Annotated in this window: 93 protein-coding genes, 3 tRNA genes, 1 other RNA gene and 1 pseudogene (1 of these 98 running past the window's edge); 32 read left to right on the top strand and 66 right to left on the bottom strand. The window is 60.4% G+C overall.

Going from position 1 to position 115,343, the window contains the following annotated elements:
• A protein-coding gene (locus B1722_RS17845) for an alpha-xenorhabdolysin family binary toxin subunit B (protein WP_086793731.1) crosses the window boundary here: on the top strand, positions 1-312 show its 3' end. It extends 690 nt beyond the left edge of the window; 312 of the gene's 1,002 nt are visible here — the last part of the coding sequence; its start codon lies off the left edge, out of view; its stop codon occupies positions 310-312.
• A gap of 20 nt (positions 313-332) precedes the next feature.
• Here B1722_RS17845 and B1722_RS17840 read toward each other — a convergent pair whose 3' ends face one another.
• Both B1722_RS17840 and B1722_RS17835 read right to left on the bottom strand, forming a co-directional pair.
• On the bottom strand, positions 333-1,106 hold the full coding sequence (locus B1722_RS17840; RefSeq protein WP_086793730.1) for a tetratricopeptide repeat protein: 774 nt from the start codon (positions 1,104-1,106) through the stop codon (positions 333-335).
• Entirely contained in the window at positions 1,103-1,783 is a 681-nt protein-coding gene (locus B1722_RS17835; RefSeq protein ID WP_086793728.1) for a Fe2+-dependent dioxygenase, read from the bottom strand. The genes B1722_RS17840 and B1722_RS17835 overlap by 4 nt, the downstream gene beginning before the upstream one ends.
• A gap of 207 nt (positions 1,784-1,990) precedes the next feature.
• Here B1722_RS17835 and B1722_RS17830 point away from each other — a divergent pair, with 207 nt between their 5' ends.
• The 3 genes from B1722_RS17830 (at position 1,991) to B1722_RS17820 (ending at position 7,716) form a co-directional block, all read left to right on the top strand.
• Positions 1,991-4,312, top strand: coding sequence for a TonB-dependent siderophore receptor (locus B1722_RS17830; protein WP_086793725.1), 2,322 nt, complete (start codon positions 1,991-1,993; stop codon positions 4,310-4,312).
• A gap of 235 nt (positions 4,313-4,547) precedes the next feature.
• A complete protein-coding gene (locus B1722_RS17825) occupies positions 4,548-7,076 on the top strand; it encodes a sulfite reductase flavoprotein subunit alpha (protein ID WP_086793850.1) in 2,529 nt (842 codons plus the stop codon).
• A gap of 238 nt (positions 7,077-7,314) precedes the next feature.
• On the top strand, positions 7,315-7,716 hold the full coding sequence (locus B1722_RS17820; protein ID WP_086793723.1) for an endonuclease domain-containing protein: 402 nt from the start codon (positions 7,315-7,317) through the stop codon (positions 7,714-7,716).
• A 16-nt stretch (positions 7,717-7,732) separates the two neighbouring features.
• Here B1722_RS17820 and B1722_RS17815 read toward each other — a convergent pair whose 3' ends face one another.
• The 4 genes from B1722_RS17815 to ptsP form a co-directional block, all read right to left on the bottom strand.
• A complete protein-coding gene (locus tag B1722_RS17815) occupies positions 7,733-9,274 on the bottom strand; it encodes an alkaline phosphatase (RefSeq protein ID WP_086793722.1) in 1,542 nt (513 codons plus the stop codon).
• A gap of 185 nt (positions 9,275-9,459) precedes the next feature.
• The gene (locus tag B1722_RS17810; RefSeq protein WP_086793720.1) at positions 9,460-11,193 is read right to left on the bottom strand and encodes a PTS fructose-like transporter subunit IIB; all 1,734 of its coding nucleotides are present in this window, start codon (positions 11,191-11,193) and stop codon (positions 9,460-9,462) included.
• A gap of 11 nt (positions 11,194-11,204) precedes the next feature.
• Entirely contained in the window at positions 11,205-12,146 is a 942-nt protein-coding gene (gene pfkB / locus B1722_RS17805) for a 1-phosphofructokinase (protein WP_086793718.1), read from the bottom strand.
• On the bottom strand, positions 12,146-15,007 hold the full coding sequence (ptsP, locus tag B1722_RS17800; protein WP_086793716.1) for a phosphoenolpyruvate--protein phosphotransferase: 2,862 nt from the start codon (positions 15,005-15,007) through the stop codon (positions 12,146-12,148). The genes pfkB and ptsP overlap by 1 nt, the downstream gene beginning before the upstream one ends.
• Before the next feature lie 306 nt (positions 15,008-15,313).
• On the opposite strand from ptsP, the gene cra reads away from it, so the two are divergent.
• Both cra and B1722_RS17790 read left to right on the top strand, forming a co-directional pair.
• Positions 15,314-16,309: a catabolite repressor/activator gene (cra, locus tag B1722_RS17795; protein ID WP_041066838.1), complete on the top strand. Its 996-nt coding sequence runs from the start codon at positions 15,314-15,316 to the stop codon at positions 16,307-16,309.
• Positions 16,310-16,312: 3 nt separating this feature from the next.
• Positions 16,313-17,089 carry a TatD family hydrolase gene (locus B1722_RS17790; protein WP_086793714.1) on the top strand — a complete coding sequence of 259 codons (777 nt, stop codon included), beginning with the start codon at positions 16,313-16,315 and terminating at the stop codon, positions 17,087-17,089.
• On the opposite strand, the gene B1722_RS17785 is transcribed toward B1722_RS17790, so the two are convergent.
• The 5 genes from B1722_RS17785 to B1722_RS17765 form a co-directional block, all read right to left on the bottom strand.
• Complete coding sequence (locus B1722_RS17785) at positions 17,090-17,479, bottom strand: hypothetical protein (protein ID WP_086793712.1); 390 nt, start codon at positions 17,477-17,479, stop codon at positions 17,090-17,092. It abuts the gene before it with no gap.
• Positions 17,480-17,774: 295 nt separating this feature from the next.
• Entirely contained in the window at positions 17,775-19,805 is a 2,031-nt protein-coding gene (locus B1722_RS17780) for a methyl-accepting chemotaxis protein (protein ID WP_086793710.1), read from the bottom strand.
• Between the two features lie 234 nt (positions 19,806-20,039).
• Positions 20,040-20,879, bottom strand: a complete 840-nt coding sequence (gene ampE / locus B1722_RS17775) for a regulatory signaling modulator protein AmpE (protein WP_086793708.1) — start codon at positions 20,877-20,879, stop codon at positions 20,040-20,042.
• Complete coding sequence (ampD, locus tag B1722_RS17770) at positions 20,876-21,436, bottom strand: 1,6-anhydro-N-acetylmuramyl-L-alanine amidase AmpD (RefSeq protein WP_041066823.1); 561 nt, start codon at positions 21,434-21,436, stop codon at positions 20,876-20,878. Before ampD ends, ampE begins: the two co-directional genes overlap by 4 nt.
• A gap of 64 nt (positions 21,437-21,500) precedes the next feature.
• A complete protein-coding gene (locus B1722_RS17765) occupies positions 21,501-23,687 on the bottom strand; it encodes a DUF1631 domain-containing protein (protein ID WP_041066820.1) in 2,187 nt (728 codons plus the stop codon).
• A 305-nt stretch (positions 23,688-23,992) separates the two neighbouring features.
• On the opposite strand from B1722_RS17765, the gene nadC reads away from it, so the two are divergent.
• The gene (nadC, locus tag B1722_RS17760) at positions 23,993-24,841 is read left to right on the top strand and encodes a carboxylating nicotinate-nucleotide diphosphorylase (protein ID WP_027610785.1); all 849 of its coding nucleotides are present in this window, start codon (positions 23,993-23,995) and stop codon (positions 24,839-24,841) included.
• Positions 24,842-24,892: 51 nt separating this feature from the next.
• On the opposite strand, the gene B1722_RS17755 is transcribed toward nadC, so the two are convergent.
• The gene (locus tag B1722_RS17755; protein ID WP_041066817.1) at positions 24,893-25,192 is read right to left on the bottom strand and encodes a DUF6388 family protein; all 300 of its coding nucleotides are present in this window, start codon (positions 25,190-25,192) and stop codon (positions 24,893-24,895) included.
• A 276-nt stretch (positions 25,193-25,468) separates the two neighbouring features.
• On the opposite strand from B1722_RS17755, the gene B1722_RS17750 reads away from it, so the two are divergent.
• Positions 25,469-25,963 carry a hypothetical protein gene (locus tag B1722_RS17750; RefSeq protein WP_041066814.1) on the top strand — a complete coding sequence of 165 codons (495 nt, stop codon included), beginning with the start codon at positions 25,469-25,471 and terminating at the stop codon, positions 25,961-25,963.
• A gap of 6 nt (positions 25,964-25,969) precedes the next feature.
• On the opposite strand, the gene B1722_RS17745 is transcribed toward B1722_RS17750, so the two are convergent.
• The 16 genes from B1722_RS17745 to rlmE all read right to left on the bottom strand — a co-directional run bounded on the left by B1722_RS17745 (position 25,970) and on the right by rlmE (position 41,611).
• A tRNA-Thr gene (locus B1722_RS17745) sits at positions 25,970-26,045 on the bottom strand.
• Between the two features lie 254 nt (positions 26,046-26,299).
• Positions 26,300-28,405, bottom strand: coding sequence for a polyribonucleotide nucleotidyltransferase (gene pnp / locus B1722_RS17740; RefSeq protein ID WP_007961443.1), 2,106 nt, complete (start codon positions 28,403-28,405; stop codon positions 26,300-26,302).
• Between the two features lie 193 nt (positions 28,406-28,598).
• A complete protein-coding gene (gene rpsO / locus B1722_RS17735; RefSeq protein ID WP_003221553.1) occupies positions 28,599-28,868 on the bottom strand; it encodes a 30S ribosomal protein S15 in 270 nt (89 codons plus the stop codon).
• 141 nt (positions 28,869-29,009) lie between these two features.
• The gene (gene truB, locus B1722_RS17730; protein WP_024011571.1) at positions 29,010-29,927 is read right to left on the bottom strand and encodes a tRNA pseudouridine(55) synthase TruB; all 918 of its coding nucleotides are present in this window, start codon (positions 29,925-29,927) and stop codon (positions 29,010-29,012) included.
• A 4-nt stretch (positions 29,928-29,931) separates the two neighbouring features.
• On the bottom strand, positions 29,932-30,330 hold the full coding sequence (gene rbfA, locus B1722_RS17725) for a 30S ribosome-binding factor RbfA (protein WP_007961438.1): 399 nt from the start codon (positions 30,328-30,330) through the stop codon (positions 29,932-29,934).
• Positions 30,331-30,490: 160 nt separating this feature from the next.
• The gene (gene infB / locus B1722_RS17720; protein ID WP_041066807.1) at positions 30,491-33,010 is read right to left on the bottom strand and encodes a translation initiation factor IF-2; all 2,520 of its coding nucleotides are present in this window, start codon (positions 33,008-33,010) and stop codon (positions 30,491-30,493) included.
• Between the two features lie 27 nt (positions 33,011-33,037).
• Entirely contained in the window at positions 33,038-34,519 is a 1,482-nt protein-coding gene (nusA, locus tag B1722_RS17715) for a transcription termination factor NusA (protein ID WP_003221546.1), read from the bottom strand.
• Positions 34,520-34,566: 47 nt separating this feature from the next.
• A complete protein-coding gene (gene rimP, locus B1722_RS17710) occupies positions 34,567-35,025 on the bottom strand; it encodes a ribosome maturation factor RimP (protein ID WP_007973115.1) in 459 nt (152 codons plus the stop codon).
• A gap of 138 nt (positions 35,026-35,163) precedes the next feature.
• Positions 35,164-35,240 (bottom strand) — tRNA-Met (locus B1722_RS17705).
• Between the two features lie 97 nt (positions 35,241-35,337).
• Positions 35,338-35,423: transfer RNA gene (locus B1722_RS17700), tRNA-Leu, on the bottom strand.
• Positions 35,424-35,445: 22 nt separating this feature from the next.
• Positions 35,446-35,832 carry a preprotein translocase subunit SecG gene (gene secG / locus B1722_RS17695; RefSeq protein WP_027610782.1) on the bottom strand — a complete coding sequence of 129 codons (387 nt, stop codon included), beginning with the start codon at positions 35,830-35,832 and terminating at the stop codon, positions 35,446-35,448.
• A gap of 4 nt (positions 35,833-35,836) precedes the next feature.
• Complete coding sequence (tpiA, locus tag B1722_RS17690; protein WP_008088336.1) at positions 35,837-36,592, bottom strand: triose-phosphate isomerase; 756 nt, start codon at positions 36,590-36,592, stop codon at positions 35,837-35,839.
• A 65-nt stretch (positions 36,593-36,657) separates the two neighbouring features.
• Entirely contained in the window at positions 36,658-37,995 is a 1,338-nt protein-coding gene (gene glmM, locus B1722_RS17685; protein WP_041066797.1) for a phosphoglucosamine mutase, read from the bottom strand.
• Positions 37,996-38,011: 16 nt separating this feature from the next.
• Entirely contained in the window at positions 38,012-38,863 is an 852-nt protein-coding gene (folP, locus tag B1722_RS17680; RefSeq protein ID WP_041066794.1) for a dihydropteroate synthase, read from the bottom strand.
• An 8-nt stretch (positions 38,864-38,871) separates the two neighbouring features.
• Positions 38,872-40,779 (bottom strand): ATP-dependent zinc metalloprotease FtsH, encoded by a 1,908-nt coding sequence (ftsH, locus tag B1722_RS17675; protein WP_027610779.1) that lies wholly within the window; start codon positions 40,777-40,779, stop codon positions 38,872-38,874.
• A 202-nt stretch (positions 40,780-40,981) separates the two neighbouring features.
• Complete coding sequence (gene rlmE, locus B1722_RS17670; protein WP_086793706.1) at positions 40,982-41,611, bottom strand: 23S rRNA (uridine(2552)-2'-O)-methyltransferase RlmE; 630 nt, start codon at positions 41,609-41,611, stop codon at positions 40,982-40,984.
• A 101-nt stretch (positions 41,612-41,712) separates the two neighbouring features.
• Between rlmE and B1722_RS17665 the strand changes: the two genes are divergently transcribed.
• A complete protein-coding gene (locus B1722_RS17665) occupies positions 41,713-42,021 on the top strand; it encodes a YhbY family RNA-binding protein (protein ID WP_003221534.1) in 309 nt (102 codons plus the stop codon).
• A 9-nt stretch (positions 42,022-42,030) separates the two neighbouring features.
• On the opposite strand, the gene B1722_RS17660 is transcribed toward B1722_RS17665, so the two are convergent.
• From B1722_RS17660 to grpE, 8 genes are all read right to left on the bottom strand, one after another.
• Positions 42,031-42,435: a hypothetical protein gene (locus B1722_RS17660; protein WP_041066791.1), complete on the bottom strand. Its 405-nt coding sequence runs from the start codon at positions 42,433-42,435 to the stop codon at positions 42,031-42,033.
• Between the two features lie 28 nt (positions 42,436-42,463).
• Positions 42,464-42,940 carry a transcription elongation factor GreA gene (greA, locus tag B1722_RS17655; RefSeq protein WP_041066788.1) on the bottom strand — a complete coding sequence of 159 codons (477 nt, stop codon included), beginning with the start codon at positions 42,938-42,940 and terminating at the stop codon, positions 42,464-42,466.
• Entirely contained in the window at positions 42,937-46,158 is a 3,222-nt protein-coding gene (carB, locus tag B1722_RS17650) for a carbamoyl-phosphate synthase large subunit (RefSeq protein ID WP_086793704.1), read from the bottom strand. Before carB ends, greA begins: the two co-directional genes overlap by 4 nt.
• 126 nt (positions 46,159-46,284) lie before the next feature.
• Positions 46,285-47,421 carry a glutamine-hydrolyzing carbamoyl-phosphate synthase small subunit gene (carA, locus tag B1722_RS17645; protein WP_027610776.1) on the bottom strand — a complete coding sequence of 379 codons (1,137 nt, stop codon included), beginning with the start codon at positions 47,419-47,421 and terminating at the stop codon, positions 46,285-46,287.
• A 257-nt stretch (positions 47,422-47,678) separates the two neighbouring features.
• Positions 47,679-48,485, bottom strand: coding sequence for a 4-hydroxy-tetrahydrodipicolinate reductase (dapB, locus tag B1722_RS17640; RefSeq protein WP_003221523.1), 807 nt, complete (start codon positions 48,483-48,485; stop codon positions 47,679-47,681).
• Positions 48,486-48,494: 9 nt separating this feature from the next.
• On the bottom strand, positions 48,495-49,619 hold the full coding sequence (gene dnaJ, locus B1722_RS17635; protein ID WP_003221522.1) for a molecular chaperone DnaJ: 1,125 nt from the start codon (positions 49,617-49,619) through the stop codon (positions 48,495-48,497).
• A gap of 296 nt (positions 49,620-49,915) precedes the next feature.
• Positions 49,916-51,832, bottom strand: coding sequence for a molecular chaperone DnaK (gene dnaK, locus B1722_RS17630; protein WP_041066777.1), 1,917 nt, complete (start codon positions 51,830-51,832; stop codon positions 49,916-49,918).
• 102 nt (positions 51,833-51,934) lie between these two features.
• The gene (grpE, locus tag B1722_RS17625; protein WP_007961425.1) at positions 51,935-52,501 is read right to left on the bottom strand and encodes a nucleotide exchange factor GrpE; all 567 of its coding nucleotides are present in this window, start codon (positions 52,499-52,501) and stop codon (positions 51,935-51,937) included.
• Between the two features lie 240 nt (positions 52,502-52,741).
• Here grpE and recN point away from each other — a divergent pair, with 240 nt between their 5' ends.
• On the top strand, positions 52,742-54,415 hold the full coding sequence (gene recN / locus B1722_RS17620) for a DNA repair protein RecN (RefSeq protein ID WP_086793702.1): 1,674 nt from the start codon (positions 52,742-52,744) through the stop codon (positions 54,413-54,415).
• Between the two features lie 75 nt (positions 54,416-54,490).
• On the opposite strand, the gene fur is transcribed toward recN, so the two are convergent.
• Positions 54,491-54,895, bottom strand: a complete 405-nt coding sequence (gene fur, locus B1722_RS17615) for a ferric iron uptake transcriptional regulator (RefSeq protein ID WP_003221515.1) — start codon at positions 54,893-54,895, stop codon at positions 54,491-54,493.
• Between the two features lie 97 nt (positions 54,896-54,992).
• Between fur and B1722_RS17610 the strand changes: the two genes are divergently transcribed.
• Complete coding sequence (locus B1722_RS17610; protein ID WP_027610774.1) at positions 54,993-55,520, top strand: outer membrane protein assembly factor BamE; 528 nt, start codon at positions 54,993-54,995, stop codon at positions 55,518-55,520.
• Between the two features lie 61 nt (positions 55,521-55,581).
• Here the strand turns inward: B1722_RS17610 and B1722_RS17605 are convergent, their stop codons facing one another.
• The 3 genes from B1722_RS17605 to B1722_RS17595 are packed head-to-tail and all read right to left on the bottom strand — an operon-like array spanning position 55,582 to position 57,734.
• Positions 55,582-55,896 (bottom strand): RnfH family protein, encoded by a 315-nt coding sequence (locus B1722_RS17605; protein ID WP_041066768.1) that lies wholly within the window; start codon positions 55,894-55,896, stop codon positions 55,582-55,584.
• Complete coding sequence (locus B1722_RS17600; protein WP_003221509.1) at positions 55,889-56,323, bottom strand: type II toxin-antitoxin system RatA family toxin; 435 nt, start codon at positions 56,321-56,323, stop codon at positions 55,889-55,891. Before B1722_RS17600 ends, B1722_RS17605 begins: the two co-directional genes overlap by 8 nt.
• A 7-nt stretch (positions 56,324-56,330) precedes the next feature.
• Complete coding sequence (locus B1722_RS17595) at positions 56,331-57,734, bottom strand: sodium-dependent transporter (protein WP_041066764.1); 1,404 nt, start codon at positions 57,732-57,734, stop codon at positions 56,331-56,333.
• Positions 57,735-57,853: 119 nt separating this feature from the next.
• Here B1722_RS17595 and smpB point away from each other — a divergent pair, with 119 nt between their 5' ends.
• Entirely contained in the window at positions 57,854-58,336 is a 483-nt protein-coding gene (gene smpB / locus B1722_RS17590) for an SsrA-binding protein SmpB (RefSeq protein ID WP_003221505.1), read from the top strand.
• A 129-nt stretch (positions 58,337-58,465) separates the two neighbouring features.
• Here smpB and B1722_RS17585 read toward each other — a convergent pair whose 3' ends face one another.
• On the bottom strand, positions 58,466-59,233 hold the full coding sequence (locus B1722_RS17585) for an FCD domain-containing protein (RefSeq protein WP_041066759.1): 768 nt from the start codon (positions 59,231-59,233) through the stop codon (positions 58,466-58,468).
• Positions 59,234-59,494: 261 nt separating this feature from the next.
• Between B1722_RS17585 and B1722_RS17580 the strand changes: the two genes are divergently transcribed.
• The 7 genes from B1722_RS17580 (at position 59,495) to ssrA (ending at position 67,988) form a co-directional block, all read left to right on the top strand.
• The gene (locus B1722_RS17580; protein ID WP_086793700.1) at positions 59,495-61,189 is read left to right on the top strand and encodes a lactate permease LctP family transporter; all 1,695 of its coding nucleotides are present in this window, start codon (positions 59,495-59,497) and stop codon (positions 61,187-61,189) included.
• Between the two features lie 150 nt (positions 61,190-61,339).
• A complete protein-coding gene (locus B1722_RS17575; protein WP_086793698.1) occupies positions 61,340-62,164 on the top strand; it encodes a (Fe-S)-binding protein in 825 nt (274 codons plus the stop codon).
• Positions 62,161-63,615, top strand: a complete 1,455-nt coding sequence (locus tag B1722_RS17570; protein ID WP_086793696.1) for a LutB/LldF family L-lactate oxidation iron-sulfur protein — start codon at positions 62,161-62,163, stop codon at positions 63,613-63,615. The genes B1722_RS17575 and B1722_RS17570 overlap by 4 nt, the downstream gene beginning before the upstream one ends.
• Positions 63,615-64,286, top strand: coding sequence for a lactate utilization protein (locus B1722_RS17565; protein WP_086793694.1), 672 nt, complete (start codon positions 63,615-63,617; stop codon positions 64,284-64,286). Before B1722_RS17570 ends, B1722_RS17565 begins: the two co-directional genes overlap by 1 nt.
• Positions 64,283-67,093 carry an FAD-binding and (Fe-S)-binding domain-containing protein gene (locus tag B1722_RS17560; protein WP_086793692.1) on the top strand — a complete coding sequence of 937 codons (2,811 nt, stop codon included), beginning with the start codon at positions 64,283-64,285 and terminating at the stop codon, positions 67,091-67,093. The genes B1722_RS17565 and B1722_RS17560 overlap by 4 nt, the downstream gene beginning before the upstream one ends.
• 129 nt (positions 67,094-67,222) lie before the next feature.
• Positions 67,223-67,501, top strand: a complete 279-nt coding sequence (locus tag B1722_RS17555; protein ID WP_007961392.1) for a hypothetical protein — start codon at positions 67,223-67,225, stop codon at positions 67,499-67,501.
• 97 nt (positions 67,502-67,598) lie between these two features.
• Positions 67,599-67,988, top strand: a transfer-messenger RNA (tmRNA) gene (gene ssrA / locus B1722_RS17550).
• A 96-nt stretch (positions 67,989-68,084) separates the two neighbouring features.
• On the opposite strand, the gene B1722_RS17545 is transcribed toward ssrA, so the two are convergent.
• Positions 68,085-69,125, bottom strand: a complete 1,041-nt coding sequence (locus B1722_RS17545) for a DMT family transporter (protein ID WP_086793690.1) — start codon at positions 69,123-69,125, stop codon at positions 68,085-68,087.
• Positions 69,126-69,330: 205 nt separating this feature from the next.
• Between B1722_RS17545 and B1722_RS17540 the strand changes: the two genes are divergently transcribed.
• From B1722_RS17540 to B1722_RS17525, 4 genes are all read left to right on the top strand, one after another.
• Positions 69,331-70,254 (top strand): PliI family lysozyme inhibitor of I-type lysozyme, encoded by a 924-nt coding sequence (locus tag B1722_RS17540; RefSeq protein WP_086793688.1) that lies wholly within the window; start codon positions 69,331-69,333, stop codon positions 70,252-70,254.
• A gap of 84 nt (positions 70,255-70,338) precedes the next feature.
• Positions 70,339-71,745: a DUF2252 domain-containing protein gene (locus tag B1722_RS17535; RefSeq protein WP_086793686.1), complete on the top strand. Its 1,407-nt coding sequence runs from the start codon at positions 70,339-70,341 to the stop codon at positions 71,743-71,745.
• Positions 71,746-71,966: 221 nt separating this feature from the next.
• Positions 71,967-72,554, top strand: coding sequence for a ribosomal protein S5-alanine N-acetyltransferase (rimJ, locus tag B1722_RS17530; protein WP_086793685.1), 588 nt, complete (start codon positions 71,967-71,969; stop codon positions 72,552-72,554).
• A 30-nt stretch (positions 72,555-72,584) separates the two neighbouring features.
• Positions 72,585-74,063, top strand: coding sequence for a glycosyltransferase family 39 protein (locus tag B1722_RS17525; RefSeq protein ID WP_086793684.1), 1,479 nt, complete (start codon positions 72,585-72,587; stop codon positions 74,061-74,063).
• Positions 74,064-74,135: 72 nt separating this feature from the next.
• Here B1722_RS17525 and B1722_RS17520 read toward each other — a convergent pair whose 3' ends face one another.
• Positions 74,136-74,807 carry a histidine phosphatase family protein gene (locus B1722_RS17520; protein WP_041066702.1) on the bottom strand — a complete coding sequence of 224 codons (672 nt, stop codon included), beginning with the start codon at positions 74,805-74,807 and terminating at the stop codon, positions 74,136-74,138.
• Between the two features lie 255 nt (positions 74,808-75,062).
• Here B1722_RS17520 and B1722_RS30145 point away from each other — a divergent pair.
• Positions 75,063-76,124 (top strand): annotated as a pseudogene (locus tag B1722_RS30145) (methyl-accepting chemotaxis protein); the annotation flags it as partial.
• A complete protein-coding gene (locus B1722_RS30140; RefSeq protein ID WP_371260362.1) occupies positions 76,119-76,982 on the top strand; it encodes a methyl-accepting chemotaxis protein in 864 nt (287 codons plus the stop codon). The pseudogene B1722_RS30145 and the gene B1722_RS30140, both read left to right, overlap by 6 nt.
• A gap of 171 nt (positions 76,983-77,153) precedes the next feature.
• On the opposite strand, the gene B1722_RS17510 is transcribed toward B1722_RS30140, so the two are convergent.
• The 7 genes from B1722_RS17510 to B1722_RS17475 form a co-directional block, all read right to left on the bottom strand.
• A complete protein-coding gene (locus B1722_RS17510; protein ID WP_041066888.1) occupies positions 77,154-77,366 on the bottom strand; it encodes a plasmid stabilization protein in 213 nt (70 codons plus the stop codon).
• Between the two features lie 211 nt (positions 77,367-77,577).
• Complete coding sequence (locus tag B1722_RS17505) at positions 77,578-78,951, bottom strand: DUF1329 domain-containing protein (protein WP_140396028.1); 1,374 nt, start codon at positions 78,949-78,951, stop codon at positions 77,578-77,580.
• Between the two features lie 148 nt (positions 78,952-79,099).
• Positions 79,100-81,058: a DUF1302 domain-containing protein gene (locus tag B1722_RS17495; protein WP_140396027.1), complete on the bottom strand. Its 1,959-nt coding sequence runs from the start codon at positions 81,056-81,058 to the stop codon at positions 79,100-79,102.
• A 44-nt stretch (positions 81,059-81,102) separates the two neighbouring features.
• Positions 81,103-82,392 (bottom strand): phospholipase, encoded by a 1,290-nt coding sequence (locus B1722_RS17490; RefSeq protein WP_086793679.1) that lies wholly within the window; start codon positions 82,390-82,392, stop codon positions 81,103-81,105.
• A gap of 230 nt (positions 82,393-82,622) precedes the next feature.
• The gene (locus tag B1722_RS17485) at positions 82,623-84,191 is read right to left on the bottom strand and encodes an FGGY-family carbohydrate kinase (RefSeq protein WP_086793677.1); all 1,569 of its coding nucleotides are present in this window, start codon (positions 84,189-84,191) and stop codon (positions 82,623-82,625) included.
• A gap of 20 nt (positions 84,192-84,211) precedes the next feature.
• Positions 84,212-85,807: a glycerol-3-phosphate dehydrogenase/oxidase gene (locus B1722_RS17480; RefSeq protein ID WP_041066684.1), complete on the bottom strand. Its 1,596-nt coding sequence runs from the start codon at positions 85,805-85,807 to the stop codon at positions 84,212-84,214.
• A gap of 5 nt (positions 85,808-85,812) precedes the next feature.
• A complete protein-coding gene (locus B1722_RS17475) occupies positions 85,813-87,408 on the bottom strand; it encodes an FAD-binding oxidoreductase (protein ID WP_086793675.1) in 1,596 nt (531 codons plus the stop codon).
• A gap of 211 nt (positions 87,409-87,619) precedes the next feature.
• Here B1722_RS17475 and B1722_RS17470 point away from each other — a divergent pair, with 211 nt between their 5' ends.
• The gene (locus tag B1722_RS17470) at positions 87,620-88,636 is read left to right on the top strand and encodes an AraC family transcriptional regulator (protein ID WP_041066677.1); all 1,017 of its coding nucleotides are present in this window, start codon (positions 87,620-87,622) and stop codon (positions 88,634-88,636) included.
• A gap of 156 nt (positions 88,637-88,792) precedes the next feature.
• Here B1722_RS17470 and B1722_RS17465 read toward each other — a convergent pair whose 3' ends face one another.
• The 7 genes from B1722_RS17465 to B1722_RS17435 all read right to left on the bottom strand — a co-directional run bounded on the left by B1722_RS17465 (position 88,793) and on the right by B1722_RS17435 (position 95,938).
• Positions 88,793-89,161, bottom strand: a complete 369-nt coding sequence (locus tag B1722_RS17465) for a glyoxalase superfamily protein (protein ID WP_086793673.1) — start codon at positions 89,159-89,161, stop codon at positions 88,793-88,795.
• A gap of 151 nt (positions 89,162-89,312) precedes the next feature.
• Entirely contained in the window at positions 89,313-90,770 is a 1,458-nt protein-coding gene (locus B1722_RS17460) for an amidohydrolase family protein (protein WP_086793671.1), read from the bottom strand.
• 1 nt (position 90,771) lies between these two features.
• Positions 90,772-91,632: a MurR/RpiR family transcriptional regulator gene (locus B1722_RS17455; RefSeq protein ID WP_041066668.1), complete on the bottom strand. Its 861-nt coding sequence runs from the start codon at positions 91,630-91,632 to the stop codon at positions 90,772-90,774.
• Positions 91,633-91,647: 15 nt separating this feature from the next.
• Positions 91,648-92,997 (bottom strand): GntP family permease, encoded by a 1,350-nt coding sequence (locus B1722_RS17450; RefSeq protein ID WP_086793847.1) that lies wholly within the window; start codon positions 92,995-92,997, stop codon positions 91,648-91,650.
• A gap of 314 nt (positions 92,998-93,311) precedes the next feature.
• Entirely contained in the window at positions 93,312-94,205 is an 894-nt protein-coding gene (locus B1722_RS17445) for an NAD-dependent epimerase/dehydratase family protein (protein WP_086793669.1), read from the bottom strand.
• Positions 94,206-94,308: 103 nt separating this feature from the next.
• Complete coding sequence (locus B1722_RS17440) at positions 94,309-95,220, bottom strand: LysR family transcriptional regulator (protein WP_086793667.1); 912 nt, start codon at positions 95,218-95,220, stop codon at positions 94,309-94,311.
• Positions 95,221-95,347: 127 nt separating this feature from the next.
• Complete coding sequence (locus tag B1722_RS17435) at positions 95,348-95,938, bottom strand: NAD(P)H-dependent oxidoreductase (RefSeq protein WP_086793665.1); 591 nt, start codon at positions 95,936-95,938, stop codon at positions 95,348-95,350.
• 182 nt (positions 95,939-96,120) lie between these two features.
• On the opposite strand from B1722_RS17435, the gene B1722_RS17430 reads away from it, so the two are divergent.
• Positions 96,121-96,435, top strand: coding sequence for a putative quinol monooxygenase (locus B1722_RS17430; RefSeq protein ID WP_041066659.1), 315 nt, complete (start codon positions 96,121-96,123; stop codon positions 96,433-96,435).
• Here B1722_RS17430 and B1722_RS17425 read toward each other — a convergent pair.
• Entirely contained in the window at positions 96,425-97,189 is a 765-nt protein-coding gene (locus B1722_RS17425; protein WP_086793663.1) for a sulfite exporter TauE/SafE family protein, read from the bottom strand. The two genes, B1722_RS17430 and B1722_RS17425, sit on opposite strands and share 11 nt — an antisense overlap.
• A gap of 233 nt (positions 97,190-97,422) precedes the next feature.
• Between B1722_RS17425 and B1722_RS17420 the strand changes: the two genes are divergently transcribed.
• The 4 genes from B1722_RS17420 (at position 97,423) to B1722_RS17405 (ending at position 99,807) form a co-directional block, all read left to right on the top strand.
• Positions 97,423-98,304, top strand: a complete 882-nt coding sequence (locus tag B1722_RS17420; protein ID WP_086793661.1) for a LysR substrate-binding domain-containing protein — start codon at positions 97,423-97,425, stop codon at positions 98,302-98,304.
• Between the two features lie 44 nt (positions 98,305-98,348).
• Positions 98,349-98,924 (top strand): NAD(P)H-dependent oxidoreductase, encoded by a 576-nt coding sequence (locus B1722_RS17415; protein WP_086793659.1) that lies wholly within the window; start codon positions 98,349-98,351, stop codon positions 98,922-98,924.
• Between the two features lie 47 nt (positions 98,925-98,971).
• Positions 98,972-99,343 (top strand): MerR family transcriptional regulator, encoded by a 372-nt coding sequence (locus B1722_RS17410; RefSeq protein ID WP_086793657.1) that lies wholly within the window; start codon positions 98,972-98,974, stop codon positions 99,341-99,343.
• Positions 99,344-99,456: 113 nt separating this feature from the next.
• On the top strand, positions 99,457-99,807 hold the full coding sequence (locus B1722_RS17405) for a cupin domain-containing protein (protein WP_003221437.1): 351 nt from the start codon (positions 99,457-99,459) through the stop codon (positions 99,805-99,807).
• A 184-nt stretch (positions 99,808-99,991) separates the two neighbouring features.
• Here the strand turns inward: B1722_RS17405 and mmsB are convergent, their stop codons facing one another.
• Together mmsB and B1722_RS17395 are read right to left on the bottom strand one after the other, a co-directional pair.
• Positions 99,992-100,879: a 3-hydroxyisobutyrate dehydrogenase gene (gene mmsB, locus B1722_RS17400; protein WP_041066652.1), complete on the bottom strand. Its 888-nt coding sequence runs from the start codon at positions 100,877-100,879 to the stop codon at positions 99,992-99,994.
• 9 nt (positions 100,880-100,888) lie between these two features.
• Positions 100,889-102,415 carry a CoA-acylating methylmalonate-semialdehyde dehydrogenase gene (locus tag B1722_RS17395; protein WP_086793655.1) on the bottom strand — a complete coding sequence of 509 codons (1,527 nt, stop codon included), beginning with the start codon at positions 102,413-102,415 and terminating at the stop codon, positions 100,889-100,891.
• Positions 102,416-102,565: 150 nt separating this feature from the next.
• On the opposite strand from B1722_RS17395, the gene B1722_RS17390 reads away from it, so the two are divergent.
• Positions 102,566-103,513 carry a LysR family transcriptional regulator gene (locus B1722_RS17390; protein ID WP_041066648.1) on the top strand — a complete coding sequence of 316 codons (948 nt, stop codon included), beginning with the start codon at positions 102,566-102,568 and terminating at the stop codon, positions 103,511-103,513.
• On the opposite strand, the gene B1722_RS17385 is transcribed toward B1722_RS17390, so the two are convergent.
• From B1722_RS17385 to recC, 6 genes are all read right to left on the bottom strand, one after another.
• The gene (locus tag B1722_RS17385) at positions 103,510-103,965 is read right to left on the bottom strand and encodes an OmpA family protein (RefSeq protein ID WP_174377346.1); all 456 of its coding nucleotides are present in this window, start codon (positions 103,963-103,965) and stop codon (positions 103,510-103,512) included. The genes B1722_RS17390 and B1722_RS17385 overlap by 4 nt on opposite strands.
• A gap of 44 nt (positions 103,966-104,009) precedes the next feature.
• On the bottom strand, positions 104,010-105,278 hold the full coding sequence (locus B1722_RS17380; RefSeq protein WP_041066643.1) for a diguanylate cyclase domain-containing protein: 1,269 nt from the start codon (positions 105,276-105,278) through the stop codon (positions 104,010-104,012).
• The gene (locus B1722_RS17375; RefSeq protein ID WP_041066640.1) at positions 105,275-105,850 is read right to left on the bottom strand and encodes a YfiR family protein; all 576 of its coding nucleotides are present in this window, start codon (positions 105,848-105,850) and stop codon (positions 105,275-105,277) included. The genes B1722_RS17380 and B1722_RS17375 overlap by 4 nt, the downstream gene beginning before the upstream one ends.
• A gap of 120 nt (positions 105,851-105,970) precedes the next feature.
• Positions 105,971-108,070, bottom strand: a complete 2,100-nt coding sequence (gene recD, locus B1722_RS17370) for an exodeoxyribonuclease V subunit alpha (RefSeq protein WP_086793651.1) — start codon at positions 108,068-108,070, stop codon at positions 105,971-105,973.
• Positions 108,067-111,756: an exodeoxyribonuclease V subunit beta gene (gene recB, locus B1722_RS17365; protein WP_086793649.1), complete on the bottom strand. Its 3,690-nt coding sequence runs from the start codon at positions 111,754-111,756 to the stop codon at positions 108,067-108,069. The genes recD and recB overlap by 4 nt, the downstream gene beginning before the upstream one ends.
• A complete protein-coding gene (recC, locus tag B1722_RS17360) occupies positions 111,753-115,205 on the bottom strand; it encodes an exodeoxyribonuclease V subunit gamma (protein ID WP_086793647.1) in 3,453 nt (1,150 codons plus the stop codon). Before recC ends, recB begins: the two co-directional genes overlap by 4 nt.
• Positions 115,206-115,343: the final 138 nt, after the last annotated feature.

The following is a 115,343-nucleotide window of genomic DNA, read 5'->3' as shown; positions in this document are numbered from 1 at the left end:
CTGATCAAGGCGCGCCAGATCATCCAGACGCGCCTTGCACAACGCGAGGAGCGCGTGGCGTCGCTGGCCAGGCAACTGCGCGACAATGACGACAAGACCCGCCAGTTGAAAGATACGCAGAAGGTTGTGCCACACCAGCAAACCTATGTCAGTGAGACCGGCAAACTGACGGCTGCGTTGTCCGCGTTTCTCGGTGCGGTCACGGCTGCGCCGAATGAAGACGTTCTGCGGCGTGGCGAACGAGTGCTGGAACACAGCCAGTCCCTGCGCAATTACCTGATCCCGCTGCAGGGACGCTGGTTACGCGGGTGATCGAAGGCGCCTGCCCTCGATTACTGATGGAGAGCAGGCGCCTCGGCGTCAAGGGCCGCCAGACGCTGACGGTACTCGGCGCCCATGGCGCGTATCTGCGGATGCTTGGATGCCAGCAACGATTCGCCGCTGACGCGCAAGAACTTCACATTGCCGAGCAGCAAAGCCTTGCGCAGCCATTGCAGCGCCTCTTCGATTCGCCCCGCTTGCGCCAGGATCGCGGCGTGACTGAACTGCCCGCGAAAATCCCCACCCTCGGCGGAGCGTCGATACCAATCGTGCGCCGCTGGCAGATCCATCGGGCCTGCCCGCCCTTCCTCCAGATACCGTCCCAGCAGGTTCATCGACTTCGCATGGCCCGCTTCAGCGGCGCGCCGATACAACGCCAATGCCTGACGCTGATCGACCATGACACCGCGCCCGGTCGCCAGCAGATTGGCGAGGTTGTACATCGCCCAATCCAGCCCCGCGTCAGCGGCGATTCGATAATGCTGCGCGGCAATCGCGGCATTCGCGACGCATCCCCAGCCATGCTCATGACAACGGCCCAGCATGTTGCGCGCCATCCAATGCCCTTGCCCGGCGGCGATGGCGAACCAGCGCAGCGCCAATGGCGCATCCTGAGCGATACCGCGACCATCGAGCAGGATCTGCCCGAGCAGCGCCTGCGCTTCAACAATGCCCTGCCCCGCCGCCAGCAGAATCGCCTGCGCCGCACGCGCCGGACTTTCTTCGAGCATCGCGCTGAGCTGCGCAACGTCGAGCACCTCCTCGCGCCGCAGTTGAAAACTCATACCTCGACCCAGCGCCGCAGCAGGTTGTGATAGGTGCCGGTCAGGCGAATCAGCGACGGGTGATCAGGCATGTCCTGAGTGAGCTGCTGGATCGCCCCGTCCATCTCGAACAGCAAGGCGCGCTGGCTGTCTTCGCGCACCAGACTCTGCGTCCAGAAGAACGACGCATAACGCGCACCACGGGTGACGGCATTGACCTTGTGCAGGCTGGTGCCGGGGTACAGCACCATGTCGCCGGCGGGCAGTTTCACCCGTTGCGTGCCGAAGGTGTCCTGGATTTCCAGTTCGCCGCCGTCGTAATCCTCGGGTTCACTGAAAAACAGCGTGGCCGACAGATCGGTGCGCACCCGCTCGATGCTGCCTTTGGGCTGACGCACGGCGTTGTCGATGTGAAAGTCGAAACTGCCGCCCGCCGTGTAGCAGTTGAGTAACGGCGGGAATACTTTGTGCGGCAGCGCAGCGGACATGAACTGCGGATTTTTCCACAGCCGCTCGAGCATCGCTGCGCCGATTTCCTTGGCCAGCGGATGGCCTTCCGGCAGTTGCAGATTGTGTTTGGCCTTGGCCGACTGATAGCCGGCGGTGATCTTGCCATCGGCCCAGTCCGCCTGCTCCAGCGCCTCGCGAATGCGCTGCACTTCTTCTTTGCCGAACAGGCCGGGGATGTGCAGCAGCATGGCGATCGTACCTGATGGTAAAGGGGTGCCAATGGTATTGATTCTTATTGGCTGTGTAAAACCCGCATGACGGATGAATCGGCAAAAACCGTAAGGTTAAATTGTAAAGAATGTAAATTCGTCGCGAATAACAATATTTCGCAATTGATACGAATACCCGTTTACCCTATATTCCGCGACCTCAAATCCTTGGGGAGGGGAATAAAAATGTCACGTCAACACGCACAATTGCCGGTCAGTTCACCACGCTTGCTTGCTTCGGCCATTGGTGTCGCCATCACCGCCGGTTCCGCCGGCCACATGGTCTTCGCCGCAGAAAAGACCGACAGCAAAGCCTCCGGCAATGCCATCGCCCTGGACGCTACCGCCATCACCGGCGAAGCGCAGGACTCGACGTCCTACCAGGTCGAAAAAGCCTCCTCGCCCAAGTACACCGCGCCGCTGGTCGATACCCCGCGCTCGGTCACCGTCATCCCGCAACAAGTCCTGAAAGACACCGGCGCCCTGAACATGCAGGACGCGCTGCGCACCGTGCCGGGCATCACCTTCGGTGCCGGTGAAGGTGGCAACCCGCAGGGCGATCGCCCGTTCATTCGTGGCTTCGACGCCCAGGGCGACACCTACCTCGACGGCGTGCGCGACACCGGTTCGCAGAGCCGCGAAATCTTCGCCGTGGAAAACATCGAAGTCAGCAAAGGCCCGAACTCGGCCATCGGCGGTCGTGGCGCAGCTGGCGGCAGCATCAACCTGGTGAGCAAGAAAGCGCACCTGGGCAACTCGTTCGATGGCGGCTTCACCTGGGGTTCCGACCAGACCCAGCGTTACACGCTGGATGGCAACTACCAGTTCAGTGACACCGCTGCCGGCCGCCTGAACCTGATGAGCCACGAGAGCAATGTCGCCGGTCGCGACAAGGTCGACTACGACCGCTGGGGTATCGCGCCGTCCCTGGCGTTTGGCCTGGGCACCGACACCCGCGTCAACCTCGACTACTACCATCTGGAAAGCAACGACACCCCGGACTCGGGCATTCCTTACACCATTCCGGCCGGTGGTTCGGCGGCACGTACCAAGTCCAACCCGGACAAGCCGTACGCCGGTGGCGATCACAGCAACTTCTACGGTCTGGATCGCGACTTCCGCAAGGGCCGCACCGACACCGCGACTTTCGCCATCGAGCATGACCTGAGCGATTCGCTGACCATCAAGAACACCCTGCGCCACGGCACCAGCATGCAGGATTACATCCTGACTCAGCCGGACGACAGCAAGGGCAACGTCAACAATGGCAGCGTCTGGCGCCGTGCCAACACGCGGGTCAGCAACACCGAGACCACCACCAACCAGACTGATCTGTTCGGCAATTTCTACGTCGCCGGTTTCAAGAACAGCTTCTCCACCGGTGTCGAATACACCCGCGAGGAAGGCCAGAAATCCTCGTACAACGTCAACACCGACACCACGCCGCGCACCAGCGCCGCGACCACCAATTGCACCCCGTCGATGATTGGCGCATCGAGCGGCTACAACTGCACCTCGCTGTCGAATCCGAACCCGAACGATCCGTGGAACGGCGCGATCTCGCGCAACTACGCCGGCACCGACACCAAGGCCAACACTTACGCGCTGTATGCGTTCGACACCCTGGAGTTGTCCGAGCAGTGGCTGGTGAACATGGGCCTGCGTTACGACCACTTCGACACCGACTACAAGACCTACAACAACGCCGGCACCACCACCGCCAAGGGTGATGACACCAGCGAATTCGTCACCGGTCAGTTCGGCGTGGTCTACAAACCGGCACCGAACGGCAGCATCTACGCCTCCTACGCAACTTCCGCGACACCACCGGGCAACACCCTCGGCGAAGGCCAGGAAGGTAACCCGCTGGGCGGCACTCCGGACCGCAATGGCAACCTGCTCAAGAGCGACATGGAGCCGGAAACCACCAAGAACTACGAAATCGGTACCAAGTGGGATCTGCTGAATGATCGCCTGTCGCTGACCGCTGACATCTTCCGCACCGAGAAAGAAAACGCTCGCGTACAAGTCGACACCACCTCGTACGAAAACGCCGGCAAGACCCGCGTGCAAGGTATCGAGCTGTCGGCCAGCGGCAAGATCACCGACAAGTGGCAAGTGTTCGCCGGTTACGCCTACATGGACAGCGAACAAGTGGACGGTGGCGACCTGCCGGCCAACAAGGCCAACAACGGTAACGAGTTGCCCAACACGCCGAAAAACAGCGCCAGTCTGTGGACCACCTATCAGGTCACGCCGAAGCTGACCCTCGGTGGCGGCGCGTTCTACGTCGACGACGTCTACGGCAGCGTGGCCAACACCACGATGGTCGATTCCTATGTCCGTTACGACGCGATGGCCGCCTACAAGCTGAGCAAGAACGTCGACCTGCAACTCAACGTGCAGAACCTGACCAACGAGGTCTACTACGACAAAGCCTTCTCGACCCACTTCGCCAACCAGGCGGCGGGCCGTACGGCGCTGTTGAGCACCAACTTCCACTTCTGACCGATGTGGAAACCTGTGGGAGCGAGCCTGCTCGCGAAAGCGGTGGGTCAGTCAAGTAGAGGCTGACTGACACGACGTCTTCGCGAGCAGGCTCGCTCCCACAAGGTATGCGCCGCAAGGCTTGGCCCCGTTCATTCATGTGAACGGGGTTTTGTGCGTAATCAAAGAAGCTCTCGACAACCCACGGCATAATGCGCGCCGTGATGACAATTTTCGAACGGACAAGGCGAGCGACGTGTTGAAGAAAACCCTGTTCCAGTTGCACTGGTTTTTCGGCAGCACTGCCGGGCTGGTGCTGGCCCTGATGGGCATTACCGGTGCCGCCTACTCGTTCCAGGACGAAATCCTGCGGGCACTGAACCCGTCGGTGTTGCAGGTGGAAAAACAGGTCGCTGGCGTCCTGCCTCCAGTCGAGCTGGTGGAACACATCGAAGCGAACTCCGGCAAGAAAGTCGGCATGCTCTGGGTCGAGACCGACAGCGGCAACGCCGCGCGCGTCTACTTCACCCCGCCCAAAGGCGAACGTCGCGGCGAGATGCGCTACTTCGATCCGTACACCGGCGAGTTCATGGGCGACGCGGTGGGCCAGGACTTTTTCGGTCTGATGCTGCAACTGCACCGCTTCCTCGCCATGGGCGATACCGGCCGCAACATCACCGGCGCCTGCACCCTGATCCTGCTGTTCTTCTGCCTCTCCGGACTGTACCTGCGCTGGCCGCGCCAGTGGAACAGCTGGCGCGTGTGGCTGACCCTCGACTGGCAGAAAAAGGGCCGCAGCTTCAACTGGGATCTGCACTCGGTGGCCGGCACCTGGTGTCTGCTGGTGTATCTGCTGCTGGCGTTGACCGGGTTGTCCTGGTCGTACGAGTGGTACAACAAAGGTCTGACCAGACTGCTTTCCGATGCGCCGCAAAACGAGCGCATGCGCGGCGGTCGTGGCCCGGCGCCGGAAGGCCCGGCACCGACGGCCGACTACGCGGCGATGTGGAGCAGCATCTACAGCGCTGCCGGCCCGGGCCTGTCGGCCTACAACATCCGCATGCCGCCAGTGGCCGGGCAACCGGCGACCGTGTTCTACCTGCTCGACAGCTCGCCGCATGATCGCGCGCTGAACCAGATCACCCTCGACCCGGCCACCGGCATCGTCAAACGTGTCGACCGCTACGCCGACAAGAGCTTCAAGGCACAGCTGTTGACCAGCATTTACGCACTGCACGTCGGCAGTTATTTCGGTCTGGCCGGAAGGATCATCGTCACCCTCGCGGCGGTGTGCATGCCGCTGTTTTTCATCACCGGATGGCTGCTGTATCTGGACCGCCGGCGCAAGAAAAAACAGATTCAGGACGCGCGCAAAGGTCTTCAGGCTCCGGCCGGCGATGCACCGGCATGGCTGGTGGGTTTCGCCACTCAGAGTGGTTTTGCCGAACAACTGGCATGGCAGACCGCCGGGCAATTACAGGCCGCCGGGTTGCCGGTGAAGGTGCAGCCGCTGGCGGACGTCAGCGCCGAGGATCTGCGTGAATCGAGCAATGCGTTGTTCGTGGTCAGCACGTTCGGCGACGGCGAAGCACCGGACAGCGCACGCGGTTTCGAACGCAAAGTGCTGCGCACCGCTGCCAGCTTCGACGGCTTGAACTATGCGGTGCTGGGCCTCGGCGATCGCCAGTACCCACACTTCTGCGGCTTCGCCCGACGCCTGCATCAGTGGCTCGGCGATCACGGCGGCAAGACCCTGTTCGCTCCGGTCGAAGTCGACAGCGGCGACCCGTACGCCCTGCGTCACTGGCAGACGCAGCTCGGCCTGATCAACGGGCAAGCGCCGGTCGACACCTGGCAAGCGCCGAGCTACGACAACTGGACGCTGGTCAGCCGCGAACTGATGAATCCCGACAGCAGCGGCGCGCCGGTTTACCTGTTGGGCCTGAAGGCGCCGAGTAGCAGCAGCTGGCTGGCCGGGGATCTGGTAGAGGTGCTGCCACGTAATTGCGCGTGGGCGGTCGAACATTTCCTCGACGGCCTCGGCATTCGCGGCGAAACCCGCGTGACGATCAACGGCCTGGAAGAGCCGCTGGAAGTCGCCCTCGCCTCGCGCCAACTGCCCGAGCATCGCGCGCATCTGGTCGGCCTGCATGCGCAAGCGCTGGTGGACGCAATGGTGCCGCTGGCGATGCGCGAGTACTCGATTGCCTCGATTGCCGCTGACGGTGTGCTGGAGTTGATCGTGCGCCAGGAGCAACACAGCGATGGCAGCCTGGGCATCGGTTCCGGTTGGCTGACCGAGCATGCCCCGGTCGGCGGCAGTATCAGCCTGCGTGTACGTCGCAACAGTGGCTTCCACTTACCGAACGAACCGGTGCCGATGATTCTGCTGGGCAACGGCACCGGCCTCGCCGGGCTGCGCAGCCTGCTCAAGGCACGCATCGCCGACGGTCAGCAGCGTCACTGGCTGCTGTTCGGCGAGCGCAATCGCGAGCACGATTTCCTCTGCCGCGCGGAGCTGGAAGAGTGGTTGATCAATGGCGATCTGGCGCGACTCGATCTGGCGTTTTCACGGGATCAGGCGCAGAAGATTTACGTCCAGGATCGCCTGCGCGAATCCGCTGAAGAGCTGAAGAAGTGGCTGGCCGACGGTGCGGTGATCTATATCTGCGGCAGCCTTCAGGGCATGGCGGCTGGCGTCGATCAGGCACTCAACGACATCCTCGGCAGCGTCGAAGTCGAACGCCTTATCGAACAGGGCCGCTACCGCCGCGACGTGTACTGACTCAGCCAAAGAGCCCCTCACCCTAACCCTCTCCCGGAGGGAGAGGGGACTGATTGGGGGATGCCGGATAAATACGCCGACCTGAAGGTGATGTACCGAATCCGTAATCGACTCGGTCTTTCAGGTCGATGTACAACTCGATACAACTCCGTAGGCTCCCTCTCCCTCCGGGAGAGGGCTGGGGTGAGGGTCCTCGTCTACAGTGAGATTTCCAGCCACTTCACAAGGATCGTGAAGCATGCAAAATCGCCTCACTCTCGCTCAGTTTGCCCGCCAGTTACGCAGCAGCCAAACCGATTGCGAACAATTACTCTGGCAAAAACTTCGTTCACGCCAAGTCGCGAATCTGAAATTCCGCAGGCAGTTTCCATGTCCGCCCTATGTCCTGGATTTTTACTCCGTAGAGCTGAAACTGGCGATCGAGCTGGATGGGAGTCAACACTATGAAATAGCGGGCTTGATCCACGATCAACGTCGGACGCTTTTCCTGGAACGTCAGGGCATTGAAGTTGTGCGATTCAGTAATCTCGAAGTAATGCAGCAGATGGATGATGTACTGGAGCAAATCACAAGAATTGCCGCGAATCGAAAAACACCCTCACCCTCCAAGCGGTCCGACATTTTGGGAGGGCCGGGGTGAGGGTTGTTTTTGATCTTCAAACTGGCTGCAACTTCTGCTCAAACACCGCCACCCCATTCAAATCCCGCAACACCACACTCATCTCCCCGCTCTGCCCTTCGATATTCACCTCGCCAAAAAACTGAAACCCGGCAAACGGCGAAGCGTTCTGCGTGGGTGGGGCCTTCTGGAACACCACTTCCGGCCCGAAGGTCTTGTCCAGCGGATTAGGCCCGAAACTGCCGGCATTCAGCGGCCCGGCGACAAATTCCCAGAACGGTTCGAAATCCTGAAACGCCGCGCGATCCGGGTGGTAATGATGCGCCGCGCAGTAATGCACGTCCGCGGTCAGAAACACGAAATTGCGCACGTGCTGCGCCCGCAGAAAACCGAGCAGTTCGGCGACTTCCAGTTCACGCCCTTGCGCCGGGCCGGGATCACCGTTGGCCACCGCTTCCCAGCGTGCGACGCCCGGGCTGACCTCGCCGTCGGGCACGCCGAGGCCGATCGGCATGTCGGCGGCGATCACCTTCCACTGCGCCTTGGAGTGCTTCAAGCCACGCTTGAGCCAGTCCAGTTGTTCGCGCCCGAGGAACGGTTTGGCCGCGCCAAGGTTGTCGTCGTTGGCGCCGCGATAGCTGCGCATGTCGAGCACGAACACGTCGAGCATCGGCCCGTAGCTGAGCTTGCGATAAATCCGCCCACCGCCATCGGCCGCCTGCAAACGCATCGGCGAATATTCCAGCCAGGCCTTGCGCGCACGGCCGACCAGGGTGTGGATATCTTTCTCTTGATAACGCTCGTCGAGCTGCTTGCCCGGCGACCAGTTGTTGACCACTTCGTGGTCGTCCCACTGCCAGATCTGCGGTACTTCAGCGTTGAAGCGGCGGATGTTTTCATCCATCAGGTTGTAGCGGTAATTGCCGCGATAGTCGTCGAGGGTCTGCGCCACTTTGCTCTTGGCTTCGGTGGTGAGGTTGCGCCAGATCCGCCCGCCTTCGGTGGTCACTTGCGCCGGCACCGGGCCATCGGCGTAGATGGTGTCGCCGCTGTGGATAAAGAAGTCCGGCAGGCGCAGGCGCATGGATTCGTAGATGCGCATGCCACCGATATCCGGGTTGATGCCAAAGCCCTGGCCGACCGTGTCACCGCTCCAGACGAAACGGATGTTGCGTCGCGCCTTCGGTGCGCTGCGCAAATGGCCGAGCCACGGCTCGCTGGCGACGCCGGATTGTGCGTCCTTGAAATACACCCGATAGAAAATCGCCTGATCGGCGGGCAGCCCGGTCAGCTCAACCCGGGCGGTGAAATCGGTGCGCGCATCAGCCAGTGGCGAGACGACACGGCGCGGGTGGCGAAACTGGCTGCGGGTGTCCCACTCGACCACCATCCGCGCCGGACGGTCGCTGCGGCTCCAGATCATCGCGCGGTCGCCTTGCAGGTCGCCGGACTGCACGCCGTCGGTGAGTTGCGGCCGATCCTTGACCGACGCGATCACTGCCGGCGCCAGCCCCGGCATCAGCAGCCCGGCACCGACAACCTGCATGACCCGTCGGCGACCAACGTTGAAATCGCTCATGCGTGTTCTCCCTGAAAAAAGGAAAACTTAAGCACGCTCACATGACCCGGAAATGACACCAGACACACCACACAACCCATGTGGGAGCGAGCTTGCTCGCGAATGCGTCCTATCAGTCGAAATCTTATTCGCTGACACACCGCTTTCGCGAGCAAGCTCGCTCCCACAGAGTTTTGTAGAGCCAGTTAAGCCTTCGCGGGTTCCAGCGCCAACTCAACGGCTTCCGGACGCTTGACCGTCGCATAGACAACAGCCGTCAACAAACTTCCCGCAACAATCGCCAGCAGATACAACAACGCATGATTGATCGCATTGGGGATCGCCAGCACAAACAAGCCACCATGCGGCGCCATCAGTTTGCAGCCGAAGTACATCGACAACGCGCCGGTCAACGCACCGCCGGCGATGCTCGCCGGAATCACCCGCAGCGGGTCTTTGGCGGCAAACGGTATCGCCCCTTCGGAGATGAAACACAGCCCCAGCACCAGCGCCGCTTTACCGGCCTCGCGCTCGGTCTGGGCGAACTTGCGGCGAGCGATGAAGGTGGCGATGCCCAGCCCGATGGGCGGCACCATGCCGGCGGCCATGGTCGCGGCCATCGGCGCATAACTCTGCGAAGCCAGCAGCCCCACCGAGAACGCATACGCGGCTTTGTTGATCGGTCCGCCGAGGTCGACGCACATCATGCCGCCGAGCAACACGCCGAGCAGAATCGCGTTGGTGGTGCCCATGCTGTCGAGAAAATGCGTCAGCGCCGCGAGCATCCCGGCGACCGGTTTACCCACCACGTAGATCATCACCAGACCGGTGAACAGGCTGGCGAACAACGGGATGATCAGAATCGGTTTCAGCGCTTCGAGGCTCTGCGGCAACGCCACATAACGACTGATCAACTTGGCCGCATAACCGGCGATGAAACCGGCGACGATCCCGCCGATGAAACCGGCGCCCAAGGTGCTGGCAAGCAAACCACCAATCATCCCCGGCGCCAGGCCCGGACGGTCGGCGATCGAGTAGGCGATGTAACCGGCGAGCAGCGGCACCATCAATTTGAAAGCGGTCTCGCCGCCGATCTGCATCAGTGCCGCCGCCAGCGTGCCTTCTTCCTTGAACGCGGTGATGCCGAAGACGAAAGACAGCGCGATCATCAACCCACCGGCCACCACCATCGGCAGCATGAACGAAACACCGGTCAGCAGGTGTTTGTAAACGCCGGTTTTCTCTTGCTTAGCCGGCGCCTTGCCGTCGCTCGCAGCGTTCTCCACCTGAGCTTCGGCGAGGGCTTTTTTCAGTGTGGCTTCGGATTGCTTGAGGGCAATGCCGGTGCCGCAGCGGTAGATTTTCTTGCCGGCGAAACGCTCGGTGGCGACTTCGATGTCGGCCGCCAGCAACACCACGTCAGCCTCGGCAATCGCCGTTGCGCTGAGCGGGGTTTTCGCGCCGACCGAGCCTTGGGTTTCGACGTGCAGTTCATAGCCCAGACGCTTGGCCGTCTGCTGCAACGCCTCGGCCGCCATGAAGGTGTGGGCAACCCCCGTCGGGCACGCAGTGATGGCGACGATGCGTGGCGCACGTGGCGCAGCGGCAACCGGGACGGCTTCGCTGGCGAGGTAAACTTCGGCCTCTTGCGCACCACGGCGCAGCACCGCTTCGACATCCTGCAGCGCTTGCGCCGGGGCGATGCGGAACACGCGCTTGCCGACGAAACGCGTCATGTCGATGTCACCGGTGGCGACCAGCAGCACCCACTCCGCCGCCTCAATGGTGGCGGCCGACAGTTCACGTTCCGGATGCGCCGCATCGACCACTTCAACGCTGGTGCTCCAGCCCTGACGCTGAGCTGCCGCGTCGAGCAGACGGGCGCACAGCACACTGGTGACCATGCCGTTCGGGCAGGCCGTGACAATGGCTAATTTCATGACAAACCCTCTTATTGTTCTGTCAGGGGACGCACGCGCACGCCCTGTTCGAGCCGCGCCAGTTGCGCCGCATCGTTGATGCCGAAACCGATCTGGGTCACCGCCATCGCGGCAATCGCCGTGGCGGTGCGCAGAGTCTGCTCGGGCGTGTCGGCACTGAGCAGACCGTGGAGCATGCCGGCCAGCAGCGAATCGCCGGCCCCTACCGTGCTGGCAACCGTAACCTTCGGCGGCGTGGCATGCAGTGCCGAGCCGACACTGAACCAGTTCACACCGTCGGCACCGTGGGAGATCACCACGTGCTCGATGCCTTTGGCATGCAGGCACGCCGCTGCCTGGGCTTCGGCGGCGTGCGAAACCACATCGCAATCGAGCGCATCTGCGAGTTCTTCGGTGTTCGGTTTGATCAGCCACGGGCGCGCTTCAATGGCCGCGCGCAAGGCTTCGCCGCTGCTGTCGAGGGCGACTTTCAGGCCGAGGCCGTTCAGGCGTTCGATCAACTCGCGCAACCACTGCGCGCTGACGCCACGCGGCAGACTGCCGGCGACCACCACCGCATCATGCCCCGGAGCGATCCGCAGCAGACGCTCAAGCAACGCCTGCTGCGCTGCCGCATCGACCACTGGCCCCGGACCGTTGATGTCGGTGATGCGCCCGTCGTGCTCGGCGACCTTGATGTTGCTGCGCGTCTCCCCCGGCACGCGAATGAACGCATCGACAAAGCCGCGCTTGGCGAACAGGGTTTCGAAGGCTTGCAGATTGTCTTCGCCGAGAAAGCCGCTGACCGTCAGTTGATGCCCGAGATCCGCCAGCACTTGCGCGACGTTCACGCCTTTGCCGGCGGCGTGGGTGTGCATCTCGTCGCTGCGGTTGACCTGACCGGCCTCCAGGCGTGGCAGCTCGACTGTGAGGTCCAGCGCCGGGTTGAGGGTCAGGGTGAGAATCTTGGCCATTACAGGGCCTCCACTAATGCACGCACTTCGTTCGCGCTGCCCACGGTGAGGGCGTGTTGAGCAAGGGTTTGCGCCTGGTTCAGGCTGAGTTCGCGGATGCGCGCCTTGACCTCGGCGATGCTGCGCCCGGACACGCTCAGCTCATCGACACCGAGGCCGACCAGCACCGGCACCGCCAGCGGATCCGCCGCCAGTTCGCCGCACACACCGACCCATTTGCCATGGGCATGCGCCGCGCGCACGGTGATGTCGATCAGTTGCAGCACCGCCGGGTGCAGGCCGTCAGCCTGGGCCGAAAGCGTCGGATGACCACGGTCGATGGCCAGGGTGTATTGCGTCAGGTCGTTGGTGCCGACGCTGAAAAAGTCGACTTCCTTGGCCAATACCGGCGCCAGCAAGGCCGCTGACGGTACTTCGATCATGATCCCCAGTTGCAGATCAGCGACCGGGATTTCCAGGCGCAGACGCTCGGTCATGTCGCGGGCCTGACGCCACTCTTCAACACTGCCGACCATCGGGAACATGATCCGCAACGGCCGGTTGTCCGCCGAACGCAGCAAGGCGCGCAACTGCGCTTCCATGACCTGCGGACGCTGCAGCGTCAGGCGAATGCCACGCACGCCGAGGAACGGGTTTTCTTCCTTGGCGATCGGCCAATACGGCAGCGGTTTGTCGCCACCGACATCAAGGGTGCGCACCACCAGCGGCCGACCGGCGAGGCCATCAAGAACGCGGCGGTATTCGGCTTCCTGAGTGGCTTCGTCCGGTGCCTGCGGGTGGGCCATGAAAATCAGCTCGGTGCGCAGCAGGCCAATACCTTCGGCGCCCTGCTCGACCGCAGCGGTAACGCCGGCGCTTTCACCGATGTTGGCGAACACTTCCACGGCGTGACCGTCGCTGGTGTGCGCCGGTTGATGCCGTTGTTCGGCGGCAGCCTTGAGGCGCTGCTCACGGGTGTCGCGTTCCTCGGCGGCACGTTGCAGGGTCGCGGCATCGGCGTCGACGTGCAGGCGACCGCGCTGGCCGTCGAGCAGCAGCGGCGTGCCGGGTTCCAGCAATAACACTGCTGCACCCGCACCGACCAGCGCCGGAATACCCAATGCACGAGCGACGATTGCACTGTGCGCCGTGGCGCCACCACGCGCGGTGAGAATCCCGGCTACTCGAGCCGGATCGAGTCGCGCCACGTCCGACGGGCCGACCTCATCCATCACCAGAATGTACGGTTGCTCCGGCTCGTTCGGCGTCTGTACGCCGCAGAGTTGCGCCAGCACCCGGCGACCGATATCACGCAGATCCGCCGCCCGCTCGGCGAGCAACGCGTCCTGCAGCAATTCCTGTTGTCTGGCTGCCGCTTCGATCACCGCCATCCACGCCGCTTCGGCGCTTTCGCCTTGCTTGAGGCGAGTGTCGACTTCGTCGGTCAGTTCCGGGTCGTCGAGCATTTCCTGGTGGGTGATAAAGATCTCGCGGATGGCCTTGGCCTTGCTGCGTTCGATCAGGCCCTGAATGTCACGGCGCACGTCGCTCAGCGCTTGCTTGAGGCGTTCGCGCTCGATCGCGGCGGACTCGCCGCGCAACGGGTAATCAATGGCTTGCTGCACCTGAATGTGCGCAGGTCCAATGGCGATGCCCGGCGCGGCAGGGATCGCCTGCAACTGCGCGCCGGACGCCGGGGCGATCAGCACCTCGGCAATATCGGTGATGACTTCGCGTTGCTGGCTCACGGCCGGCAGCGGTTCGACTTCTTCACCGAGGCCTTCTTCGATAGCGGCCAGCAATGCAGGCAAGGCATCGGCGGCGATGCTCGGCTCGCCGATCAACTCCAGCACCTGACCACGCCGCGCACCGAGGCTCAGCAGTTTGCTCAGGCTTTTCACCGACACGGCGCTGTCCGCGCTGTCGACGATGCGCACACGGATTTCGCCGTCAAAACTCTTCGCCAGTTGCGCAAGGATCTTCGCCGGACGTGCATGCAGACCGTGGGCATTGGCCAGCGCAATTCGCGCGCTCGGCCAATCGGCGGGCAGTTCGCCACCGAGCACTTCGAGGACTTTGCGGCTGCTGGTGGCACGGCCCAGCTCATGGCCGCGACCTTCAATCAACAACGCGCACAGACGTTCGAGCAGCGCCTGATGCGCCTCACCCAAACTGGCTAGGCAGAACAGACCGCTCAGTGGCTGGCCGAGGTAACGCATCGGCTTGTCCGGGGTGACGAAGGCCAGGCCCGGGCGCTTCACGGTCTGCTCGCTGTGCAGCCACCACAGGCCATCGCCCAGCGGCAGCGCTTCGACTTGTTGCAGCACGCCGGCAAATCCGTTGCTCACACAATCGGCCTGCCGCAGCAGACGCGCGCCACGCCAGACCAGTTCTTCGAAATCGTCAGCCGACACCCCGAGGCCGATCATCTGCGCATCCAGCGCCAGTTCCTGCGGCGCACCTTGCAGCAGTTTCAGCAACGCTTGCGGGGAGCTGGCGCGACGCAGGGCCTGGCCCAGATCGGTCTCGCCGAGGGCGCGGGTCAGCAGTTGCAGCAGGCGCAGGTGTTCGTCGGATTTGGCAGCGATACCGATCGCCAGATACACGATCTGGCCATCACCCCAATCCACGCCCTCGGGAAACTGCATCAGCCGCACGCCAGTGGCGAACACCTGATCGCGGGTCTCCGGCGTACCGTGGGGGATGGCAATACCCTGGCCGAGAAAGGTCGAGCCCTGGGCTTCCCGGGCCTGCAAGCCGGCGAGGTAACCGTCGGCGACCAGGCCATCGGCCACCAGATGATTGGCGAGCAATTGCAGGGCGGCGGGTTTATCCACAGCCGATTGGCCCATGGATATCTGCTCTATAGTGAGCTCGAGCATGCGATCTCCTTTTTGGCACATGGATGCGCCAGGATATTGTTTTGAATGGTCACAGCTTAGGCGCTGGTCAGCCTGCTTTTCAGCGGGCGTTTTGGCGGTTTCACGGCAGAACCGGCCAAAGGCGTCTAAAACGTAGAAAATACGCTTGCTGAAACGTTTAATCTAGATTGATCGGCACGTTACTCGATAATGTCTCATCCTTGAAGTCCAACTTGTCGGATGCGCTGCGACAATAGTCGTCTGCCTGAATCGGGTAGGATTGGCGAAAATGTCGCGGCAAGCTCGAAAAAACAAGGAAATACCGGGTTGAAACTCAGTGATATCGCGCGGTTGGCCGGAGTGTCCGTGACCACCGCCAGCTACGTCATCAACGGCAAGGCCGAACAGCAACGCATCAGCAACGCCACGGTCGAGCGGGTGCGTGCGGTCGTCGAACAGCACGGCTTCACCCCCAATCCACAAGCGGCCGGGTTGCGCAGTCGGCACACGCGCACGTTGGGCTTTATTCTGCCGGATCTGGAAAACCCCAGTTATGCGCGGATCGCCAAACTGCTCGAGCAAGGCGCGCGGGCGCGGGGTTATCAGTTGCTGATCGCCAGCTCCGACGACGCGCCGGACAGCGAGCGCCAGTTGCTGCAACTGTTCAAGGCGCGCCGCTGCGATGCGCTGATTGTCGCCAGTTGCCTGCCGGCCGGTGACGACAGCTATCGCCAGTTGCAGGCCAAGGGTCTGCCGATCATCGCCATCGACCGGGTCATGGAACCCGAGCACTTCTGCTCGGTGATCAGTGACGACCGCGAAGCCAGCCTGCACCTGACTCAGAGCCTGCTCGCCCCGCAGCCAAAGCAGATCGTGCTGCTCGGCGCACGTCCGGAGCTGAGCATCAGTCAGGAACGTGCGGCCGGCTTCAAGCAGGCACTGCTCGACTTCAAAGGCGAAGTGCTGATCGAGCACGCCGAGTCCTTCAGCCGCGAATGCGGCAAGCAACTGATGGAAGAACTCCTGCAACGTCTGGGGCATTTGCCGGATGCACTGGTGACCACCTCCTACGTGCTGCTGCAGGGCGTGTTCGATGCGCTGCATGACTTCCCGCTCAAATCCCGTCCGCTGCGCCTGGGCACCTTCGGTGACACGCAGTTGCTCGACTTCCTGCCATTGCCGGTCAACGCCATGGCCCAGCAGCACCAGTTGATCGCCGACAAGGCGCTGGAACTGGCGTTGGCTGCGGTTGAGCAAGCCGAATACAAGCCTGGCGTGCAGGCCATCGCGCGGACCTTCAAGCAGCGCATTCACCGGGACTGAGCCGTGGAGCTGATCGACAGCCACACCCACCTCGACTTCCCCGACTTCGACGCCGATCGCGCGGCGTTGCTCGCCGAAAGCCGCGCTCTCGGCGTGCGGCGGATGGTGGTGCTGGGGGTTTATCAGGGCAATTGGCAACGGCTGTGGGAGCTGGTGCAGAGCGATGCCGACTTGTATGCAGCGTTCGGTCTGCATCCGGTGTACCTCGATCAGCATCGACCCGAAGACCTGCGCGCACTCGGCGACTGGCTGACGCGGCTGCGCGGCCATCGGCAACTGTGTGCGGTGGGCGAGATCGGTCTGGATTACTTCATCGAAACCCTCGACCGCGAACGCCAGCAAGCGCTGTTCGACGCGCAACTGCAACTGGCGGCAGACTTCGATTTGCCGGCGCTGATCCACGTCCGCCGCAGCCACGCAGCCGTAATCGCCACGCTCAAGCGCTTCAAGCTCAAACGCGCCGGGATCATCCACGCCTTCGCCGGCAGCCGCGAAGAGGCACGCGAATACATCAAACTCGGTTTCAAACTGGGGCTGGGCGGCGCGCCAACCTGGCCGCAGGCGTTGCGCATGCATCGCGTGCTGGCGGATCTGCCGCTGGCGTCGATCGTGCTGGAAACCGACTCACCGGACATGGCGCCGGCGATGTTTCCCGGCGTACGCAATACACCGGCACACTTGCCGGCGATCTGTGCGGCGCTCGCCGAGTTGATGAACATCAGCCCGGAACAATTGGCCGCCGCCAGCACTGCCAACAGCTGCGAAGTGTTCGGTTGGTAATCAGTCGCCGTGGGCCTTGGCCGCTTCGAGAATCAAGGTCATGTGCTGACGTTGACGGACAAAGCGTGCCAGTGCGAAGTAGATAAAAATCACAATTAACGACGCATTCAACTGTTCAGTCACGCTGAGCAGCCCGATCCATTCCATGACCAACGCCACCAGCAGCGCAGTGCACACGGTTACCGACGCGCTGAAGCGCAGCAATCCCAGCGAATCGAGGGACTTGAAGCGTTTGATCTGTTTAGGGCAGCGCAGCTCCAGTGCTTTCTCGCAGTGTGCGCAGGTGAACGGTTCGTTGATTGCGATGGCGTTGAGTTGCCAGGGTTTGAGTACCTGTAGGGTCTGGCAATGAGCACAACGGCCCTGGATTCCCAGGGTTGCAACGGACATGAGCGGCCTCCTCGACGCAATCAGCGGAACTCGGATACTGGCTCATTAATGACGAAAAGCCAGCCGTCGAAAGAAAACAGGAATTGGCTTACACGCGTAAGTATCAATGCATTACAAAATGTTCTGACATCTGCCCTGCTCCCCCTGTTGGAATGAGCATGTAGTGAGGGGATTCATACCCGATGGACTGCGCAGCGGTCCCTGATCACTTACAGGCTTGGGGCGGGACGCTGCGCGTCCCATCGGGGATGAATCCCCTCCCTACAGGTTTTCTGCCAAGGGGGCGCGGCAGGATTCAGACGCGGAACGCACTGATCAGCTGTTTGAGTTCCACCACCTGCGCCGACAATGCCCGGCTGGCGTCCTCGGTCTGATGCGCACCTTGGGCCGTGCGTTCACCGGCGCGGTTGATCTCGACGATGTTCTGGTCGATGTCATGCGCGACGGCGGTCTGCTGCTCCACGGCAGCGGCGATCTGCTGGTTCTGATCGACGATCATGCCTACCGCCCCCAGGATGTTTTCCAATGCCTGCTGGACCTTTTCCGACTGCCCGACCGTGCCGTTGGCCATCTGATGGCTGACGCCCATGGCTTTCACCGCCGCGCCGACGCCGCCATGCAGTTTGGCGATCATCTGTTCGATTTCTTCGGTCGATTGCTGAGTGCGCTTGGCCAACGTACGCACTTCATCTGCCACCACGGCGAAGCCACGGCCCTGCTCGCCGGCACGGGCCGCTTCGATGGCCGCGTTAAGCGCCAGCAGATTGGTCTGCTCGGCAATGCTCTTGATCACTTCCAGCACGCGGCTGATCGACTGGCTGTCGCTGGCCAACTGATTGATCACCAGCACCGATTGGTCGATCTCGCTGGCCAGCGCGGCAATGCTGCCCTGCTGCGACTCCACCAGTGTGCGGCCGCTGACGGTTTCATCGTTGACGCTGTGCGCACTGCTCACCGCTGCCGCCGCGCTGCGTGCAACTTCCAGCGAGGTCGCCGACATCTGATTCATCGCGGTCGCCACTTGCTCGATCTGCGTGCGCTGCCCGGCCACCGCCTGATTGCTTTGCGCGGAGACATTTTCCACCTGCCCGGCCTGGCGCTCGACCTCGGCCACCGTATGGCCGACCCGTTCGATCAGGTCGTGGATCTTCCTTACGGTGCCGTTGAACACCTCACCCAGCTCGCCGAGTTCATCGCGGCTGCTGGCCTTGAAATTGACCGTCATGTCACCGGCCGCGACCTTGTCCATCATCGCGCCCAAACGCTTGAGCGTGGTGCGGGTCGAGGCGTAGAAACCCGCGTAGAGATAGAAAATCAGCACGAACACCACTGACAACGCCACCGCCTGCAACACCATGTGCGTGCGGTTTTGCGCCAGGCGCTGTTGCAGTTGGGTATCGAGAAATTTCAAGGTCGCGTCATTGAGCTGGTAGGTCTGCGCCATCAGCCCGGTGACTTGGTCGTAAAACGTCTGCCACGGAGTATCGAGGGTCTCAGCCACCACGACTTTTGCTTCAAACAGTTCACTGGCCTGTTTGAGCGAGGTCTTGCTGCTGTCGGACGGCACACTGAGGCTGGCGCGCGCAGCCTGGCTGGAGTCGAGGGCGTCTGCCAGTTTCAGCGCGTATTCAGCCTGGAGCTTTTCGATCTGCGCCAGCAACTCGTCGAAACGGCTGCTCGACGAACTGTTGAGAAAACCCTGCCCCAACGAATACGAACCGATGGCCCGACCTTCGCCGAGAGTCTGCGTCACAGCCGGAGTGATAGTGGTGAGCAGCTCGCTGAGCTGGCGGATGTCGCTCTGGTTGTCACGGCTCAAACCGGCCTGACTGGCGATGATCTGGCTGAAAATCTGCGCGTTGCCGAGCAGCTTGCCGATCATTGCGCTTTTGCTTTGCAGGGAGCTTTCCACCTGTTGGGCCTTGAACGCGCTGATCATCTCATCGCGTTTGCCGTCGAACAGTTTGATCTGTTCGGGATCGTCGGTCATCGCCTGCAGACCTTGCAAGCGCGCCAGCACGGCTTGCTCCAGGCTGCTGATCTGCGCCTCGAGGTTGTCGGCCTTGCCGGACTGCCCGAGGACAACGTTGATCTGCACCAGATTATTCAGCGTTTCCAGATCCCGGCGCAGGCTCAGGCTGCTGCCCAGCAGATCGAGGCTCTGCAATTCGACCCGGGTGCCCTGGAATTCGCGGTAGGAATCGCGCACCAGGTAGAAATTGGTCACCAGCATCGGCACCAGGAACAGCACGCTGATCAGGCTGAACTTCATGCCGAAGCTCAGACGGTTCATCAGCGAGACGGCGGGATAGAGCAAGCTCTTCACTGGAAGTCTCCCTTGGTTTTTCTTGTTTTTATTGGCAGGCGCGGGGCGAAAGCAGATAGCCACTATCGGGCGCTGTCTCTGTATAGCTCAAATCGGCGGGAGGTTTTGTAACTTAAGGTTAACGACTTCAGGGCGAGACAAAGACCACTGTGGCGAGGGAGCTTGCTCCCGCTGGGTGGCGAAGCCACCCAGCGGGAGCAAGCTCCCTCGCCACAAAGTGTTTACTTGGATTTCTTAGTGAATCAGCACCGTCCACAAGGCAAACCCGGCATACCACAGCACCGCCGCGCGCAGCAGCAGTTCCCACAGGCAATCGAGGGTATTGATACCTTCAGGGCCGACCACCGGCGGCGGGATCTCGCCTGCTGCCAGGCCGACCTTGTTGATCAGATGCGCGGCGCTGATGTTCCAGTTCAACAGCTCGTGCAACATCACCCGGCTGACCGCGACGAAGTTGCCGACCAGTGCAAGGCTGGCAGCCAGCAGGCGCACCGGCAACCAGTCAAAGGCGTGACGTAACTGGCCGGCACGTTCGGCGAGCGCCGGGTTCTGGCTGTTTTCTTCCGCCAATGCCAGTAAGCGATAAGCCAGCGCCGCGACCGGACCGAGCACGAAGTACCAGAAAATCAGCGCGAAGAAGCTCTGATAGGCCTGCCACAGCAAGTGACTCTGGACCTGTTCCAGCAATTGCTCACCGCTGTCGGCACAGATATCCAGATCACGCTTGGCCACATGCGCGGCCGCTTGCAGGTCTTCACGCCGCCAGGCGTCACGGAACGGCCCGAGCCCTCCGAGCAGATCACCGCGGCCCAAGGCGTAAATCACCACCACCAAATGCACCGGCAAGGCCAACAAGCCGTACGCGACGGGTTCCAGTACCAGCAGCAACAAGCCGAGCAGCGCCACCGGCAGCAACACCAGAATGGTCAGCACCAGCCACGGTCGATTCGATAATCGTGGGCTGCTTTCGAGTTTGTGCAGCTCGCGGATCCATCCGCCATCGCGTTGAACCCGATGGCGCAAGGCCGAGAACTTCTCGATCCAGACCGCCAGCAGTAACACCAGAAAACTCATTGTCCTTCCTCTTGTGCCAGGGCTGCGCGGTAACGCGCCCAGTCGAATGCCGGGCCAGGATCGGTCTTGCGCCCGGGTGCGATGTCGCTGTGCCCGCAGATACGGGCGCCGGTGATGGCCGGAAATGCGGTTTGCAGCTGACGCGTCAGCGTGATCAGCGCCTGATACTGCGCATCGGTAAAGGGCAGATCATCGGTGCCTTCGAGCTCGATGCCCACGGAAAAATCGTTACAGGTTTCCCGGCCTTCGAACATCGACACGCCCGCATGCCACGCCCGCTCCAGACAGGAGACAAACTGGGTGACGCGGCCGTCACGTTCGATCAGAAAATGCGCCGAGACGCGCAAGTCGGCAATCCCTGCAAAATAGGGATGCTCGGTGACATCCAGACGATTCTGGAAAAATTCCTGCACCTTGCCGGTGGCGAACTGCGCCGGCGGCAGGCTGATGTTGTGGATCACCAACAGGGAGATTTCGCCCGCAGGGCGTTCATTGAAGTTGGGCGATGGGCAGACCTGCACCCCGTGACACCACCCGCTAGCGGGATCCAACTGCATACCGATTCCTTCAACGCCGACTGTGTTGGCGCCCAGTATGCCGTGATCGGCCCCCGGCGCGCGATCACTTGCCGCGATTGAGGCGCCGCAGATTGCCGAGCACCGACTCCAGCGCCCGATCAAACAGCAAGGTGTCATCCAGCGCCCGCACCGCGCCCCGGCGGAATTCAAGGGCCAGGTCGATGCGGCTGCGCTCCAGCACTTTCATCCCGGTACGATCGACAAACACGTATTTGCCGGTGGCTTCGATGACCGCCGCGAGCTTGCAGCGCAGGCTGTGCTCGTCGTCTTCCTGAAAGGCGACCCAACTGCCCAGACGCAGTTGCTCCACCTGACGCAGGCCGGGGTCGTCATGCGCCAGGCCACTGGCATTCAGGCCGATCGCGCCCTCATCAGCGCTGCGCAGGGTAATGTGCTGCGACACTTCAACCAGCGCCGGCGCATCGGCCGGCGGCGGCTCGGATGAGGGCTCAAGCACCCGCACATGCAACGCTTCCAGCTCGCTGAAAAATTCGCTGGTGGCGAACGGATCGAACGCCGAACTGCTCAGGCCATCACGCAATGATTTGAGCAAACCGGGCACCAGCGCCAGCAATCGCAGACCGGCGTCCGCCTCGTCATGACGCTGCACGCTCCAGATCAATTGTTCCATGGTCTGTACATCGGCCTGCCATTCAGCCGACTGGTCGCCATGCTTGAGGCACGTCAGCAGCAACACTTTGCTCCACGCATCACGCACGAACATTACCACCGAAGGCGGCAGGACTTTCCCCAGCAGCGCCAGATTCAACACCTGCTCGACCCGCTGCCGGGCCAACTCGGTTTTCGCTCGCCCTTCTTCGGCGTCGCGCAAACGCTGCTCAAGCAATTCGCTGCGCCGCCGCTCATCGCTGGTGAAGGCGAGGAAGTCTGCGAGCAATTCGGAGAAGATCGCCGGGTCGTCAACGAACTCGGTGAGCAGGCGCTGCACCACTTGTTCAATGCGCAGATACAGACTGTCACGCGCCTCGCCGCTGCAATCGCCCCAGCCCATGGCGGCATCGGCGATTTCATTGAGCAGGCGTCGCGCCGGGTGGCTGCCACGGCTGAAGAAGCTTTTGTCGAGCACCGCCACTTTGAGCATCGGAATCTGCAAACGGGCGATCAACGCCTTGAGCGAATCCGGCAGGTTAGGGTCTTCGAGGATGCAGTCGAAGACCATCGCAATCAGATTGATCACGTCTTCATCCGCACCGTCGACGATGCGCGATTTGCCGCTCCTGACGCTGACCCGCGTCAGCAATTGTTCGAGCTGGTTGCGCAGGTCGAAGTCATCCTGCGCCGCCAGCGCCGGGACGTATTGCTGCAGATGCGAGAGCAGGCGCAACAGATCGCGGGTACTGATCGGCTGCGTCGCGACGCTCGGCTCCAGGGTCGGCGCGACGCTGCCGCGCACGTGCAGGAGCAACTCCTGCAACGCGGCGAAAACTTCCTGTACACCTTCGTCGGCGGGAGCCGGCTCGTCGCTTTCTTCGCTGCTGATGCTCGCTGCCGCACGCTCGATCGCGCGACGCGCAGGTGCTGGTTTCAACTCGGGCAGCACGCCAGTGGCGACCAGCAATTGATTGGCTTCGGCGTACAACGGCTCGGTGTCGGCCAGTACGTAGCGTTCGAACAGTTTGAGCAAGATCAGCTTGACCTTGATCTCCACCCCCAGGTTGCGCCCGGCTTGCAGAAAAAACTCGCAGAGCATCGTCGGCCCGAGCGGGTTGTGCTGGTTGTCGAAATTCTTGCCCAGCAACACGTTGAGCCGCGCGGTCAGTTGATTGAGGGCAAAGCCGTCACGCTTGAGCACCCGACCGACCATGGTCTCGACCGCTACATTGCGCTCCATGTCGTCGGTGCGCGGTGCCGACTCTTCGAACATCAACGAATCGGGCAACGTGTGCTGAACGGGGTCGTACCGGATGAGGGCGACGAAGGCTTCGAAAAATTGTTCGAGAAACCCGCGCTCGATGTTTTTGCGTTTGAGGCGCAGGTCGCGCATGGCTTCGAAAAAGATGTTCTGTTCGACATCGTTGCGCGCCCGGTCGGCCATTTCAAACAGGGTGTCGTCGGCGTTATCGAACAACTCCTGCAAACCGTGGCGCAGTTGCTGGGCCGCCTTGTCGCGGACCTGAAGCAGAATCACAGGCAGGCGGGCGAGCGGCGAGTGATTCGCCTGATCGGTAGCGGCCTTGTGCAAAGGCACTACATTCCCGTCGTTGTGCATCCAAGCCTCCTGAAACGGTGATTCCACTGGGCAGTTACCGCGCAATTCCCTGTGGGAGCGGGCTTGCTCTCACATCAGCGTCAAAGCCATGACGTCAAATGCAAGGCGGATTATCTTGCAAAACTTGTCGCGGGCGCTATAGCCGTCAGGGTTTCCCCTATGCCTGCAACACCTTCCAGTGACCATGAGAAGCGCTGCTTTGCTCACAGAAAATCGACCAGTTGCAGTCTGCCACGCGCGTTCTCGCCTTGGGTTGGCTCTCGCCATGCCCCTATAATCGGCGCACTTAGTTTGTGGAGCCCGTTATGCCGAATCTACGTCTCGCCGATCTGACCGCCGAAATCGAAGCCAACGTGCGCCGCGCGTTGCTCGAAGACGTCGGCAGCGGCGACATCACCGCGCAACTGATCCCGGCCGAACGTCTGGCCAAAGCCACCATTATTACTCGCGATGAGGCCGTCATCTGCGGCACGGCGTGGGTCGACACGGTGTTTCGCCAGCTCGATCCGCGCGTCGCGGTGCATTGGCAGGTGCGGGATGGCGAACGGGTCAAACCCAATCAGCCGCTGTTTCATCTGGAAGGCCCGGCGCGTTCGTTGCTGACGGGCGAGCGCAGCGCGCTGAACTTCCTGCAACTGCTGTCCGGCGTGGCGACGCGTGCGCAGTACCTGGCGGACTTCGTGGCCCAGACCCAGGTCAAGCTGCTGGATACCCGCAAGACACTGCCGGGCCTGCGTCTGGCGCAGAAATACGCAGTGACCTGCGGCGGCTGCCACAACCACCGCATCGGCCTCTACGACGCGTTCCTGATCAAGGAAAACCACATCGCCGCCAGCGGCGGCATTGCGCAGGCCATCGCCGCCGCGCACAAGATCGCGCCGGGCAAACCGGTGGAAGTCGAAGTGGAGAGTCTGGAAGAGCTGAAAGAAGCGCTGACAGCCGGCGCCGACATCATCATGCTCGACGAGCTGAGCCTGGATGACATGCGCGAAGCCGTGCGCCTGAACGGCGGCAAGGCCAAACTGGAAGCCAGTGGCGGCATCAACGAAAGCACGCTGCTGCCGATTGCCGAGACCGGGGTGGATTACATCTCGATCGGTGCGATGACCAAGGATGTGAAGGCAGTGGACCTGTCGATGCGTCTGAGCCTCTGAGGCCCTCACGCCATAAAAAACGCCAGCCCGGTTAAGGCTGGCGTTTTTGTTTCAGACCACCAGATTGTTCATCTCGCAGTACTCTTCCCAATCGACGCCCAACACTTCGGCCGCCTCCTTGTGCAGTTCCAGACGCTTGGCCTCAAACTCTTCAGGGGTGCTGGTGTACTTGAGCGTCAACTCCCACGGCTGCAAGCCCTGGGCCTCGGCTTCGTCCTCGAACGCCCACTGGATCTGGTCCTTCTGCTCATCAGGACTCAGGTCCTTGATCTCTTCCAGCAGTTGGGGCGCGTCGAGCTTGTATTTCTCCAGCGCTTGTTCGTGACGTTGCTCTTGAGTTAATTCGGTCATGGCGTTCTCGCTGATCGTAAGAATGGAGGATGGATCTGGATCATCAAGGATCTCTCTGACGCGGATTGTCCGGCCTTCGGAACCATTCGGGATCATCTGAAAACTGCTAAGCGATGCTCATGCAGGCACCGAATATAGGACGTTTGCATGACGAATTACACGGCTCTTTACATCTCTTGCACAAAAACTTGACCTGCGGAACATAAATCCGGATTTTGAGTCATAGCGATGTGCCACTTCAGCACTCACTCTTGCTGTTCACAAGGAAAACCAGTGATGCGCAGCTTTTCGAAGATTTGTTCCGTTGTGTCTGCCAGTGCCTTGCTCGCCGCCATGCTGTTGCCGGCCAGCGCCATGGCGCTTGAATTGAGCAACAGCAGCTCATCCTATGGCGACAAGGTTTCGCTGATTCACAATGACTACGGCAAGGATGTTGTCATCAAAAGCGATATCAGCATTGATGAACTGCAAAAGATCCGCGATACCGTCCGCGATCAGTCACGTCAGATTGAAGAACTCAAACGCAGCAGCGGTTCGAGTTCGAATTCCAGCAGCAAGGAAATCGATGACCTGAAGAGCAAGGTCAAGGATCAGGACCGGCAACTGGACACCCTCGGACGCCAGGTCGAAGACCTCAAGCGCAACAGCGGCTCGAGCTCGAATTCCGCCAGCAGCGAGATTTCCAGCCTGAAGCAGAAAATCAACGATCAGGATCGCGCCATGGAACAACTCAAACGAACCGTCGAGGATCTGAGCCGCAAAGTGAAATAAGGGAAGTGGTGCCCGAGACAGGAATCGAACCTGCGACCTTCGCGTTACGAGTGCGCTGCTCTACCGGCTGAGCTACACGGGCGGTGGGCTAAACCTAGCACCGGTCTCGGGCTGCGGCAAATTTGAGCATGTTTCTGCTGATTATCACTTGTGGCGAGGGAGCTTGCTCCCGCTGGGTTGCGCAGCGACCCCATGCTTTCTGAGGCTGTTTTTTACGACTGCTGCGCAGCCGAGCGGGAGCAAGCGCCCTCGCCACAAATGCGTTTATGGCAGACAAAAAAATGCCCCGCCGTTTTCACGGCGGGGCATTTTCATTGCGCTAAAGCTGGGGGCTGATTAAACGCCCGAAGCCTTGGCCGCTGCCACGTCTTTGATGGACAGCTTGATACGGCCGCGGTTGTCCACGTCCAGTACCAGCACTTCCACTTCCTGGCCTTCTTTCAGGATGTCGGTGACTTTCTCTACGCGAGCGTCGCTCAGCATCGAGATGTGCACCAGACCGTCCTTGCCCGGCAGGATGTTGACGAATGCGCCGAAGTCGACAATGCGCTCAACCTTGCCGACGTAGATCTTGCCGATTTCAGCTTCTGCAGTGATGCTCAGAACGCGCTGGCGAGCAGCTTCTGCGGCATCCTTGGTTTCGCCGAAGATCTTGATCGAACCGTCGTCTTCGATGTCGATCGAGGCCTTGGTTTCTTCGCAGATCGCACGGATGGTCGCGCCACCTTTACCGATAACGTCACGGATCTTGTCGGTATCGATCTTCATCGCGATCATGGTCGGCGCGTTGGCCGACAGCTCGGTACGCGACTGACCGATGATCTGGTTCATCTGGCCGAGGATGTTCAGGCGCGCTTCCAGGGCCTGGCCCAGAGCGATTTCCATGATCTCTTCGGTGATGCCCTTGATCTTGATGTCCATCTGCAGCGCAGTAACGCCTTTGGCGGTACCGGCTACTTTGAAGTCCATGTCGCCCAGGTGGTCTTCGTCACCCAGGATGTCGGTCAGGACGGCGAATTTCTCGCCTTCTTTGACCAGACCCATGGCGATACCGGCAACCGGCGCCTTCATTGGCACACCAGCGTCCATCAGGGCCAGGGAAGCGCCGCAAACGGAAGCCATCGAGCTCGAACCGTTGGATTCGGTGATTTCCGAAACCACACGGATGGTGTACGGGAAAACGTCAGCGGCTGGCAGCATGGCCGAAACCGAACGACGGGCCAGACGGCCGTGACCGATTTCACGACGACCAGCGCCACCCATGCGACCACACTCGCCCACCGAGAACGGAGGGAAGTTGTAGTGCAGCATGAACGGGTCTTTTTTCTCGCCTTCCAGGGTGTCCAGCAGCTGTGCGTCACGGGCAGTACCCAGCGTCGCGACTACCAGAGCCTGGGTTTCGCCACGGGTGAACAGCGCCGAACCGTGAGTCTTAGGCAGAACGCCGACTTCGATGTTCAGCGGACGTACGGTGCGGGTGTCGCGGCCGTCGATACGTGGCTTGCCGTTAACGATGTTTTCGCGAACGGTGCGGTATTCGATTTCGCCGAAAGCGGCTTTGACGTCAGCAGCAGAAGGCTGGCCTTCTTCGCCGGACAGCTTGGCAACGACCTGGTCTTTCAGCTCGCCCAGACGTGCGTAGCGGTCAGCCTTGACGGTGATGGTGTAAGCCTGGGAGATCGCTTCGCCGAACTCGGCACGGATCGCGCCCAGCAGTTCGGTGGCTTCTGGAGCAGGCGCCCAGGTCCAGGTTGGCTTGGCAGCTTCAGCGGCCAGTTCCTTGACGGCGTTGATCACCACCTGGAACTCGTCGTGAGCAAACAGTACCGCGCCCAGCATCTGGTCTTCGGTCAGCTCTTTGGCTTCCGATTCAACCATCAGTACGGCGTCGGAGGTGCCGGCAACGACCATGTCCAGGCTCGAAGCAGCTTGCTGCTCGTAGGTCGGGTTCAGCAGGTAGCCGGTGCTTTCGTGGAAAGCGACGCGAGCGGCGCCGATCGGGCCGTCGAACGGAATACCGGAGATGGCCAGGGCAGCCGAGGTACCGATCATCGCAGCGATGTCCGGATCGGTCTTCTTGCTAGTGGAAACGACGGTGCAGACAACCTGCACTTCGTTCATGAAACCTTCTGGGAACAGCGGACGGATCGGACGGTCGATCAGTCGGGAAGTCAGGGTTTCTTTCTCGGAAGGACGGCCTTCACGCTTGAAGAAACCGCCAGGGATCTTACCGGCAGCGTAAGTTTTTTCCTGGTAATGAACGGACAGAGGGAAGAAACCCTTGCCTGGATCGGCTTGCTTGGCACCGACTACGGTCACCAATACGCTGACGTCGTCGTCAACGGTGACCAATACTGCGCCGGAGGCCTGACGGGCGATACGGCCGGTCTCGAGGGTAACGGTCGACTGACCGAACTGGAATTTTTTGATTACCGGGTTCACGGTGTCCTACCTTCTTTGTGGCTCTTGGGGGAACTGGTTTCTTGCGAAATTCTTGGGCAATGTCGGGAATCGGCCCGCTGACTGTCCGGGTAAAACGGTAGTGCAGATAAAACTTGAGGCTGGGAGCCTGCCAGCCACCAGCGGAAAACCGCTGATGCCTGACAGACAACCAACCTCATAGCGCAATCGCTGATTAGCGACGCAGACCCAGGCGGCCGATCAGAGCGCTGTAACGGCTCAGATCCTTGCCTTTCAGGTAGTCCAGCAGCTTGCGACGCTGGTTTACCATGCGGATCAGACCACGACGGGAGTGGTGGTCTTTACCGTTGGCCTTGAAGTGACCTTGCAGTTTGTTGATGTTGGCGGTCAGCAGTGCAACTTGCACTTCTGGCGAACCAGTATCACCAACAGCTTGCTGGTAGTCGGCAACGATTTGAGCTTTTTCTTGAACGTCGAGAGCCATGAGGCAATCCTTTTATCAGGAAACTGTTTCAAAAACAGTTTCAACAGGCCAGGGACAAATCCCTGTATCTATAAATGAGTAGTGACCGTGCCTGTTGACAGCCACACTCGCCGGCCTGCTGTTACACAGACCGGTTTCCGGTCATTCTGACCGAATCAGTCGACGCGGCGCGATGCGCCCGTCTTCGCTCACTTCACCGATACCGATGAAGCGACCGTTGTGATCCTGTACCCGTACCATGCCGAACTTCGGCGCATCCGGGGCACGTACTGGCTGGCCGTTGAGCCAGTAGAACGCACTCGCTTCGGAGAAGTGCAGCAGCGGCCAATCCTGCAGGCCGCTGTCCGATGGCATCAGGAAACGGTCGACCGCTTCGTTGCCGCCTTCGGCATGTACCGCTTCCAGCTCTTCGAGGGTCACGGTCTGCGCCAGGGTGAAAGGCCCGGCCTGGGTACGACGCAGTTCAGCGACGTACGCACCACAACCGAGTTGCTCACCGATATCCTCCACCAAAGTGCGAATATAGGTGCCCTTGCTGCAATCCACCGCAAGACGCGCAGTATCGCCTTCGAAGGCCAGCAATTCCAAGCGCGCAATAGTAACAGAACGCGGTTCGCGCTCCACTACTTCGCCTGCACGGGCCAGCTTGTACAGCGGCTGACCATCACGCTTGAGTGCCGAGTACATCGGCGGTATCTGACTGATTTGCCCGCGAAATTTCGGCAGAACCGCTTCGACATCGGCGCGACCAACGGTCACCGGGCGCTCCTGCAAAACCTCACCCTCAGCGTCCGCCGTGGTGGTGGTCTTGCCCAGTTGCGCGAGGGTTTCGTAACCCTTGTCGGAATCGAGCAGGTATTGCGAGAACTTGGTTGCTTCGCCAAAGCACAGCGGCAATACACCGGTGGCCAACGGGTCGAGGCTGCCGGTGTGACCGGCCTTCTCGGCGTTGAGCAACCAGCGAACCTTCTGCAACGCGGCGTTGGAGGTGAACCCCAGCGGCTTGTCGAGCAGGATGATACCGCTGACGTTACGACGGATACGTTTGACCTGAGCCACCGAATTACTCCTTGGTGTCTTCAGGTGCAGCAGCCACGTGCTGATTGTCCTCAGCCACGGCGCGCTCGATCAGGGCCGACAGATGCGCGCCACGCACGACGCTTTCGTCGTAGTGGAAGTGCAATTGCGGCACGCTGCGCAGCTTCATTTCACGAGCCAGTTGCATGCGCAGGAAACCTGCGGCAGCGTTGAGCACCTTGATGCTTTGCGCGATGTCTTCGGCGTTGTCCTGCCCCATCACGGTGATGAAGATCTTCGCGTGACCGACGTCACGGCTGACTTCCACAGCAGTAATGGTGACCAGGCCGACGCGCGGGTCTTTGACTTCACGACGGATCAGCTGGGCCAGCTCACGCTGCATCTGATCGCCGATACGTTGGGTACGGCTGTATTCTTTTGCCATGATTTTGTTACCTGTTACTGCCCTACGGTGAAACCCGCAAGGTCTGAAAGCGGCAAACGCCCGGCCTGACAAAAGCCAGACCGGGCGTTGCGTTTAGAGTCCTGACGCCGTGGCGCGCATCTGCATGCGGCGGCTCGGCGTGGCCCTTGAAGTGCGCGAGTCAGAGGCTGCGAGCAACCTGAACCTTCTCGAAGACTTCGATCTTGTCACCGACTTTGACGTCGTTGTAGCTCTTCACGCCGATACCGCATTCCATGCCGGCACGTACTTCGGAAGCGTCATCCTTGAAGCGGCGCAGGGATTCCAGCTCGCCTTCGAAGATAACGATGTCTTCACGCAGTACACGGATCGGACGGTTACGGTGCACAACACCTTCGATCACCATGCAACCGGCGATCGCGCCAAACTTCGGCGAACGGAACACGTCACGCACTTCGGCCACACCCAGGATGTTCTCGCGAACATCGCTGCCGAGCATGCCGGTCAGGGCTTTCTTGACGTCTTCGATGATGTCGTAGATCACGTTGTAGTAACGCATGTCCAGACCTTCCTGCTCGACGATCTTGCGTGCGCCAGCATCGGCACGCACGTTGAAGCCGAACAGTACAGCGTTGGAAGCCAGTGCCAGGTTGGCGTCGGATTCGGTGATACCACCGACACCGCCACCGACTACGCGCACTTGCACTTCGTCGTTGCCCAGGCCGTTCAGAGCGCCCTGCAAAGCTTCCAGCGAACCACGGACGTCGGATTTGAGGACGATGTTGAGCGTCTTCTTCTCTTCCTGGCCCATGTTTTCGAAGATGTTTTCCAGCTTGCCGGCGTGAGCGCGAGCCAGTTTGACTTCGCGGAACTTGCCTTGACGGAACAGAGCCACTTCACGGGCTTTCTTCTCGTCGGCAACCACGCTCATCTCGTCGCCAGCGTCCGGCGTACCGTCAAGACCCAGGATCTCGACCGGAATGGCCGGACCAGCTTCCTTGATTGGCTTGCCGTTCTCGTCGAGCATGGCGCGCACGCGGCCATAGTTCGAGCCGACCAGCACCATGTCGCCTTGACGCAGCGTACCGTCCTGAACCAGAACAGTGGCTACCGGGCCACGACCCTTGTCCAGACGCGATTCGACGACAACACCACGGCCAGGAGCCGATGGGGTGGCGGTCAGTTCGAGCACTTCGGCCTGCAGCAGAACGGCTTCGAGCAGTTCGTCAACGCCGGTACCCATTTTCGCCGAAACCGGTACAAATGGCGTGTCGCCGCCCCAGTCTTCGGAAGTCACGCCGTGAACCGACAGTTCGCTGCGGATGCGATCGAGGTCGGCACCTGGCTTGTCGATCTTGTTCACCGCAACCACCAGGGGAACGCCAGCCGCCTGAGCATGCTGAACAGCCTCGATGGTTTGCGGCATCACGCCGTCGTCCGCCGCAACGACCAGGATCACGATGTCGGTCGCCTTGGCACCACGGGCACGCATTGCGGTAAACGCAGCGTGACCAGGGGTGTCGAGGAACGTCACCATGCCACGGTCGGTTTCAACGTGGTATGCACCGATGTGCTGGGTAATGCCGCCGGCTTCGCCTGCAGCTACCTTGGCACGACGGATGTAGTCGAGCAGGGAAGTCTTACCGTGGTCAACGTGGCCCATTACGGTCACGACTGGCGCACGGGAAACTGCCTCGCCTTCAAACTTCAGGGACTCGGCCAGGGAATCTTCCAGGGCGGTGTCGCTGACCAGGGTCACTTTGTGGCCCAGTTCTTCAGCTACCAGTTGAGCAGTTTCCTGATCGAGTACCTGGTTGATGGTCGCTGGAGTGCCCAGTTTGAACATGAACTTGATGATTTCAGCAGCCTTGACCGACATCTGCTGGGCAAGATCGCCAACAGTGATGGTCTCGCCGATCTTCACTTCACGCACGACAGGACCGGTAGGGTTCTGGAAACCGTGAGCGTTGCGCTTCTTCAGCTTGGCCTTGCCGCGACCACCACGACGGAAGCCATCGCTTTCTTCGTCGGTAGTGCGTGGCGCCACTCGTGGAGCCGGCGCTTTTTCTTTGACCGATGCGCGATGCGGAGCGTTTTTGCGCTCGCCATCGCCGCCGCCACGACGACTGTTATCGTCGGCACGTGGTTTGTCCGGACGGCGCTGTTCGTCACGCTTGCGCGTGTCGGCAGCTGGCGCAGCAGCGACAACCGGTGCGGCTTCGCGCACAGGTTCAGCGACTGGCGCAGGTGCTGCAACAGCTTCGGCAGGAGCGCTCGGCGCAGCAGCAGGCTGGCGACGCGCTTCTTCTTCAGCGCGCTGCTTGGCTTCTTCTTCAGCCTTCTGACGGGCAGCATTTTCTACTGCGCGACGCTCTTCCAGTTCACGCTGGCGCTCGGCTTCGATTTCTTCCGGGCTACGCTGTACGAAAACCTTCTTCTTGCGAACTTCTACGCTGATGCTCTTGCTACCAGCCACACGCAGGGTGCTGGTGGTTTTACGCTGCAGCGTGATTTTGCGTGGTTCTTCCACTTTCGCCTTGTGGCTGCTTTTCAAGTGAGTCAGCAGGGATTGCTTCTCACTGTCAGTCACATGTTCTTCGGCGGCGGTGTGCGGCAGACCTGCCTCACGCATCTGCTGCAACAGGCGCTCTACCGGTGTTTTGACCTCATCGGCCAGTTGTTTCACCGTGACTTGCGTCATGCACTTCTCTCCTCAGGCCGCGCCTAATTACTCGAACCAGTGGGCTCGGGCGGCCATGATCAACTTGCCGGCACGATCATCGTCAATGCCGTCGATGTCGAGCAGGTCGTCAATAGACTGCTCGGCCAGGTCTTCGCGGGTAATTACGCCGCGCACCGCCAGTTCCATCGCCAAATCCTTGTCCATACCCTCAAGCGAGAGCAGGTCTTCGGCCGGATGGGCGTCTGCCAGCTTTTCCTCAGTAGCGATGGCTTTGGTCAACAAACGATCCTTGGCACGAGCGCGAAGCTCGTTGACGATGTCTTCGTCAAAGCCGTCGATGTTGAGCATTTCTTCCAACGGTACGTAGGCAATCTCTTCCAGGCTGGTGAAGCCTTCATCTACCAGCACCTGAGCCAGCTCTTCGTCGACTTCCAGCTCGTCGATGAAGTTGCGCAAGATGTCGCCGGTTTCTGCTTGCTGCTTAGCCTGGATGTCCGATTCGGTCATCACGTTCAGGGTCCAGCCAGTCAACTGGCTCGCCAGACGCACGTTCTGACCACCTCGACCGATGGCCTGAGCCAGGTTGTCTGCGCCAACGGCGATGTCCATTGCATGGGCATCCTCGTCAACGATAATGGCCGCCACTTCTGCCGGCGACATGGCATTGATCACGAACTGCGCCGGGTTATCGTCCCACAGGACGATATCGACACGCTCGCCACCCAACTCGCCCGACACGGCCTGGACGCGCGAACCGCGCATACCGATGCACGCGCCCTGCGGGTCGATGCGTTTGTCCTTGGAACGGACAGCGATCTTGGCACGCGAACCCGGATCACGGGACGCCGCCATGACTTCAATCAGGCCTTCGGCGATTTCCGGCACTTCGATGCGGAACAACTCGATCAGCATTTCCGGCGCGGTACGCGACAGGATCAACTGCGGGCCGCGGTTCTCGGTGCGGATTTCCTTGAGCAGTGCACGCAGACGCACACCGACACGGAAGGTTTCGCGAGAAATGATGTCTTCACGGGCCAGCAACGCTTCGGCGTTGTTGCCCAGATCGACGATCACGTTGTCGCGGGTGACTTTCTTCACGGTGCCGGAGATGATTTCTCCCAGGCGCTCGCGATAGGCGTCGACCACTTGAGCGCGCTCGGCTTCACGCACTTTCTGCACGATGACCTGTTTGGCGGTCTGTGCTGCAATGCGCCCGAACTCGATGGATTCGATCTTTTCTTCGACGACGTCGCCGACCTTGGCGCCCGGATGCGTTTCGGCAACCTTGCTTGGCCAGGTTTCGATCGCAGGATCGTCGAGATCATTCTCTTCGACGACTGTCCAGCGACGGAAAGTCTCGTAGGAACCGGTGTGGCGGTTAATTTCCACACGCAGGTCAACTTCGTCTTCAAAACGCTTTTTGGTAGCAGTGGCCAGAGCCAGCTCCAGCGCTTCAAAAATCACGCTTGCCGGTACACCCTTTTCATTGGATACCGACTCAACAACCAGCAGTACTTCTTTGCTCATCGTACGCCTCGCCTTTCGCAAGCCATTGGATCCGCGGGATCCGCGTCTCAGTCAAAACTGGGAATAATGTTGGCCTTGTCGATCATATCGATCGGCAACAGGAACTCATGGTCTTCTACCTGCACCACGACGTCCTGTTCTTCTACACCGCGCAGAAGGCCCTGAAAGTTGCGTCGACCCTCAAAAGGCGAGCGCAGCTTGATCTTCACTTGTTCACCGGCAAATTTTGCAAACTGCTCAAGAGTGAACAGTGGGCGTTCCATGCCAGGCGAGGAAACTTCGAGGGTGTATTCAACGGAGATCGGATCTTCAACATCCAGGACACCGCTGATCTGACGGCTGACAATGGCGCAATCGTCCACCAGCACGCCACCCTCTTTATCGATATAAACGCGCAACATCGAGTGACGACCTTGAGCCGAAAACTCGATACCCCAGCATTCATAGCCTAGGGCCACGACCACCGGGGCCAACAAGGCCTGCAACTCTTCTAGCTTGCTCGACACCTGAACCCCCTCGTGCATGTAAATGCATGCGCTGCAAAATAAAAAAATGGGCGAAACGCCCATCCTTGAAACGCCGTCGAACATCGGCGTAGAAAGTGTCCAGCTAACAAAAAGCCCCTGAAAAGGGGCTCCTTAAACTGGTTGCGGGGGCCGGATTTGAACCGACGACCTTCGGGTTATGAGCCCGACGAGCTACCAGACTGCTCCACCCCGCGACAAAGCTGGGGCGGAAGTATACGACCGATCCCTTATAGGGTCAATGTAACCTTCCACCTGCAAGAAAGCCCGCAACAGCGGGCTCTCCTGACTAATTGGTACCGAGAAGGGGACTCGAACCCCTACACCCTATGGGCACAACCACCTCAAGGTTGCGTGTCTACCAATTCCACCACCTCGGCAAAACTACGTTTGAAACTCTTCTTACTTCTGCTCTTGAGCTGGAGGTACGTCAGTCGCTGGAGTAGCCGACTTTTGCTCTTGAAGCACCGGGACATCATCAGAAGCCGGTTGTTGTTGCTTAGGTACTTCCAACACTGCTGGATCTGGTAAACCTGCTTGAGTCAGCTGATGAGCCTTCTCTTTAGCAAAGTAACCTAACCCCAAGCTGGTTATGAAGAAACCGGCGGCAAGTATAGCAGTAAACTTACTAAGAAAGGTAGAGGAACCTTGGCTTCCGAACACAGTATTTGAAGCACCTGCTCCGAAAGACGCGCCAGCGTCCGCACCTTTACCCTGCTGCAGCAAAACCAGAGCAACTACGCCCAATGCACCCAGCAGATGAAAAACGACTACGACTGTTTCCAGCATTTTTTCAGTTTCCCGCGGCGCGACAAATCGCACCGAACTCATCTGCATTCAGGGAAGCTCCACCAATGAGCCCCCCATCGATATCCGGCATGCCGAACAGTTCGACCGCATTGGCCGCCTTCACGCTGCCGCCGTATAGAAGCCGCACACCTCGCGCGACTTCAGAATTCTCTGCCGCCAATTGCTCTCGAATGGCCTTATGCACATCCTGAGCCTGTTGCGGCGTTGCAGTCAGCCCGGTACCAATGGCCCAGACAGGCTCGTAAGCAATGACTGCCTTGGCAAAGGCACCAACACCCAGCTCCTCGATGATGCTGCCCAACTGACGCCCGACAACCTCAAGAGTTTTTCCGGCTTCGCGCTGTTCGAGGGTCTCCCCTACACACAACACCGGAATCAAGCCACATGCCTGTGCCGCTGCGAACTTGCGATTCAGCATCCCGTCTCGCTCGCCCATTATCTGGCGGCGCTCGGAGTGCCCGACAAGCACCAGGGAACAACCTGCATCCACCAACTGACTAGGAGCAATCTCGCCAGTCAACGCACCTTGCATGGATTCCACCGCAGAATTCTGCGCACCGACCGAAATCGATTTACCTTTCAACCCATCAATCACTTGATTGATATGCAAGCAAGGCGGGAATACCGCGACATCAACACCGCTTGGCAAGGCCAGATGACGAAGGCCGTTGATCAGCTCAGCGACGCTGGCGCGGGTACCGTGCATCTTCCAGTTACCAGCTACCATAGGGCGACGCATGCTGTACCTCGTCGGTCAAAGTGGGCGCAGATGTTACCCAACACAATCATGGCTGGCAAGCCGAATCAGGCAGAAACTTCAGTTACCAGTTTTGCCAGCTCTTCGGCGTAGCTGCGAACCTGAGTTTCATCCTCGCCTTCGACCATCACACGCACCAATGGCTCTGTGCCGGACTTGCGCAGAAGCACGCGACCACGACCCGCCATTGCCTCGGTTACACGCGCACTGGCTTCCTTGACAGCCGGGTGCTCAAGCGGACTTTCGCCACCACCGAAGCGCACATTGATCAGTACCTGAGGGCACTTGCGCAAAGCCTGACGCGTTTGCGCAAGACCTTCATTGCGGGTTTTCAGTGCCATCAGCACCTGCAGCGCAGCAATGATTGCATCACCTGTAGTGGTGTGATTGAAACAAACGACATGTCCCGAGTTCTCACCACCAACCAGCCAGTTACGTTCCAGCAACTCGGCGATCACGTAACGGTCACCGACATTGGCTCGAATGAACGGTATCGAAAGATCTGCCAGTGCGAGTTCAAGCCCCAGATTGCTCATCAGGGTACCGACTACGCCACCCTGCAACTTGCCACGCTCGTGCAGATCACGCGCAATGATGAACAGCAGCTCGTCGCCATCGACAATGGCGCCCGTGTGATCGACCATCAACACCCGGTCACCGTCACCATCAAAGGCGATCCCCAGATCAGCGTGCTCGGCGAGAACAGCGGCCTGCAGCGGCCCCATATGGGTCGAACCGCAATTGTCATTGATGTTCAGACCATTGGGCTGAGCCGACAGCACGACCACTTCAGCGCCCAACTCACGAAAGACACTAGGAGCAACTTTGTAGGTCGCTCCGTGTGCGCAGTCGATCACAATTTTCAAACCGGAAAAGCTGGTACCGGTAGGCACACTGCTTTTACAGAATTCGATGTAGCGACCCGAGGCGTCGTTGATACGCGACACCTTGCCAATTTTGCTCGACTCAACCACGGTCATCGGGGTATCGAGCAATTCTTCGATCATCAGCTCCAGCTCGTCAGGCAGTTTGGTGCCTTTACCCGAAAAGAACTTGATGCCGTTATCGTCATGCGGGTTATGTGAAGCACTGATCACGATCCCGGCTTCGGCTTGAAACGTGCGCGACAGATAGGCAATGGCGGGCGTCGGCATCGGACCGAGCAGCATCACATCGGCGCCCGCCGATGTCAGACCTGCCTCAAGCGCCGATTCGAACATGTAGCCGGAGATTCGCGTGTCCTTGCCAACCAGCACCTTGCACGCGCCCATCTTGCGAAAGGCCATACCGGCCGCCCAGCCGAGCTTGAGCATGAAGTCCGGAGTGATCGGATATTCACCGACACGGCCACGAATACCGTCAGTACCAAAGTATTTCTTGCTCATAAGTGCTCCATCATTCTTATTCGGCTGATTCCACGGCCGCTAGCATGCGCACCACGTCTACCGTTTCCGCCACATCATGGACGCGCAGGATACGCGCACCTTTCACCGACGCCAGTGCCGCGAGGGCCAGACCGCCATGCAGACGCTCGCCCACGGGGCGATTCAGCGCCTGGCCAATCATGCTTTTGCGCGAGACACCAACCAATAGCGGACGCCCCAGCGCATGCAGGGCTTCCATATGCTTGAACAAGCTTAGATTGTGCTGCAGGGTTTTCGCGAAACCGAAACCGGGATCAAGAATGATCCGCTCTGCAGGAATGCCCACCGCCGCACATTGAGCCATGCGCTCTGCCAGAAACTCTCCCACCTCCCGAGTGACGTCCTGATAGTGCGGATTGTCTTGCATGTCACCCGGCTCGCCGAGCATATGCATCAGACAGACCGGCAATCCGGTCGCCGCTGCTGCATCCAGCGCGCCATCACGGCGCAGCGAACGCACATCATTGATCAACCCGGCGCCCAGGCGCGCCGTTTCACGCATCACCGCTGGCGTCGAAGTATCGACCGAGATGACCACATCCAGCTCGCGATTGATCAACTCCACGATCGGAGCTACGCGCTCCAACTCTTCCAACGGCGAAACCGCTCGAGCACCAGGCCGGGTCGATTCGCCGCCAACATCGATCAGCGTCGCACCAGCAGCCACCATGGCCTCGGCGTGACGCAAGGCCACGTCGAGTTGATTGTACCGGCCGCCATCGGAGAAGGAATCGGGAGTGACATTGAGAATGCCCATGACATGCGTCTGGGCCAAATCAAGAACCCGGTTGCCGCAAGGCAACCGGGTCAGGGACTGTACAGAAGTCATTTCAAACCTTAAACGTCAGCAGCCGGACCGCCGATCGGTGTTTCCGGACGCTCATCCTGAATCACCGGAGGCGGAGGCGTACCCGTGCCACCTGTCCAGTCACGCGGTTCACGTGGCGTACGACCCGCCATGATGTCGTCGATCTGCTCGGCATCAATAGTTTCATACTTCATCAGCGCATCAGCCATGGCATCCAGTTTGTCACGGTTGTCCGTGAGGATCTGCTTGGCCGTGCCGTAGCACTGATCAATGATGCTGCGCACTTCAGAGTCGATAAGTTTGGCTGTCTCACCGGAGAAGCTGGCATTCTGACCGCCACCACCGCGACCGAGGAACACCTCTCCCTCTTCTTCGGCGTACATCAGCGGACCGAGTTTTTCCGACAGCCCCCACTTGGTCACCATGTTCCGCGCAATCTGACTGGCACGCATGATGTCATTGGACGCGCCGGTGGTCACACCGTCGAAACCAAGAGTCATTTCTTCGGCGATACGCCCACCGTACAGCGAGCAGATCTGGCTGATCAGCGCACGCTTGGACAGGCTGTAGCGATCCTCTTCCGGCAGGAACATGGTCACACCCAGCGCACGACCACGTGGAATGATCGAAACCTTGTAGACAGGATCATGCTCAGGCACAACGCGCCCAACGATCGCATGACCCGCTTCGTGATAAGCGGTGTTCTGTTTCTCTTTCTCGGACATGACCATGGATTTGCGCTCGGCGCCCATCATGATCTTGTCTTTGGCCAGTTCGAACTCTTTCATTTCGACGATGCGCTTGCCGCTGCGTGCAGCGAACAGCGACGCTTCGTTGACAAGGTTGGCCAGATCCGCGCCGGAGAAGCCCGGGGTACCGCGCGCGATAACGGCCGGAGCCACATCATCACCCATTGGCACTTTACGCATGTGAACCTTGAGGATCTGCTCGCGACCACGGATGTCCGGCAAACCTACAACGACCTGACGGTCGAAACGGCCCGGACGCAGCAGCGCAGGGTCGAGCACGTCGGGACGGTTGGTCGCTGCAATCACGATGATGCCGTCATTCATTTCGAAGCCGTCCATCTCTACCAGCAACTGGTTGAGAGTCTGCTCACGCTCGTCGTGACCGCCGCCCATGCCGGCGCCACGGTGGCGACCGACGGCGTCGATCTCGTCGATGAAGATGATGCAAGGCGCGTGCTTCTTGGCCTGTTCGAACATGTCGCGAACGCGGCTTGCACCAACACCCACAAACATTTCAACGAAGTCGGAACCGGAGATGGTGAAGAACGGCACTTTCGCTTCGCCGGCAATCGCCTTGGCCAGCAAGGTTTTACCGGTACCCGGAGGGCCGACCATCAATACGCCGCGAGGAATACGACCGCCGAGGCGCTGGAATTTGCCCGGATCACGCAGGAACTCAACCAGCTCACCAACTTCTTCCTTGGCTTCGTCGCAACCAGCAACGTCAGCCAGCGTGGTCTTCACCTGATCTTCGGAGAGCAGGCGTGCCTTGCTCTTGCCAAAGCTCATCGGTCCACCCTTGCCGCCGGCACCACCCTGCATCTGGCGCATGAAGAACATGAACACCGCGATGATCACCAGGATCGGGAAGCTGGCCACCAGAAGTTGGGTCCAGATGCTTTGCTGCTCAGGCTGCTTGCCTTCAACCACAACGTGATTGTCGACCAGATCGCCGATCAGGCCATTGTCCTGGATCGCCGGACGAATGGTCTTGAAGCTGTCGCCATCGTTGCGCTTGCCGGTAATCACATAGCCGTCAACGGCTACGCGCTCGACCTTGCCATCCTTGACCTGCTGGATGAAGTCGGAATAGTTGAGGGTCTGCGGCTCGTTAGGGCTGGAGAAGTTGTTCATCACCGTCACGAGGACTGCCGCGATGATCAACCACAGGATCAGATTCTTTGCCATATCGTTCAATTAACTACCCTCTGAAGCAAGCTCCGCTACTGGCGCGCGCTTCGCATGATATTCACCGGCCTAACTTACTACATTACCTACAACTCTTGCAGGCGCCGTCTGTAACCCTTTGTGAAACACTTTCTACACAATATTCGCTTATGCACGCGGGGCAAAATACGAAAAACCTATCACCCTGCCAAAAAACCTCGTTTTACTCATTATCTCCGCGGTAGCCCCAAGCCAGCATGTATTGCTCGCGGGAGCTGCCACGGGAAGAGTCCGGCTTGATCATCTGGATCTTGTCGAACTTTTTCCGAGCATCCTTCAGGTAGACATCAAAACCTTCGCCCTGAAAAATCTTGATCACGAAATTACCACCCGGCTTGAGTATCCGCTCTGCCAGATCAAGCGCCAGCTCGCAAAGGAACATGGCTTTGGGCATGTCCACTTCAGGCGTACCACTCATATTGGGGGCCATATCGGAAATCACAAGGTCCACCTGTGAATTACCCACGGCTTCAAGGATTCGCGCGAGCACTTCGTCCTCGGTGAAGTCACCTTGAATGAAGGTCACGTCCGGAATGCTGTCCATTTCCAGGATGTCCGAAGCGATCAGTCGCCCCTGACCACCAATCAGCCGGCTGGTGACCTGTGACCAGCCGCCAGGCGCCGCGCCCAGGTCGACAACGCTCATGCCGGAGCGGATCAGCTTGTATTTCTCCTGGATCTCCAGAAGCTTGTAACTCGCACGCGAGCGGTAGCCATCCTTCTGCGCCTGCTTCACATAAGGATCGTTGACATGTCGTTTCAGCCAACCAAGGCTTGTCTTGGAACGCGCCATTGGGCACCTCGATAATAAGGGTCGTGATTAATTGGGCGGATCCACGAACCCTCGGGTAAAATGGCCGCCATTTTACAGAATCCAGACGAAAGGGTCAGATTATGCCGCTCACTCCAGAGCAGAAGAAACAGTACAAATCCATTGGTCACCACCTGAAACCGGTTTTGACGGTGGCGGACAACGGTCTGACTGAGGGTGTATTAGCCGAACTTGAACGCGCCTTGGCGGATCACGAGTTGATCAAGATCAAGCTCAACATCCTCGACCGCGAGTCGCGCCTGGCGCACATTGCAGAGCTGTGCAAGGTCGGCAAGGCTGATCTGGTACAGGTCATCGGCAAGATGGCGCTGGTTTATCGCAAGAACTTCAGCGTCAACAAGCAGCTGTCGAACGTTCATCGCTTCAAGTGATGACAAGGGTCAAGGGTGTGCTTCGCGCACCCTGCCACTCCATCCCGGCAGCGGCTGCAACACCAGCACCAGCCCGGAGAAGCCCAACAGCAGAAAACTGAATGCCTGCCAGCGCTGCGCTTGCGGCCAGCCGACATGCACGGCGACAAACATCGCACACGCATACAGTGCCATCAGCAGCACCTGCCCGCGAAAGTCCCGCCACAGACTGGCAAGGCCCTCGGCCTGTACCAGCACCAAAGCCTGAAAAATCACGCATGCCGCGGCAAAACCCGCCACCGGTACTTCGAATGCATCGGCAACTTCATCGATCAGCAACGGTGCCAGACCAATCTTGCCCAGCACCGGTCGCAAACCGAGGTGAATCAACCAGAAGCCGCCGACCCACAACATCTGGGTCAGCTGCCAAAGCATGGCGCCCGCACGTAGCGGGCGCCTGCCTTCAGATGTGACGGACTTCGACAATCTCGTACTCGATAACACCACTCGGCGTTTTCACGGCAACCACGTCACCCTCTTCCTTGCCGATCAAGGCACGGGCCAAGGGCGAGCCGACCGAAATCTTGCCGAGTTTGAAGTCAGCCTCATCCTCACCCACGATGTGGTAAGCGACGCTTTCATCCGTCTCGACGTTGGCGATTTCGACGGTGGTACCGAAGATCACTTTGCCGGTGTGCGGAATGGTCGTGACATCAATGATGACCTGATTCTGGATCCGGCCTTCGATATCGCGGATCCGCGCCTCGACCATGCCCTGCTGTTCGCGGGCGGCATGGTATTCGGCGTTTTCCTTCAGGTCACCCAGCTCGCGAGCCGTACCGATGTCCTGGCTGAGCTTCGGACGAACGACCTTGGTCAGGTGAGCGTGTTCTTCTTCCAGGGCTTTTGCACCCTGGACGGTCATTGGGTACTTGATCATGCCTTCAATCCTGCGTGTAGATCCTGCAAGCGGCGTACGGTCTTCTCGGGACCGAACTTCAGCGCTTCACAGATAGCCTCGCCCGCAGCAATGGTGGTGGTGCAGTAGATCTTGTGCTGCAGAGCATTGCGACGAATGGAGTAGGAATCAGCGATCGACTGACGACCTTCGGTGGTGTTGATGATCAGGGTGACTTCGTCATTCTTGATCATGTCGACCACGTGCGGACGACCCTCGGTCACCTTGTTCACGCGGCGCACTTTCAGGCCTGCGGCTTCGATCAGCTTGGCAGTACCGGCAGTGGCGACCACTTCGAAGCCCAAGTTGATCAGATCACGGGCCACGCCTGCAACCAGCGGCTTGTCATCGTCACGCACGCTGATGAACGCGGTACCGCCGGTCGGCAGCACTTCGCTGGCGCCCATCTGGGCCTTGGCGAATGCTTCACCGAAGGTGTCGCCGACGCCCATCACTTCACCGGTGGACTTCATCTCTGGGCCGAGGATCGGGTCAACACCAGGAAATTTGGCGAACGGGAACACCGCCTCTTTCACGCTGTAGAAGTTCGGGATGATTTCCTTGGTGAAGCCGATTTCTTTCAGAGTCTTACCGGCCATGACGCGAGCCGCGATCATTGCCAGGGAGACACCGATGCACTTGGACACGAACGGTACGGTCCGCGAAGCGCGCGGGTTGACTTCGATGACGTAGATGTCTTCGCCCTGCAGCGCCAGTTGCACGTTCATCAGGCCGACAACGCCCAGTTCCAGGGCCATTTTCTTGACCTGTTCGCGCATCTCGTCCTGGATGTGTGCCGGCAGCGAGTACGGCGGCAGCGAGCACGCGGAGTCACCGGAGTGAACGCCCGCCTGTTCGATGTGCTGCATGATCGCGCCGATCACCACGTCTTTGCCGTCGCAGACCGCATCCACGTCCATCTCGATGGCGCAGTTGAGGAAGTGGTCGAGCAGCACCGGGCTGTCGTTGGAGACTTGCACCGCATCACGCAGGTAGCGCTTGAGTTCGTCTTCCTTGTAAACGATTTCCATCGCGCGGCCGCCCAGTACGTAGGACGGACGCACCACCAGCGGATAACCGATTTTCGCGGCAGCGCGAACGGCTTCGTCTTCGCTGCGTACGGTGGCGTTTGGCGGCTGACGCAGGTTAAGACGCTCCACCATTTGCTGGAAGCGCTCACGGTCTTCGGCACGGTCGATGGCATCAGGGCTGGTACCGATGATCGGCACGCCAGCAGCTTCCAGGGCACGCGCCAGTTTCAGCGGCGTCTGGCCGCCGTACTGGACGATCACGCCTTTGGGCTTCTCGACGCGGCAGATTTCCAGCACGTCTTCCAGGGTTACTGGCTCGAAGTACAGACGGTCGGACGTGTCGTAGTCGGTGGAAACGGTTTCCGGGTTGCAGTTGACCATGATGGTTTCATAGCCGTCTTCGCGCAGTGCAAGAGCGGCGTGTACGCAGCAGTAGTCGAACTCGATGCCCTGGCCGATACGGTTCGGACCGCCACCCAGAATCATGATCTTGTCGCGACCGGACGGCGCCGCTTCGCACTCTTCCTCGTACGTCGAGTAGAGGTACGCGGTGTCGGTGGCGAACTCGGCAGCACAGGTGTCAACGCGCTTGTAGACCGGGAACACTTCCAGTTTTTGACGGTGAGTACGCAGATTCTTCTCGGTCACACCCAGCAGCTTGGCCAGACGCTGATCAGAGAAGCCTTTGCGCTTGAGCTTGAACATCAGGTCGCGGTCGATAGCGGACAGACCGAGAGTCTTGACCTTCTCTTCTTCCTTGATCAGATCTTCGATCTGCACCAGGAACCACGGGTCGATCATGTTCATGCCGAAAATGTCTTCGACGGTCAGACCAGCACGGAACGCGTCCGCCACGTACCAGATACGCTCGGCGCCCGGCACGGTCAGCTCGCGCTTGAGGATGCTCATGCTTTCCGGATTGCTCAGGTCGAGCTTCTCGTCCAGACCGCAAACACCGACTTCCAGACCGCGCAGGGCTTTCTGCAGGGACTCCTGGAAAGTACGGCCGATGGCCATGACTTCACCCACCGACTTCATTTGCGTGGTCAGGCGTGCGTCAGCCTTGGCGAATTTCTCGAAGGCGAAACGTGGCAGCTTGGTCACGACGTAGTCGATCGACGGCTCGAAGGACGCCGGGGTCTTGCCGCCAGTGATGTCGTTCGACAGTTCGTCGAGGGTGTAGCCCACAGCCAGTTTGGCCGCGACTTTGGCAATCGGGAAACCGGTGGCTTTCGAAGCCAATGCCGAGGAACGCGATACGCGCGGGTTCATCTCGATCACGACCATGCGGCCAGTGTCCGGGCAGATACCGAATTGCACGTTGGAGCCGCCGGTCTCGACGCCGATCTCGCGCAGTACCGCCAGCGAGGCGTTACGCAGGATCTGATATTCCTTGTCGGTCAGGGTCTGTGCCGGAGCAACGGTGATGGAGTCACCGGTGTGCACGCCCATCGGGTCGAAGTTCTCGATCGAGCAGACGATGATGCAGTTGTCCTTTTTGTCGCGGACAACTTCCATTTCATATTCTTTCCAGCCGATCAGCGATTCGTCGATCAGCAGCTCTTTGGTCGGCGACAGGTCCAGACCGCGGGCGCAGATTTCTTCGAACTCTTCACGGTTGTAGGCGATACCGCCACCGGTGCCACCCATGGTGAAGGACGGACGGATGATGCACGGGAAGCCCAGACGCTCGAGGACGGCGTTGGCTTCTTCCATGCTGTGGGCGATACCGGAACGCGGGCATTCCAGACCGATGGATTTCATGGCCTTGTCGAAACGCGAACGGTCTTCAGCCTTGTCGATGGTGTCGGCGTTGGCACCGATCATTTCCACGCCGAACTTTTCCAGAACGCCTTCGCGCTCCAGATCCAGGGCGCAGTTCAGTGCAGTCTGGCCGCCCATGGTTGGCAGCACCGCGTCCGGGCGCTCTTTTTCGATGATCTTGGCCACGGTCTGCCACTTGATCGGCTCGATGTACGTGGCGTCGGCCATGTCCGGGTCGGTCATGATGGTGGCCGGGTTGGAGTTCACCAGGATGACGCGGTAACCCTCTTCGCGCAGGGCTTTGCAGGCCTGGGCGCCGGAGTAGTCGAATTCGCAGGCCTGGCCGATAACGATCGGGCCAGCGCCGAGAATCAGGATGCTTTTAATGTCTGTACGTTTTGGCATGGGTTTGTCACTCAAATCCGCAGGTCAGTCGGCAAGCCGTCTTGATCGATTTCTGAAGCCCTGAGGGGCGCCACCGGTGTCGGGGCCGCCCTCGAGGGCTTCTCGCTACAGTCTCAAGGCGAACGCTTAGCGTCGCTTGGCCATCTCGTTGATGAAGCGGTCGAACAGGGGCGCCACATCGTTCGGGCCCGGGCTCGCTTCAGGGTGGCCCTGGAAGCTGAACGCGCTCTTGTCGGTGCGCTCGATGCCTTGCAGGGTGCCATCGAACAGCGATTTGTGGATCGCACGCACGTTGGCCGGCAGGGTCGCTTCGTCAACCGCGAAACCGTGGTTCTGGCTGGTGATCATCACGACGCCAGTGTCCAGATCCTGTACCGGGTGGTTGGCACCGTGGTGGCCATGGCCCATTTTCAGGGTCTTGGCGCCGGAGGCCAGAGCCAGCAGCTGGTGACCAAGGCAGATACCGAAGACCGGAATCTCGGTTTCCAGCACTTCCTTGATCGCCTTGATCGCGTAGTCGCAAGGCTCCGGATCACCAGGGCCGTTGGACAGGAACACACCGTCCGGCTTGAGCGCCAGCACGTCGGCTGCCGGGGTTTGCGCCGGCACCACGGTCACGCGGCAGCCGCGCTCGACCAGCATGCGCAGGATGTTCAGTTTGACGCCGTAGTCGTAGGCAACCACGTGGTATGGCAGCTCGGACGCCTCGATGGTCGCGTGGCTGTCGGTCTTCAGATCCCAGACAGTGGAGCGCCATTCGTACTTTTCCTTGGTGCTGACGACTTTCGCCAGATCCATGCCCTTCAGGCCCGGGAAACCCTGCGCGGCGGCAATTGCCGCTTCTTCGGAGATGTTGTCGCCGGCCATGATGCAGCCGTTCTGTGCGCCTTTTTCACGCAGGATGCGGGTTAGGCGGCGGGTGTCGATACCGGCGATTGCCACAACGTTGTTGGCTTTCAGGTAGTCGGACAGGGACATCGTGTTACGCCAGTTGCTCGCTACCAGTGGCAGGTCACGGATGACCAGACCAGCGGACCATACGCGGTCGGACTCGGCATCTTCCGGCGTGGTGCCAGTGTTGCCGATGTGCGGGTAAGTCAGGGTAACGATCTGTTGGGCGTAGGAAGGATCGGTAAGGATTTCCTGATAGCCGGTCATTGCGGTGTTGAACACCACCTCACCAACGGTTTGACCGTCGGCTCCAATGGCTTCGCCGCGAAAAATGCTGCCATCAGCAAGGGCGAGTATGGCTGGCTTAGTCAAGAAGACCTCCCGTAAATAACGCATGAAAGGGCAATCGCAGGTTGTAAAAAAGCGGAGTGACGTATGGACACGTCACCCCGCTTCTTCACTGAATTATTCTGCGCGCTTTTAGTGGACACACTAAAGCTGTAGCTTACAGAAAAAGGCTTTTTTGGTCCACCGCTAAAGAGCCTAAAAGGCCGGAGAATGCGACAGGCCGTCGCGCGATGTAGAAAAACCAGCGCAAACCGGGCGTTTGCGCTGGGTAAATCCGTCTATCAATGCAGGTCGAGCACGTCCTGCATGTCATACAGACCCGGCTCGCGGCCATCGAGCCACAACGCCGCACGCACCGCGCCCTTGGCGAAGGTCATGCGACTGGAAGCCTTGTGCGTAATCTCCAGGCGCTCGCCTTCGCAGGCAAACAGCACGGTGTGATCGCCGACCACATCACCACCGCGAACGGTGGCGAAACCAATGGTTTCCCGCTCGCGCGCACCGGTGTGACCTTCACGACCATAGACCGCGACTTTCTGCAGATCACGATCCAGCGCATCGGCGATCACTTCACCCATGCGCAGCGCCGTGCCCGAAGGCGCGTCAATCTTGTGCCGGTGATGCGCTTCGATGATCTCGATGTCGGCATCGTCGCCCAGCACCCGGGCGGTCATTTCGAGCAGCTTCAGCGACAGGTTGACTCCGACGCTGAAGTTGGCCGCAAACACGATCGGAATATCCTTGCCCGCCTCGGCCAGCAGTTGCTTCTGCGCAGCGTCGAGCCCGGTGGTGCCGATGACCATGGCCTTGCCGGCCTTGCGGCAGAACGCGAGGTTTTTCAGCATGACTTCCGGCAGGGTGAAGTCGATCAGCACGTCGAACTCTTCGGCCACCGATTCGAGGTTGCCGGACAACGGCACACCGATACGACCCAGCGAAGCCAGCTCACCGGCGTCCACCCCGATCAGCGTACTGCCGGGACGAACGATCGCCGCGGTCAGGCCGGTCAATGGCGCGCGCTGTTGCACGGCTTCGACCAGAATCTTGCCCATGCGCCCGGCGGCGCCCATCACAGCTATACGTCGCATGCCGACTCCTTACAGATCGCCGAAGAATCGCTTCACACCATCGAACCAACCAGTGGTTTTCGGCGAGTGGCTGTTATCGTCCGCCAGCGAGCTGCGGAATTCCTCGAGCAATTCGCGCTGACGACGATTCAGATTGACCGGGGTCTCGACCGCTACGCGGCACATCAGATCGCCCGCACCACCGCCACGCACCGGCGCCACGCCTTTGCCGCGTACACGGAACTGCTTGCCGGTCTGGGTGCCTTCGGGGATTTTCAGCTTGACGCGACCGTCGAGGGTCGGGATTTCCAGTTCGCCGCCGAGCGCCGCATCAACAAAGCTGATCGGCACTTCGCAGAACAGGTGCTTGCCATCGCGCTGGAAGATGTCGTGCTCGCGCACGTTGATCACCACGTACAGGTCGCCAGTCGGGCCGCCCTGGGTGCCCGCCTCGCCTTCGCCGGACAGACGGATGCGGTCGCCGGTATCAACGCCAGCCGGCACTTTGACCGATAGTGTTTTGTACTCTTCGACGCGACCGTCGCCGTGGCAGGAATCGCACGGATCGGAAATGATCTTGCCCTGGCCATGGCAGCGCGGGCAGGTCTGCTGCACCGAGAAGAAGCCCTGCTGCATGCGCACCTGACCGATGCCGCCGCAGGTCGGGCAGGTCGATGGCGACGAGCCTTTCTTGGCGCCGGAACCGTCGCACGGCTTGCAGTTGACCAGTGTCGGAACGCGGATATTCACGGTGGTCCCGCGTACCGCTTCTTCCAGATTCAGCTCCAGGGTGTAGCGCAAATCGCTACCGCGCTGGGCGCCGCCACGGGAACCGCCGCGACCGCCACCGAAGAAGTCACTGAAGACATCACCAAAGATGTCAGAGAAATTCTGCCCGCCGAAACCGGCACCACCGCCACCCATGCTTGGGTCGACGCCAGCATGACCGTACTGGTCGTAGGCCGCGCGCTTGCTCGAATCGGACAATACTTCGTAGGCCTCGTTGGCCTCTTTGAACAGTTCTTCCGACGCTTTGTCATCGGGATTACGGTCCGGGTGGTGCTTCATCGCCAGGCGACGATAGGCCTTTTTCAGGTCTGCATCGCTTGAACCACGCTCTACACCCAATACTTCGTAATAGTCACGCTTTGCCATAAGTCTTTGCACTCTTGAGGACGTTCGGCAAACCCCTCCTGAGGATGGCCAAACTCGTTGAGCCCCAATACAGGCCCGGACCCAACTCACGTCAATTCAACGATCCTGGTCTTTGTTTCTTGTGGTACTTGCGGCACGAAAAGCAGGAGCATTCCCGGCCATACCAACAGCACGCAAGGCTTGTCGCATGCTGTAAAAATTCACGTATTCCAGATACGCCAACGCGGGAGCAAGCTCCCGCGCGGCGACATCCTACCAGTCACCGCCGCAAGGCAGTCAACCGGCCGACCAACAACTTACTTGTGGTCTTTGACTTCTTCGAACTCGGCATCGACAACATCGTCAGCCTTTTCAGCTTTCTCGTCGTGCGGCGCCGCGCCTTCAGCAGGCTGAGCCTGTTCGGCGTACATCTTCTGAGCAACCGGAGCCGAGACTTTCGACAGCTCTTCGATCTTCGCTTCGATGGCAGCCTTGTCGTCGCCTTTCACAGCGGCTTCCAGTGCAACCACGGCAGCTTCGATCGCGGTCTTCTCTTCGGCGCTGACCTTGTCGCCCGCTTCGGTGACCATTTTACGAGTCGAGTGAACCAGTGCATCACCCTGGTTACGGGCAGCGGCCAGCTCTTCGAACTTGCGGTCTTCCTCAGCGTTCAGCTCGGCGTCGCGAACCATCTTCTGAATTTCTTCATCCGACAGACCGGAGTTGGCCTTGATGGTGATCTTCTGCTCTTTGCCGGTCGCCTTGTCTTTCGCGCCAACGTGCAGGATGCCGTTTGCGTCGATGTCGAAGGTCACTTCGATCTGCGGCACGCCACGTGGAGCTGGTGGAATGTCGGCCAGGTCGAATTTGCCCAGCGATTTGTTCTGCGCAGCTTGCTTACGCTCACCTTGCAGGACGTGAATGGTCACGGCGCCCTGGTTGTCGTCGGCAGTCGAGAACACTTGCGATTTCTTGGTAGGAATCGTGGTGTTTTTCTCGATCAGCGCGGTCATCACGCCACCCATGGTTTCGATACCCAGGGTCAGCGGACTGACGTCGAGCAGCAGAACGTCTTTCACGTCACCGGCCAGAACGGCGCCCTGAATCGCAGCACCCATGGCAACCGCTTCGTCCGGGTTCACGTCTTTACGTGCTTCTTTACCGAAGAAATCAGTCACCAGCTTCTGTACGAGCGGCATACGGGTCTGACCGCCGACCAGAATCACGTCGTTGATCGCGCCAACGTCGATACCGGCGTCTTTCATTGCGATACGGCAAGGTTCGATGGTGCGCTGAACCAGGTCTTCAACCAGTGCTTCGAGCTTGGCACGCGAAATCTTCACGTTCAGGTGCTTAGGACCGGTGGCGTCTGCAGTGATGTACGGCAGGTTGACGTCGGTCGACTGCGCGGACGACAGCTCGATCTTGGCTTTCTCAGCGGCTTCTTTCAGGCGCTGCATGGCCAGCGGGTCACCTTTGAGGTTCATGCCGCTTTCTTTCTTGAATTCGTCAACGAGGTAGTCGATCAGACGAATGTCGAAGTCTTCACCGCCGAGGAAGGTGTCACCGTTGGTGGCCAACACTTCGAACTGGTGCTCGCCGTCAACTTCAGCGATCTCGATCACCGACACGTCGAAAGTACCGCCACCCAGGTCGTAAACGATCACGGTGTGATCGCCCTTGGCCTTGTCCATACCGTAAGCCAGAGCCGCTGCGGTTGGTTCGTTGATGATACGTTTAACGTCCAGACCGGCGATGCGACCGGCGTCTTTGGTCGCCTGACGCTGGCTGTCGTTGAAGTAGGCCGGAACGGTGATCACCGCTTCAGTCACAGGCTCGCCGAGGTAGTCTTCGGCGGTTTTCTTCATCTTCTTCAGGATTTCAGCCGAGATTTGTGGCGGCGCCATTTTCTGGCCGTTCACTTCAACCCAGGCGTCGCCGTTGTCAGCCTTGGCGATTTTGTACGGGACCATCTTGATGTCTTTCTGTACGACTTCTTCGTCGAACTTGCGACCGATCAGACGCTTCACCGCATACAGGGTGTTGTGCGGGTTGGTCACTGCCTGACGCTTGGCCGACTGACCAACGAGGATTTCACCATCGTTGGCGTAAGCGATGATCGACGGCGTGGTGCGCGCGCCTTCGGCGTTTTCAATAACTTTGGCTACGCCGTTTTCCAGCACGGAGACGCAGGAGTTGGTAGTCCCCAGGTCGATACCGATAATTTTGCCCATGTTCACTCTCCCGAAACTTTGGATTTTGTTGCCGCAGCAGTGGTGGCTAACTGCGGTAATACTTAAACGCTTGACTTCTAAATGGGGGCCTTGCGGCTAATTTCAAGCCTTCTCGTCAATCGAAGGCGAAATTGGCGCCGGCGCCTTGCTGACCACAACCATGGCCGGACGCAACAGGCGACCGTTGAGCTGGTAGCCCTTCTGGAACACCTTCAGAACGCTGTTCGGTTCGACGTCGGCGCTTTCCTGCATGGCCATCGCCTGATGATGAACGGCGTTGAACGGTTCGCCATGCGGATCGATCGCTTCAAGCTGATAACGCTTGAGGGTGTCGTGGAACATTTTCAGGGTCAGCTCGATGCCTTCGCGCATCGGACGGATGCTTTCGTCGTCCGGGCTCGACAACTCGAGACCGCGCTCCAGGCTGTCAACGATCGGCAGCAAGTCACCGGCGAATTTTTCCAGCGCAAACTTGTGCGCCTTCTCGACATCCTGCTCGGCACGGCGGCGGACGTTCTGCAGATCGGCAGCTACGCGCAGCGACTGATCCTGCGCGGCGGCCAACTGCTCTTCGAGCACTTGTACACGGGTCGCCAGGTCGTCACCCGAAGTTTCGGGCGCCTGATTGGCTTCTGGATTTTGCGTATCTACTGTCTGTTCGTCAGCCATAGAATTCTCCTTTCAATTACGTCCGCGAGCTGTACTCGCGCTTCTGCCCCGATATATGGGGCCGCAAAATCAGGCTTCAAGGGCCTGCAATGATTAACCCTACAAAAAAGTGCTGCATTGTCATTCCCGCTCGGACTAAGCATTTGATCGGATCAAGCAAATCGAGCTAAGCGAGGGCATTGTCAGCCTGAAACAAAACACTGTATAAATAACCAGACCTAAAGCCTGGGAGCGGCCTTTATGCTGGTGCACCTGTCCGTACATAACTACGCCATCGTTGAACATCTCGATCTCGAACTTGATCGCGGGATGAGCGTGATCACAGGGGAAACCGGCGCCGGCAAGTCGATCATGCTCGACGCCCTGGGCCTGACCCTTGGCGACCGCGCCGACAGCGGCGTGGTTCGCCCGGGCGCCGACAAGGCCGACATTCTGGCCACTTTCGACCTGGTCGACATTCCCGAAGCTCATGCCTGGCTGGCCGAGCGCGACCTCGAAAACGACGGCCCGTGCATCCTGCGCCGGGTGATCACCGCCGAAGGCCGTTCGCGCGGCTATATCAATGGCACACCTTGCCCGCTCGGTGATCTCAAGGCCCTCGGCGAACTGCTGATCGATATCCACAGCCAGCACGAACACCAGTCCCTGCTGAAAACCGACACTCACCGGCGCCTGCTCGACGAATATGCCGGCGCTACTGATCTGGCCCGTCAGGTGCAACTCGCCGCGCAGCGCTGGCGCCAGACCCGCCAGGAACTGGAGCGCCTCTCCAACTCGGGTGACGAGCAACGCGCGCGCCACCAATTGCTCAGCTACCAGCTCGAAGAACTGGAGAACCTCGGCCTCGGCGAAAACGAGCTGGAACAGCTAGAGCAGGAACACAAGAACCTGACCAACGCCGAAACCCTGCTTGGCATTTGCCGACAGGTGGTCGAGCAGTGCAGCGAAAGCGATTCCGGCAACGTACTGAATGCACTGACCGCCAGCCTCAACCGCCTGTCGAGCGTGAACAACTCGGTGGGCGCACTGGGCGAAGCCAGCAGCTTGCTGACCAGCGCGCAGATCCAAGTCGAAGAAGCCGTGGGCGAGCTCAATCGCTTCCTCGACAACTTCGATGCCGATCCGGCGCGCCTGCAATATCTGGAAGAACGCCTCGACGCGATTTACACCTTGGCGCGCAAGCACCGGATCCAGCCAACCGAAGTCGCCGAGATGCAGCAGAAATTGCTCGATGAAATCGAGACATTGAATGCCAACGACGAATCCATCGAACGCCTGGGTGATGAACTGGCCTCTTATGCCCGCCATTATCAAGAGAAGGCCCGGGAGCTGAGCGACTTGCGCCATCAGGCCGCCAGCAGCCTCGCCAGCGCCGTGGAGCAAGAGATCCAGCGTCTGGGCATGCCGGGCGGACGCTTCACCATCGAGCTGCGCGCCAACACCAGCGACGAACTACAGCCTAACGGCCTGGAGCAAGTCGAACTGCTGGTCAGCGCCAACCCTGGCCAGCCGCTCAAAGCGCTGGCCAAAGTAGCCTCCGGTGGCGAGCTGTCGCGGATCAGCCTGGCAATTCAGGTGATCACCGCACAGACCTCACGGGTGCCAACCCTGGTATTCGACGAAGTGGACGTGGGCATCGGCGGGCCGACAGCGGAAATCGTCGGTCAGTTGTTGCGGCGTCTTGGCGATCGCGGCCAGGTGCTGACCGTGACGCATTTGCCGCAAGTGGCGGCGCAGGGTCATCAGCATTTATTTGTGCACAAGGTTCGCGGTGAACAGGCTACCCACACCGCCGTGTCCAAACTGAGCAAGAACGACCGTATAGAAGAATTGGCGCGGATGCTGGGCGGCATCGACTTGACCAAAGAGTCCTTGGCTCACGCGAAAAAAATGGTGGTCACGGCAAAAGTTTAAGAACGGCAGAAAGCACGAAGGCGACCCTTGGGTCGCCTTCGTTCGTTTCGCGAACCTGAAATTCGCGCGACATGCTTACTTTTTCTTGCGTACGTACAGCACCAGATTGTGATCTACCAGATCAACACCGTGCTCCTCGGCAATTGCCTTCTGGAGCTTTTCGATTTCCGGACTGACGAATTCGACGACTTCACCGGTTTCCACGTTGACCATATGGTCGTGGTGGCCACCGTCGGCCAATTCGAATACCGCGTGGCCACCGTCGAAGTTGTGACGGACCACGAGGCCAGCAGCTTCGAACTGGGTCAGAACACGGTAAACCGTGGCCAGACCGACGTCCTCGCCCGCTTCCATCAACGCCTTGTAGACGTCTTCGGCACTCATGTGACGCTGCTCGGTAGAGTCGAGCATTTGCAGGATCTTGACCCGTGGCAGGGTCACTTTGAGGCCGGCTTTGCGTAGTTCGCTATTTTCAACCATGGTCAGCTTTCTCGCGATGCTGCTTCGCAGCTTCTCTTAATGCGGGTATGATCGGCGTTTACGTTGTCCCAGCCAAGATAGTGGAAGTCGCCCACCGATGCAAAACACCAAGCTCTTGCTAACCAGTTTCACCTTTGTGGGACTGCTCGCACTCGCCGGTTGTTCATTCCCCGGGGTTTACAAAATCGACATCCAGCAGGGCAATGTCGTCACGCAGGACATGATAGACCAGTTGCGCCCGGGAATGACCCGTCGGCAAGTACGGTTTATCATGGGCAACCCTCTGCTGACCGACACGTTCCATGCCGATCGCTGGGATTATCTGTACAGCCTGCAACCTGGTGGCGGTGAACGCCAGCAGGAGCGCGTGAGTGTTAATTTCAACTCCAACGACCAGCTTGTCAGCCTGTCCGGTGACTTCATGCCGGGCGTAAGCCGTGACGAGGCCATTCTCGGTAAGGACAGTGGCACCAGCGTGACCGCACCTGCTGAAAACGCCGAGAAGCCGAAGCCGGAACAACCCGCCAAACCAGGCTCCTTGCTGGATTCGATCCAGAAGGATGTGGACGGTGTTGAAACCGTTCCGGTTCCGACGCCTGAACCGCTGGACACCTCGCCGCAGTAATGTGCGAGGCAATAAAAAACCCGGAATTTCCGGGTTTTTTATTGCCTGCGATCTGGCCAGGCTACTGATTTCGCGCTTTGGCCTCGGCAGCCTTGGCCGCCCGCAGGCGTCGCACCTCTTTCGGATCCGCCAACAACGGCCGGTAGATCTCGATGCGCTCCCCCGCCTGAATCAAGCGACCCTGTGGATCAGCCACCACCTTGCCGAAGATCCCCAGCGGACAATCACTCAGATCCAGCTCCGGAAATTCATCGCCAATACCTGACTTGAGCACCGCCTCACGCACTGTCGTCCCTTCAGGGACGCTCAAAGTGCGCAGAAGCTGACGATCCACGGCGGCATACACCACTTCAATCTCGATCACCGGATCAACCATGCATCTGCTTGGCACGCTGGCAGAACGCATCCACCAACGTATTCGCCGCCTGATTGAACAGCGGGCCGAGTGTGGCGCGCACCAGCGGGCCGGCGTAGTCGAAAGACAGGTCAAGACTGATCTTGCAGGCCTTCTCGTTCAATGCCTTGAAGACCCAGACACCATGCAGCTGATTGAACGGGCCTTCTTCCAGGTTCATCTCGATCGACTGCCCCGGCACCAGCGTATTGCGCGTGACGAAGTGCTGACTGAGGCCGCCCTTGGCCACGCCAACGCTGGCGCGCATATGTTCAGGCGAGCTTTCCAGCACTTCGGCGGACGAGCACCACGGCAGGAATTCCGGGTAACGCGCGACGTCGTTGACCAGGTCGTAAAGGAATTGCGCCGGGTAGGGCAGCAACGCCGAACGTTGAATATGTGTCGTCATGTAAGCGTTACTTCCAGAGCTGAGCGGCAAACACTACCAGAATGCCGATAGGCGCCACGTAGCGCATCAAGAACAAGGACAGGGCAAACAGCGCCGGGTTACGAATCGACAACTCGTCACGCACCGCCTCACGCCCCATCACCCAACCGGCAAACAGCACGAAGCACAGGCCACCGAGCGGCAACATGATCCGCGAGGTGAAGAAGTCGATCACGCCGAAGAAGTCCAGACCGCCCGTCGCACCCCATTGGTAGAGATGGAACAGCCCGCCTTCGTTCACGAAAAATTTGGCTTCCTTCCAGATATTGAAAGAGAAAACCGTACCCAGACCGACGAACCAGCAGATGAACGCCAGCCAGAAAGTCACCCAGCCACGGCTGATTTTCGTGCGTTCAACCAGATAGGCCACCATCGGTTCAAGCAAGGAAATCGCCGAGCTCCAGGCGGCAATCGCCACCAGGACAAAGAACACCACGCCCATCAACTGGCCGAAAACCACGTTACCGAAGGCAAATGGCAGACTGACAAACATCAGGCCCGGGCCTTCGCTAGGGTTCAAGCCGCCAGCAAACACAATCGGAAACAACGCCAGACCGGCCACCAGCGACACGAAGGTGTCGAGCAGTGCCACACCGACCACGGTGCCGGACAACGAGGCTTCCTTGGTCATGTAAGCGCCGTAGATCATGATCGAGCCGACGCCCACACTCAGGGAAAAGAACGCGTGGCCCATGGCGGGCAGCAAGCCGTCGAGGACTTTTTCCGGATGGAAGTCGAACATGAAATGCACGCCTTCCATGAAATGCCCGGTAGTCATGCTGTAACCCAGCAATACCAACACCATCACGAACAGCAGCGGCATCATGATCCGCAGGCTGCGCTCCAGCCCGGCAACCACGCCTTTGGCGATCACTACGGCCGACAACAGCATGAAAACTGTGTGCCAAAGTGTCAGACGCCAGGGATCGGAGATCACATTGCCAAAATAAGCGCCGACCTGCTCCGCCGTAGCGCCCTGGAAGTCGCCGCGCCCCATGTCGATGATGTAATCCAGCGACCAGCCGCCGACCACACTATAGAAAGACAGTATCAGCAGCGCCGTGATCATCCCGGCAAACGCGCCCCACGACCACTTGCCCGAATGCCCGGCCTCCCGCGCCAACACCTTCAAAGCGTTCGCCGGACTCTGCCGCGCGCGCCGGCCGATCAGGGTTTCAGCCAGCATGACCGGGATCCCGATCAATGCGATGCAGGCGAGAAACATCAGCACGAAGGCGCCGCCGCCGTAGACCCCGACCATGTAGGGGAATTTCCAGATGCTGCCCAGTCCCACGGCCGAACCGGTCGCGGCGAATATGAAAACCCAGCGGCTAGCCCAACTGCCGTGGACAGAAACCTTGTCTGTCGACATTGAATATCACGCCCAAGCGTTAGAAAAAGAGGCCGCATTGTCCGGGATTCACTCAACCTGCTCAAGCACGCAGCATCACCGTAGCCGAGGATCATTTATCTCCATATAATGCCGCCCCTATGGCTAAACAGAAGAAACACCCAACAGGGACCATCGCGCAGAACAAAAAGGCGCGACACGATTACTTCATCGAACATCGTTTCGAGGCTGGTCTGGTCCTGGCCGGCTGGGAAGTAAAAAGTCTGCGGGCAAGCAAGCTGCAACTGGTCGACAGTTACGTGCTGCTCAAGGACGGCGAAGCTTGGCTTCTCGGCAGTCACATCACGCCGTTGATGACCGCCAGCACCCACGTCATCGCCGATCCGACCCGCACCCGCAAACTGCTGCTCAATAAGCGCGAGCTGGAAAAACTCGCCGCTGCCGTGCAACAGAAAGGCTATGCCTGCGTGTGCCTGTCCTTCTACTGGAGCAAGCACATGGTCAAGTGCGAGATTGCTCTGGGCAAGGGCAAGAAGGAATACGACAAGCGTGACACCGAGCGCGAACGCGACGCCGGTCGAGAGCTGCAGCGCGCTGTGCGCAACAAGGGTAAGGAAGAATAATTTCTTCTGCCTGATACTGTGGCGAGGGAGCTTGCTCCCGCTGGGGCGCGTAGCGGCCCTCGCTTTAGCAGAGGGCTTCTGCTGCACATGCGAGCGGGAGCAAGCTCCCTCGCCACAATCAAACTGCCGTCACATTCCCTTGCGCCGCTCCGCCCGAGCCATGCGCTGAACTTCCTGCCGCACCTCTTCCAGCACCTCCTGCACATACAGAATGTGCCGACTGGAAACCTCGCGCGCCTGCTCCGCACGCCCTTCGATAATCGCCAGATACAGCTCCCGGTGCTGAGAGATCAGCATGTCGCGGGTTTCAGTGCGTTGTTTGTACATACCGCCGATGTTGGTCACCACGTTGCGCTTGAGCAAATCGAAAAGCCCGCGAATGGTGTGCAGCAGCACCGCGTTATGGCTGGCTTCGGCAATCGCCAAATGAAACTTCGCATCCGCCGCGCCCTCTTCCACCCGGCTCACTTCGTCATGCCGCGTGTAGCAATCCTGCAGCTCGTTGAACGCTGCGGTCAGGCGCTCACGATCCACATCCGTGGCGCGCAATGCTGCGTAATAGGCACACGATGCCTCCAGTGTGTGCCGAAACTCCAGCAAATCGCGCTGTGCTTCGGGGTTGCTCTCCAGCAGCAATAGCAAGGGATCGCTGAAGGTCGAGCCGAGCGTTTCCACCACATAATTGCCGCCGCCTTGGCGACTGACCAGCAAGCCCTTGGCCGCCAGTTTCTGGATCGCTTCACGCAACGACGGACGCGACACGCCGAACTGCTCGGCCAAGGTGCGCTCAGCCGGAAGCCGCTCGCCGGACTTCAGCGTGCCCTCGAGGATCATCCCCTCGAGTCGCTCGACAATATCGTCAGACAAACGGCGCTGACGAATCTGATCAAACCCCATAACTCATTTCTCCACGATCCCGACCGCTCGCCGGGCTCTCTATTCTGGCCTATCGGCGCCCCGCCGACACCTGTCAGCGCACATTCGCCCGACCGGATCAGATGCCTTCTGCACCGCTTATTCGACAAAAGTTTCAGGGCGACAAATTGACACACCGATATCAAGGCTTTTACCCTAGCCAACAGCGATTGTAAATTGGTATTACCAATTAACCAAGAACGCTGACAGTGCCTGACCAACAACAATTAGGGGCCACCCCATATGCAAACCTGGCAACAGCTCTATACCCCGCTCGGCAGTCTCGGCGTCTCCGCACTCGCGGCCGTCATCCCCATCGTTTTCTTCTTCCTGGCTCTGGCGGTGTTCCGCCTCAAGGGTCATGTGGCCGGCAGCATCACGCTCGCCCTGTCGATTGCCGTGGCGATTTTCGCCTTCCACATGCCGGTCGACATGGCTTTCGCCGCTGCCGGATACGGCTTTGCCTATGGTCTGTGGCCGATTGCCTGGATCATCGTCGCGGCGGTGTTCCTCTACAAACTGACGGTCAAGAGTGGTCAGTTCGAGGTCATTCGCAGTTCGGTGCTGTCGATCACCGACGACCAGCGTTTGCAGGTGCTTCTGATCGGTTTCTGCTTCGGCGCGTTCCTCGAAGGTGCCGCCGGCTTCGGCGCGCCGGTGGCGATTACCGCCGCGCTGCTGGTCGGCCTCGGGTTCAATCCGCTGTACGCTGCCGGCCTGTGCCTGATTGCCAACACCGCGCCGGTCGCCTTCGGCGCGCTGGGGATTCCGATCATCGTGGCCGGTCAGGTGACGGGCATCGACGCGTTCAAGATCGGCGCCATGACCGGTCGCCAACTGCCGCTGCTCTCGCTGTTCGTGCCGTTCTGGCTGGTGTTCATGATGGACGGCCTGCGCGGCGTGCGTGAGACCTGGCCGGCAGCGCTGGTTGCAGGCCTGAGCTTCGCCGTGACCCAGTACTTCACTTCGAACTTCATCGGCCCGGAGCTGCCGGACATCACCTCGGCCCTGGCCAGCCTGATTTCCCTGACCCTGTTCCTCAAAGTCTGGCAGCCAAAACGCGCCGCCGGCCAGCACATCGCCGGCGCCGTGTCGGCCTCGGTGGTAACCGCCAGCGCCGGCGGTTTCGGCCAGAAACGCAGCACCGTGGCGTCGCCTTACAGCCTCTGGGAAATTTTCATTGCCTGGTCGCCGTTCCTGATCCTCACCGTGCTGGTAACCATCTGGACGCTGAAACCCTTCAAAGCCATGTTCGCCGCCGGCGGTTCGATGTATGCCTGGGTGTTCAACTTTGCCATCCCGCACCTGGATCAACTGGTGATCAAGACGGCTCCGATCGTCGCTACCCCGACCGCGATTCCGGCCGTATTCAAACTTGACCCGATCTCGGCGACCGGCACGGCGATTTTCTTCTCGGCGCTGATCTCGATGCTGGTACTGAAGATCAACTTCAAAACTGGTCTGACCACTTTGAAAGAGACCTTCTACGAACTGCGCTGGCCTATTCTGTCGATCGGCATGGTCCTGGCGTTCGCCTTCGTCACCAACTACTCGGGCATGTCTTCGACCATGGCGCTGGTCCTGGCCGCGACCGGCGCAGCCTTCCCGTTCTTCTCGCCGTTCCTCGGCTGGCTGGGCGTGTTCCTCACCGGCTCGGATACCTCGTCCAACGCCCTGTTCAGTTCGCTGCAGGCGACCACCGCACACCAGATCGGCGTCAACGACACCTTGCTGGTGGCGGCCAACACCAGCGGCGGCGTGACCGGCAAGATGATCTCGCCACAATCGATTGCCGTCGCCTGCGCCGCGACCGGGCTGGTGGGCAAGGAATCGGATCTGTTCCGCTTTACCCTCAAGCACAGCCTATTCTTTGCGACGATTGTCGGCCTGATCACTCTGGCCCAGGCCTACTGGTGCACCGGCATGCTGGTGCACTAAACCTATAAACAAAACGGAAATAACCGACGCCGGCTGGTGATTCCGGCGTCAGCAATTCACACCCCGGTCTGTAAGGCTGCTGAAAGCAAGGCTCTTTATATTCAGCAGTCTCAACAGACGGATAACCGGGCCCACCCGGAGACACGCCTGATGAGCGAGCTTTTTTACAACGCTGTGCCCAACGCCACCCGCGTCGCACCGCCACTGCCCGAACCTCGGCAGTACCCCAGCGAGAAACCGTCGCGGGTCTATCTGTTCGGCACCTGCGTGGTCGACCTGTTCTACCCCGAAGCCGGGATGGACGCGATCCACTTGCTCGAGCGTGAAGGGATCAAGGTCGAGTACCCGCAAGGGCAGAGCTGCTGCGGGCAACCGGCCTACACCTCGGGTTATACCGAGCAGGCGCGGACGGTGGCGCGCGCGCAACTGGCGCTGTTTGCCGGGGATTATCCGGTGGTGGTGCCGTCGGGTTCCTGCGCGGGCATGTTGCGCGAGCATTACGCCGACTTGTTCAAGGACGAGCCGCAAACGTTGAAACAGGTACAGGCCCTCGCGGCCCGCACCTATGAACTGGCCGAGTTCCTGCTGTTCGTCTGCAAGGTGCAGCTCAAGGACAGCGGCGAACCGGTCAAAGTGGCGCTGCACACTTCGTGTTCGGCACGTCGCGAAATGAATACCCACCTGCACGGCCGCGAGCTGTTGGCGCAGTTGAGCAACGTGGAACGGGTCAACCACGATCACGAAAGCGAATGCTGTGGCTTTGGTGGGACATTCAGCGTCCGTATGCCAGACATTTCCGGCGCGATGGTGGCGGACAAGACCCGGGCGTTGAAGGAATCCGGCGCGCATCAGGTCTTGAGCGCCGACTGTGGCTGTTTGATGAACATCAACGGCGCATTGGAGAAACAAAAAGAAGCGCTGCGCGGGCAACATCTCGCCAGCTTTCTTTGGCAACGGACCGGAGGTGCGCAATGAGCACCTCGACGATTATTCCTACGGTTGCCGTAGAAGAAGACTTCCGCACCCGGGCGCATAACGCCTTGGGTGATCAGCAGTTACGGAACAACTTCCGTACTGCCATGGATTCACTGATGACCAAGCGGGCCGCGGCGTTCAGCGATGCCCATGAAAGAGAACACTTGCGTGCCCTGGGCAACTCGATCAGGGCGCGTGCGCTCTCCAAGTTGCCCGACCTGCTCGAGCAACTGGAACAGAACCTGACCCGCAACGGTGTGACAGTGCACTGGGCGGAAACGGTGGACGAGGCCAATGGCATCGTCCTTTCGATCATCCGCGCTCACGAGGCGCGGCAAGTGATCAAGGGCAAATCGATGGTCAGCGAAGAGATGGAGATGAACCATTTCCTCGAGGCTCAAGGTGTTGAATGCCTGGAGTCCGACATGGGGGAATACATCGTCCAACTCGACCACGAGAAGCCTTCACACATCATTATGCCGGCGATCCACAAGAATGCCGGTCAGGTCGCGTCCTTGTTCCACGACAAACTTGGCGTGGAGTACACCAAGGACGTTGACCAACTCATTCAGATCGGTCGCAGAGTCCTGCGGCAGAAATTCTTCGAAGCGGACATCGGCGTTTCCGGCGTCAACTTCGCCGTGGCCGAAACCGGCACTCTGCTGCTGGTGGAAAACGAAGGCAACGGGCGCATGACCACCACCGTGCCGCCGGTGCACATCGCCGTCACCGGCATCGAAAAGGTCGTGGAAAACCTGCGCGACGTGGTGCCGCTGTTGTCGCTGCTGACCCGCTCGGCGTTGGGCATTCCGATCACCACTTACGTCAACATGATCTCCGGCCCGCGCAAGGAACATGAACTCGACGGTCCGCAGGAAGTGCATCTGGTCCTGCTCGACAACGGTCGCAGCCAGGCCTTTGCCGACAGCGAACTGCGCCAGACCCTCAATTGCATCCGCTGCGGTGCCTGTATGAACCATTGCCCGGTTTACACCCGCGTCGGTGGTCACACCTACGGCGAGGTGTACCCGGGACCGATCGGCAAAATCATCACGCCGCACATGGTCGGTCTGGCGAAAGTCCCGGATCACCCGAGCGCTTCGTCGTTGTGCGGTGCCTGCGGTGAAGTGTGCCCGGTGAAAATTCCGATCCCTGCCCTGCTGCGGCGTCTGCGCGAAGAAAACGTCAAAGCCCCGGACGCTCCACACCAAGTGATGCGCGGCCAGGGCAGCAAGTATTCGCGCAAGGAACGCTTCATCTGGAATGCCTGGGCGAAACTCAACAGCTCGCCGACGCTGTATCGGTTGTTTGGGTTCTTCGCCACGCGCCTGCGCGCCCTGACCCCGAGCAATGTCGGGCCATGGACGCAAAACCACAGCGCACCGAAACCCGCCGCCCGCTCACTGCACGACATGGCCCGCGAGCATCTGGCCAAACAGGGAGACCGCTGATGAGCGCCAAGCAAAATATCCTCGCCAAGCTACGGAAAAGTCTGACCGGCGCCACACCGATTGCCGACGACTTCGACGTCGATCTGGTGACCCAGCCTTACACCTACAGCGCCGAGCAACGCATCCCGCAACTGCGCAAACTGATGGAAGCGGTACACACCGAAATCCATCTGACCACCGGCGCAGACTGGCCGGCGCTGCTCGCGCAATTGCTGCGTGACCGTCAACTGCCAAGCCTGCTGATCGCACCGACGACGCCTCACGGGCAGCGCATCTCACAACACTGGGCGAACAATCCTGATCTGCCGACGCTGAAGTCCTACAACCGCCCGATGGAAGAGTGGAAAGCCGAGCTGTTCAACGACACCCCGGCCAGCCTGACCGGCACCCTCGGCGCCATCGCCGCCACCGGCAGCCTGATCCTCTGGCCAACCCGTGAAGAGCCGCGACTGATGAGCCTGGTGCCGCCGGTGCATTTCGCCCTGCTCAAGGCCAGCGAAATCCGCGACAACTTCTATCAGGTGCAACAGGAATTCGAGTGGGCCCAAGGCATGCCGACCAACGCGCTGCTGGTGTCCGGCCCGTCGAAAACCGCCGACATCGAACAAGTGTTGGCCTACGGCGCCCACGGCCCGAAAGACCTGGTGGTACTGATCCTGGAGGACCAATGACGCTTCCGGTGAATTTCCTGCGTGATGCGCAGCAACTGATTCCAGCGGAGCGCCGCTTCGACGATCCGCTGTCGACCTTGGCCTTCGGCACCGACGCCAGTTTTTATCGGCTGATTCCCAAACTGGTGATCCGCGTCGAGTCCGAAGACGAAGTGGTCGCGCTGCTGAAACTGGCCCAGCGCGATCAAGTCCCGGTGACCTTCCGCGCCGCCGGCACCAGTTTGTCCGGGCAGGCGATCAGCGATTCGGTGCTGATTGTGCTGGGGGATAACTGGAACGCTCGCGAAATTCGCGATCAGGGCCTGCAAATCCGCCTGCAGCCTGGCGTGATCGGCGCACAAGCGAACGCGTGGCTGGCACCGTTCGGGCGCAAGATCGGCCCGGATCCGGCATCGATCAACGCCTGTAAAATCGGCGGTATCGTCGCCAACAACGCCAGCGGCATGTGCTGCGGCACCGCGCAAAATACCTATCACACACTCGCCGGAATTCGTCTGGTACTGGCCGACGGCAGCCGTCTCGACACCGAAGACGCAGCCAGTGTCGCCGCGTTTCGCGAAAGCCACGGCGAACTGTTGGAGCGCCTGGCGACGTTGGGCCGCGAGACCCGCGCCAATGCCGAACTGGCGGCGAGAATCCGCCACAAATACCGTCTGAAAAATACCACCGGCCTGTCGCTCAACGCCCTGGTGGATTTCGACGAGCCTGTGGATATCTTGAGCCACCTGCTGGTCGGTTCCGAAGGCACGCTCGGCTTCATCAGTGCGGTGACCTACGACACGGTGATCGACCAGCCGAACAAGGCCTCGGCACTGATCGTGTTCCCGGATGTGGAAACCTGCTGCAACGCGGTCACGGTGCTGAAAAACCAACCGGTGTCAGCGGTGGAACTGCTGGACCGACGCAGCCTGCGCTCGGTGCAGGACAAACCGGGCATGCCGGATTTCGTACAACACCTGTCGAACAATGCCTGCGCGCTGCTGATCGAATCCCGCGCCGCCTCTTCCACGTTGCTGCAGGAACAACTGGCGCAGATCATGGCTTCGCTGACCCGTTTCCCGGTGGAAAAACAGGTGGACTTCACTGAAGACCCGGCCGAGAACGCCAAACTCTGGGCCATCCGCAAGGACACCTTTCCCGCCATCGGTGCCGTGCGTAAAACCGGCACCACGGTGATCATCGAAGACGTGACCTTCCCGGTCGAGCAACTGGCGATCGGCGTCAACCGCCTGATCGAGCTGTTCGACAAACATGCCTACGACGAAGCGATCCTTTTCGGACACGCGCTGGAGGGCAATCTGCATTTCGTCTTCACCCAAGGCTTTAACAGTCCGGAAGAAGTCGCACGCTATCAAGCGTTCATGGACGACGTGGCGCAACTGGTGGCGGTGGAATTCGGCGGTTCGTTGAAGGCTGAACACGGCACCGGGCGCAACATGGCGCCCTTCGTTGAGCTGGAATGGGGCAGCGATGCGTATCAGTTGATGTGGCAGCTCAAACGCCTGCTCGACCCTAACGGCATCCTCAACCCGGACGTGGTGCTCAGCGAGGATCCGCAGATCCACCTCAAGCACCTGAAACCGCTGCCGGCAGCTGACGAGATTGTCGATAAATGCATCGAATGCGGCTTCTGCGAACCGGTCTGCCCGTCGAAAGGCCTGACCCTCAGCCCGCGCCAGCGCATCGTGATCTGGCGTGACATTCAGGCGAAGAAGCGCGCCGGCGTTGACACCACCGAGCTGGAACAAGCCTACGAGTACCAAGGCATTGAAACCTGCGCCGCGACTGGCTTGTGCGCTCAGCGTTGCCCCGTAGGCATCAATACCGGCGAGCTGGTGAAAAAGCTTCGTGGCCGCCACGCGACGCATCAGAAAACCGCTGACTGGATCGAAGGAAATTTCGCCAAGACTCTGCAAGGCGCACGTTTCACCCTGCATGTGGCCAACGGCGCACGGATGCTGCTTGGCGCACCGCGTCTGGCGAAGCTGTCGGCGAGCCTGACGCGCCTGTCCAAAGGCCAGGTGCCGCTGTGGACCAACGCGATGCCGCAACCGGAAAAAGCTATTCGCTTCAGCCCGAGCGTCTCCGACGAACGCCCACGCGTTGTGTATCTGGCCGCCTGCGTTTCACGGGTGATGGGCCCGGCAGCGGGCGACAAGGAGCAGATGTCGCTGTATGACAAGACCCGTGGCCTGCTGGAAAAGGCCGGTTACCAAGTGGTATTCCCGGACAATCAGGACAACCTCTGCTGCGGTCAGCCGTTTGCTTCCAAAGGCTACGCTGAACAGGCCGAGCACAAGCGTCAGGAATTGATCAGCGCGCTGCTGCACGCCAGTCGCGGTGGACTCGATCCGATCTATTGCGACACCAGCCCTTGTACTTTGCGCCTGGTGCAGGACGTGGGAAATGTTCGCTTGGATCTGTACGACCCGGTGCGCTTCATTCGTACGCATCTTCTCGATCGACTGGAGTTCACCCCGCAAGAGGCACCGATTGCGGTTCATGTGACCTGCAGCACCCAGCATCTGGGCGAAAGCCAGGCGCTGATCGAACTGGCACGCAAATGCAGCAAAACCGTGGTGATCCCGGAAGGCATTCATTGCTGCGGGTTTGCCGGCGACAAGGGCTTCACCACCCCGGAATTGAACAGCCATTCACTGCGCACCCTCAAGGACGCGGTGCAGCATTGCAGCGAGGGGATTTCCACCAGTCGCACCTGTGAAATCGGCCTGACGCAACATGGCGGCATCGACTATCACGGGCTGGTCTATCTGGTGGATCGGGTGACCCGGGCCAAGGCCTGCTGAAGAAAAATAGAACCCTTGCGTGCGACCGTAGTCCACAGAACAGACCCCGAAAATCGGGGCTTTTCTTCCACTCGGTTGCCCGTCCTGACGGCCAGCGCAGTCTGGATCCCTCAGTTCAAGGAGATACACATGAAACGTTCTGTACTGTTAGGTCTGTTCGTTACTGCCTCGATGATGGCCTCCACCTCGTTCGCCGCCGACAAACCTGCCGACCTGTGCGATGCCAATATCCAGACCATCAACAATGCCAAGGGGCAGTTGTCAGCGAACCCGGAACTCAGTCAGCGTGCCGAAGCCAGTGTGAGCAAGGCACAGGCGCTGAAAGCCCAAGGCAAGATTGATGACTGCGTAGCGGAAACCTCGCAAACCATCATAGAACTGCGTAAATCCACCGGCACCAACAACTGATTCAAGGCCTCGGCCAACCTTCGGGTTGGCCTTGCCGGCCGTTTGGCGTACACTGCACAGGCTTGTTGCCTCACCTGATGTACGAGGCAATGAGTTCGGGGCCGATTAGGATTCGACGCCGGTGACGAAACTTTAGGTGCATGCCGACTTGGTAACAGAAGTCGTAAATCCACTGTTGCAACTTCTTATAGTTGCCAATGACGACCAATACGGTGCTGCTCTCGCTGCTTAATTGCAGCTGACATGCACTCCTGGTGCCTTCGGGCCCAGCAATCATCAGGGGATGTCTGTAAACCCGAAATGATTGTCATATAGAACAGAATCGCCGTGCAGTACGTTGTGGACGAAGCGGCTAAAACTTACACAACTCGCCCAAAGCACCCTGCCCGTCGGGTCGCTGAGGGTTAACTTAATAGACACGGCTACGCATGTAGTACCGACAGCGGAGCACTGGCGGACGGGGGTTCAAATCCCCCCGGCTCCACCAACTATCAACGACAAGGCCCGCCAAGTGCGGGCCTTGTCGCATCTCGCGTTTCACTCCCGCTTCACCGCCAAACATCGCCCCCAACACCCTACCAACTCAATGCCCATGCCGATGATGCACATCCGGAAAATGCGCATGACTGTGCCGCATCGGCGTATGCACATGCGGATGACTATGCGGCTCCACCCCATCCCACTCAAACCCATGCGTGTGTTGATGATGCTCATCGTGTATATGCCGATGATCATGCTCAAGCCGTTCGTGCTGATGCTCATGAACATGGTTTTCCATCAGATGAATCCATACCCCCACGGCCATTAACGCTGCTGCGAGCAGGAACATCAGCGATATCGATTCGCCCAGCAGCAGAATCGAGATGCCTGCGCCGAGGAACGGTGCGGTGGAAAAGTAGGCGCCGGTGCGTGCGCTGCCGAGGCCGCGCAGGGCGAGGATGAACATTACCAGGCTGACGCCGTAGCCGAGAAAGCCGACCAGCATGATCGGCACCAGCGAGGTGGCGGCGGGTAGCTGGCTGTCGATGACCAAGGCCAGTGTGCAGTTGACCAGACCGGCCACGAGGCCTTTGCTGCCGGCGATGAACAGTGCGTCCGAGGCCGAGACTTTACGGGTCAGGTTGTTGTCGATGGCCCAGCAAAAGCAGGCGAAAGCCACAGCCAGAGGCCCGGTCCAGTCTTGCGCCGAGACGGCCTCTTGTTGCCAGGACAGCACGACGCCACCGGCGACGATGGCGAGCATGCCGATCACGATTCGTCGGTCGGCGTTTTCCTTGAACACCACCCACGCCAGTAGCGCCGTGAGCACGGATTCGAGGTTGAGCATCAGTGACGCGCTCGCGCCGGACGTTCGGGTCAAACCGAACATCAGCGCCACTGGCGCCAACACGCCGCCGAAGCCGATGGCGCCGAGCAGCCATGGCCATTCACCAGTGCCGAGCCCGGAAGGTTTCCAGCCACGATCGCGGGCAAAACGCAGGACGGTCAAGCCCAGACCACTGCCGAGATAGAGCAGCCCGGCGAGCAGAATCGGCGAAATCTGTACCCCCAACAGTTTGGCGAGGGGCGTACTGGCGCCAAACAGCGCTGCCGCAATCAATGCGTAGAGAACGCTCATATTCATGCCGGGATCACTCGCTGGGGCCGATGGAATACCGGCAAGCATCATGGCAAAACTCAGGTGAGAATTATGTGAACAACTGATTCGTGTCAGGGAACACGGCCTCTGGCACGTGCTCAAATCCAGCAACATTTAATCCGCGCAATCTCTGGGCGATCGCTCGATGCAGCTTCTATGCTGCGAACATCGAGATGCAATGGAGTTGAAGATGAAGACTTGGATCGCCGCCGCGCTGACAGCGCTGATTTGCCTGTCCGTCCATGCGGCCGAGGCCCCCACTGTGCGCGTCGAACCGATCGCGTTCACAACCAGTGCCGACAGCGTCCAGCGCAAACAGTCGATCACGGGTGACCAGACGGCGGAGTACCGGTTCAACGCCAAGGCCGGCCAGATGCTGACCGTCGACTTCACGCCCTCCAACACCTCCGCTTACTTCAACATCGCTGCCAAGGGGGCCGATTACGCGCTGTTCAATGGCTCGATCATGGGCAATCACTTCCTCGGCACATTGCCCAGCGATGGCGAGTACACGGTTCAGGTCTACCTCATGCGCAACGCCGCACGACGTAATGAAGTGGCCAACTACGAGCTGGCGCTGAGGCTGGTCAATGGCGATGCCATCAGCCGTCAGCCACCATTCGATCAGACGCTGGAATTGCAGGGCATTGCCTTTCACGTCAGCACTGAACAGGTCGATGGCAAACCCACTTTGCACATCGCTCCCAAGGGGTTGGAGATCGACAATACAGTCATCATTCAAGCCCTCAGCGGTGAGGTGGTACGCGCCGAAGTCGCCGATCTCAATAACGACGGCTCCCCTGAACTCTATGTGTTCACCCGCTCACCCGGACGCGGCATGCCGGGCGAACTGATCGCCTATTCGGCCAACAACAAGAAATCCCTGAGCGAAATCTACTTGCCTCCGGTCAGTGACAACCCGAAAACCGCCGAGGGTTATCAGGGCGAGGACTCGTTTGCCGTGGTGGAAAACAGGCTGGTGCAACGCTTCCCGGTGTATGACAGCGCCGACGCGGGTGCGGGTCGTACGGGGAAGATGCGTCAGGTTCAGTACACGTTGGTGGCGGGTGAAGCCGGGTGGATTTTACGCGAGGACAAGGTCACGGAATTCTGAAATGACCGGGATCGTTACGGCCGGCGGATAAACCCCTGAACCACTTCTACACTCACACCGCCCCCACTGCCACGACGAGCCCCCATGACCACCCTCCAAAACCGCATGAAGCAAGGCAAGGACGCCCGCAAAAAATGCTCGCGCAGCGCCCACGCCACCACCGGAAAAATGAGCCGCGATCCAATCCCGCTGATCAAGGCCTCCAGTCAGGGCCGCGTCGCTTCGCTGGTGGAATTGCGTTACGGACGAATGCTGGTGTCGCCTTTCACGTTCTTCCGTGGCAACGCGCTGCTGCAGGCGCATGATCTGTCGAGCACCCAGAACATGGGGCTGGTTGGGCCGATCTGTGGGGATGCACACTTGATGAACTTCGGCGGGTTCGCCACGCCGGAGCGCAATCTGTTGTTTAGCGTCAATGATTTCGACGAGGCGCATCCCGGGCCCTGGGAATGGGACGTAAAGCGGCTGGCGGCGAGTTTTGTGGTGGCGGCGCGGGATTTGCGCCATGGCGAGTCGGTTGAGGAAGAGGTCTGTCGGCAGATGGTCGGTGCCTATCAGGCGACGATGCTGGAGTGTGCCGAACAGAGTGCGCTGGAAACCTGGTACGAATCGATCAAGTACGAAGACTTGCTCGATCAGGCACGCAAGAGTGCGCTGGAGCATGTGCAGCGTGCCGTCGATAAAGCCGAACGGCGCACCCACGCCGAGTTGCTGCCGAAAATCAGCGAGCGCGACGCGAATGGACGGCTGGTCATTCGTGACGATTTGCCGGAAATTTTCCACCTGCACAAGAACACCACGCTGCTCGACGCCGACGATGACTGGTTGCGGCTGGCAGACTGGCGGCCGTTGTTCGATACGTTCATGCGTGACTATCGCACCACGCTGCAGGCTGACCGGCGGGAATTGCTCTCGCGGTTTCACGTACAGGATCTGGCGTTCAAAGTGGTGGGTGTCGGCAGTGTGGGCACCCGATGTCTGGTGGCGCTGCTGACCGACGATCAGGAATTTCCGTTGTTTCTGCAGTTCAAGGAGGCGCGGCGCTCGGTGCTCGTCGACTATGTGAAGGCCAAGTCCCGCACGCGTCATGAAGGCCAACGGGTGGTCGAAGGGCAGCGCTTGATGCAGTCGGCCAGCGATCTGTTTCTCGGCTGGACCACCGGCCCCAACGGTCGGCATTTCTATGTGCGGCAATTACGCGACATGAAGATCTCCGCCGAACTGGAAAACTTCGACGCCGAAACCTTCGCCGCCTATGCCCGGGTCTGCGGTCGCGCACTGGCCCGCGCCCACGCCAAAGCCTCGGGCAACGCGGCGGTCATCAGCGGCTATATCGGCAAGGGCGATGCCTCGGCCGACGCCCTGTTCAAATACGCCCGCAGTTACACCGCGCAGAACGAACGCGACTTCGAACGTTTTCAGCAGGCCTGCCGCAAGGGCCGGCTGCGGGCACGTTCGGAAGCGGATTTTGCAGCGGATCACTTGCCTTGACACGCTGCAGAGCGCTCGCTATCGAGATGAATTTTTCTTCACTGCCCCCGTTCGATCAACACGGTACAGTCCGCTCGCTCATTCAAGAAACTACGGTTCGCCCGCGCTCTCCCGCGGGCTTTTTTTTTGCCTGGCATTTGCTGCGGAAACGATCCGCGCCGTTTGTTTTTTCCCGCCCCATGATCAATCCTGTCCCTCGACCCTGCCCACCGGAGCGCCCGATGCCGCTGCTGACCTTGCCCTGCCAACGCCTGACGCTCGCGATCCTGGCCCCGGAACAGGCCGAACTGGAAAGTGACTTCTACGCACGCAACCAGCGCCACCTCGCCCCCTGGTCGCCGATTCGCACCACCGAGTACTTCTCCAGCGAACAGATTCGCCGACGCCTTGAAGTTCAGGCCAGTGCCTACGAGGCCGGGCTGGCGATGCATTTCGCCCTGCTGACGCCGGACGGCCAGCAGATGATCGGCGCGTGCAATTTCAGCGGGATCATTCGCGGTGCGTTTCAGGCCTGTTATCTGGGTTATCACATTGACCACGCGCATCAGGGTCAGGGTTTGATGCAGGAAGGCCTGGAGACCGGCATCGGCTACATGTTCGACACGCAGAACCTGCACCGGATCATGGCCAACTACATACCCGGCAACGAGCGCAGTGCGCGGTTGCTGGAGCGTCTGGGTTTCGAACGCGAGGGCTACGCCAAGGCCTACCTGAACATCGCCGGGCGTTGGCAGGACCATGTGCTGACGGCGCTGGTCAATCCGGTGTTCGAGGCGCCGGAAAAGCGTTGGTCACGACAACTGGCGTGAGTTTCACAATTTGTTAAGCATTGGCGAAGTATGCTCAAGGCTCCTGCCCTTTCCGGTTGCCTGAAATCCATGCCGCGTGCCGCCACTTCGCTGTTTCTACTCGCCGCCCTGCTGTTTTTTTTCGCTTTGGGTAACCACCAGCTGCAAGGCTCCACCGAGGCCCGGGTCGCCGGGATCGCCATGGAGATGCACCTGGACGATGACTGGGTGACGCCGCGCCTGTTCGGCGAACCGTTTCTGGAAAAACCACCGCTGAGCCTGTGGCTGGACGCCGGCGCCATGCGCGTGTTCGGCGTTTCGCCGTGGGCGGTGCGGCTGGCGTCGGCGGTGGCCGGGTTGCTCAGTGTGATGCTGCTGTACGGCATGTTGCGCCGCTTCGGTCGGCCGAAAGCGCTGGCCTGGACGGCGGGGATTCTGCTGGCGACCATGGCCAGTTACTGGAGCAACGTGCGCGGCGTCGGCGAGGATGCGCTGCTGGCGCTCGGCGTAACCACGGCGTTGCTGGCGTTCTTTCAGGCGCAACGCACACCGAACGCGGCTAACTCGCTGCTGTTTATCGTCGGCATCGCCATCGCAACGTTGAGCAAGGGCGTACTTGGACTGGCGATGCCCGGCGTGGTGATTTTCGCCTACCTGCTGGCGGACAACCTGATCGACAGACGCCTGAAGATCGGCGCGTGGCTGCGTCCCGGCCTGCTCACGGCGGTGGGCCTGATTCCACTGCTGATCTGGCTCATCGTGCTTTACCAGCGCGGTGGCTCGCATGCCGTCGCTGAAGTGCTGCTGACCAATAGCGTCGGTCGCTTCAGCGGCTCGTTCGTCGAGGCCGGGCATTACGAGCCGTTCTATTACTACCTGGCCAAACTGCCGGAAGCGTTCCTGCCGTGGAACATTCTGGTGTATCTGGGCCTGTGGCATTTCCGCAAGGAACTGAAAGCCAACCGTTACTTGCTGTTTTTCAGCCTGTGGATCGTCGCGCAGTTCATCATGCTGACCCTCGCTTCCAGCAAGCGCACGGTGTACCTGATGTCGATGACCCCGGCGGCGGCGGTGATCGCCGCCGAGTATGCGCGCGTGTTGTTCGAGCGCTTGCAGGCCCGCGAATCCGCCGACCGCTTTATCGGAAAAGTCGCCCGTCATCGTCAGGCAATTGCTGCCGGTTTGCTCACGGTGGTGATCGCCAGCTACCTCGGCGCGGCCCAGTGGGCCTTGCCCAACGCTGATAAAGAACTGTCGTTCCTGCCGCTGACTGACCATATTCAGAGCCTGCAAGCCAACGGTCAGCAGGTCGCGCTGTTCCAGGCCAATGAGCGGGTCGGCGGCGCCAGCGTGTTCTACACCCAACGTGTGCTCAAGGGACTGGACACCGACGCGCAACTGCATGACTTCCTCAGTGCCTCGCCCTCGAACGTCGCGGTGATCTCCGCGGACAGCGAACCCGTCGCACCACTCAAAGTGCTGAAGACCATGATGGTCGGGCGCCAGGCGTACTACTTCGTCGGCTACTGACGCCCTTCGCGCCAGCCAATAAAAAACCCGCCGTCACTGGCGGGTTTTGTTTGGGCCGACGCTTTGCCCAGTTCATCGAGTGCTCACTGATTGCCAGTCGGAGGCTTCGATGAAGCCAAGCACGCGCGGGGCCGCTTTGTTCGCAGCGGAAACAAACAGCGAGGAGCCATAGCCCGGGTCCGAAACCGGCGAATTCAGATCCTTTTCCAGCTCCGCCATGCATTCGCTGTGGGTCACCAGAATCAGATTGCGCCCCGTAAGCTTGTGCGCCAGCGCTTCCTGCAGGATGTGGCCCTTGCAGCTGATCAGCCAGTCTTCGCCGGTGGCCGCGCGATTGAACATGTAACCGGCGGTCTGCACAGTGCGCAGCATCGGGCTGTTGTAGATATCGGCGTTATTCAGGCCCAAATGCTCGAACTGTGCGCCGACACCGACCGCGACACTGCGCGAGCGGTCGGTGATACCGTCATCACCGCTCAGGCACGGCGCCGGCGAGTGATCGCAGCGCTCGACGTGACGCACCAGCACAATCATCTCGCCCTTGGCCCACCCGGCCGCCAGCGCGCGTGCACCGGACACATTGCCGTGGGCCAGGTCAGGCACCGCCGCCGGGGCGAGCAGCCACAGGGTCAGCGGGATCACCAGCAGCGACGCACCGAGCACCACCCACGTGTTGCGATAGCGGGCCAGCTTACTCAGGGAAATCGAGCGTTTGACGCCGAACAGACTCAGTCTCAATTCCACATCGGGCCGCCTCGTCGGCATCCATCACAGTCAATACGATGCGGCGAGGGTAGAGAAGCGGGCGTAAGTGGCGAGTGAAACGCATGTGAAAAAAGTCTTGAAACGCCCTTGTTACAAATTCCGTCGGACAAAATCCTTTCAGCTCTCGTGTTTGCGGCCGATACAGACCTGCTAACCCCCTTGCTGGCTCAAAAAAACAACAATCTTCCAGCCTGACCGACGATCAAGTAGCTCAACGTTCCTGGAGGAATTGTGATGAATAGCTGGTTCGGCAACATCAGCGTGAACATGAAATTGGGTCTGGGCTTCGGCCTGGTCCTGGCCCTGACCTGCGTCCTCGCCCTGACCGGCTGGACCAGCCTCGGCGGTCTGATCGACCGCAGCAACTGGATGAGCGACATCACCCAGCTCAACGCCGGCCTGACCAAGCTGCGCGTGGTGCGCCTGCAATACATGCTGACCAACGGCGACGAAACCGCCGCGCAGAATGTGCAAACCACCCTCGAAAGCTTCGCCGCGCAACAACAGGCGCTGATCAACAAGTTCAAGAGCCCGGAAAACGTCAAACTGCTGAAAGAGCAGGCCGCGACCATCGCCGAATACCAGACTTCGCTGAACAAGATGCGCAACGCCTACCGCACCGGCAACAGCGCCCGCGACGTGATGGGCACTAACGCCGACACCGCTTACAACCTGATCGAAACGATCAGCAAGCGCGTGCAGCAAATGGACATGAGCGAGCAGCGCTTCGAGCAGTTCCAGGCCATCACCCAGGCCAAGGAAGCGTTCATCCTCGCGCGCTATGAAGTGCGCGGCTACACCGCCACCACCAACGCCGAAACCGAGCAGAAAGCCGTCGGCCAACTGAACGTGGCCATCGACAGCCTCAAGCAACTGAACGTGCATTTCGCCGCGACCCAGCAAGACGCTCTGCGTCAGCTGGAAACCGCCCTGACCAACTACCGCAGCGCGTTGCAGGCCTACAAGAACGCCAACAGCGAAGCGGTGCAGGCGCGTAAGGAGATGACCGATCAAGGTGCGGCCATCGTCACCACCAGCGAGCAGCTGTACCAGATCCAGCTCGACCGTCGCGACATCGAAAGCGCCCAGGCCCGTACGCTCCAGCTGATCAGCACCCTGCTGGCACTGCTGGTCGGTGTGATTGCTGCGGTGATCATCACCCGTCAGATCACCCGTCCGCTGCAAGATACCCTGGCCGTGGTCGAGCGCATTGCCAGCGGCGACCTGACCCAGAACGTCATCGTGACCCGCCGCGACGAACTCGGCGTGCTGCAACAAGGCATCGCCCGCATGGGCGTGACCCTGCGCGACCTGATCAGCGGTATCCGCGACGGCGTCACTCAGATCGCCAGCGCTGCCGAAGAACTCTCGGCCGTGACCGAGCAGACCAGCGCCGGCGTGAACAGCCAGAAGGTCGAGACCGATCAGGTGGCCACCGCCATGCACGAGATGACCGCCACCGTGCAGGAAGTCGCGCGCAACGCCGAAGAAGCTTCGCAAGCCGCAGCTGCCGCTGACGGCGAAGCCCGTGAAGGCGACAAGGTAGTGAATGAAGCCATCGCCCAGATTGAGCGCCTGGCCAGCGAAGTGGTGCGTTCCACTGAAGCCATGAGCGTGCTGCAACAGGAAAGCGACAAGATCGGCAGCGTCATGGACGTGATCAAGGCCGTGGCCGAACAGACCAACCTGCTGGCACTCAACGCAGCGATTGAAGCCGCGCGTGCCGGTGAAGCCGGTCGTGGGTTTGCCGTGGTCGCCGACGAAGTCCGTGGCCTGGCGCAACGCACGCAGAAATCCACCGAAGAGATCGAAGGCCTGGTCGCCGGTCTGCAGAACGGCACCCAGCAAGTGGCTGCCGTGATGAACAACAGCCGCGCCCTGACCGACAGCAGCGTGGCCCTGACCCGCAAGGCTGGCGACTCCCTGGAAAACATCACCCGCACGGTGTCGAACATCCAGTCGATGAACCAGCAGATCGCCGCCGCGGCCGAACAGCAAAGCGCCGTGGCCGAAGAGATCAGCCGCAGCATCATCAACGTGCGCGACGTGTCGGAACAGACCGCCGCGGCCAGTGATGAAACCGCAGCGTCCAGCGTTGAACTGGCACGCCTTGGTGGCCAGCTGCAGCAGATGGTCAGCCACTTCCGCGTCTGATCTTCAGTCAGCGCCAAAGCGTAAATCCAATCGCGGGCAAGCCCGCTCCCACAGGAAACGAGTCAAACACATAATATGTGAACGACCGAAAAACCTGTGGGAGTGGGCTTGCCCGCGATGGCGTCAGATTTACTGCCACTGAAAATTGGCGATGCCGAGAAAATACTGGCTTCAGCGTGAAGGCACATCCAATTCAACGTCACCGACATTATTAAATCGTCTATGAATTCGAGTCCCCAAGCCAGCGGCAGATTGATTCTGCTCGAGCGCTTTCTGCAACATCACACGCGCGTGCTCTTCAATCGAACGATTATTAATATCTGCCGCTAACTGCAGTTCTTCATAGAGCTGAAGGTCAAGATTGCTGATAGTCAAACTCGCCACAATGTACTCCAGCGATACAGCCATCGAAGCAGCGAGACTACCACTCGGTTTACGAATCTTCGTTTTCAGGTTGTAACGCCATTTGATCGAGCCTTTGTAGGAGCTGCCGCAGGCTGCGATCTTTTGATCTTGTTTTTAAAATCAAAGTCAAAAGATCGCAGCCTGCGGCAGCTCCTACAGGGATTGCGTTCGATCAGCAGTCCGGTGCCCCTTAGCGTGTCCCGCGCTGGCGCAACGCCGACGGCATGAAATACGCGTCTTCCGGCACCGGTTGCGAGAAGTCGACGGTGGAAGCTTCTTCGTTGTCGAGGTTCTGCACGTAGTAACGGCGGGCCTGCAGGTCGTGGAACACGTCCAGTGCGCTCCAGGTGGTCGGCAGGTCGTAGAAGTTTTTCAGGTAGGCCATCGACACCCGCCACAACTCCCCGCGCCCATCGTATTGATCGACCAGCGCCGCGCCCCAGCTGTCCTCGTCGAGGAACAGCACGCGCTTGGAATAGACATGCCGCGCGCCCGGTTTCAGGTTGCCTTCAACCACCCACACGCGGTGCAGTTCGTAGCGGGTGAATTGCGGGTTGAGGTGGCCCGGGGTCAGCAGTTGGGCGTACTTCACGTCGGGGCTGCCGACCTTGTAGTTGTTGTAGGGGATGTAGATCTCCTGCTTGCCCTTGAGCTTCCAGTCGTAGCGGTCCGGCGCGCCGTTGAACAGGTCAGTGTCGTCGGCGGTGCGCAGGCCATCGGACGAGGCGATCGGCGTGTCATACGCCAAGTTCGGCGCACGGCGCACGCGGCGTTGGCCTGCATCGTAGACCCAGGCCTGACGCGGGTCCTTGAGTTGATCGAGCATCTCGTGCACCAGCGCCGCGCCCCCGGCCAGCCGCGCCGGGCTTTTCACAAAAGCGAGGTAGTAAAACAGGATATTTTTCAGGTCGGCGTACTGCCCGCCCGGACGATAAAAATTGAACAGCGCTTCTTGCTGTGAGGTGACCAGGGCAAAGCTGCCGTTGCGCTGCACCGGGGCTTCGGACGCACGACGCACCACGTAGATCCCGCGATAACGGGTGATGTGGTTCCACAGCACTTCGATGCCGTCCTTGGGCACCGGGAACGGTACGCCGCCGTAGGCATCGGCGAATCCGCTGCCGCCCTCGAGCAGCTTGGCTGAGGTCGCATTCTTCAACGTGTTGTCATACAGCCACTGCGGCGCCGAACCGGAACGGCGCGACGGATAGACCGGCATCTGGAACGTGTCGGGGTAGCTGTTGAACAACGCGATCTGACCGGGGCTGAGGTGGGCCTTGTACTGGTCGAGATTGGCCTTGGTGATGGTGAACAGCGGTTTGTCCGCCGCATACGGATCCGGATGATGTTGGCCCGGTTTATAGCCGGCTGGCGCCTGGGTGATGCCTCCGGTCCAGGCTGGAATGGTGCCGGCAGCGTTGCCGGCACGCTCGGCGCCCATGGGCGTGAGGGTGGTTTTCAGTTGTTCGGCTTGTTGTGGGGTGATGGCGGCCAATGTGCTGCTCGCGGCGAGACCCAGCACGAGCGCCAGCATTGTCTTAGTCAATCTTGAAATATGAAACATGTTCTTCTCCAGAATGCATACCCTGTGGGAGCTGGCTTGCCAGCGATAGCGGTGGATCAGCCACCATTGATGTCGAATGTGCTGCCGTCATCGCGGGCAAGCCCGCTCCCACAGGGGGATGAGTTGTCCCGAGATCTGCGTCTGAAACTCACAAGAAGTACTTGAGGTTGAACCCGACGTTGTCGCGGTCGCGAATCCCGTTGTTCTGTCCGCCGCCCCAGAAGTTGGTGTATTGCACCTCGGCTTCGAGCTTGTTCTGGTAGTTGGCCTTGATCCCCAATGTGTAAGCCTTGCGCCCGTCGATGGTGTTGCCGGCCTGATAGCTGTTGCCCTTGAAGTCGTCCTTGTAGACGACGTACGGCGAGACGTTGACCCCGGCGTACACATCGTTCCAGGTGCCGTTGAACATCACCGTGTAGCTGTAGGAGTTGCGGTTGACCTGATCATCACGATCACCGCCGGACACATAAGAGGTGTTGCCGGTACCGGCGTAATAACGCGTGCTGCCGTCGTAAGCGGTGTATTGCAGACTGCTGCCGCGCAGGTGCTCGGAGGCCAGTTCGAAGATGCCGAACATCGAGTCGAACGACAGCGTCGGGCCGAAGTTGTAGATGCTGCCCAGCGAGGTATTGAACGCCTCAACGCGCTCGGCGTTGTTGATCTCGCTGTCGAGGGTGACCATCTGCCCGCCGACGTTGACGGGCTTACCGGTCACCGCCACAGCGGCACCGTTGGCCAGGTCGCCGATCAAGTCGTTAGTCGCGGCAATCCCGATCGGCAGGTTCGGTCGATAGGCGATCTCGCCGAACACCGAAGCCTGGCCCAACGTGGTGTTGAAGCTGAAACCGTACATGCGGATGTCTTCGGCATAACGCCGATGCGCCTGAATGTTGCCCATCACATCGGCCGTCGCCAGACCGTTGGCCAGCGCCCCGGCCTGACTGCCGGCCACACCAGCGAGCATGTTGGTCAGGGCATTCATGTCGATACCCTTGTAGCCACCCAGATCTGCGGCGATGGTCGGTTCCTTGGCGTGGTAGTTGACCAGGTACAGGCCGAACTCGGTGCTGTTGAGCGCCTCGGCGATATAGCGGAAGGCGAAGCCGAACTGGCCGTCGTTGCGTGCGTTGTAGTCCTTGCCGATCGACGCCACTTTCAGCGTATTGCCGTAGGCCGGTGTCACGCCGTTGGCGTACAGGCCGGTGCTTTTCAGCGTCGGGCCGAGCAATGGGTTGTTGCCCAATGCGCTGTACAGCCCGATGACGTTGCCGAACCCCGGCACCGGGGTATCAAGCGCGGTGCCGCTGAAGTTGTTGTAACCGGTGTTGCCGCCATCGGCGAACAGGTCGGTCTGCGAATAGAAAGTCCCAACCGGGTCGATGCGGGTTTCCTTCCAGTTGGTCTGGTAGAAGCTCTCCAGGGTCAACGAATCGGTCAGGCCGATGTTGAAGCTCACGGCCTCCACCGGCATCAGCACCTCCTTGACCTCGGCGCCCGGCAAGCGGTACTTGGCGGCGTCCACCGGGTTGGTGGTGTTGACGCCGCCGCGATAGAAAATCCCCTCGCCCCAGTTGAACACCTGACGCCCGACCCGCGCAGTCACCGGCATCTGCGCCACGTCCCAGTTACCGTAGACATAGGCGTCGAGCATCTCGATCCGGCTGCCGGCGATGTCGCGGGTCTGGCTGGTAAAGCGATCATCCTGCGGGTAGCTCTGGCTTGGCTGCGCCGGGTTGTTGTTACGGTAGTAATCGTTGCGCTTGTCCATCAACTGGGTGTCGTAGAACGCCGTGCCGCGCAGAAACATCCCGTAGTTCTGATAGTTGGCCTCAAGCTCCGAAGTGATCTTGTACACCTCGGAAACCAGCCCGGTATCGAAGTTGCGATTGCCGTCGTTGGTGTTGACGTCGTCGTTGTTCTTGTCGCGGCCCTGCACCCGCCACAAACGGCCATAGGACAGGGTCGTGTCGATCGAGCCGGTGATTTGATTGTCCAGCACGCTGAACTCGGCCGCCTGCAGCGCATCCACCGCACAGAGTTGCAGCAGTCCTGCCAGGCCGACACCGGGAAGTGCCACGCCGGTGAGGCGCAATCGAGTGTTGATCATGGGTTCCTCCTTGTTCTTATTGTTTTTTTGCGTGACCACGATGGCTACGGTGTGAGTCCCGCACGGACATAAATCCGGCTGTGCGCGCCGAAATGGCCGAGCAGTTTGAACAGCTGCTGATTGAGTGCCGGATGCTCGAAACGCTCGCGCTGCAACTGGTTGCCGCTGCTGAAATCACTGGTCACCGGGGCCGTCTCCAGCCATTGGCCGATGGCTTCATCGAACGCCGCCGAGTCCTCGACTGACTCGGCGCTGACCACGTCGCGCAAGTAGCCCACCGAGTACGGCGGATACTGTTGGTCTTGAGCGACATCGGCGTAGGCCGCGAGCATCGGATGCGCCTGACCGGCGCGCAGCACGCGGCGCAACCAGGTCGATTGGTACTTCTCGACTTCCATATGGCGGGTAGCGACCCGTTCGATGGAGGCTTTTTTATCATCGGCAAAACCGGCCAGCGCCTTGCCCTCCAGCAGCAACAGACTCGGCAGTTCGACCCCGGGCAGCGGCTTGGCGTGATACGGCTGAGTCAGGTCCTGCACGTGGTGCACGCCCCATCCGAGAAAACGGTAACCCCAGTAAGGATGGCCAGAGGCGAACGCCAGACGCGCCAGGCCCAGGTACTGATAGGCGCGCCAGTCCGGCCAACTGCGCTGAAGAAATCCGGCTGCGGCATACACCACCGCGCTTTCATGGAAGAAGCCCATGTGGAACGGCGCCTGCGAGCTGTACTGAAAACGCGCATCGCCGAACGGCTGCGGGCCGAAGCCGTACCGCGCGCCGACCTCGCCGGGGTTGTCGCTGAACAGATTGATGTCGTGACCATAATCCGGCTCGTCGGCGGCGCTTGCCAGTACCGCCAGCGGCGCGACGTTCTCGCCATCCGCCACGCGAATGAAGCGCTGGCGATTCCACGGTGACAGCGTCTGCTCGACCATCACCTGATCGGCCGACAAGTGTTCACGCTCGGGCAGGTCTTGACCCGGCAAAGGCTGAATGACCATCGCCAGATGAATGCGCGGATTGAGTCGCAACGCGGTGAGAAAATCGTGGCGCAGATTGTCACCCGGTACGGCGGGCAGCTTCAGGTTGTCGGGGCGCGGCGGGTATTGGGTGAAGTGTTCACGGGCGAAGCTTTCCTGCTGGTCCAGCAACGCGACCACGGCCGGATATTGCTCGGCGAGAAAACGCTCCAGCGGCTCGACCTCGACCGGCGGCGCATCGCGCAGCGCCGGCAGTGCCTGCAACGCCAGATAGCTGCCGACCGTGTGGTTCGACCAGCCCCACGCCGTCGGGGCCGTGGCACAAAGCAGCAACAGGAGAAAAGTCAGCTTCATTGCTTTTAGTTCTTATTGGAGGTGCTGTGGGGGTTGAGCCTAACAACCGACCCAGGCGCTGACACTGTCCGATCTCACCAGAAAAGTTCTCCGATAGCGCCATATGCGAATCACCACGCGCCCCTGTAGGAGCTGCCGAAGGCTGCGATCTTTTGACTTTGATTTTGTAAAAACAAGATCAAAAGATCGCAGCCTTCGGCAGCTCCTACATGGGGATTGGTGGTGTTGCTTCAGGCGGGGTAACCGGTGATTTTACGGATGCTCTGATACAGCGGTTTGAGCTGGCGATACATGCGCAGGTACACCTCTTTGTATAACCGTTCGTAAACCTGCTGCGCCTCGGGTTGCGGGGTGAATACCGTCCCGACGCGGGTCATTGCCGCTATCGCTGCCGGGTAATCCGCATACAATCCCAACCCCACCGCACAACAGATCGCCGCGCCCAGCCCCGACGCTTCATACACATGCGGGCGCTCCGCCGGCAGACCAAAGATATTCGCCGTCAGCTGCATCGCCGCATCACTCTGCGAACCGCCACCGGCCACCCGCAGACGCTTGACCGACACCTTCGAGCGCTTCTCGATGTTCTCCAGGCCCTGGCGCAACGCATACGCCAGCCCTTCCAGAATCGCCCGGTAAATGTGCGCGCGGGTGTGCACGTCGCCGAAGCCGATCATCGCGCCTTTGGCTTCGACACCCGGCTCACGAATCCCCGGTGACCAGTACGGTTGCAGCATCAGCCCCATCGATCCCGGCGGCACCGCGTTGACCAGCGCATCAAACAGTTGCTCGGGTTCAATGCCCTGCTCTTGCGCCTGCTGCATTTCGCGCAGGCCGAACTCATTCTTGAACCAGCTGACCATCCAGTAACCGCGATAAATCATCACCTCGCAGTTGTACTGATCGGGCACCGCCGAGGGATACGGCGGAATCAACGGGACGATTTCCAGATAGCGCGAGCGGGTGCTGGTGATGGTCGCGGTGGTGCCGTAGGACAGGCACACGGTGCTCGCATCGACCACGCCTGAACCGACCACTTCGCAGGCCTTGTCAGCGCCGGCAGCAATCAGCGGCAAACCTTCGGGAATGCCGGTATGGCGAGCGGCTTCGGCGGTGATGTAGCCGAGGGTTTCGCCAGGTTTGTGCAAGGTCGGCAATTGCTCCGGGCGGACCGCCAGCGCCTGCCATTTCCAGTCGCTGGGTGCGGCCCATTTCAGGCGTTTGAAGTCGAACGGCAGGTAGCCGACGCAACAGCCGACCGAGTCGACAAAGCGCCCACACAGGCGATGGGTGAGAAAGCCCGAGAGCAGCAAAAACTTGTCGGTCGCCGCCCAGACTTCAGGCTGGTGTCTGGCGATCCAGTTGGCCTCTGCCTGCGCGCGAAAATAATCCACGGTGGCCTGCGCGCCGACCAGTTTGAACAGCCAGCCCCACGGTCCCTTGATCCCGCCCTCGACGTCGCTCTGGCGCTGATCGAGCCACAAAATCGCCGGGCGCAGCGGTTTGCCCTCGGCATCGACATTGATCACCGTGCCGCGCTGGGTGGTCAGCGACACCCCGGCAATCTGCGAGCGATCAATCCCGGTTTGCGCCCACACCTGCTGACAGGCCTCGCCGAGTTTCGCCCAATAATATTCCGGGTCCTGCTCGGCCCAGCCCGGTTGCGTCGAGTAATACGCCTGCAACTCGACCTTGCCTTTACCGAGCAGATTGCCCTGCAAATCGAAAAGCAATGCGCGCACGCTCTGGGTGCCGTTGTCGATCGCCAGCAGGTAGCGCTTGTTCGAGTGGTTATCCATGGCGCTCTCTTCAAGGGGCCTCAAGGCGTGGCATCCGGCAGGCCATGGTGACGTTGCCACAACGCCCGGTAACGCTGCAGCTCTTGCTGCCAGTGTGCATCGTCCCAGCCCAGGCGGGGCTGGCAGAGTTGGCGGATGGCGGCGAAATGCGCTTCGCCACCACGCGCCAGCAACAGGCCCAGACGAGTGCGGCGCAGCAACAGATCATCGAGGTGCAGCACCATTTCCGCTTCACAGGCGAAGGCCAGCTCTGCCCACAAGGTGTCAGTGTTGCCAACCATTTCGTGGCCCAACTCGGCGATCAACTGCGCCAGTCGCGGCAGATCGCGACCGTGCCTGCCGGCCAGCCGTCGCCACTGTTGCGGGCTGAGTCCGGGAATGGTCAGTGGCGGTACGGCTGCGAATACCGGCGCGCCGTCATCTTCGAAAGCACGGCCAAGCATGTCGGCACAGGCCTTGAGTACTTCGATGGCTTGCGGGCGAAACGTTGTCAGTTTGCCGCCAGCCAACGTGACGCACCCCGGCTCCTGCCACAGCACATGTTCACGGGTTTCATTCGACGGCTTGCCTTGCTGTTGACCCGCCGCGCTGCCCACCACCGGACGCACGCCGGACCAGGTCGACAGCACATCGCTCGCCGTCACTTCGGCACCTGGAAATTGTTGCGTGCAGGCCGCCAGCAGGTAGTCGAGTTCTTCAGCGCTGATGCTCGCGCTCTGATCCAGATTCTCGCGATGATCGAGGTCGGTGGTGCCAACCACTGTCGCGCCTTCCCACGGAAAAACGAACACTGGCCGCCGGTCGCGCGCATGCAGAAACGTGAAGGCCTGCGCCACTGGCAAACGCCAGCCCGGCAGCAGCAGATGACTGCCGCGCAGCGGGCGCAATTGTCGCGGAGCCTCGGGCAAACGCAGGCGCTCCGCCCACGCCCCGGTCGCCACCGCCAGCACGTCGCAACGCAATTGCAACGACCCGCCCGACTCATAATCTTCGACCTGAACCCCACACACCCGGCCGTCTTCACGCAGCAAATGTTCGACGCGCACCCCGTTGAGTACCACTGCGCCATCGGCTCGCGCTTCACTCAACACGCGCATCACCAGCCGTGCATCATCGGTCAGCGCATCGACAAAACTGGTGCCACCGAGCAGCCGGGTTTCCTTCACCCCCGGCGCGAGAAACCGCAGTTGCTGCGCGTCGTGAAAACGATGGCTGCGTCGTCCGGCCAACGCGTCGTACACCGACAACAAGCCACCGAGCACACGCGGCCCGGGAAAGCCGCCGCGATAGTGCGGCATCAGGAAACTCATCGGTTCCACCAGTCCCGGCGCTTCGTCGAGCAGACGCTGACGCTCGCGCACCGAATCGCGGGTCAGGCGCCACTGGCCCTTGGCGATATAACGCAATCCGCCGTGAACCATTTTCGACGACCGGCTGGAGGTGCCCCAGGCGAAATCACGTTGCTCCAGCAGCAGACAACGCCAGCCACGCCGTGCCGCTTCGCGCAGGATGCCGGCACCGCTGATACCGCCGCCGATGACGATCAGATCCCAGCTTGCGTCGGCCAATGTCGGCAAGGTTTGCTGGCGCCACGCGGCGTTCCAGTCCGGGTGCATGATCGTCACTCCTGCATCAGCGTGCCGGGGTTGAGGCGCCCGGCCGGATCGAAGTGCCTGCTCAGCGCCTGCAAAGTGTCCATCGCCAGCGCGCCTTTTTCGCGCGGCAGGTACGGCGCGTGATCCTTGCCGACCCCATGCTGGTGGCTGATGGTGCCGTGGTTGTCGACGATGGTCTGACTGGCCGCGTGCTTGAGCGCCTGCCAGCGCGCCAGCGTCGCCGGATAATCCGCCGCCGGGCGAAACACGTAAGTGGTGTAGATGCTCGAACCTTCGCCGTAGACGTGGGACAGATGGGTGAACACATGCACCCGTTCGCCCTCTGCCGCCAAGGCGTCGCGCAGGCTGTTTTCGATGAGGTTGAGCAGATTGTCGACGTTGCTCCAGTCGGTGGCGGTTTCTAGGGTGTCGACGACGTAGCCGGCGTTCCACAGGTTCTCGCGCAGGTAGGGGAAACGGAAGCGGTTCTGCGCCCATTTCTTGCCGAGCAAGGTGCCGGTGAAGACGCCGCCGAAGGCTTTCAGATGCTGGCGCGCCTGGCTCAGCGACAGCGCGTTTTGCCGACGGTTGCCGGTGACGCCGAAGGTCAGCAGGCACTTGCCTTCACCGGCGCCGCGCAGGTTCAGATACTTTTCCAGCCAGGCGATCTGCTGCGGATGCCCGGCCAGCGCCAGTTGGGTTTCGGTCTCCACCGCGTTCGACAGCCGCAGCATCGACAGCGGCACCCGCGCCTGCGCCAATTGGCGAATCGCTTGCAGCGCCTTGCTCCAACTGGGCAGGAACACTCCGTAAAAACGCTCATCGGCCGGCAGCGGACTGACCCGCACTTTGACCTCGGAAATGATCCCGAAACGGCCCTCGCAACCGAGCACCACTTCACGCAAATCGGGCCCCGCCGCCGAGGCAGGAAAGGTCGGGATTTCCAATGGCCCGGCGAAAGTTTCCAGGGTGCCGCCAGCGAACAATTGCTCGATGCGCCCGTAACGCAACGACTGCTGACCGCTGGAGCGACTGGCGACCCAACCGCCCAGCGTCGACAGCTCCCACGACTGCGGGAAATGCCCCAGCGTGTAGCCGCGAGCGCGCAGCTGACTTTCCACCTGCGGGCCACTGGCACCGGGGCCGAACGTCGCCAGTTGGCTCTGCTCGTCGAGGTCGATCAGACGATTCATCCGCGCCAGCGACACGGTCACCACCGGCCGCGCCGAATCCGGCGGATTGATGTGCCCGGCCACCGAGGTGCCGCCGCCGTAGGGAATCAGGCACAGGTCCTGTTCGTGGGCGAGCGCCAGCAATTGGCGGATCTGCCCGGCGGTCTCCGGAAACGCCACCGCGTCCGGATAATTGCCCAGTGCACCTTCGCGCAGCGCCAGCCAGTCCGGCAGGCTCTGGCCCCGGGCGTGCAGCAGACGGTCATGGGCATCGACGCTGTACAAGGTGTGCGCCGCCAGCCGCGAGACCGGCACCCGCGCCAATGCCGCGTCCAGCGTGGCATCGGGCAACACCTGCCCGGCCCCCAGTCGTTCATGGAGAAAGCTCGCGCCCTGGGCCGGCAGTTCGACCACCGTGGTTGCATCTCCCCAGCCGTTCCAGCGTCGCATGCGTGTGTCCTTCTTATGCAGTCTGATCAGTGATATTGCAGGCCTCCATACTAGTCAGCGGCCAAAAAGTGTCACGGTCGTATCCGGCCAGTTCGAGTAGCCAATTGAGTCAAACGTCGCGCAAGTGCCAGCCATTTACTTTAGTCGGGGTTTCAAATTACCTTTCAGGCATTCATTCGCTCACGCAGGCCTTGATCAAGGGATTCGGATCATGCAATCGCTCGGCTTCACCTCGGTTCCGCCGCTGCTCAAATACGTGCGCCATGCCGAGCAACTGGGCATGGCCATCGAGCCGGCGTTGGCCGCTGCCGGTTTGCAGGCGCAGCAACTGAGCGACAACAGCCTGCGCCTGCCGGGCGAAACCCATGAGCGCCTGCTCGATTATTTCTGCGAGCACTCGGGCGATCCGCTGTTCGGTCTCAACGCGGCCAATTTCGTCCTGCCCAACTCCTGGAGCGTGCTCGGTTACATCACCATGAACTGCGCAACTCTGGGCGATGCGATGAGCCGGATCATGCCGTTCGAAAAACTGGTGGGCGACATGGGCGTCAGCCGCGCCGACGTGCAGGATGGCCACGTGCACCTGATCTGGACGTGCCGCTACGAGCGCCCGCGTATCCGCCGGCATCTGGTGGAAAACGTCCTCGGCTCGTGGCTGCAATACGCGCGCTGGATCGCCGACACACAGATGTCGCCCGCCGCCGTGTGGCTGGAACATCCGTGCCCGCCAGATGCTACCCAGGCGCAGTACGAAGCGTTTTTCGATTGCCCGGTGCTGTTCGAGCAGGCCTATTCAGCGCTGATCGTGCCGTTGGCGTATCTGCAATTACCGCTGCGCCAGGCCGATGCGCAATTGCTGCGTACGCTGGAAGAACATGCGATGGGTTTGATGGCGACGCTGGAGGATGCGTCGCTGGAGCAGCGGGTCAAAAGCATCCTGCGTCAGTTGCTCAAGGAAGGCTTGCCGCGCAAGGAACAGGTGGCCGAGCAGCTCGCGGTGTCGGTGCGCACGTTGCAGCGGCAGTTGCATCAGGCGGGGACGTCGTATCAGCAGATTCTCGACGATTTGCGCCAAGAGCTGGCGGAGCATTATTTGCTCAACAGTACGTTGCCGATTCAGGACATTGCGCAGTATCTGGGGTTTACCGAGCCGCGCTCTTTTCACCGAACCTTCAAGAGCCGGCGCGGGATGCCACCGGGGGAGTTTCGGCAGATGCATCGGGGGTGATTGTTCTGGCCTCATCGCTGGCAAGCCAGCTCCCACAGGTTTCTTGGTGAAGCACAAATTTTGTGTACGACTCGATCACTGTGGGAGCTGGCTTGCCAGCGATGGCGCCAGTAGCCACCTTAATGGTTTGGCAGCGCTTTTTTTGTATGGCTCGACTCAAACACTGATCGCGTTGGTAAACACCAACCGATTACCAAACGGATCAGCAATCGTCATGTCCTGACTGCCCCACGGCATCGCCTGAATCTGTGGGTGCGAAAACTTGTAGTCCTTGGCCACCAATTGCTGCTGAAACGCCTCCAGCTCATCGGTCTCGATGCGCAGCGCCGAACCCGGGGTCGCATCGCCGTGATGCTCGGACAGGTGCAGCACGCATTCGCCACGGGACACCTGCAGATACAGCGGGAAATTCGCTTTGAAACGGTGCTGCCAGTCGATCTTGAAGCCAAGGAAGTCGACGTAGAACTCCAACGCCTTGGCTTCATCGAAGATCCGCAGGATCGGGGTGGTTTTGCCGAAGCTCATGGGGTGCTCCCTGACTGGTTGGCCCAAGCGTTTAGCGGGGCGGGATGTCAGCAATTCGGCTTGGTTTCGACATTCTTTAATCTCAGAGTGCCACTATGAGACGCAGATCAAAAGATCGCAGCCTTCGGCAGCGCCTACCGGGGCTTGGCAATCAATGAAATCCTTCGCGCAAATCCCCCTGCCGCGCCAGAAACCGCCCTTCCCGGCGACCATTCGCCTGCCCGTCGCGATAGCTCAACACGCCATTGACCCACACCCCCTCAATCCCCTGTGCCGCTCGTTGCGGATCAGTGAAATCCGCCACATCGCGCACCGTCTCAGGATCGAACAAGACCAGATCCGCCCAATAGCCCTCACGAATCTCGCCGCGCTCTTTCAAGCCAAACCGCGCCGCCGACAGACCGGTCATCTTGTGCACGGCGGTGTGCAGCGGAAACAGCCCGACATCACGACTGAAATGTCCGAGTACTCGTGGGAAAGCGCCCCACAGGCGTGGGTGCGGGAACGGGTCCTCCGGCAGTCCGTCAGAGCCGACCATCGACAGTGGATGCGCGAGGATTTTTCGTACATCGGCCTCGTCCATGCCGTAGTACACCGCGCCCGCCGGTTGCAGGCGTTTGGCGGCGTCGAGCAGTGGCACGTTCCATTCGGCGGCGATGTCGATCAGGTCGCGGCCGCTGACTTCAGGATGCGGCGTCGACCAGGTGATGGTGATGCGGTGGGCGTCGGTGACTTGCTTCAGATCCAGCGTCGAAGAACTCGCTGCGTAGGGATAGCAATCGCAGCCCACGTGCTGGGTTTTCGCTGCTTGCTCCAACGCCGCGAGCAACTGCGGACTGCGCCCCCAGTTACCCACACCGGCGCATTTGAGGTGGGAAATGATCACCGGGGATCGCGAGTGACGGCCGATGCTGAACGCTTCGTCCATCGCCTCCAGCACCGGTTCGAATTCACTGCGCAGGTGGGTGGTGTACACCGCGCCGAATGCCGTCAGTTCTTCGGTCAGTTGCTTCACTTCATCGGTGGAAGCGTTGAAGGCGCTGGCGTAGGCCAGACCTGTGGATAAACCGAGTGCGCCGGCCTCAAGGCTTTCACGCAGTTGCTCACGCATGGCAGCGATTTCGTCAGACGTGGCGGTGCGCAACAGATCGTCGAGGTGATTGCTGCGCAGCGCGGTGTGACCGACCAGTGCGGCGACGTTCAACGTGGTGTTCGCCGCTTCGACGGCGGCGCGATAATCGCTGAAACGTGGATAGACGAACGCCGCCGCGCTGCCGAGCAGGTTCATCGGGTCCGGTGGATTGCCTTTGAGACTGACCGGCGAGGCGCTGATCCCGCAGTTGCCGACGATCACCGTAGTCACGCCCTGGCTGAGTTTGGGCAGCATCTGCGGCTGGCGGATGACCACGGTGTCGTCGTGGGTGTGCACGTCGATAAAACCCGGGGCGAGCACGCGGCCGGCGGCGTCGATTTCTTCTGTGGCGCGGGCATCGTGCAAGTCGCCAATGCGTTCGATGCGCCCGTTGAGAATCGCCACATCAGCGCGGTAGCCGGGCGTGTTGCTGCCATCGATGACGGTGGCGTTGCGGATCAGCGTGTCGTACTGCATGTCAGTCTCCCAGCGGCAGGTGATCGTCGCCGCCACGGTATTCGTCGAGGGCGAGTTTGATCCGCCGCAGACGCTCTTGATTGTCTTCAGGATTGGCCAGCGCCAGCTCGGTCGCAAGCACATCGATGGCGAGCAACATGCCGTAGCGCGCCGCCGTCGGTTTGTAGATGAACGAAGTTTCCGCGCCTTGCAACGGCAGGACGATGTCGGCCAATTCGGCCAGCGGTGAGTCGGCGCGGGTGATGGCCAGAATGCGCGCGCCATAGTTGCGCGCCAGTTCGACGGTTTCCAAAAGCTCCGGGGTGATGCCGGTCAGCGAGCAGACGATCAGCACGTGCTCGGCACTGAGGCTGGCGGCGGTGACGCGCATCATCACCGCGTCGTGGCACACCGCAATCGGGTAGCCAAGGCGCACCAGGCGTACCTGCAATTCATCGCTGCACAGGGTCGAGCAACCGCCCATGCCGAACGCATGAATCATCCGCGCCTGGCCGAGCATTTTCACCGCGTCGGCGAAGCGCGATTCGTCGAATCCAGCCAGATGCTGGCGCAGCGTGGTTTCGATATCGCCGACAATCTGCCCGTAGAACGCCGACTGTTCAGGGGTACCCGCCGGGTCGAGAAAACGACTGCCAACGCCGCTGGCCTGGGCCAGTTGCAGGCGCAGATCGCGCAGGTCGCGGCAGCCCACCGTACGGGCAAAACGCGACAACGTGGCGGTACTGACTTCGGCCCGTTGTGCGAGATCTTCGAGGCTGGCGCTCGCGGCAAAACCGACGTCGTCCAGCATCAGCCGGGCGATGCGGCCTTCGCCGGCGCTGAAGGAATCCTGACGAGCGCGGATCTGATAAAGGATGTCCATGGCGGCGGGCTCCGGTTACAGCAGGTAAGAAAGGCCGACGGTCAAAGCGAAAGTGACCAGCGAGATCAGGGTCTCAAGCACGGTCCAGGTCTTGAACGTCTGCGCGACCGTCATGTTGAAGTATTCCTTGATCAACCAGAAGCCGCCGTCGTTGACGTGGGAAAAGATCACCGAGCCGGCGCCGGTCGCCAGCACCAGCAATTCCGGGTGTGGATAACCCAGACCGATGGCCACCGGCGCAACCACGCCGGACGCGGTGGTCATCGCCACGGTGGCCGAGCCGGTGGCCACCCGCATCAACGCGGCGAACAGCCAGCCCATGATCAGCGGCGACAGGTGAAATTCGTGGGCCAGCCCGACAATCTGATCGGTGACCCCAGCGTCCACCAGAATCCGGTTCAGACCACCGCCGGCGCCGACCAGCAAGGTGATACTGGCGGTCGGTGCCAGGCACTCGTTGGTGAATTTGAGGATTGATTCACGGTTGAAACCCTGAGCGATGCCCAACGTCCAGAAACTCAGCAAGGTCGCCAGCAACAGTGCGATCACCGAGTTGCCGATGAACAACAGAAACTGATTGAAACCGCTGCCCGGCGTGGAGATCAGGTTGGCCCAGCCACCGATCAGCATCAGCACCACCGGCAACAGAATGGTCGCCATGGTGATGCCGAAACCCGGCAGCCTGTCGCGCGGCTCGCGGTCGAGAAATTGTTTTTCCAGCGGGTTATCCACCGGCAGTTGAATGCGCGGCACGATGAATTTGGCGTACAGCGGACCGGCGATGATTGCGGTGGGAATACCGATGGCAATCGCATACAGCAAGGTCTGCCCGACCGAGGCCTGATACGCCTGCACCGCGAGCATCGCCGCCGGGTGCGGCGGCACCAGCGCATGCACCACCGACAGGCCGGCAACCATCGGCAGGCCGACCATCAGAATCGACACACCCACCCGCCGCGCCACGGTGAAGGCGATGGGTACCAGTAAGACAAAGCCGACTTCGAAGAACAGCGGCAGGCCGACCAGAAACGCGATGCAAACCATCGCCCAGTGCGCGTTCTTCTCGCCGAACTTCTCAATCAGGGTGCGGGCCATCTGCTCCGCACCGCCGGACTCGGCCATCATCTTGCCGAGCATCGTCCCCAGCGCCACCACCAGCGCAATATGCCCCAGCGTCTTGCCCACCCCGGCCTCATACGCCCCCACCACGCCCGACGGCGGCATTCCCGCTACCAGCGCCAGGCCGATGGAAATCAGCGTGATGACAATGAACGGATTGAGCCGGTAACGGGCGATCAGCACGATCAAGGCAATGATGGCTACGGCGGCATAAATCAGTAGCCAATAGCCGAAGTAAGGCGTCATGCGGTACTCCTCGAAAGGGTCACGTTCGAATGGGTTGTGAAACTCATAAATCATTTCGAGATCGATTTTTCAAACGCCATGAAAGTAATTTTCGTGGAGAGGTAAGGCGTGTCGCTGTTGGATATGTTTTGTCGCGATTAATGAAAATCGCGGGGCGGGATTTACATGGTTCCTAGGCAAACACAAAAACTTGTGGGAGCTGGCTTGCCAGCGATGGCGGCTGCACATTCAACATATTTGCTGACGGGTGAACCGCTATCGCTGGCAAGCCAGCTCCCACAGGTTCGGTGGTGTCTGGATGGCTGGAGTACGATTCACACCATCTCGTTACGAATCCACTCCACCACCGACGTACGCTTTGGCGCCCAGCCCAGCAGTTCACGAGCGTGTTTGCCGCGTACGCGGCTGTTGGAGCCGAGCCCGTAGTTGGCCATTTCGTAGCCCCATTCGGCTTCGGCGTCTTGCAGTGGCCAGTCTTGTGGCTGGCCCAGATTCAACGCCTGCGCCATGGCAGTGGTCATGTCGATGAACGAGGCTTCACCGCTTTCGACGAAGTAGAAGGTGCCGGGCACGTTCCGGGTCAGCGCCAGCCGGTACAGTGCGACGACGTCTTCGATGTGCACGTTGGACCAGATGTTCTGGCCAGTGCCGACATGCCGCACCACGCCACTTTTACGTGCTTGTTTGAGCAGACGCGGCAACTGCACGCTGTCGCGATTGACGCCCAGGCTGTCGCCGTAGATCAGGGTGTTGCAGATCACTGCCGAGTTCACGCCGTCCTGTGCGGCGGCGAGGATCAGGTTGTCGATCGCCACGCGGGCCGCCTTGTCAACGGTGGGTTCCGGCAGGTTGTCTTCATAGTAGATGACGTCACTGGATTTGCCGCCCGAGGCATCGCCGACGATGCTCGAACCGCTGGTGTGCAGGAACACTTTGTGCGAACCGCGCAGGGCGTCGAGCAAGGCTTCGACCGCGCCGCGATGGTCACTGCTGGCGGCATTGATCACCGCATCGGCGGCGCGGGCCTGATCGGCCAGTAATGTACTGTCTTCGAGGGTGCCGATCACCGGGGTGATGCCCAAAGCTTTCAGCTCATCGGCCTGCTCGGCGCTGCGCACCAGGCCCGTGACAGAGTGCCCGGCCTGGACCAGACCGGTGGCGATGGAACCGCCGATAAAACCGGCGGCGCCGGTGATGAATACGTTCATGGAGAAACTCCCTGCGTGAATAAGTGATGCAACGAGTATCGACCGGTCACCCCGATGGAAAAACCCGCCCTCGCCCAATTCACTCTTGCGCAGGGATCACGAATCAGCCCTTGAAATCAGCACTGGCGTACGCCGCGAGTTTGCTCTGGATGAAATCGAGGAAGCACTGGATGCGCAGCGCCAGTTGCGAGTTCCGGTAGTACACCGCGTTGATCGGCTGGCGATAACCGCTGTTGAACTCCGCCAGCAACACCTTGAGGCGTCCGGCGCGAATGTCGTCGATGGTCATGAAGTGCGACAGGCAGGCAATGCCCTGCCCCTCCAGCGCGAGATGGCGCACGGTCTCACCGCTGGAGGCGCTGATGGCCGGAGTGATCGGCCAACGGTCACCGTGCACGTAACGCAGCGGCCACTGATTGAGGCCTTCGTTGTGGGTGAAACCGAGCAGGGCGTGGTCACTCAAGTCGGCGACCTGCTGCGGCGCGCCGTGCTGCTCCAGATACGCCGGACTGGCGACGATCAGCAGCGGACTGCAACCGAGCGAACGCGCATGCAACGTGGAGTCAGCAAGAGTGCCGATGCGGATCGCGACGTCGGTGCTTTGTTCCAGCAAGTCAATGATCAGGTCATTGCTGTTGAGTTCGAGCTGGATGTCCGGGTACAAGCCACGGAATTCGTCGATGTACGGCACGATGGCGTGCAGCATGAACGGCGACGCAGCGTTGATCCGCAGACGCCCGGACGGGGTTTGCTGGCGTGAAGACAGACGCTCTTCGAGCGCATCCATCTGATCGAGAATCAGCTTGGCCTGTTCGAAGAAATACTTGCCCTCCTCGGTCAGGTCCATGCGCCGCGTGGTGCGGTTGATCAGCGTGGTGTCGAGCTTGGCTTCGAGCCGCGACAACGTGCGGCTGACCGCCGACGGCGTCTGCCCGACCTGTTCGGCGGCGGCGGAAATCGAACCGCACTCGATCACGCAGACGAAAATCTGCAACTCATCGGATCTGGCTTTCACGGGTGTCCTCTTTGAAATCGCCAAGATCGCAGCCTTCGGCAGCTCCTACAGTGAACTGCATTCCCCTGTAGGAGCTGCCGCAGGCTGCGATCTTTTGCTCTTACCGCCGATAGTAGCCCGAAACCATTCAAGCCTTGAGAGCAAACACCTGTTTCAGATGCTGCTCATACCGCGCCACATCATTCTCGATGTTCGGCCGCTTCATCACATCGACACAGAGGAACGTCGGCAATCCGGTCATGCCCAAAAACTCGTTGGCCTTGTGGAACGGGAAGTAAACCGCATCCACACCCTTGGCCTCAAAGAAATCGCTCGGGTCATCGAACGCCTGCTGCGGCGCGTTCCAGGTCAGCGACAGCATGTACTGCTTGCCTTGAATCAGACCGCCGCTGCCGTACTTCTGCGACGCATCGGAACGGGTCCGACCATCGCTGGCATAAAGGCTGCCATGACCTTCGGTGAAGACTTCGTCGAGGTACTTTTTCACCGTCCACGGCGCGCCCATCCACCAGCCCGGCATCTGATAAATGATCACATCGGCCCAGAGGAATTTGGCCACTTCTTCAGCGACGTCGTACCCCTCATCGATGAACGTGGTTTTGACATCCAGGCCACCACGATCCAGCACGCTCAGTGCAGTTTCGTGCAGGGTGGCGTTGTAACGACCGTCGGAATGGGCGAATTTCTTGCCGCCATTGAGCAACAACACTTTTTTCATCAGAACGCCTCGCGCAGCCATCGGGCTGGAGAAAGATGGGAAAACGAATGGCGGCAGGTTAACCATCCATCTCGCGCGGAATAAGCCGCGTCGACGCAAAATACATTTGATCAAAAAGCACGAATGTAACGCAGATTGTTGCAATAGCATTGGCAGCCATCTGCATTTGAGGAGTTGATCTGATGAGTGAGCGCCACGGTTTCATCCTGCACGCCAAGACCCGCCCGGAGAAAGCCGAGGCCTTCGAAGCGCTGTTTCGCGCCTATGTCGAGCCGAGCCGCGCCGAGCCGGGCTGCATTGAGTACCACATGCTGCGCGACCAGGAAGACCCGACGCTATTCATCTTCTACGAGATCTGGGAAAGCCAGGCGCACCTGGACGTGCACTCGAACCTGCCGCACATGCGCGAGTTTTTCGACAACCGCATGACGTACCTGGAGCGCGATTTCGATATCCGTCGGATCGAAATGCTCAGCGCTTCTTCGGCTAGCCGCTGATCAGCAAATGGGCGCCAAGTGCGCCCAGTCCGATAAAGAACACGCGCCTGAACAGCACGGCGCTGATGCGCTGCCGCAGCCATTGGCCAAACCCCATGCCCAGCATCGCCGGGATCAGCACCAGCAGCGAGGCAGTCAACTCGCCACTGCCCAGTGCATCGCGCCAGAACAGGCCGCCGGCCAGCGCCAGGGTCGAGACGGTGAACGACAGGCCCAGCGCCTGCACCAGTTCATCACGCTGCAAACCCAGCGCCTGCAGGTACGGCACCGCCGGTATCACGAACACGCCGGTGGCCGAAGTGATGACTCCGGTGATCAGCCCGCACAGCGGGCCGAGCCACGGCTCATGCCGGGGATTGACCTGCAGGGTCGGCAGCAGCAACCCGCTCAACGCATACAGCAGCAACGCCGCGCCCAAGCCGCGCACCACCCAATGCCCGCCCGCCATGCCGATCGACAACGTGCCGACGGCGGTCCCGAGGAAGATCATCAGCAGCAGCGGCCACAGGCGTTTGATCAGCCCTTTCAGATGCCCGCCAAAGGCCAGTTGCCAAACGTTGGTCAGTGTCGCCGGAATGATCAGCAATGCGGCTGCCTGTGATGGGGCCATAGCCAGACCCAGCAGCCCCATTGCGACAGTGGGCAAGCCGAGACCGATTACCCCTTTGACCAGACCGGCCATGATAAAGGTGGCGATGACCAGCAGCGATAGGCCCAGGCCGAGGTTTTGATAGAAGTCTGCGAGTGCGTTCATGGCGCTACTGTGCGCCTTGGTGGGTGTGCTGAAAATCTGCCATATACTGAGGCTGCCTCTTCCAATACAATAGGCTAAGTATTTGTTAAGACTTTTGGCCTCATCGCTGGCAAGCCAGCTCCCACAGGTTTCAGTGTGGATCACAGGATTTGTGCACAACACAAAATCCTGTGGGAGTTGGCTTGCCAGCGATAGGGCCCGCCCAGAAACCACGAAGACCAGAGGCTGCCCCCATGCACTTCGACCTCACCGACCTGCGCCTCTACCTGCACATCCTCGACAGCGGCAACATCACCGCCGGCGCCGCCCGCAGTCATCTGTCGCTGGCCGCCGCCAGTGCGCGCATCCGGGCCATGGAGGCTTCGCTCGGCACCGAGTTCCTGCAGCGCGGGCGCCGTGGCGTGAGCCCGACGCCGGCCGGCAAGGCGCTGGCGCAACATGCGCGCGTCCTCCTGCAACAGTCCGAACGCATGCAGCAGGATCTGGCCGATTACGCCCAAGGCGTCAAAGGCCAGGTACGGTTGCTGTGCAACACCACCGCGATCACTGAATACCTGCCGGAAGTGCTGGCGGACTTTTTGTGCGAGCATCCCAACCTCGACATCGATCTGCAGGAATTGCCCAGCGCGCGCATCACTCACGCCTTGCGCCAAGGGGCGGCGGATCTCGGGATTGTGTCCGACGCAGTAGATACCACCGACCTGCAGACCCAGCCATTTCGTGCCGATCCGCTGGTGCTGATCCTGCCCTTCGGGCACCCATTGTCTGACGCTGCGCCAGTCCGTTTCAGCGACGCCCTGCAGCATGACTTTGTCGGACTGCGCAATGACAGCGCACTGGCGGTGTATCTGGAAGAACAGGCGCTGCACAGTGGCTCACGCATGCAGATCCGCATTCGCGCCGACGGTTTCGATGGAGCGATGCGTATGGTCGCCCGAGGTGTCGGGTTGGCAATTGTGCCGCTGGCCGCGGTCGAGCGGTCTGCCTTGCGTTCATTCAATTGGGTGGCGCTCAACGAAACGTGGGCCCGCCGCATGCTGATGCTCTGCGCCCGGGACTTCAGCGCGCTGCCCGGTTATGCCAAAGCCTTGCTGCAAGCCTTGACTCTCCCCTGAGGGGCAGACTTCATCCTTGGCGTTCAACGGCAAGGAGCATGACCATGGGCAAACGCATTCTGCTGATTCTCGGCCATCCCGGCGCGACGAGTTTCTGCGCCGCACTCGCCGAGCGCTACGCACAATCAGCGCTCGATGCCGGACACCAGGTGCGTCAGCTACGCCTGGGAGAGATGGTTTTCGACCCGGTGTTGCGCCAGGGATATCAACAGGTTCAAGCGCTGGAAGAAGACTTGAGCCGCGCGCAATCCGACATCCTTTGGGCCGAACATCTGACGCTGGTCTACCCGATCTGGTGGGGCGGCATTCCAGCGCTGCTCAAAGGTTTTTTTGATCGGGTGTTGCTGCCGGGATTCGCCTTCAAATACCGAAAAGGCAAACCCTTTCCCGATCAGTTGCTCAAGGGGCGCACCGCGCATTTGCTGGTGACGATGGACACGCCACTCTGGTATTACCGCTGGATCTACCGGATGCCGGGACTGCATCAGGTGCGCAAGACCACCCTGCAGTTCTGTGGTATCAACCCCCTGCGCACGCTGACCTTCGGCCCGCTGCTTGAGTCCAGCGACCGGCAGCGCCAGCGCTGGCTGCAACAGGCTCACGCTATCGCCCGCCGCTAAGTCTGCCGATAATGCGCCGCACGGTTTCACATTGAAAAAGGACTTTTATGTACATCGGCCAAGCCGCGCAACGTGCCGGCACCACCATCAAAAGCATTCGCCACTACGAGTCGATCGGTCTGCTGCCCACGCCCCGGCGCCAAGGTAAATATCGCCTCTACGACCAACAAAGCATCGAACTGCTGATCTTCATCAAATGCGCAAAAGAGATGGGCTTCAGGCTCCGGGAATTGCAGACGATTTTTGCCGCGCATCATGGCGAGGCCATGCCATGGGATCTGGCCCAACAGGCTATCGAGGCAAAAAAACGCGAGATCAACAGCAGCATCGCTGAGCTGACGCGGCAATACGCGCAACTGGAAGGTTTCGAAATCGACCTTGAAAGGGCGCGGGTCGAATGCCCGCTGGAAAACCTTTGACGGTTTGCGCGTTTCTGAGCAGCTCGATGTCGAGCACAGACAACTGAGCGGCAACCGGGCGCTATAGGGTGCGAGTTGGTTTCTTTGCCATCCGCCCACTGCCCGGAGTTCTCATGACCGCGACCGCCCCCATCACCGTTCTGCGCGACACCCACCCGCTGCCGGTACTCGATGCCTGCAAATGGGAAAAACTCGAAGGTGACCCGCACACCGTCAACCTCAACGCCTATACCAGCGAAGACGGCAGCAAGATCATGGGCACCTGGATCTGCACCCCGGGCAAGTGGCGGGTCGACTACGTGAAGTGGGAGTACTGCCACTTCCAGGAAGGCTATTGCATCATCACCCCGGACGGCATGGCGCCGATTCACCTGCGTGCCGGCGACATCTTCGTGGTTGAGCCGGGGATGAAAGGCACCTGGGAAGTGGTCGAGACCGTGCGCAAATATTTCGTTTTCGCCTGATGCAAAAAAGCCGGGAAACCGCCTGTGGCGAGGGAGCTTGCTCCCGCTCGGCTGCGCAGCAGTCGTAAATTCAGTCAATGCGGTTTTTATGAAGAACCGCATTGACCGGGTTTGGGTCTGCGATGCAGACCAGCGGGAGCAAGCTCCCTCGCCACAGAAGCTCACCCCACCATTTGATGCGTGGTTACTGCGGCTTGCGATAGCTGTTGATGATCGCCGAGAAGTCCTTGCCGCCCTCCCCGCGCTGGCTCATCGCCTGATACAACTGCTGCGCCACCGCGCCGAGAACCACCGGTTGATGCGCCTGACGCGCCGCTTCGGTGGCCAGCCCCAGATCCTTGAGCATCAGCTCGGCACCGAAACCACCGGTATAACCACGCGAGGCCGGCGCCGTTTCGACGATGCCCGGCCACGGGTTGTACATTTCCGAACTCCAGCAACGCCCGGTGGAGCTGTTGATGATCCCGGCCAGCACCGAGGTGTCGATCCCCAGTGCATCGCCCAGCGCCATGGCTTCGCTGACGCCGACCATCGAAATCGCCAGCAGCAGGTTGTTGCAGATCTTGGCGATTTGCCCGGTGCCGACTTCACCGCAATGCACGATGTTGCGGCCCATCTGCGCCAGCACCGGTTGCAGGGTGGCGAACAGTTCCGGGGTGGCGCCGACCATGAAGGTCAGCGTGCCAGCGGTCGCGCCACCGGTGCCGCCGGAGACCGGTGCATCGGCCATGGCCACGCCTTGTTTGGCGGCAGCGGCGGCCACATCGCGGGCGGTCTGCGGATCGATGGTGCTGCAATCCACCGCCGGCACCCCTTTGCCGATACCGGCCAGCACACCGTCCTCACCGAGCCAGACGCTACGCACATGCACCGCCGCCGGGAGCATGGTGATCACCAGCTCGGCGTCTTGCGCCGCTTCACGGGCCGAGGCGCGGATGGTGCCGCCCAGTTGCTCCAGTTCCGCCAGCACGGTTTTGTTCAGGTCCACCAGGTTCAGCGAATGGCCGGCCTTGATCAGGTTGCGCGCCATCGGCGCGCCCATGTTGCCCAGACCGATAAATGCGATTTTCATGACCAGTCCTCAGCGCAGGTTGATGGTGGTGTTCACGCCGTCGTTGACGCTGTCGTCATCGAACCAGCGCGCCGTGACCGTTTTGGTCTGGGTGTAGAACTGCACCACTTGCTTGCCGTACGGGCCGAGGTCGCCCAGTTTCGAACCGCGCGAACCGGTGAAGCTGAAGAACGGCACCGGCACCGGAATCGGGATGTTGATGCCGACCTGGCCGACGTCGATTTCACTCTGAAATTTACGCGCCGCCGCACCGCTCTGGGTGAACAGGCCCGTGCCGTTGCCGAACGGGTTGGCGTTGACCAGCGCAATGGCCTGATCAAGGGTGTCGACTTCCAGCACCACCAGCACCGGTCCGAAGATTTCCTGGGTGTAGATCTGCATGTCGGTGGTCACGCCCGAGAACAGGGTCGGGCCGACGAAGTTGCCTTGCTCGTAGCCGGGCACCTTGATGTCGCGACCATCGAGCTCAAGCTTGGCGCCTTCCTTGATGCCACTTTCGATCAGATCGAGAATCCGCGCCTTGGCTTTCTTCGAGATCACCGGGCCGACATCGGTGCCCGCCTCGCTGCCGGCGTTGACCTTGAGTTTCTGCGCCAGCGCTTTCAGGTCCGGCAGCCATTGTTTCGCGGCACCGACCAGCACCACCACCGAAGTGGCCATGCAACGCTGCCCGGCGGCACCGAAACCGGCGCCGACCAAGGCATTCAGCGCTTGCTCGCGATTGGCATCCGGCAGCACCACGGCGTGGTTCTTCGCACCCATCATCGATTGCACGCGTTTGCCGTGCTTGCCGGCCAGGTCGTAAACGTGCGTACCGACCGCGGTCGAACCGACGAACGACACCGCTTTGATGTCCTTGTGGGTGCACAGGCCATCAACCACGTCCTTGCCACCGTGCACCACGTTGAGCACGCCCGCCGGAACGCCGGCCTCGATAGCCAGTTCCACCAGGAGCATGGTCGACAGCGGATCCTGCTCGGAAGGCTTCAAGACGAAGGTGTTGCCGCAGGCGATGGCCATCGGGAACATCCACAGCGGAATCATCGCCGGGAAGTTGAACGGGGTGATGCCGGCGCACACGCCGATCGGCTGGCGCAGGGTGTAGGTATCGACGCCGCCCGCCACGTTTTCGGCGAACTCGCCCATTTGCAGGGTGCCGATGGAACAGGCGTGTTCGACCACTTCCAGGCCACGGAAAATGTCGCCCTCGGCGTCGGCAATGGTCTTGCCCTGCTCGGCGCTCAACACCACGGCGATGCGTTTGGAGTGCTCGCGGATCAGTGCCTGCAGCTTGAGCATGATGCGCATCCGCGCGCCGATCGGGGTCAGTTTCCAGGTCTGGAAGGCGCGGTGTGCGGCACGGATGGCGGCATCGACTTCAGCAGCGGTGGCGAACGGTACTTTGGCCAGCACTTGCTGGGTCGCCGGGTTGACAATGTCGTGCCACTCAGTGGTCTGCGATTCAACCCACTCGCCGTCGATCAACAGCTTGACCTTCTGGACCGTGGTTTCGTTGGGCGTAAGCGATGCGTTCATGCTGGTCTCCGAAACTTGTTTTTATCGTAGGAGCCAAGGCGAAAGGGTTCGCCTTGAGGTGAGGCGTGTGTCACGAATTGGTTGTCGGACTGTTTTTGGAGTATAGATGTGCAAACTTCTAATAAGAACGCACATATAAGCCCGTCCATCATGCAAAAAAACATCACCTCCCTGGGGTCGCTGAACTGGGACGATCTGAAGTTCTTCCTCGAAGTCGCCCGCACCCGCAAGGCCAGCACTGCGGCCAAACGCCTGGCCGTCGATTACACCACGGTGTCGCGGCGCATCAGCTCGCTGGAAGCGGCGCTGGGCACATTGCTGTTCGAAAAATCGCGCACCAGCGGGTTTGTGCTGACCACAGAAGGTCAGCGATTGCTGGGTTATGCCGAGTCGATTGAAAGCACCTTGCACATGGCCTGCGAGCAGGTCTCCGGCTCCGGTGTGGCACTGTCGGGACATGTGCGCATGGGCTGCACCGAAGGTTTCGGCAGCTTTTTCATCACCCCGCAGCTAAGCCACTTCGTCGACGCCTACCCGGCGATCTCGGTGGACATCCTGCCGCTGCCGCACTTCATCAGCCTGTCCAAACGCGAAGCCGATATCGTCATTGCCCTGGAGCGCCCGGAACACGGCCCGTACGTGTGCTGCAAACTCTGCGACTACCGCTTGCAGCTGTACGCGACCCAGGACTACCTCGACCAGCACCCACCGATCCGCCGCCCGGCCGATTTGGGCAAGCATCAATTCATCAGTTATGTGGATGACCTGGCGTTCAGCTCGGAGCTGCTGTACCTGGCGAACGTGCTGCCCGGCGCCAGCGCGAACCTGCGCAGCACCAGCGTGATCGCGCAGTTCGTCGCAGCGCAGCAAGGGCGTTCACTGGCCATTCTGCCGTGCTTCCTCGCGGCGCAGGATCCGCGCCTGCTGCCGGTGCTGCCCGAAGAAATCGACATCACCCGGCAGTTCTGGATGTACTGCCGGGAGGACTTGCGCAAGTTGAAGCGGATCACCCTTCTGTGGGATTACATCCGTGAGGTGACCGAGCGCAATCAGGGTCTGCTGATGGGGCAGACTCGCGAGATGCAGTTCGCCGATTAATCGGCGCTGACCACAATCGACACCCGACGATTCTCGGTGCGTCCGGCGGCAGTACTGTTGGACGCCACCGGCTCGCTGCTGCCCAGGCCGCGCAACTGGATATTCTCTTCCTTCATGCCGACGGTGGTCAGCACTTTGGCCACACTCTTGGCCCGGCGCAGCGACAATTGCTGGTTATAGGTCTCTTTGCCCGAGGCGTCGGTATGACCGTCGACCCGTACGCGTTCAATACCGACCCCCACCAGCGCCTTGCCGATGCGTTCGACGATTTCGGTGCTTTGCGCGTTCAGGCTTTCGATATCGCTGCCAAACAGCACTTTGCCTGACAGGCCAAACTCCCAGCCTTCGTCGGTTGCCTCGAAGCCTTGTTGTTTGAGGACGGCGATCTGCGCCGGGGTCAGGCCTTTTTGTGGTGCGGTCTGGCAGCCGGTCAGCGCCAGTACGGCGATCATCAGCAAGGCGGAAAACAATCGAGCGGGAAGTGTGAACACGGGAATCAGCTCCTGGTTTGCAGATTGACAACCGGGCTCTCCGACCCGGCAGTGAATTGAGCACCACGTGACAGGCGTTTGGCCTGATACATCGCGGCGTCGGCGGCGTTGAGCAAGGCACCTGGCGTAGCGCCATGATCGGGGAAAACCGCAATGCCGATACTGAGCGACGTCACCACACTGGTGTCGCCCGGCAGCGCGATGGGCATGTCCATGCTGTCGAGAATCTTGTCAGCAATGCGCTCGGCATCTTCGACCTTGTGCAGCGGCGCGAGCAGCACGGCAAACTCATCGCCGCCGAGCCGCGCCACCAGATCCTCTTCACGCAGCTGCGCGCGGACCCGATTGGCGACCGCCACCAGCACGGCATCGCCGGCGGCGTGGCCGAAGTTGTCGTTGATGCCTTTGAAACGGTCACTGTCGAGAAACAACACCGCTACCCGCTCGTTGAGTTTGCCGGCATTACGCAGGGCACGAATCAATCGGCCCTCGAAAAACGCCCGGTTCGGCAAGCCGGTGAGGCTGTCGTGGCTGGCCTGGTGGGCGAGGGTCTCGTTCTCGCTCTGCAGGTGGGTTTGCCAGGATTCGAGTTCGTCGAGCAAAGCATTGAAGTCGTTGCCCAGATTATCCAGTTCGGCAATCTGCGCCGGCGGTACCCGCCGATCCAGCGCGCGCTCGCTGCGCGCGGCGTGGGCCACCGCGGCGAGGCTACGCAGTGGTCCGGTAATACCGCGTAATTGTCGACGCGCGAGATAGAGCGCGACCCAGGCACTGATGGCGGTACACAGGATGATCCCTGCCAGACCGCTCAGCAAAAAGCGCATGAGACTGCCGCCATGACCGACCAGCAGAATGTGACCGATTTCGCGCTCCTGATGCTCAATCGGCAGCCTGACCGGCTTTTCCAGAACGGTACGCGTGATCTGCATTTCCAATTCGGTGAACAAGCCGTTCTCCGGCCGCTGCCAACGCGCCAGCACCTGACCTTGCGCATCGAACACCTGCGCGTCCGCCACCTCTTCGGTGGACGCAATCAAGGCCAGCGCTTCAGTCGCGGCGGCCTTGTCGTTGAACACTACCGCCGCTTCCACGGTGTAGCTGATCGAGCGCGCAATGAGCTGCAAGTTGTGATCGGCGTACACCCGCAGCGCGAGAACGCCCAGCAGGGTCAGCGATACGCTGGCCATCGTCACGGCTACCAGCGCCACAATCAAATGGCCACGGCCAATGACCGATCCCAGCGTCGGGCGGCTTCCAGAACGGAACAGTTTCATGGCGCCGCCGGTTTGCGACGCGACAATTGCAGTACGCTCGGGTGGATGCGTACACCGCTGCGCGCGACAGAGTCGAGGTTGACCTCGAAGGACACCTGTTCATCGCCGACGCGCAAGCAGAACAGGCTGCCGACCGTGCACTGATCGCCCCCTTCGCTGATGCTCAACACCGGGTGACCGATCAATGAAGCAAACAGCCGACTGCGCTCATCCGCCGTGAGTTTGCCGATATACACCGCATCGCATTCGCTGACGATCGCCGGGTTGTCGGCCAGCAGTCGGCGTACGACGACCGGCCGACCAGTGGCCTGCGTGGTGCCTTTGACCAGGTCGTCGGTGTATTCAGTGGGGCCGACGATGCACAGGCGCAATTGCGCAGGTTCAACCGGCCAGCGTGCATAGCTGAGAATGCCGAGCACGACCTGCGTCACCGCTTGAGCGCGTTGCTCGGCCATGCCCGCCGACGTTTGTGGCTGCGCGATGGCAGCGCCCGCCAGCAAACAGAGCAGACCGACAAGCAATGCGTGCTTGCAGCGAACCACGCGCTCTGTCGCCCAGACAGCCACCTTCATGCAGGGATTCTCTTGGATCGTACCGAAATGATGCCGCAACGATAGCACAGCGAAGTAACACCAGCGAGACAGCGTCTTCTGACCCGCCGGTCAGTAATCGGTATCAGACTTCAGGTTATTTCATTCCCGAGCCTCTGCGCCTTCCTCCAGTTCCAGCATCAATCCGCTCAGGCGCTTGACCTTGCGCTGCACGGCCTCTTCGAACACTCCAGGCCGGTGTTCGATCAAGGTGAACCAGTGCTTGGCCCGTGTAATCCCGGTGTAGATCAATTCTTTGGTCAGCACCGGATTCAAGGCATCCGGCAGGATCAGCGCGGTGTGGGCGAACTCAGAGCCCTGGGATTTGTGCACGGTCATGGCGTACACCGTTTCAACGTCGTTGAGCCGACTCGGCAGCACGAAACGTACCCCGCCCTGCCCGTCGTTTCGCGGAAAGGCCACGCGCAGTACCGGTCTGCCAGCTTCGGGGCCTTCGCGCTCGGGCAACTTGAGGGCGATGCCGATATCGCCGTTCATCAGTCCCAGACCGTAATCGTTGCGGGTCATCAGCACCGGCCGGCCTTCGTACCATTGTTGGTCATGCTCGATCAGGCGTGCCTTGAGCAGGGTTTCGGTGATCCGCAGATTCAGCCCTTCAACGCCCCAAGGTCCCTTGCGCACGGCACATAACAACTGGAAGGTGTCAAACGCCCGCAGCACCGCCCGCGCCCAGTTGACCCAGTCTGGATGCTCCAGCGGTCTGCCCGCTGGCGGGCGTTGTTCGCGCAGGATGTTCAGATAGTGGCGATAACCCTGTGGACCGTCGCCATGACCGTCGAGCAACAGGCGCTCCAGTTTGTGATCGTGCTCTCCCTTGAGCGGCAGTGAAAACACATCGTCGTAGTGACCGGCCGCCAGCAACTGGCGTGCCTCATCCGGCAACTGTTGATTGACCCGCCGCGCCAGTTGACCAATGCCGCTACCTTCACCGAAACGCCGGGAATGACGCAGCATCACCAGTTGTTGGGCCAGCGGATGAGAGCCATCGAGGTCTACGTGCAGGTCACTGCCGTGCAATGACTCTCCGCTGACCGACTCCAGCCACTGCCGGGTGTGCGGGTTATACCAGCCTGCCTCGGCATCACGGCAAAGATCGCCGAGTACCGCTCCGGCCTCCACCGAAGCGAGTTGATCCTTGTCGCCGAGCAACACCAGACGCGCATGCTTCGGCAATGCATCGAGCAGGTTAGCCATCATTTCCAAGTCGATCATGGAAGCTTCATCGACCACCAGCACATCCAGCGGCAAGCGGTTGCCGGCATGGTGGCGGAAGTGTCGGGTGCCGGGCCGGCTGCCCAGCAAACGATGGACAGTCGTCACGTCACAAGGGATCTTCTCGCGCACGTCTTCGGTGACTTTCAGCGACTGCACTTGCTGGCTGATGGACTCGGTCAACCGCGCAGCAGCCTTGCCCGTGGGCGCCGCCAGACGAATGCGCAACGGCTGACCGGCTTCCACCGCCGGCGCCTGGAGCAGCGCGAGCAAACGCACCACGGTCGTGGTTTTACCGGTTCCCGGGCCGCCGGTGATGATGCTGAACGCACCCCGAGTGGCAAGCGCGCAGGCGAGTTTCTGCCAGTCGATCACTGCTCCGGGCCTGGCGGGGCCGAACAATTCATCGAGACGCTTAGGCAAGTCATCCGGCGGCGTTTCGCCTTGGGCCAGACGTGTGCGTAACGCCGCATCGATACGCCGCTCATAGGCCCAGTAGCGCCGCAGGTACAGACGCTTGCCGGACAGCACCAACGGTCGCTGATGCGCCGCTTCGCTATTGTCCGCAGCCAGTGCAACCAGAGCGCTGCTCGCCAGCACCTTGCACCAATGCGCGCCATCCAGCGTTTCAAGCAACTGCGACGGCAGGAGCAAGACATCACTTTGCTCATCGCCTTCAGGAGGTAAAGACAGGGCGAAATCCGGGGCCTTGAGGGTTTCGAACACGTCGAGGCAGACATGTCCGTGACCCAGTTGATGGCTGGTCAGTGCGGCAGCGAGCAACACCAGTGGATCGGACTGGGGTGCGAGTTCGTACAGAAAACCGATAAAGGCCTTGTCCAGCGAACGAAGCCAGCCTCGCTCGACCCAGCGCTCAAGCAAGATCAGCAGATCTGCGGCACTGGTCAGTGGCGTCAGGCTCGACGGGTTGTCGATAGCCGATGACAGATCGGCGAAGGTACGCTTCATAACAGGACTCCCTGTTCCCATGCGGGTTCGGCCTTGGGTTCCGGCTTACCCTGGAACAGGCGATCCAGGCGTTCGATCAAGTCCCGTGGCGGCCGCGCAAAGTACACGCCGCGACTGTCTGCCCGGGTTCCCCGCAGGAATACATACAACGCACCACCGACATGCCGGTCGTAATCGTAGTCAGGCAGGCGCGCCTTCAATTGCCGATGCAGGGCCAGCAGATACAGCACGTACTGCAGGTCGTAACGGTTGTCGAGGATCGAGCGCTCCATGGCTTGCTCGGTATAGGCCGTATCGTCGACACCCAACCAGTTGGATTTGTAGTCGGCGACGTAGTAACGGCCCGCGTGCTCGAAGGTCAGGTCGATAAAGCCCTTGAACATGCCGTTGAGCTGTACTGGCTCGGCGGCTACTCGCGCCACACCGTTGTGGGTGTACTGGCGCACCCAATCATCAAGTTTGAGGACATCAACCTTGTGACTGGCAAACCAGAACTCCATTTCAACGCGGTACTGCTTCAGTTGCTCGAGCACGACCGGAGGCTGTCCGCCACCTGCTGGCAGCGGGGACTTGAGCAAGTGCTGCAGCCAGTCACTCAAGGTGACAATCCAGCCCTGCCAGCCGCGCAGATTGCAGCGCCGGCCAATTGCGTCCTTGATCGACTCACCGGAAACGGCAAAGCCTTCATCGCCAGCCCACTCCAGCAAACCATGGAGGAAGGTTCCCGGGTTCGGACCGCGAGGAAAACGATGGATATCGGCGCCACCAACCACAAGCTCTCGCGGCGCATCCGGGTCGAGGCGCTCATCGTCAAACAGCTTTTGCGCTTGCGGACTGTCCGGCGCCTCATCGCTGCCGACACTCAACACGTCACTGATACGCAACGCACTATAGGAGGCGATCCACCAGTTCTCGCTGGCCTTGCGCTTTGGCACCAATGTGGCGCTGAGGATCGCCTCATTGCGCTCGGGCTGGTAGATCTCCTGCGTCGCTTGAGGCAACTCACTCAGACTGATAGCCGCGCAGTTCTGTTGCAGATCCTGCAGCCAACGACGCAGGTCGGTTGACTCATCCAGCCTGGCGCCGCCACCCAGCAGATAGCCAAGCGCCGAAAGATGAAGCACTGAACTGTTGTTATTACCGCGCTTGAGGTCCGTGACACCCAGCCAGCATGCATGTTGCGCGCGAGTCAGCGCGACGTAGAGCAGACGCAAGTCCTCGGCCAGACGCTCGTCATCCGCCAGGGCGACCAATTCGGCGGTAGGCTTCAGTGTCACCTGGGCTTTGCCGGAGGCATCGTGGTAATGCAGCGGCAGGCGACTGCCATCCACCGGTTTTGCCGAACAGATGAAAGGCAGGAACACCAACGGATACTCAAGTCCCTTCGACTTGTGGATGGTCACCACCTTGACCAGTTGCTCGTCGCTCTCCAGACGTAATATCTGTTCTTCACCGGCCTGACCGGACAGTGCCAGCAACTCGGCCAGATGACGAATCAGCGCTTGCTCGCCATCGAGTTCCGCCGCGGCCTGCTGCATCAGTTCCGACAGGTGCAGAAGGTTGGTCAGCACTCGTTCGCCGTCACTGCGAGCGATCAGGGTCTGCGGTAAATGGAAGTCGTGCAGCAAGCGTCGCAACATCGGCAGTACACCTTGCTTGCGCCACAGTTCGCGATAGCCACGAAACTGCATGACGCGGGCTTCCCAGACCAACTCGTCTTGATTCAAGCGCTCAAGTTCAGCCAGCGGCAGATTGAGGGTGATGCAGGCCAGCGCGGCCTTCAGTGAGCGCTCGACATCCGGCTCGGCGCAGGCCTTGAGCCAGGACAGCAGGTCGTGCGCTTCCTGGGCGGCAAACACCGAGTCCTTGTCCGACAGATAAACGCTGCGCACGCCACGGGCCGCGAGTTCTGTGCGTACGGCTTGGGCCTCTTTGCCGTCACGTACCAGAATCGCGATATCGGAGGGCCGCAAACCACGGAAGGCTTCTGCGTCCCGGACAAATCCCGCCGCGCCGGCTTGCCCACCGTTGAGCAATGCGGTGATTTCGCTGGCACAGGCCGCCGCCAACTGCTGGCGATAGACCGCCCCTGACAGCGGCTGGTCCGTCGACAGGTGCCAGACATTCAGTGCCGTGACATCCTGGCCGGCAATCTGCAGCCGCTCTTTGCGTCCTTGCGAATCAACGGGCTGGAACGGCACCGGGTTTTCCCCGGTTTTTTCCCGGAATAAAAACGCGCCGCGTCCCTGCTCACGGGACTCGGCGCGTTCGAATACATGATTGACCGCATTGACCATGCCATGGCTGGAGCGGAAGTTGGTGCCCAGCGTATGCAGGCGGCCGGTGGTGGCCTGACGCGCACGCAGGTAGGTATAGATATCGGCGCCACGGAACGCGTAGATCGCCTGCTTGGGGTCGCCGATCAGGAACAGGCCGGTGTCCGGACTGTTATCTTCGATGCGATAGATGCTTTCGAAGATCCGGTATTGCACCGGATCGGTGTCCTGAAACTCATCGATCAGTGCTACCGGAAACTGCTCGCGGATTACCGCAGCAAGGCGCTCGCCGCTGTCGGATTGCAACGCCGCATCGAGGCGCAACAGCATGTCATCGAAGCCCATTTCCGCACGACGACGCTTCTCTTCTTCAAAACGCGCGCCCACCCATCTCGCCGCGTGCTGCAAGACAGCGGCATCCGGGGTTGGCAGCGCGTCGAGGCTCGACTTGAGTCCCGGCATCGCGTCGAGCCCCGGATGACTCGGCGCCTGCCCCTTCCAGGCTTCAGCCATCCCGTCAGGGGTTAGTCGGGTGAAACCGGTGCCGATGTCCAGTTGCTCCATAGACTCGTCTTGCGCCCAGGCCTTGAGTTTCTCGAACCAGGGTTCGAAGTAACGCGCCTGCATCTTGCGTCCGTCAACGGCTTTGCTCGCGACGCCCTCGTGACAGATCACTAGCAGTTCATCCGCCCACTGACGCCATGGCATCTTCAGCTCGAGCAACGCGGCACGTCGCTCCTGCAGGCACTCGTCGATCAACTCTGCGGGAGCTTTGCCGTCATCACTTTCGCGCTCACTGCCAAACAGACCGCGCACCCTTGGCAACAACGCGGTCGGCCCGCCCCAGTGGGTACGAACCCAGTTCAGCGCATCGCCCTGCATCGGATAACAGAACAGTCGCCAGTAATCGCGCAGCACTTCGCCGAGCAGGTCGCTGTGATCGGTCTCCAGGGATTGCGTAAACAAGGTGCCGCTGTCGAATGCATGTTCGCGCAACATGCGCTGGCACCAACTGTGGATGGTGGAGACGGCCGCTTCGTCCATCCATTGCGCGGCGATGTCCAGACGATTGGCGCATCCGGCCCATTGCGCCGGGTCAAATTGCTCACGCAATTCGACAATCAGGGCATCCGGCGCAGGGGTTTCTTCACGGAAAAACCGCGCGGCCTCGGCCAGCCGCGTACGGATTCGTTCACGCAGTTCTTTGGTGGCGGCATCAGTGAACGTCACCACAAGAATCTGCGGGGGCAGCAGCTCCCGGCCGAAGCCGCTCGCTTCGCCGCCGTGCCCAAGGATCAGCCGCAGATAAAGCGCCGAGATAGTAAAGGTCTTGCCGGTGCCGGCACTGGCCTCGATAAGTTGACTGCCGTGCAGCGGGAAGGCCAGTGCCAAAGGTGTCTTGGTACTCATGCGCGCGCCCCTTCGCTGGTCAGTGAACGCCAAGGCGCTTCATACAGAGGGCGATACAACGCGTCGCACCAACCGGAGAATGTTTCATCCGCCAGCAATGCATCAAAATCTGCGAATTGACGGGACAACGCAGGGTTCTCTCGGCGCTCGCCTTCAGTGGTCTGGCCGTCACCTTCATAGGCCTTGCGGGCAGCTGCCTCGGCTTTGAGCGGATCAGTCTGCGCAAGCCAGGCGAAGGCTGTCTTGACCGCGATCGGCAGCGGCTGGCGCATGCCGGCCTGCCAGGCGAGCAGAAGATCGCCAAGGAACCGAGCGGCACGATCCTTCTCCATCGGCTCGAGCAACAGCGTATCGTCACTCGACACCAACGCCGTGCTCAGCATGAGTCCGCTGGCGCAGGCCACCAGGTGGTTGACCCAGGGCTTGATCAAGCGATGCCATTTCCGACTTTTGATCGAACCGATGCTGTTGGGAATGGCCGTGACGGACAACACGCCACCGTCAGCACGCTGATGCAAACCGGCGAGCCAGCCTTCGATACGCACACCCTGCAACTCGAGATTGACCGGCAGCGCGCTGGTCAACGGAGTCGGCCATAACGCCAGAAGTTGTTGGTAACGCTGCAGCAGATCCGGTAACGGCTCGATCAACTCTCGTTGCAGGCATTCGCCAAAACCGGCCATGGGCAGTAACCCGCTGTTTTGCAAACGACGTGCCTGGTCTTCTAGCGCACGATCGACATTATCGGGCTGCCGAAGCGCGGCCTCGAGCAGGCTCTCGCTCAGTGTGTAACGTTGCAATGCGTCCAGCACGAACGGTTCTTCGTCAGCCAGGGGCGCCTCGGCGGCTTCAAAGTACACTTTGAGTCGCTGCGTGAAAAAGTGTCGGACCGGATTGCGCAGGAAATCCTGCAGAAGGGCCAGACTCAGCGGCTCCTCCTGAACATGGGGCGCGAGTAGTTCCGCCTCGCGGTGTGGCTCATGCATCTGGTGCAAAACCTGCCATTCACGGGCATAACTGAATAGTTGGTCGCCTTCATGGAAATAGCGCGAGCTGAACGGTTGCAGGGGATGTTCCTCGGTCATGGCGTGCAACAGTTCCTGGTGCTCATTGAGCGATCGCCAGCCACTGGCGAGGTGATCGCGCAGCTGGCCGATCAGCACGGAAGCAGGCCGTTCACTATTGTCTCGAATACTGCGTCCGACCCAACTGATGTACAGCTGATTTCGCGCAGACAGCAGCGCCTCGAGCAACAGATAGCGATCATCCTCACGTCGGGAACGGTCCCCGGGCCGGTAATCACTGCCCATGAGGTCAAAATCAAGTGGAGGTTGCGCCCGGGGATAATCGCCATCGTTCATCCCCAGCAAACAGACAAGCTTGAACGGGATCGCACGCATGGGCATCAGTGTGCAAAAATTTACTGCACCGGCCAGAAAGCGCTGGGACAGACGCCCCTGATCCAGCCCCGCGAGCCAGGCTTCCCGAACCACCGTCAGCGGCAACTCATCTACCAACCCCACCGATTCGCAGGTTTGCAGCCAAGTCTCGCGCAGCTCCTCAAGTTGCGTGAGCAGATAATCGTCGTGCTCATTACTGGCCTTGAAGAATAGTTGCATCAGAATCTGCAGCCGCAGGCCCCACACCTTGGGCTGAGCGGCCTCATTGAGCTCGTGATGGGCCAGCTCCAAGGCATCGAGCAGGGCAACCAGCGGCCCGATCAACGCGGCATCCAGACCGCCGATTTCATCGTAAGGCTCGATACCTGCACAGGCGTTGGAGCTGCCTACGGCGTATCCAAGCAACATCCGTCGCAGGCCGAAATGCCAGCTGTTTTGCTCAAGCTCATTTGGCAAGCCCAATCCGGCACGTTGTTCAGCGTTCATTCCCCAGCGCACACCTGCGCCTTCGATCCAGCGATGCAGAGTAGGTAAGTCGCGTTCCTGAACGCCAAAGCGGGCGCGCAATGCAGGAACGTCGAGCAGGTCAAGGATCTCGCTTACCGGGAAACGACTGTCCGGCAGTTTGAGCAGGTGCTCGACGGCAATCAGCAACGGATCGCGACCGCGCTGACCCTGGTCGGCCAAGGTAAATGGAATGAAGCGCGGATCATGCCGATCCAGTTGCCCGAACACCGCCCGAATATGGGGCGCATAACTATCGATGTCCGGCACCATCACGATTACATCGCGCGGGCGAAGGTCGGGATTGGCACTGAAGCGGGCGAGTAACTGGTCGTGAAGGATTTCCACCTCGCGCTGAGCACTGTGGGCTATATGGAAGCGGATAGACTCATCCTGCGTCAGGTCGACCGCAGGCCAGTGTTCACGCGTTTCATTGAGCGGCCGCAATTCGAGGATGTCATCCTGAAGTTGATTGAGCAGGTTCTGTGGCTGCGTCTCGCTGAACAGATCGATGCGCCCGTCACGGAATGCCGCGCGATAGCTATTGGGGTCATCGTAACTGTCCAGCAAGTTGATGTAGTCGCGCCCCTGTTTGCCCCAGGCTGCGAGCAACGGATGCGCGTGTTGGTGCAGCGCTTCCGGATCGAGTACGACCGGCATGCCGGTCTTGCGGCTTTGTCGCTTGTATTGATGGCGCAGCAGATCCTTGTCGGCAACGATATCGGCCCAGTGGTGTCGGCAAGGGTTGTGCACACACAGCAGCACCTGACTGAAACGCGCAAGTCCGGCCAATGCTTCGAGCACCTGGGCCGGCAACGAAGATATGCCAAACACGATCACCCGCGAGGGTAGCCCCGCAGGTGCGTTTTCAAGGGCATTTATGCGCTCGACAAAGCGCTGATGAACACCTGCCCGGCTCTGCGCCATGCCCTGCTCACCGACATCTTCCAGCAGAGCACGCCACAATTCGGCCTGCCAGCAACTGACCGGGGGCAGTGGCTTCACTTCACCTCGAACATTGCGCAACTGGTGCCGGCCTTCGGCCCAGTCCTCGAGCCAATCAGCCCGATACACTTGGTACTGGTCAAAGAGATCTGCCAGACGCTCTGACAGCTGGTAGCGCTTGCGTAAATCCGTGTCGTGCGTGAGGAACCTTTGTAGCGGCTCAAAATGGGGGCGATCAATAACCTGCGGCAGCAAGCGCATCAGTCGCCAGGTCAATGGGGCTTTGTCGAGCAGGGAGTTGGCGGGAATTTCGTCTCGGCCCAACACCATACGGTAAAGCTGCCACATGAAACTGCCAGGCAATTGCACATCTATGGCCGCAGCTATTCCGCATCCCCCGAGGTCGTCGTCCTCAGGGTCTTCCGCCAAAGCCAGTTTGAGCCATTGGGCGATACCGTTGCTCTGCACCAGAGCGATTTCGTTCTCCAAGGGTGCCAATGGATAGCGCCGCATGACGCTAACCACCAGGCTGCGCAGTTCGTCCAGGCTATTGCTCTGGACCACCATGAATGCAGCATTGAGGGACTGGGCGTCCGGCATAAAAGCTTCCTTGGAAAAGTACAAAGCCAGGGCAGAACCTTAGCATTGTCGGCAGGCTGTTACAGCCGGAAGGGCATACCGCGCGCTGTAGGAACTTTCCTGCGGACAAAACAAAACCCCAACTGCTTTCGCAATTGG

This window comes from Pseudomonas sp. SCPG-7 (assembly GCF_002156405.1).
Taxonomy (GTDB): Bacteria; Pseudomonadota; Gammaproteobacteria; order Pseudomonadales; family Pseudomonadaceae; genus Aquipseudomonas; species Aquipseudomonas parakoreensis.
The sequence above is the reverse complement of the archived record's forward strand: the minus strand, read 5'-3'. Positions and strand labels throughout refer to the sequence as shown.

Bases quoted from the DNA above. Each gene is read 5' to 3' on its own strand.
- B1722_RS17840 (WP_086793730.1), bottom strand. From the start codon at position 1,106: ATGAGTTTTCAACTGCGGCGCGAGGAGGTGCTCGACGTTGCGCAGCTC.
- B1722_RS17835 (WP_086793728.1), bottom strand. From the start codon at position 1,783: ATGCTGCTGCACATCCCCGGCCTGTTCGGCAAAGAAGAAGTGCAGCGC.
- B1722_RS17830 (WP_086793725.1), top strand. From the start codon at position 1,991: ATGTCACGTCAACACGCACAATTGCCGGTCAGTTCACCACGCTTGCTT.
- B1722_RS17820 (WP_086793723.1), top strand. From the start codon at position 7,315: ATGCAAAATCGCCTCACTCTCGCTCAGTTTGCCCGCCAGTTACGCAGC.
- B1722_RS17815 (WP_086793722.1), bottom strand. From the start codon at position 9,274: ATGAGCGATTTCAACGTTGGTCGCCGACGGGTCATGCAGGTTGTCGGT.
- B1722_RS17810 (WP_086793720.1), bottom strand. From the start codon at position 11,193: ATGAAATTAGCCATTGTCACGGCCTGCCCGAACGGCATGGTCACCAGT.
- pfkB (WP_086793718.1), bottom strand. From the start codon at position 12,146: ATGGCCAAGATTCTCACCCTGACCCTCAACCCGGCGCTGGACCTCACA.
- ptsP (WP_086793716.1), bottom strand. From the start codon at position 15,007: ATGCTCGAGCTCACTATAGAGCAGATATCCATGGGCCAATCGGCTGTG.
- B1722_RS17785 (WP_086793712.1), bottom strand. From the start codon at position 17,479: ATGTCCGTTGCAACCCTGGGAATCCAGGGCCGTTGTGCTCATTGCCAG.
- ampE (WP_086793708.1), bottom strand. From the start codon at position 20,879: ATGAGTTTTCTGGTGTTACTGCTGGCGGTCTGGATCGAGAAGTTCTCG.
- ampD (WP_041066823.1), bottom strand. From the start codon at position 21,436: ATGCAGTTGGATCCCGCTAGCGGGTGGTGTCACGGGGTGCAGGTCTGC.
- B1722_RS17765 (WP_041066820.1), bottom strand. From the start codon at position 23,687: ATGCACAACGACGGGAATGTAGTGCCTTTGCACAAGGCCGCTACCGAT.
- nadC (WP_027610785.1), top strand. From the start codon at position 23,993: ATGCCGAATCTACGTCTCGCCGATCTGACCGCCGAAATCGAAGCCAAC.
- B1722_RS17755 (WP_041066817.1), bottom strand. From the start codon at position 25,192: ATGACCGAATTAACTCAAGAGCAACGTCACGAACAAGCGCTGGAGAAA.
- B1722_RS17750 (WP_041066814.1), top strand. From the start codon at position 25,469: ATGCGCAGCTTTTCGAAGATTTGTTCCGTTGTGTCTGCCAGTGCCTTG.
- rpsO (WP_003221553.1), bottom strand. From the start codon at position 28,868: ATGGCTCTCGACGTTCAAGAAAAAGCTCAAATCGTTGCCGACTACCAG.
- rbfA (WP_007961438.1), bottom strand. From the start codon at position 30,330: ATGGCAAAAGAATACAGCCGTACCCAACGTATCGGCGATCAGATGCAG.
- infB (WP_041066807.1), bottom strand. From the start codon at position 33,010: ATGACGCAAGTCACGGTGAAACAACTGGCCGATGAGGTCAAAACACCG.
- nusA (WP_003221546.1), bottom strand. From the start codon at position 34,519: ATGAGCAAAGAAGTACTGCTGGTTGTTGAGTCGGTATCCAATGAAAAG.
- secG (WP_027610782.1), bottom strand. From the start codon at position 35,832: ATGCTGGAAACAGTCGTAGTCGTTTTTCATCTGCTGGGTGCATTGGGC.
- tpiA (WP_008088336.1), bottom strand. From the start codon at position 36,592: ATGCGTCGCCCTATGGTAGCTGGTAACTGGAAGATGCACGGTACCCGC.
- glmM (WP_041066797.1), bottom strand. From the start codon at position 37,995: ATGAGCAAGAAATACTTTGGTACTGACGGTATTCGTGGCCGTGTCGGT.
- folP (WP_041066794.1), bottom strand. From the start codon at position 38,863: ATGACTTCTGTACAGTCCCTGACCCGGTTGCCTTGCGGCAACCGGGTT.
- ftsH (WP_027610779.1), bottom strand. From the start codon at position 40,779: ATGGCAAAGAATCTGATCCTGTGGTTGATCATCGCGGCAGTCCTCGTG.
- rlmE (WP_086793706.1), bottom strand. From the start codon at position 41,611: ATGGCGCGTTCCAAGACAAGCCTTGGTTGGCTGAAACGACATGTCAAC.
- B1722_RS17665 (WP_003221534.1), top strand. From the start codon at position 41,713: ATGCCGCTCACTCCAGAGCAGAAGAAACAGTACAAATCCATTGGTCAC.
- B1722_RS17660 (WP_041066791.1), bottom strand. From the start codon at position 42,435: ATGCTTTGGCAGCTGACCCAGATGTTGTGGGTCGGCGGCTTCTGGTTG.
- greA (WP_041066788.1), bottom strand. From the start codon at position 42,940: ATGATCAAGTACCCAATGACCGTCCAGGGTGCAAAAGCCCTGGAAGAA.
- carB (WP_086793704.1), bottom strand. From the start codon at position 46,158: ATGCCAAAACGTACAGACATTAAAAGCATCCTGATTCTCGGCGCTGGC.
- dapB (WP_003221523.1), bottom strand. From the start codon at position 48,485: ATGCGACGTATAGCTGTGATGGGCGCCGCCGGGCGCATGGGCAAGATT.
- dnaJ (WP_003221522.1), bottom strand. From the start codon at position 49,619: ATGGCAAAGCGTGACTATTACGAAGTATTGGGTGTAGAGCGTGGTTCA.
- dnaK (WP_041066777.1), bottom strand. From the start codon at position 51,832: ATGGGCAAAATTATCGGTATCGACCTGGGGACTACCAACTCCTGCGTC.
- grpE (WP_007961425.1), bottom strand. From the start codon at position 52,501: ATGGCTGACGAACAGACAGTAGATACGCAAAATCCAGAAGCCAATCAG.
- recN (WP_086793702.1), top strand. From the start codon at position 52,742: ATGCTGGTGCACCTGTCCGTACATAACTACGCCATCGTTGAACATCTC.
- fur (WP_003221515.1), bottom strand. From the start codon at position 54,895: ATGGTTGAAAATAGCGAACTACGCAAAGCCGGCCTCAAAGTGACCCTG.
- B1722_RS17610 (WP_027610774.1), top strand. From the start codon at position 54,993: ATGCAAAACACCAAGCTCTTGCTAACCAGTTTCACCTTTGTGGGACTG.
- B1722_RS17605 (WP_041066768.1), bottom strand. From the start codon at position 55,896: ATGGTTGATCCGGTGATCGAGATTGAAGTGGTGTATGCCGCCGTGGAT.
- B1722_RS17600 (WP_003221509.1), bottom strand. From the start codon at position 56,323: ATGACGACACATATTCAACGTTCGGCGTTGCTGCCCTACCCGGCGCAA.
- B1722_RS17595 (WP_041066764.1), bottom strand. From the start codon at position 57,734: ATGTCGACAGACAAGGTTTCTGTCCACGGCAGTTGGGCTAGCCGCTGG.
- smpB (WP_003221505.1), top strand. From the start codon at position 57,854: ATGGCTAAACAGAAGAAACACCCAACAGGGACCATCGCGCAGAACAAA.
- B1722_RS17585 (WP_041066759.1), bottom strand. From the start codon at position 59,233: ATGGGGTTTGATCAGATTCGTCAGCGCCGTTTGTCTGACGATATTGTC.
- B1722_RS17580 (WP_086793700.1), top strand. From the start codon at position 59,495: ATGCAAACCTGGCAACAGCTCTATACCCCGCTCGGCAGTCTCGGCGTC.
- B1722_RS17575 (WP_086793698.1), top strand. From the start codon at position 61,340: ATGAGCGAGCTTTTTTACAACGCTGTGCCCAACGCCACCCGCGTCGCA.
- B1722_RS17570 (WP_086793696.1), top strand. From the start codon at position 62,161: ATGAGCACCTCGACGATTATTCCTACGGTTGCCGTAGAAGAAGACTTC.
- B1722_RS17565 (WP_086793694.1), top strand. From the start codon at position 63,615: ATGAGCGCCAAGCAAAATATCCTCGCCAAGCTACGGAAAAGTCTGACC.
- B1722_RS17560 (WP_086793692.1), top strand. From the start codon at position 64,283: ATGACGCTTCCGGTGAATTTCCTGCGTGATGCGCAGCAACTGATTCCA.
- B1722_RS17555 (WP_007961392.1), top strand. From the start codon at position 67,223: ATGAAACGTTCTGTACTGTTAGGTCTGTTCGTTACTGCCTCGATGATG.
- B1722_RS17545 (WP_086793690.1), bottom strand. From the start codon at position 69,125: ATGAATATGAGCGTTCTCTACGCATTGATTGCGGCAGCGCTGTTTGGC.
- B1722_RS17540 (WP_086793688.1), top strand. From the start codon at position 69,331: ATGAAGACTTGGATCGCCGCCGCGCTGACAGCGCTGATTTGCCTGTCC.
- B1722_RS17535 (WP_086793686.1), top strand. From the start codon at position 70,339: ATGACCACCCTCCAAAACCGCATGAAGCAAGGCAAGGACGCCCGCAAA.
- rimJ (WP_086793685.1), top strand. From the start codon at position 71,967: ATGCCGCTGCTGACCTTGCCCTGCCAACGCCTGACGCTCGCGATCCTG.
- B1722_RS17525 (WP_086793684.1), top strand. From the start codon at position 72,585: ATGCTCAAGGCTCCTGCCCTTTCCGGTTGCCTGAAATCCATGCCGCGT.
- B1722_RS30140 (WP_371260362.1), top strand. From the start codon at position 76,119: ATGGGCGTGACCCTGCGCGACCTGATCAGCGGTATCCGCGACGGCGTC.
- B1722_RS17505 (WP_140396028.1), bottom strand. From the start codon at position 78,951: ATGTTTCATATTTCAAGATTGACTAAGACAATGCTGGCGCTCGTGCTG.
- B1722_RS17495 (WP_140396027.1), bottom strand. From the start codon at position 81,058: ATGATCAACACTCGATTGCGCCTCACCGGCGTGGCACTTCCCGGTGTC.
- B1722_RS17490 (WP_086793679.1), bottom strand. From the start codon at position 82,392: ATGAAGCTGACTTTTCTCCTGTTGCTGCTTTGTGCCACGGCCCCGACG.
- B1722_RS17485 (WP_086793677.1), bottom strand. From the start codon at position 84,191: ATGGATAACCACTCGAACAAGCGCTACCTGCTGGCGATCGACAACGGC.
- B1722_RS17480 (WP_041066684.1), bottom strand. From the start codon at position 85,807: ATGCACCCGGACTGGAACGCCGCGTGGCGCCAGCAAACCTTGCCGACA.
- B1722_RS17475 (WP_086793675.1), bottom strand. From the start codon at position 87,408: ATGCGACGCTGGAACGGCTGGGGAGATGCAACCACGGTGGTCGAACTG.
- B1722_RS17470 (WP_041066677.1), top strand. From the start codon at position 87,620: ATGCAATCGCTCGGCTTCACCTCGGTTCCGCCGCTGCTCAAATACGTG.
- B1722_RS17465 (WP_086793673.1), bottom strand. From the start codon at position 89,161: ATGAGCTTCGGCAAAACCACCCCGATCCTGCGGATCTTCGATGAAGCC.
- B1722_RS17460 (WP_086793671.1), bottom strand. From the start codon at position 90,770: ATGCAGTACGACACGCTGATCCGCAACGCCACCGTCATCGATGGCAGC.
- B1722_RS17455 (WP_041066668.1), bottom strand. From the start codon at position 91,632: ATGGACATCCTTTATCAGATCCGCGCTCGTCAGGATTCCTTCAGCGCC.
- B1722_RS17450 (WP_086793847.1), bottom strand. From the start codon at position 92,997: ATGACGCCTTACTTCGGCTATTGGCTACTGATTTATGCCGCCGTAGCC.
- B1722_RS17445 (WP_086793669.1), bottom strand. From the start codon at position 94,205: ATGAACGTATTCATCACCGGCGCCGCCGGTTTTATCGGCGGTTCCATC.
- B1722_RS17435 (WP_086793665.1), bottom strand. From the start codon at position 95,938: ATGAAAAAAGTGTTGTTGCTCAATGGCGGCAAGAAATTCGCCCATTCC.
- B1722_RS17430 (WP_041066659.1), top strand. From the start codon at position 96,121: ATGAGTGAGCGCCACGGTTTCATCCTGCACGCCAAGACCCGCCCGGAG.
- B1722_RS17425 (WP_086793663.1), bottom strand. From the start codon at position 97,189: ATGAACGCACTCGCAGACTTCTATCAAAACCTCGGCCTGGGCCTATCG.
- B1722_RS17420 (WP_086793661.1), top strand. From the start codon at position 97,423: ATGCACTTCGACCTCACCGACCTGCGCCTCTACCTGCACATCCTCGAC.
- B1722_RS17415 (WP_086793659.1), top strand. From the start codon at position 98,349: ATGGGCAAACGCATTCTGCTGATTCTCGGCCATCCCGGCGCGACGAGT.
- B1722_RS17410 (WP_086793657.1), top strand. From the start codon at position 98,972: ATGTACATCGGCCAAGCCGCGCAACGTGCCGGCACCACCATCAAAAGC.
- B1722_RS17405 (WP_003221437.1), top strand. From the start codon at position 99,457: ATGACCGCGACCGCCCCCATCACCGTTCTGCGCGACACCCACCCGCTG.
- mmsB (WP_041066652.1), bottom strand. From the start codon at position 100,879: ATGAAAATCGCATTTATCGGTCTGGGCAACATGGGCGCGCCGATGGCG.
- B1722_RS17395 (WP_086793655.1), bottom strand. From the start codon at position 102,415: ATGAACGCATCGCTTACGCCCAACGAAACCACGGTCCAGAAGGTCAAG.
- B1722_RS17390 (WP_041066648.1), top strand. From the start codon at position 102,566: ATGCAAAAAAACATCACCTCCCTGGGGTCGCTGAACTGGGACGATCTG.
- B1722_RS17385 (WP_174377346.1), bottom strand. From the start codon at position 103,965: ATGATCGCCGTACTGGCGCTGACCGGCTGCCAGACCGCACCACAAAAA.
- B1722_RS17380 (WP_041066643.1), bottom strand. From the start codon at position 105,278: ATGAAACTGTTCCGTTCTGGAAGCCGCCCGACGCTGGGATCGGTCATT.
- B1722_RS17375 (WP_041066640.1), bottom strand. From the start codon at position 105,850: ATGAAGGTGGCTGTCTGGGCGACAGAGCGCGTGGTTCGCTGCAAGCAC.
- recD (WP_086793651.1), bottom strand. From the start codon at position 108,070: ATGAAGCGTACCTTCGCCGATCTGTCATCGGCTATCGACAACCCGTCG.
- recB (WP_086793649.1), bottom strand. From the start codon at position 111,756: ATGAGTACCAAGACACCTTTGGCACTGGCCTTCCCGCTGCACGGCAGT.
- recC (WP_086793647.1), bottom strand. From the start codon at position 115,205: ATGCCGGACGCCCAGTCCCTCAATGCTGCATTCATGGTGGTCCAGAGC.